111 protein-coding genes, 7 tRNA genes and 1 pseudogene (2 of these 119 cut by a window edge) are annotated in these 114,347 nt (G+C 48.7%); 94 read left to right on the top strand and 25 right to left on the bottom strand.

The genetic code is table 11. The annotated features are described in order from the left end of the window. From V4210_RS03100 to V4210_RS03070, 7 genes are all read left to right on the top strand, one after another. On the top strand, positions 1–40 hold the end of the coding sequence (locus tag V4210_RS03100; RefSeq protein WP_338520579.1) for a helix-hairpin-helix domain-containing protein. Its footprint begins 1,559 nt before the window's first position; only the last 40 of its 1,599 coding nucleotides appear in the window; its start codon lies off the left edge, out of view; its stop codon occupies positions 38–40. A 23-nt stretch (positions 41–63) separates the two neighbouring features. Further along, the gene (locus V4210_RS03095) at positions 64–414 is read left to right on the top strand and encodes a type IV pilin protein (RefSeq protein ID WP_338520578.1); all 351 of its coding nucleotides are present in this window, start codon (positions 64–66) and stop codon (positions 412–414) included. Positions 415–467: 53 nt separating this feature from the next. Next, on the top strand, positions 468–845 hold the full coding sequence (locus V4210_RS03090) for a phage holin family protein (protein WP_138079297.1): 378 nt from the start codon (positions 468–470) through the stop codon (positions 843–845). Beyond that, a complete protein-coding gene (gene secG / locus V4210_RS03085; protein ID WP_138079295.1) occupies positions 846–1,082 on the top strand; it encodes a preprotein translocase subunit SecG in 237 nt (78 codons plus the stop codon). A gap of 9 nt (positions 1,083–1,091) precedes the next feature. Next, on the top strand, positions 1,092–2,897 hold the full coding sequence (locus V4210_RS03080) for a peptide ABC transporter substrate-binding protein (RefSeq protein WP_338520577.1): 1,806 nt from the start codon (positions 1,092–1,094) through the stop codon (positions 2,895–2,897). 25 nt (positions 2,898–2,922) lie between these two features. Further along, positions 2,923–3,009, top strand: a tRNA-Leu gene (locus V4210_RS03075). Between the two features lie 13 nt (positions 3,010–3,022). Next, positions 3,023–3,096, top strand: a tRNA-Cys gene (locus V4210_RS03070). Between the two features lie 33 nt (positions 3,097–3,129). Here the strand turns inward: V4210_RS03070 and V4210_RS03065 are convergent. Beyond that, on the bottom strand, positions 3,130–3,717 hold the full coding sequence (locus tag V4210_RS03065) for an alpha/beta hydrolase (protein WP_338520576.1): 588 nt from the start codon (positions 3,715–3,717) through the stop codon (positions 3,130–3,132). A 91-nt stretch (positions 3,718–3,808) separates the two neighbouring features. Here V4210_RS03065 and V4210_RS03060 point away from each other — a divergent pair. Further along, positions 3,809–3,894: transfer RNA gene (locus V4210_RS03060), tRNA-Leu, on the top strand. Between the two features lie 108 nt (positions 3,895–4,002). On the opposite strand, the gene V4210_RS03055 is transcribed toward V4210_RS03060, so the two are convergent. After that, the gene (locus V4210_RS03055) at positions 4,003–4,668 is read right to left on the bottom strand and encodes an SDR family NAD(P)-dependent oxidoreductase (RefSeq protein WP_138079289.1); all 666 of its coding nucleotides are present in this window, start codon (positions 4,666–4,668) and stop codon (positions 4,003–4,005) included. Positions 4,669–4,846: 178 nt separating this feature from the next. Here V4210_RS03055 and V4210_RS03050 point away from each other — a divergent pair, with 178 nt between their 5' ends. The 12 genes from V4210_RS03050 to leuS all read left to right on the top strand — a co-directional run bounded on the left by V4210_RS03050 (position 4,847) and on the right by leuS (position 18,437). After that, positions 4,847–5,416, top strand: a complete 570-nt coding sequence (locus V4210_RS03050) for a LemA family protein (protein ID WP_138079287.1) — start codon at positions 4,847–4,849, stop codon at positions 5,414–5,416. Positions 5,417–5,483: 67 nt separating this feature from the next. Continuing rightward, positions 5,484–6,359 (top strand): zinc metalloprotease HtpX, encoded by an 876-nt coding sequence (gene htpX / locus V4210_RS03045; RefSeq protein WP_338520575.1) that lies wholly within the window; start codon positions 5,484–5,486, stop codon positions 6,357–6,359. 9 nt (positions 6,360–6,368) lie between these two features. Next, positions 6,369–7,481 (top strand): hypothetical protein, encoded by a 1,113-nt coding sequence (locus tag V4210_RS03040; RefSeq protein ID WP_338520574.1) that lies wholly within the window; start codon positions 6,369–6,371, stop codon positions 7,479–7,481. Further along, the gene (gene ligA, locus V4210_RS03035; RefSeq protein ID WP_338520573.1) at positions 7,462–9,498 is read left to right on the top strand and encodes an NAD-dependent DNA ligase LigA; all 2,037 of its coding nucleotides are present in this window, start codon (positions 7,462–7,464) and stop codon (positions 9,496–9,498) included. Before V4210_RS03040 ends, ligA begins: the two co-directional genes overlap by 20 nt. Before the next feature lie 9 nt (positions 9,499–9,507). Next, a complete protein-coding gene (locus tag V4210_RS03030) occupies positions 9,508–10,113 on the top strand; it encodes a hypothetical protein (protein WP_338520572.1) in 606 nt (201 codons plus the stop codon). A 13-nt stretch (positions 10,114–10,126) separates the two neighbouring features. Further along, entirely contained in the window at positions 10,127–10,783 is a 657-nt protein-coding gene (locus tag V4210_RS03025) for a DUF1653 domain-containing protein (RefSeq protein WP_338520571.1), read from the top strand. Positions 10,784–10,788: 5 nt separating this feature from the next. Then, positions 10,789–11,361, top strand: coding sequence for a non-canonical purine NTP pyrophosphatase (locus tag V4210_RS03020; RefSeq protein WP_338520570.1), 573 nt, complete (start codon positions 10,789–10,791; stop codon positions 11,359–11,361). Continuing rightward, the gene (locus V4210_RS03015) at positions 11,362–12,138 is read left to right on the top strand and encodes a glycosyltransferase family 2 protein (RefSeq protein ID WP_338520569.1); all 777 of its coding nucleotides are present in this window, start codon (positions 11,362–11,364) and stop codon (positions 12,136–12,138) included. Positions 12,139–12,153: 15 nt separating this feature from the next. Continuing rightward, on the top strand, positions 12,154–12,852 hold the full coding sequence (locus tag V4210_RS03010) for a histidine kinase N-terminal 7TM domain-containing protein (RefSeq protein WP_338520568.1): 699 nt from the start codon (positions 12,154–12,156) through the stop codon (positions 12,850–12,852). Between the two features lie 189 nt (positions 12,853–13,041). After that, entirely contained in the window at positions 13,042–14,340 is a 1,299-nt protein-coding gene (locus V4210_RS03005; protein ID WP_338520567.1) for a Mur ligase family protein, read from the top strand. A gap of 39 nt (positions 14,341–14,379) precedes the next feature. Next, positions 14,380–15,561 (top strand): hypothetical protein, encoded by a 1,182-nt coding sequence (locus V4210_RS03000; RefSeq protein WP_338520566.1) that lies wholly within the window; start codon positions 14,380–14,382, stop codon positions 15,559–15,561. A 68-nt stretch (positions 15,562–15,629) separates the two neighbouring features. After that, the gene (leuS, locus tag V4210_RS02995) at positions 15,630–18,437 is read left to right on the top strand and encodes a leucine--tRNA ligase (RefSeq protein WP_338520565.1); all 2,808 of its coding nucleotides are present in this window, start codon (positions 15,630–15,632) and stop codon (positions 18,435–18,437) included. On the opposite strand, the gene V4210_RS02990 is transcribed toward leuS, so the two are convergent. After that, on the bottom strand, positions 18,430–18,936 hold the full coding sequence (locus V4210_RS02990) for a hypothetical protein (RefSeq protein WP_338520564.1): 507 nt from the start codon (positions 18,934–18,936) through the stop codon (positions 18,430–18,432). The genes leuS and V4210_RS02990 overlap by 8 nt on opposite strands. 134 nt (positions 18,937–19,070) lie before the next feature. Here V4210_RS02990 and V4210_RS02985 point away from each other — a divergent pair, with 134 nt between their 5' ends. The 5 genes from V4210_RS02985 to V4210_RS02965 all read left to right on the top strand — a co-directional run bounded on the left by V4210_RS02985 (position 19,071) and on the right by V4210_RS02965 (position 21,383). Then, a complete protein-coding gene (locus V4210_RS02985) occupies positions 19,071–19,217 on the top strand; it encodes a hypothetical protein (protein WP_174843592.1) in 147 nt (48 codons plus the stop codon). A gap of 33 nt (positions 19,218–19,250) precedes the next feature. Next, positions 19,251–19,703, top strand: coding sequence for a transcription antitermination factor NusB (gene nusB, locus V4210_RS02980; RefSeq protein WP_338520563.1), 453 nt, complete (start codon positions 19,251–19,253; stop codon positions 19,701–19,703). Continuing rightward, the gene (locus V4210_RS02975) at positions 19,684–20,181 is read left to right on the top strand and encodes an NUDIX domain-containing protein (protein ID WP_338520562.1); all 498 of its coding nucleotides are present in this window, start codon (positions 19,684–19,686) and stop codon (positions 20,179–20,181) included. Before nusB ends, V4210_RS02975 begins: the two co-directional genes overlap by 20 nt. Continuing rightward, positions 20,182–20,913: a ribonuclease III gene (gene rnc, locus V4210_RS02970; protein WP_338520561.1), complete on the top strand. Its 732-nt coding sequence runs from the start codon at positions 20,182–20,184 to the stop codon at positions 20,911–20,913. Between the two features lie 77 nt (positions 20,914–20,990). Continuing rightward, positions 20,991–21,383 carry a KH domain-containing protein gene (locus V4210_RS02965; protein WP_338520560.1) on the top strand — a complete coding sequence of 131 codons (393 nt, stop codon included), beginning with the start codon at positions 20,991–20,993 and terminating at the stop codon, positions 21,381–21,383. Positions 21,384–21,510: 127 nt separating this feature from the next. Here V4210_RS02965 and V4210_RS02960 read toward each other — a convergent pair whose 3' ends face one another. Further along, positions 21,511–22,242, bottom strand: a complete 732-nt coding sequence (locus V4210_RS02960) for a hypothetical protein (protein WP_338520559.1) — start codon at positions 22,240–22,242, stop codon at positions 21,511–21,513. Positions 22,243–22,322: 80 nt separating this feature from the next. Between V4210_RS02960 and trmD the strand changes: the two genes are divergently transcribed. Together trmD and V4210_RS02950 are read left to right on the top strand one after the other, a co-directional pair. Next, entirely contained in the window at positions 22,323–22,982 is a 660-nt protein-coding gene (gene trmD / locus V4210_RS02955) for a tRNA (guanosine(37)-N1)-methyltransferase TrmD (protein WP_338520558.1), read from the top strand. Positions 22,983–23,186: 204 nt separating this feature from the next. Next, the gene (locus V4210_RS02950) at positions 23,187–23,630 is read left to right on the top strand and encodes a hypothetical protein (protein WP_338520557.1); all 444 of its coding nucleotides are present in this window, start codon (positions 23,187–23,189) and stop codon (positions 23,628–23,630) included. A gap of 36 nt (positions 23,631–23,666) precedes the next feature. On the opposite strand, the gene V4210_RS02945 is transcribed toward V4210_RS02950, so the two are convergent. Continuing rightward, positions 23,667–23,740 (bottom strand) — tRNA-Gln (locus tag V4210_RS02945). A gap of 79 nt (positions 23,741–23,819) precedes the next feature. On the opposite strand from V4210_RS02945, the gene V4210_RS02940 reads away from it, so the two are divergent. From V4210_RS02940 to V4210_RS02930, 3 genes are all read left to right on the top strand, one after another. After that, the gene (locus V4210_RS02940) at positions 23,820–24,281 is read left to right on the top strand and encodes a phosphatase PAP2 family protein (RefSeq protein WP_338520556.1); all 462 of its coding nucleotides are present in this window, start codon (positions 23,820–23,822) and stop codon (positions 24,279–24,281) included. Positions 24,282–24,343: 62 nt separating this feature from the next. Then, positions 24,344–24,835, top strand: a complete 492-nt coding sequence (locus tag V4210_RS02935; RefSeq protein ID WP_338520555.1) for a hypothetical protein — start codon at positions 24,344–24,346, stop codon at positions 24,833–24,835. 18 nt (positions 24,836–24,853) lie between these two features. Then, on the top strand, positions 24,854–25,924 hold the full coding sequence (locus V4210_RS02930; protein WP_338520554.1) for a DNA recombination protein RmuC: 1,071 nt from the start codon (positions 24,854–24,856) through the stop codon (positions 25,922–25,924). Positions 25,925–25,973: 49 nt separating this feature from the next. Here V4210_RS02930 and V4210_RS02925 read toward each other — a convergent pair whose 3' ends face one another. Then, positions 25,974–26,918, bottom strand: a complete 945-nt coding sequence (locus tag V4210_RS02925; RefSeq protein ID WP_338520553.1) for an MIP/aquaporin family protein — start codon at positions 26,916–26,918, stop codon at positions 25,974–25,976. 57 nt (positions 26,919–26,975) lie between these two features. Here V4210_RS02925 and V4210_RS02920 point away from each other — a divergent pair, with 57 nt between their 5' ends. The 9 genes and pseudogenes from V4210_RS02920 to V4210_RS02880 all read left to right on the top strand — a co-directional run. Continuing rightward, positions 26,976–27,212, top strand: coding sequence for a hypothetical protein (locus V4210_RS02920; protein WP_338520552.1), 237 nt, complete (start codon positions 26,976–26,978; stop codon positions 27,210–27,212). 1 nt (position 27,213) lies between these two features. Continuing rightward, positions 27,214–28,257, top strand: coding sequence for a phenylalanine--tRNA ligase subunit alpha (pheS, locus tag V4210_RS02915; protein ID WP_338520551.1), 1,044 nt, complete (start codon positions 27,214–27,216; stop codon positions 28,255–28,257). A 123-nt stretch (positions 28,258–28,380) separates the two neighbouring features. Beyond that, positions 28,381–29,703 (top strand): FAD-dependent oxidoreductase, encoded by a 1,323-nt coding sequence (locus V4210_RS02910; RefSeq protein WP_338520550.1) that lies wholly within the window; start codon positions 28,381–28,383, stop codon positions 29,701–29,703. Between the two features lie 9 nt (positions 29,704–29,712). Continuing rightward, entirely contained in the window at positions 29,713–30,177 is a 465-nt protein-coding gene (locus V4210_RS02905; protein WP_338520549.1) for an HIT family protein, read from the top strand. An 18-nt stretch (positions 30,178–30,195) separates the two neighbouring features. Next, positions 30,196–31,155, top strand: a complete 960-nt coding sequence (locus V4210_RS02900; protein ID WP_338520548.1) for an alpha/beta hydrolase — start codon at positions 30,196–30,198, stop codon at positions 31,153–31,155. Beyond that, positions 31,152–31,802, top strand: a complete 651-nt coding sequence (locus tag V4210_RS02895; protein ID WP_338520547.1) for a response regulator transcription factor — start codon at positions 31,152–31,154, stop codon at positions 31,800–31,802. The genes V4210_RS02900 and V4210_RS02895 overlap by 4 nt, the downstream gene beginning before the upstream one ends. Continuing rightward, complete coding sequence (locus V4210_RS02890) at positions 31,789–33,174, top strand: sensor histidine kinase (RefSeq protein ID WP_338520546.1); 1,386 nt, start codon at positions 31,789–31,791, stop codon at positions 33,172–33,174. The genes V4210_RS02895 and V4210_RS02890 overlap by 14 nt, the downstream gene beginning before the upstream one ends. Before the next feature lie 9 nt (positions 33,175–33,183). After that, positions 33,184–33,759 (top strand): GrpB family protein, encoded by a 576-nt coding sequence (locus V4210_RS02885; protein ID WP_338520545.1) that lies wholly within the window; start codon positions 33,184–33,186, stop codon positions 33,757–33,759. A gap of 109 nt (positions 33,760–33,868) precedes the next feature. Beyond that, positions 33,869–34,156: pseudogene (locus V4210_RS02880) on the top strand (hypothetical protein); the annotation flags it as partial. Positions 34,157–34,190: 34 nt separating this feature from the next. Here the strand turns inward: V4210_RS02880 and V4210_RS02875 are convergent. Next, a complete protein-coding gene (locus V4210_RS02875) occupies positions 34,191–34,568 on the bottom strand; it encodes a hypothetical protein (protein WP_138079224.1) in 378 nt (125 codons plus the stop codon). Between the two features lie 65 nt (positions 34,569–34,633). On the opposite strand from V4210_RS02875, the gene V4210_RS02870 reads away from it, so the two are divergent. The 6 genes from V4210_RS02870 (at position 34,634) to V4210_RS02845 (ending at position 40,252) form a co-directional block, all read left to right on the top strand. After that, the gene (locus V4210_RS02870) at positions 34,634–34,906 is read left to right on the top strand and encodes a DUF3850 domain-containing protein (RefSeq protein WP_138079222.1); all 273 of its coding nucleotides are present in this window, start codon (positions 34,634–34,636) and stop codon (positions 34,904–34,906) included. A 79-nt stretch (positions 34,907–34,985) separates the two neighbouring features. Further along, a complete protein-coding gene (locus tag V4210_RS02865; RefSeq protein WP_138079220.1) occupies positions 34,986–35,327 on the top strand; it encodes an ASCH domain-containing protein in 342 nt (113 codons plus the stop codon). A 65-nt stretch (positions 35,328–35,392) separates the two neighbouring features. Beyond that, positions 35,393–36,730, top strand: coding sequence for a GNAT family N-acetyltransferase (locus tag V4210_RS02860; RefSeq protein ID WP_338520544.1), 1,338 nt, complete (start codon positions 35,393–35,395; stop codon positions 36,728–36,730). Positions 36,731–36,971: 241 nt separating this feature from the next. Further along, positions 36,972–38,354, top strand: a complete 1,383-nt coding sequence (locus V4210_RS02855) for an ABC transporter permease (protein WP_338520542.1) — start codon at positions 36,972–36,974, stop codon at positions 38,352–38,354. 6 nt (positions 38,355–38,360) lie between these two features. Then, positions 38,361–39,602: an ABC transporter permease gene (locus tag V4210_RS02850; RefSeq protein ID WP_338520541.1), complete on the top strand. Its 1,242-nt coding sequence runs from the start codon at positions 38,361–38,363 to the stop codon at positions 39,600–39,602. A gap of 8 nt (positions 39,603–39,610) precedes the next feature. After that, positions 39,611–40,252, top strand: coding sequence for an ABC transporter ATP-binding protein (locus tag V4210_RS02845; RefSeq protein ID WP_338520539.1), 642 nt, complete (start codon positions 39,611–39,613; stop codon positions 40,250–40,252). Positions 40,253–40,268: 16 nt separating this feature from the next. On the opposite strand, the gene V4210_RS02840 is transcribed toward V4210_RS02845, so the two are convergent. Continuing rightward, a complete protein-coding gene (locus V4210_RS02840; protein WP_338520538.1) occupies positions 40,269–41,312 on the bottom strand; it encodes a hypothetical protein in 1,044 nt (347 codons plus the stop codon). A gap of 108 nt (positions 41,313–41,420) precedes the next feature. Here V4210_RS02840 and V4210_RS02835 point away from each other — a divergent pair, with 108 nt between their 5' ends. From V4210_RS02835 to V4210_RS02810, 6 genes are all read left to right on the top strand, one after another. After that, positions 41,421–42,125 carry a DNA alkylation repair protein gene (locus V4210_RS02835; protein WP_338520536.1) on the top strand — a complete coding sequence of 235 codons (705 nt, stop codon included), beginning with the start codon at positions 41,421–41,423 and terminating at the stop codon, positions 42,123–42,125. Between the two features lie 69 nt (positions 42,126–42,194). Further along, positions 42,195–44,708: a phenylalanine--tRNA ligase subunit beta gene (pheT, locus tag V4210_RS02830; protein ID WP_338520535.1), complete on the top strand. Its 2,514-nt coding sequence runs from the start codon at positions 42,195–42,197 to the stop codon at positions 44,706–44,708. Further along, a complete protein-coding gene (locus V4210_RS02825) occupies positions 44,708–46,510 on the top strand; it encodes an ABC transporter ATP-binding protein (RefSeq protein ID WP_338520534.1) in 1,803 nt (600 codons plus the stop codon). Before pheT ends, V4210_RS02825 begins: the two co-directional genes overlap by 1 nt. 25 nt (positions 46,511–46,535) lie before the next feature. Further along, a complete protein-coding gene (locus V4210_RS02820; RefSeq protein ID WP_338520533.1) occupies positions 46,536–47,213 on the top strand; it encodes an FKBP-type peptidyl-prolyl cis-trans isomerase in 678 nt (225 codons plus the stop codon). Next, complete coding sequence (locus V4210_RS02815; protein WP_338520532.1) at positions 47,206–48,138, top strand: NAD(P)/FAD-dependent oxidoreductase; 933 nt, start codon at positions 47,206–47,208, stop codon at positions 48,136–48,138. The genes V4210_RS02820 and V4210_RS02815 overlap by 8 nt, the downstream gene beginning before the upstream one ends. 3 nt (positions 48,139–48,141) lie before the next feature. Then, the gene (locus V4210_RS02810; protein ID WP_338520531.1) at positions 48,142–48,675 is read left to right on the top strand and encodes an inorganic diphosphatase; all 534 of its coding nucleotides are present in this window, start codon (positions 48,142–48,144) and stop codon (positions 48,673–48,675) included. A gap of 167 nt (positions 48,676–48,842) precedes the next feature. On the opposite strand, the gene V4210_RS02805 is transcribed toward V4210_RS02810, so the two are convergent. After that, on the bottom strand, positions 48,843–50,360 hold the full coding sequence (locus V4210_RS02805) for a RelA/SpoT family protein (protein WP_338520530.1): 1,518 nt from the start codon (positions 50,358–50,360) through the stop codon (positions 48,843–48,845). A 33-nt stretch (positions 50,361–50,393) separates the two neighbouring features. On the opposite strand from V4210_RS02805, the gene V4210_RS02800 reads away from it, so the two are divergent. From V4210_RS02800 to V4210_RS02760, 9 genes are all read left to right on the top strand, one after another. Then, complete coding sequence (locus V4210_RS02800; protein WP_338520529.1) at positions 50,394–51,557, top strand: MFS transporter; 1,164 nt, start codon at positions 50,394–50,396, stop codon at positions 51,555–51,557. A 48-nt stretch (positions 51,558–51,605) separates the two neighbouring features. Next, positions 51,606–52,628 carry a type I glyceraldehyde-3-phosphate dehydrogenase gene (gene gap / locus V4210_RS02795; RefSeq protein ID WP_338520528.1) on the top strand — a complete coding sequence of 341 codons (1,023 nt, stop codon included), beginning with the start codon at positions 51,606–51,608 and terminating at the stop codon, positions 52,626–52,628. Between the two features lie 37 nt (positions 52,629–52,665). Continuing rightward, on the top strand, positions 52,666–53,118 hold the full coding sequence (locus tag V4210_RS02790) for an RpiB/LacA/LacB family sugar-phosphate isomerase (RefSeq protein WP_338520527.1): 453 nt from the start codon (positions 52,666–52,668) through the stop codon (positions 53,116–53,118). Beyond that, positions 53,115–53,765 (top strand): ribulose-phosphate 3-epimerase, encoded by a 651-nt coding sequence (locus tag V4210_RS02785; protein WP_338520526.1) that lies wholly within the window; start codon positions 53,115–53,117, stop codon positions 53,763–53,765. The genes V4210_RS02790 and V4210_RS02785 overlap by 4 nt, the downstream gene beginning before the upstream one ends. Next, positions 53,765–54,601, top strand: coding sequence for a transketolase (locus V4210_RS02780; RefSeq protein WP_338520525.1), 837 nt, complete (start codon positions 53,765–53,767; stop codon positions 54,599–54,601). The genes V4210_RS02785 and V4210_RS02780 overlap by 1 nt, the downstream gene beginning before the upstream one ends. Then, complete coding sequence (locus V4210_RS02775; protein ID WP_338520524.1) at positions 54,598–55,560, top strand: transketolase family protein; 963 nt, start codon at positions 54,598–54,600, stop codon at positions 55,558–55,560. Before V4210_RS02780 ends, V4210_RS02775 begins: the two co-directional genes overlap by 4 nt. 500 nt (positions 55,561–56,060) lie before the next feature. Continuing rightward, positions 56,061–56,972, top strand: coding sequence for a class II fructose-bisphosphate aldolase (locus tag V4210_RS02770; protein ID WP_338520523.1), 912 nt, complete (start codon positions 56,061–56,063; stop codon positions 56,970–56,972). Then, positions 56,972–57,934 carry a carbohydrate kinase family protein gene (locus tag V4210_RS02765; protein WP_338520522.1) on the top strand — a complete coding sequence of 321 codons (963 nt, stop codon included), beginning with the start codon at positions 56,972–56,974 and terminating at the stop codon, positions 57,932–57,934. The genes V4210_RS02770 and V4210_RS02765 overlap by 1 nt, the downstream gene beginning before the upstream one ends. A 2-nt stretch (positions 57,935–57,936) precedes the next feature. Beyond that, entirely contained in the window at positions 57,937–58,416 is a 480-nt protein-coding gene (locus V4210_RS02760; RefSeq protein ID WP_338520521.1) for a hypothetical protein, read from the top strand. Here the strand turns inward: V4210_RS02760 and V4210_RS02755 are convergent. From V4210_RS02755 to V4210_RS02745, 3 genes are all read right to left on the bottom strand, one after another. After that, the gene (locus V4210_RS02755) at positions 58,413–59,111 is read right to left on the bottom strand and encodes a TIGR00730 family Rossman fold protein (protein ID WP_338520520.1); all 699 of its coding nucleotides are present in this window, start codon (positions 59,109–59,111) and stop codon (positions 58,413–58,415) included. The genes V4210_RS02760 and V4210_RS02755 overlap by 4 nt on opposite strands. Before the next feature lie 99 nt (positions 59,112–59,210). Continuing rightward, positions 59,211–60,407 (bottom strand): argininosuccinate lyase, encoded by a 1,197-nt coding sequence (gene argH / locus V4210_RS02750; RefSeq protein ID WP_338520519.1) that lies wholly within the window; start codon positions 60,405–60,407, stop codon positions 59,211–59,213. Then, the gene (locus V4210_RS02745) at positions 60,397–61,659 is read right to left on the bottom strand and encodes an argininosuccinate synthase (RefSeq protein ID WP_338520518.1); all 1,263 of its coding nucleotides are present in this window, start codon (positions 61,657–61,659) and stop codon (positions 60,397–60,399) included. Before V4210_RS02745 ends, argH begins: the two co-directional genes overlap by 11 nt. A gap of 209 nt (positions 61,660–61,868) precedes the next feature. Between V4210_RS02745 and uvrB the strand changes: the two genes are divergently transcribed. From uvrB to V4210_RS02690, 11 genes are all read left to right on the top strand, one after another. Continuing rightward, positions 61,869–63,845, top strand: coding sequence for an excinuclease ABC subunit UvrB (gene uvrB, locus V4210_RS02740; protein ID WP_338520517.1), 1,977 nt, complete (start codon positions 61,869–61,871; stop codon positions 63,843–63,845). A gap of 28 nt (positions 63,846–63,873) precedes the next feature. Continuing rightward, positions 63,874–64,593, top strand: coding sequence for a hypothetical protein (locus V4210_RS02735; RefSeq protein ID WP_338520516.1), 720 nt, complete (start codon positions 63,874–63,876; stop codon positions 64,591–64,593). Positions 64,594–64,678: 85 nt separating this feature from the next. After that, a complete protein-coding gene (gene gatC, locus V4210_RS02730; RefSeq protein ID WP_338520515.1) occupies positions 64,679–64,966 on the top strand; it encodes an Asp-tRNA(Asn)/Glu-tRNA(Gln) amidotransferase subunit GatC in 288 nt (95 codons plus the stop codon). Continuing rightward, positions 64,966–66,336 (top strand): Asp-tRNA(Asn)/Glu-tRNA(Gln) amidotransferase subunit GatA, encoded by a 1,371-nt coding sequence (gene gatA, locus V4210_RS02725; protein ID WP_338520514.1) that lies wholly within the window; start codon positions 64,966–64,968, stop codon positions 66,334–66,336. The genes gatC and gatA overlap by 1 nt, the downstream gene beginning before the upstream one ends. Further along, complete coding sequence (locus tag V4210_RS02720) at positions 66,336–66,755, top strand: hypothetical protein (RefSeq protein WP_338520513.1); 420 nt, start codon at positions 66,336–66,338, stop codon at positions 66,753–66,755. Before gatA ends, V4210_RS02720 begins: the two co-directional genes overlap by 1 nt. Then, positions 66,752–68,215 (top strand): Asp-tRNA(Asn)/Glu-tRNA(Gln) amidotransferase subunit GatB, encoded by a 1,464-nt coding sequence (gene gatB, locus V4210_RS02715; protein WP_338520512.1) that lies wholly within the window; start codon positions 66,752–66,754, stop codon positions 68,213–68,215. Before V4210_RS02720 ends, gatB begins: the two co-directional genes overlap by 4 nt. A 3-nt stretch (positions 68,216–68,218) precedes the next feature. Beyond that, a complete protein-coding gene (locus V4210_RS02710; RefSeq protein ID WP_338520511.1) occupies positions 68,219–68,779 on the top strand; it encodes an AAA family ATPase in 561 nt (186 codons plus the stop codon). Further along, positions 68,776–69,669 (top strand): UTP--glucose-1-phosphate uridylyltransferase, encoded by an 894-nt coding sequence (locus V4210_RS02705; RefSeq protein WP_338520510.1) that lies wholly within the window; start codon positions 68,776–68,778, stop codon positions 69,667–69,669. Before V4210_RS02710 ends, V4210_RS02705 begins: the two co-directional genes overlap by 4 nt. A gap of 14 nt (positions 69,670–69,683) precedes the next feature. Next, positions 69,684–69,923, top strand: a complete 240-nt coding sequence (locus V4210_RS02700) for a hypothetical protein (protein WP_338520509.1) — start codon at positions 69,684–69,686, stop codon at positions 69,921–69,923. Further along, positions 69,910–70,215 (top strand): DUF5665 domain-containing protein, encoded by a 306-nt coding sequence (locus tag V4210_RS02695; protein ID WP_338520508.1) that lies wholly within the window; start codon positions 69,910–69,912, stop codon positions 70,213–70,215. Before V4210_RS02700 ends, V4210_RS02695 begins: the two co-directional genes overlap by 14 nt. Before the next feature lie 18 nt (positions 70,216–70,233). Then, positions 70,234–73,959 (top strand): DNA polymerase III subunit alpha, encoded by a 3,726-nt coding sequence (locus tag V4210_RS02690; protein WP_338520507.1) that lies wholly within the window; start codon positions 70,234–70,236, stop codon positions 73,957–73,959. A gap of 3 nt (positions 73,960–73,962) precedes the next feature. Here the strand turns inward: V4210_RS02690 and V4210_RS02685 are convergent, their stop codons facing one another. Beyond that, on the bottom strand, positions 73,963–74,475 hold the full coding sequence (locus V4210_RS02685; RefSeq protein ID WP_338520506.1) for a TrmH family RNA methyltransferase: 513 nt from the start codon (positions 74,473–74,475) through the stop codon (positions 73,963–73,965). A 52-nt stretch (positions 74,476–74,527) separates the two neighbouring features. Between V4210_RS02685 and V4210_RS02680 the strand changes: the two genes are divergently transcribed. Next, positions 74,528–76,150 carry a GspE/PulE family protein gene (locus tag V4210_RS02680; protein ID WP_338520505.1) on the top strand — a complete coding sequence of 541 codons (1,623 nt, stop codon included), beginning with the start codon at positions 74,528–74,530 and terminating at the stop codon, positions 76,148–76,150. 31 nt (positions 76,151–76,181) lie between these two features. Here V4210_RS02680 and V4210_RS02675 read toward each other — a convergent pair whose 3' ends face one another. After that, on the bottom strand, positions 76,182–77,315 hold the full coding sequence (locus V4210_RS02675; protein WP_338520504.1) for an NAD(P)-dependent malic enzyme: 1,134 nt from the start codon (positions 77,313–77,315) through the stop codon (positions 76,182–76,184). A gap of 221 nt (positions 77,316–77,536) precedes the next feature. Here V4210_RS02675 and rplS point away from each other — a divergent pair, with 221 nt between their 5' ends. The 3 genes from rplS (at position 77,537) to V4210_RS02660 (ending at position 80,025) form a co-directional block, all read left to right on the top strand. Beyond that, on the top strand, positions 77,537–78,058 hold the full coding sequence (gene rplS / locus V4210_RS04370; protein ID WP_411912119.1) for a 50S ribosomal protein L19: 522 nt from the start codon (positions 77,537–77,539) through the stop codon (positions 78,056–78,058). Positions 78,059–78,120: 62 nt separating this feature from the next. Beyond that, a complete protein-coding gene (locus V4210_RS02665) occupies positions 78,121–78,621 on the top strand; it encodes a hypothetical protein (protein ID WP_338520503.1) in 501 nt (166 codons plus the stop codon). 417 nt (positions 78,622–79,038) lie between these two features. After that, positions 79,039–80,025, top strand: a complete 987-nt coding sequence (locus V4210_RS02660; protein ID WP_338520502.1) for a ribonuclease HII — start codon at positions 79,039–79,041, stop codon at positions 80,023–80,025. A gap of 81 nt (positions 80,026–80,106) precedes the next feature. Here V4210_RS02660 and V4210_RS02655 read toward each other — a convergent pair whose 3' ends face one another. Together V4210_RS02655 and V4210_RS02650 are read right to left on the bottom strand one after the other, a co-directional pair. Then, positions 80,107–80,466, bottom strand: a complete 360-nt coding sequence (locus V4210_RS02655; RefSeq protein WP_338520500.1) for a hypothetical protein — start codon at positions 80,464–80,466, stop codon at positions 80,107–80,109. 140 nt (positions 80,467–80,606) lie between these two features. Then, a complete protein-coding gene (locus V4210_RS02650) occupies positions 80,607–83,132 on the bottom strand; it encodes a M1 family metallopeptidase (RefSeq protein ID WP_338520499.1) in 2,526 nt (841 codons plus the stop codon). A gap of 75 nt (positions 83,133–83,207) precedes the next feature. On the opposite strand from V4210_RS02650, the gene V4210_RS02645 reads away from it, so the two are divergent. Next, positions 83,208–83,894: an HNH endonuclease family protein gene (locus V4210_RS02645; RefSeq protein ID WP_338520498.1), complete on the top strand. Its 687-nt coding sequence runs from the start codon at positions 83,208–83,210 to the stop codon at positions 83,892–83,894. Position 83,895: 1 nt separating this feature from the next. Here V4210_RS02645 and V4210_RS02640 read toward each other — a convergent pair whose 3' ends face one another. Beyond that, positions 83,896–84,642, bottom strand: coding sequence for a hypothetical protein (locus V4210_RS02640; RefSeq protein ID WP_338520497.1), 747 nt, complete (start codon positions 84,640–84,642; stop codon positions 83,896–83,898). 89 nt (positions 84,643–84,731) lie between these two features. Here V4210_RS02640 and V4210_RS02635 point away from each other — a divergent pair, with 89 nt between their 5' ends. From V4210_RS02635 to V4210_RS02610, 6 genes are all read left to right on the top strand, one after another. Then, positions 84,732–85,517: a hypothetical protein gene (locus V4210_RS02635; RefSeq protein WP_338520496.1), complete on the top strand. Its 786-nt coding sequence runs from the start codon at positions 84,732–84,734 to the stop codon at positions 85,515–85,517. Positions 85,518–85,628: 111 nt separating this feature from the next. Next, positions 85,629–86,753, top strand: coding sequence for a transcription termination factor NusA (gene nusA / locus V4210_RS02630; protein ID WP_338520495.1), 1,125 nt, complete (start codon positions 85,629–85,631; stop codon positions 86,751–86,753). A gap of 52 nt (positions 86,754–86,805) precedes the next feature. Next, positions 86,806–89,256, top strand: a complete 2,451-nt coding sequence (locus tag V4210_RS02625; RefSeq protein WP_338520494.1) for an ATP-dependent Clp protease ATP-binding subunit — start codon at positions 86,806–86,808, stop codon at positions 89,254–89,256. Further along, positions 89,243–90,220 carry a hypothetical protein gene (locus V4210_RS02620; RefSeq protein WP_338520493.1) on the top strand — a complete coding sequence of 326 codons (978 nt, stop codon included), beginning with the start codon at positions 89,243–89,245 and terminating at the stop codon, positions 90,218–90,220. The genes V4210_RS02625 and V4210_RS02620 overlap by 14 nt, the downstream gene beginning before the upstream one ends. Beyond that, on the top strand, positions 90,220–91,569 hold the full coding sequence (gene radA, locus V4210_RS02615) for a DNA repair protein RadA (RefSeq protein ID WP_338520492.1): 1,350 nt from the start codon (positions 90,220–90,222) through the stop codon (positions 91,567–91,569). Before V4210_RS02620 ends, radA begins: the two co-directional genes overlap by 1 nt. A gap of 23 nt (positions 91,570–91,592) precedes the next feature. Continuing rightward, a complete protein-coding gene (locus tag V4210_RS02610) occupies positions 91,593–92,495 on the top strand; it encodes a PIN/TRAM domain-containing protein (protein ID WP_338520491.1) in 903 nt (300 codons plus the stop codon). A 25-nt stretch (positions 92,496–92,520) separates the two neighbouring features. On the opposite strand, the gene V4210_RS02605 is transcribed toward V4210_RS02610, so the two are convergent. Further along, positions 92,521–95,175 (bottom strand): transglycosylase domain-containing protein, encoded by a 2,655-nt coding sequence (locus V4210_RS02605; protein WP_338520490.1) that lies wholly within the window; start codon positions 95,173–95,175, stop codon positions 92,521–92,523. Positions 95,176–95,261: 86 nt separating this feature from the next. On the opposite strand from V4210_RS02605, the gene tyrS reads away from it, so the two are divergent. The 6 genes from tyrS (at position 95,262) to V4210_RS02575 (ending at position 100,985) form a co-directional block, all read left to right on the top strand. Next, entirely contained in the window at positions 95,262–96,482 is a 1,221-nt protein-coding gene (gene tyrS, locus V4210_RS02600; RefSeq protein ID WP_338520489.1) for a tyrosine--tRNA ligase, read from the top strand. Continuing rightward, the gene (locus V4210_RS02595; protein ID WP_138079104.1) at positions 96,482–97,237 is read left to right on the top strand and encodes an HAD-IIB family hydrolase; all 756 of its coding nucleotides are present in this window, start codon (positions 96,482–96,484) and stop codon (positions 97,235–97,237) included. Before tyrS ends, V4210_RS02595 begins: the two co-directional genes overlap by 1 nt. After that, positions 97,238–99,280 carry an ATP-dependent DNA helicase RecG gene (recG, locus tag V4210_RS02590; protein ID WP_338520488.1) on the top strand — a complete coding sequence of 681 codons (2,043 nt, stop codon included), beginning with the start codon at positions 97,238–97,240 and terminating at the stop codon, positions 99,278–99,280. Position 99,281: 1 nt separating this feature from the next. Further along, positions 99,282–100,097, top strand: a complete 816-nt coding sequence (locus tag V4210_RS02585; RefSeq protein WP_338520487.1) for a hypothetical protein — start codon at positions 99,282–99,284, stop codon at positions 100,095–100,097. Beyond that, on the top strand, positions 100,094–100,642 hold the full coding sequence (gene rsmD / locus V4210_RS02580) for a 16S rRNA (guanine(966)-N(2))-methyltransferase RsmD (protein ID WP_338520486.1): 549 nt from the start codon (positions 100,094–100,096) through the stop codon (positions 100,640–100,642). The genes V4210_RS02585 and rsmD overlap by 4 nt, the downstream gene beginning before the upstream one ends. Before the next feature lie 130 nt (positions 100,643–100,772). Continuing rightward, entirely contained in the window at positions 100,773–100,985 is a 213-nt protein-coding gene (locus V4210_RS02575) for a hypothetical protein (protein WP_338520485.1), read from the top strand. Between the two features lie 62 nt (positions 100,986–101,047). On the opposite strand, the gene V4210_RS02570 is transcribed toward V4210_RS02575, so the two are convergent. Continuing rightward, a tRNA-Gly gene (locus tag V4210_RS02570) sits at positions 101,048–101,122 on the bottom strand. A 66-nt stretch (positions 101,123–101,188) separates the two neighbouring features. Between V4210_RS02570 and V4210_RS02565 the strand changes: the two genes are divergently transcribed. The 3 genes from V4210_RS02565 (at position 101,189) to V4210_RS02555 (ending at position 102,792) form a co-directional block, all read left to right on the top strand. Further along, positions 101,189–101,264 (top strand) — tRNA-Phe (locus V4210_RS02565). Positions 101,265–101,313: 49 nt separating this feature from the next. Then, a tRNA-Gly gene (locus V4210_RS02560) sits at positions 101,314–101,389 on the top strand. 422 nt (positions 101,390–101,811) lie between these two features. Beyond that, positions 101,812–102,792 carry a DUF4238 domain-containing protein gene (locus V4210_RS02555; RefSeq protein WP_338520484.1) on the top strand — a complete coding sequence of 327 codons (981 nt, stop codon included), beginning with the start codon at positions 101,812–101,814 and terminating at the stop codon, positions 102,790–102,792. On the opposite strand, the gene V4210_RS02550 is transcribed toward V4210_RS02555, so the two are convergent. The 3 genes from V4210_RS02550 to V4210_RS02540 form a co-directional block, all read right to left on the bottom strand. Beyond that, positions 102,716–103,873 (bottom strand): AAA family ATPase, encoded by a 1,158-nt coding sequence (locus tag V4210_RS02550; RefSeq protein WP_338520483.1) that lies wholly within the window; start codon positions 103,871–103,873, stop codon positions 102,716–102,718. The two genes, V4210_RS02555 and V4210_RS02550, sit on opposite strands and share 77 nt — an antisense overlap. Next, the gene (locus tag V4210_RS02545; RefSeq protein WP_338520482.1) at positions 103,860–104,615 is read right to left on the bottom strand and encodes a DUF6414 family protein; all 756 of its coding nucleotides are present in this window, start codon (positions 104,613–104,615) and stop codon (positions 103,860–103,862) included. The genes V4210_RS02550 and V4210_RS02545 overlap by 14 nt, the downstream gene beginning before the upstream one ends. Before the next feature lie 525 nt (positions 104,616–105,140). Next, positions 105,141–106,898, bottom strand: a complete 1,758-nt coding sequence (locus tag V4210_RS02540; RefSeq protein WP_338520481.1) for a hypothetical protein — start codon at positions 106,896–106,898, stop codon at positions 105,141–105,143. A 686-nt stretch (positions 106,899–107,584) separates the two neighbouring features. On the opposite strand from V4210_RS02540, the gene V4210_RS02535 reads away from it, so the two are divergent. Beyond that, the gene (locus tag V4210_RS02535) at positions 107,585–109,159 is read left to right on the top strand and encodes an alpha-amylase family glycosyl hydrolase (protein ID WP_338520480.1); all 1,575 of its coding nucleotides are present in this window, start codon (positions 107,585–107,587) and stop codon (positions 109,157–109,159) included. A gap of 42 nt (positions 109,160–109,201) precedes the next feature. On the opposite strand, the gene V4210_RS02530 is transcribed toward V4210_RS02535, so the two are convergent. Further along, a complete protein-coding gene (locus tag V4210_RS02530; protein WP_338520479.1) occupies positions 109,202–110,746 on the bottom strand; it encodes a metallophosphoesterase in 1,545 nt (514 codons plus the stop codon). A gap of 79 nt (positions 110,747–110,825) precedes the next feature. On the opposite strand from V4210_RS02530, the gene V4210_RS02525 reads away from it, so the two are divergent. Continuing rightward, complete coding sequence (locus V4210_RS02525) at positions 110,826–111,998, top strand: replication-associated recombination protein A (protein WP_338520478.1); 1,173 nt, start codon at positions 110,826–110,828, stop codon at positions 111,996–111,998. Between the two features lies 1 nt (position 111,999). Here the strand turns inward: V4210_RS02525 and treF are convergent, their stop codons facing one another. Then, complete coding sequence (gene treF, locus V4210_RS02520) at positions 112,000–113,598, bottom strand: alpha,alpha-trehalase TreF (protein ID WP_338520477.1); 1,599 nt, start codon at positions 113,596–113,598, stop codon at positions 112,000–112,002. Between the two features lie 70 nt (positions 113,599–113,668). On the opposite strand from treF, the gene V4210_RS02515 reads away from it, so the two are divergent. Continuing rightward, complete coding sequence (locus V4210_RS02515) at positions 113,669–114,220, top strand: hypothetical protein (protein ID WP_338520476.1); 552 nt, start codon at positions 113,669–113,671, stop codon at positions 114,218–114,220. A 67-nt stretch (positions 114,221–114,287) separates the two neighbouring features. Here V4210_RS02515 and typA read toward each other — a convergent pair whose 3' ends face one another. Further along, positions 114,288–114,347, bottom strand: the final stretch of a protein-coding gene (typA, locus tag V4210_RS02510) for a translational GTPase TypA (RefSeq protein ID WP_338520475.1). The gene runs 1,764 nt beyond the window's last position; the window shows 60 of its 1,824 coding nt (coding positions 1,765–1,824); its start codon lies beyond the right edge, outside the window; its stop codon occupies positions 114,288–114,290.

The raw sequence follows: 114,347 nt of genomic DNA, 5'->3' as shown, positions 1-114,347 counted from the left end.
CGTCCACAAATATATTACGGCACAGCGTACCAATAACTAAAACGCTTGTGCTATACTAACAATATGAAACGCGGTTTTACTATTATAGAAGTGCTTGTTATGATATCAGTCATAGCCATTTTGACCACTATCGGAATTATCAGCTACGGCAATTGGCGCCAGAAGTCATTGCGCGATGCTATCACGGCTGACCTCAAAAGTGCAGCGCAGGCTATGGAGCAATACCGCAATTTTCACAATGCCTATCCAACACTACCCGCTGGCGCATCAATACCAAATTATAACGGTGGCCCCGTTCATGTATACATCCAGGGTGCTGATGGGAAAGAGTTCTGTATTGAGGCGACACGTGGTTCTCAAAAAATGCACATCACTAGTAAGAGCTCAGACGTGAGTGACGGTGGTTGTTCCTGACAGCCGAGCTCTTGTGAAAATGCGAACAGATTATTATAATAAGTAGCAGTGTGATGAAACGGCAATTTTTTGTATTTTTATTCAGATGGGCCATGAACTCATTTGGCATCTGGATATCGTTGCGACTTTTAGGCACCATGTCGGATGGTGGCTTGTTGACGTTTCTGCTAGCTGGTTTGATATTTTCCGTCATCAACAGTATGCTCAAACCGATCATTATCATCTTGTCGCTGCCAGCAATTCTGTTGACCCTTGGCCTATTTACGTTGATTATCAATGGTCTCATGGTCTACCTCGCTATTGTGCTGGCTCCAAACGTTTCCATCACGTTTGGCGACGCAATTATTGCCGGTATCATCCTTAGTTTGGTAAACTATATAGTAAGTAGTGTGGTTGATTTACGAACTGCGCAAAAAGAACAGGAGAGTTAGATGAATTTGGAACAACTTTTACCATATATCACATTAGGATCAGCATTTTTGATGATTATTACAATTTTGCTACAACAACGTGGCGCCTCACTTGGTGCAGGGTTTGGATCTTCTGGTGAACTGTTTACGACACGTCGTGGTTTTGATAAGAACTTGTTTGACGTTACCATCGTTCTGGCTGTAGTTTTTGTGCTATCAATCTTGGCTAGTTTGGTCTTGCCGGGGCTTAAAGGCTAGGTTGTCGTCATGACAGAGGCTGGAGGCAAGCCGTCTTGGAAGCGGTTCCAAAAAATGAGCGCTTCTGGAAAAAACTTAAATCGTCGAGCTGTGAAGATCGAAAAGGGCGTCATCAAGCACGCACATAAGTTTGTAACATCCCGTCTCGACAGATTGACAGAAGTCCGCCGAGAAGTTATCGGCTGGGCAGTACTATTGATGATATTGGTTGGCCTGAGTGCAGGGCAATGGACTATTTTTCGTGCAGCCTACACGAAGGATGCACCTCAGGAAGGTGGCACATATTCAGAGGGAGTTTTAGGATCGCTGGAAACCCTCAACCCCTTGTTTGCGCGTTCTAATGCAGAACGGTCTGCTGCGAGGCTAATGTTTGCCAGCCTCTACCAATACGACAATACTGGACACCTCAAGGGGGATTTAGCAAAATCAATCGCCATCAACGGCACCGAGACTGAATATACGATCACTCTGAAAGATAATCTTCGCTGGTCTGATGGCCACTCATTGACGGTCGATGATGTCATATTTACGGTTAATCTTCTAAAAAACTCCAAGGTTGGCGCTTCAACTGACGGTTGGGCATCCATCAAAGTTCGGAAAACTGCCGACAATACTGTAACATTTGTAACACCATCCACCTATGCGCCATTTTTGCATACATTGACGTTTCCAGTTGTTCCAAAACACGTATTGGAACATGTAGCGCCAGCTACTCTGCGCGACCACTCGTTTGGACGCTCACCGGTCACGAGCGGACCATTCAAATTCCGACTCTTGCAGACAGATAACCGGGAAAGTGGCAGAAAAGCTGTGCATATGACGGCAAATGAAGCATATCACTTTGGTAAGCCAAAGCTAGACCGTTTCCAGCTGTACGCATATGCCTCACTGGATGAGATCACAAAGGGCTTGAGAACTAGTGAAATCATGGCCACGCCAGAGCTGACCTATGCTTCTCAGCCAGAAAACGTCAAAAAAATGTATGAGATGAAGGCTTATGAAACCCACAACGGGGTGTACGCATTATTCAATAGCAAGAGTCCGATTCTCCAGTCTCCATCCATTCGCAAAGCTTTGGTACAGTCAGTCGACATCACCGCGCTTCGCAAAAAGATGCCACAAAAAACAGGCGAATTAACAGGACCAGTTTTGCCGGAACACACTGAAGCAGAGCTGGAAAGGCCGTTAACCCGTGATGTAGAAGCAGCTAAAAAGCTACTGGATACAGAAGGTTGGACGGTGTCTGGCGGTGTGCGCAAAAAGGGTGACCAGTCACTGAAGCTGTCAGTTGTTTCCTTGCAGGGTTCTAAATATGAAAATGCAGCCAATTCGTTGGCTGAGACATGGCGAAATGAGCTCAATGCTGAGGTGGAAGTCAAGATTGTTGATGCAACAGATGCTAATCAGGATGTTCTCAGGTCGGTGTTGCAGCCGCGTAATTTTGACGTCTTGATATATGAGTTGGTGCTTGGCGGTGACCCAGACGTCTATGCGTATTGGCACTCGTCACAAGACCAACGCGATCAACGAGGTTTGAATTTTGCAAACTATAATGACGCCATTTCAGATGACGCATTAGTCGGCGGCCGTGGTAAGCGTTCTCCAAAACAGCGCGCGGATTATTATCAATCATTCGTACGACGCTGGCAAGCATCGGCTGCGTCACTGCCACTGTATCGTCCAACAGTTGAATACATCAAACTGCCATCAGTTCAGGCTGTCACGCAAAATACTCGGCTAGTCTCACCAACCGATCGATTTGCTGACGTGATTTACTGGACAGTTCGCCAAGATTCAGTTTACAAAACGCCATAGTGTCAGGTATAATGATGACAGTCGTGCGGGCGTGGCGGAATTGGTAGACGCGCTAGCTTGAGGGGCTAGTGAACTTAGGTTCGTGGAAGTTCAAGTCTTCTCGCTCGCACCAAATGTAATAGAGCGGCGCGTTGGCGGAGCGGTTACGCAGAGGTCTGCAAAACCTTTTAGACGAGTTCGACTCTCGTACGTGCCTCCAAGTGGATATGAAACGTCTGGATATCGGGCGTTTTTATTTTTTGAGCAGTTCTTTCAATTCTGGAAAAGTCGGTTGGAAAAAGTGGTTGCGGTCTTCAAAAATATGCACCTTGGCGGTCGGTAAATCACGCTGAAATTTGGCAAGTTCAGTAAAGGGCACTACTGGATCGTCTTTGCTGTGAAATAAATGAATTTCCTCTGCTGATTTTTCCAAACCAATAGCACTTGTCACTCGAAAACTGCCTAAATCTTCAACTGATTCGTCATCATAGCACGGCGACACTAACACCAACCGTCGGACTGGCGAGCTAAGCGGTGATTCGTGTAAATATTTCGCCAAAAACATTGCACCCAAGCTATAGCCCACTAACTGAACGTCATCGCCAAGCAGGGTCAGTAGCTTTTCAAAATATATTTTCCACTCAGTGTAGTCGGCATTCTGTTTGTTAGGGAAATCTGGTAGCAAAACATCAGCGACGACGATTTCTTGTGCCAGCCAGTCACGCCATTTTTGCACCCAAAGTAGCCGTTCATAATGAAGCTGACTATTCTTTAGATTATTCAAGTAATTTTCGTAGTTATTGAAACTTGACCCGCCGTGAACTATTACAATTTGCTTCATAAATATAGTATAATACAAACCAGCGCAAATGGCAGACCGTGTCAAACGTCAGTAGACATGGACATCGGGCGGTCATTAGTGCAGAATATGGGCGCGAGTGGCGGAATTGGTAGACGCGAGGGACTTAAAATCCCTTGACCAAAAGTCGTGCGGGTTCGATTCCCGCCTTGCGCACCAAATTGCAGCTAAAAGAAAAGTCACCTGTTTTGGTGACTTTTCTAGTGCCGATAACAGTCGACGGTAAATGGAAGTTGCTAGTGATACGGTGATAAGCTTATGGTTTTGTTATTTTCTATTGATGACAATTTCGCTAATTTCTGCCGGCTTTGGCGTCTCGATGATGTCCACTAATGTCTTTGCGACTATTTCCACTGGCATCCAGTTTTCAGGGTCTGGTAGCTGCTCGCCAGTAATTTTCTCAAGCATTCTGTTGCGCATACCACCTGGACAGAAGCTAATTGCTCGCGACTTTTTGCCCTTGAAAAGCATTTGCAGTGATTTGCTATAGCCACGCATTGCCCATTTACTACTAGTGTACACTGGCTCGCTTGCAGAACCTTTAGTGCCGGCTGTAGAAGCGACATTGATGACGTCCGCTTCATCTTTGACAACCCTGTCTATTAAGAAGTTAGTGAGATAAATTACACCCATGATATTTGTAGAATATACCTTTATAATATCGCTAAATAGTTTTTCATCCGTCCGGTCAAATCTAGACATAATGCCAGCACAGTTAACGAGTGCCATGATTTGATCATCAAGCTCTAAGATTTGCTGAGCGGCACTCTTGATGGATATTTCATCTGTCAGATCAAGCGTAATGTGCTTGATTCTGCTATCTGTTGGTTTTGAGCGAGAAAGAGAATAAACATTGTAGCCCTTTTCAAGCAGTAGTTGTGCGGTGGCAAAACCCAGACCATCGCTTGCGCCGGTAATTAAAACTGTCTTCATATAACTAATTATACCATTTTGGGCTAGAACGTCGCTTCGGCCAGTATTTTCAGCTCTGTAGAATATGGCTCAATACCTCTTGATGATCGAAGTTATTTATTGCCCAAAAACCTAACCACAAGCAAAATGTCTGTGGTATAATGAAGGGGTTAGCATAAATTGATAAGGAGAATATTCAATGAGCTCAATCATCATAGCACTTATAGTCGTTGGCGTTGTCCTGGTTCTCGCTATCGGCTTCATCGTCGCCACCTATAATGGTTTGGTGACTCTACGCAACCGCGTTGAAGAAGCATGGAGCGACATCACGGTTCAGCTGAAACGTCGTACTGACTTGATCCCAAATCTTGTGAACTCTGTGAAGGGTTACGCGACACACGAAAAAGAAGTATTTGAAAAGGTGACCGAAGCACGTTCAGCCATCATGGATGCCAAAGGTGTGAAGGATACTGCCGAGGCAGAAAACATGCTCGAAGGCGCCTTGAAGAGTCTGTTTGCAGTAGCTGAGGCTTACCCAGACTTGAAGGCTAACCAAAACTTCATGCAATTGCAGCAGGAACTGGTCGACACTGAAGACAAGATTCAAGCTTCCCGCCGCTTCTACAACGGTGGCGTTCGTGACTTGAACACCAAGATCCAGACTTTCCCAGCAAACATCGTTGCAGGTATGTTCAACTTCCAGGCCAAGGAGTTCTTTGAGGTTGAAGACCGTGCGTCTGTTGAGAACCCAGTAGAGGTCAAGTTCTAATTATCTCGCGTAAAGCACGCAGCCGCTCGCCTACCGTTGGCGAGCGGTTTTTGCTATAATAGCTACTATGTACAGTGCGATTTCTCAAAATAAACGCAACACCGTCATCATCATGGCAGTGTTCGTAGCTATCATTGGTATTATCGGTGTCTTCATCGGCATGGTGGTCAAAAATTATTCACTGGCGTGGATTGTGTTTGGTTGTTCGATGCTGTACGCCTGGCTTCAGTACTATCTGGCTGGAAAATTAGCCATGGCCATGACTGGCGCGCAGGAGATTGAGAAAAAAGATGCGCCTGAACTGTGGCGAGTAGTTGAGAATTTGGCGATTGCTGCTGGTATGCCGATGCCGAAAGTCTACATCATTGACGACCCGGCGCCGAACGCCTTTGCGACGGGTCGCGACCCCAAGCATGCCATCGTCGGTGCGACGACTGGACTGCTGGAGATCATGGACAAACGTGAGCTCGAGGCAGTGATGGCGCACGAAATGAGCCATGTGCGTAACTACGACATTCGCGTTAGTATGATTGCTTTTGGTTTGGTGAGTGCTATTGGGCTATTGGCTGATCTAGCCCTGCGCATGATGTTCTTTGGTGGTGACGATGATCGTGATGTTCACCCAGCGGTGTACATATTGGGTTTGGTAGTAGTGATTTTGGCGCCGATTTTGGCGACCATCACGCAGCTAGCAGTGAGTCGGCAACGCGAGTATCTCGCGGACGCTTCTGGTGCGTTGTTGACTCGAGACTCAGAAGGGTTGGCGAGTGCACTAGGCAAATTGCAAGAATATGGCCGGCCCATGGAGCGCCAAAGCACATCGACAGCCAATCTATTTATGAACAATCCATTACGCCCTGGCTTTTTCTCAAAATTATTTAGCACCCATCCACCGTTGGAGGATCGTATTGCTCGCCTGCGAAACAATGCGACAAAAATGTAAGGATTTCTGATGATGAAAAAGCAACGTACATCTGTCTCCAAAAAGAAAGTGACGACCAATCGTTCACGAGTAAACCAAAAATCTGTTTCTAGCTATTATGTGCGGGGTCAGCGATATTGCAAAAAGACCTGGCGGCAGCTAAAAACTCGGAGAGCTAACTTTTTGAAACGTCGACCGCACCGTAGTTTTCGCCTGACGCGGCGCAGGGATTATGTCAGATCATTGCACGTTCCGGGCTATTGGTCGTTGACTACCCAGGCGGTCAAAATGATTTGGTCAAACAAGCGTTTATTTTTTGGCTTGGCGCTGGTGTACGCGCTGATAGTGTTTGTGCTCGCGGGACTGATGGACCAGGAGACTTACAAAAAAATTAAGGCCTTGGCTGAAGGTACAGTCGAACAGGGAGCGGTGAGTGATTTGTTTGCGACGTTCTCGATTTTCGGCGGTGTGGTGTACGGTCAGTTAACCAATCAGCCAAACAACGCCCTGCAGCAAATATTGGGCGTGTTGGCGCTTATCATGGTATGGCTGACTACTATTTGGTTGTTAAGAGCTGTTAGCTCTGGTAATTCGCCAACCATCCGCGATGGTCTGTACCGAGCTGGGGCGCCGCTGGTTGCGTTCATCGTGCTATTGTTCATCGTCCTGTGTCAAATATTGCCAGCTGCTGGCGGCGTCATTCTCTATACGACGCTGCAAACAGCCGATGTCTTAAGCCAGACACCACTGTTGATGATCGCTGCAGCAATCACGGGGCTGCTAGGAGTGCTATCGCTGTATTGGCTTACCTCCACGGCTTTTGCCATGATCATTGTTACGCTGCCGGGCACCTACCCAATGCGGGCTGTGCGCATGGCTGGTGATATCGTGGTTGGTCGTCGTATCCGCATCTTGCTTCGCATGTTGTGGCTGGCTATCATGTTGGCGCTGCTGTGGGTAATTATTCTCATCCCAACCATCAAATTGGACGCCTTCGTGACGGGTTGGATTGATCAAACCGCTTCATTCCCATTGGTGCCAATCATGGTGTTGTTGGTTGCGTCATTTTCTGTCGTATTTTCAGCTACCTATACCTACTTATTCTACCGAAAGGTCGTCGCCGATGACAGCGCGCCAGCTTGATCGGCAGTCGGCCAAGCAACGAATTGTCAAACTGCGAGATCTGATCAATGATTATCGCTATCACTATCATGTACTCGACGAATCGATCATGAGCGAGGCAGCAGCTGATAGTCTGAAACATGAATTGTCGCAGCTGGAAGAACAATTTCCGGACCTCATCACGCCAGATAGCCCAACCCAGCGGGTAGCTGGAAAGGCGCTCAGTAAATTCGCCAAGGTCCAGCATCAAACACGAATGATTTCGCTCCAAGACGTGTTTGACCGAGAAGAGGTTGCAGCGTGGATACAGCGCATGAAAAAGGTGCGCCAAGACATCACTGAAGAATTTTTGTGTGATATCAAGATGGATGGCCTGGCCTGCGCGCTGATCTATGAAGACGGGGTTTTGACGCGGGCCGTGACGCGCGGCGACGGATTAGTTGGTGAAGATGTGACCATGAACGTGCGGACGATTCAAAATGTGCCGCTGACACTACGCGCCAATCAGCGTTTTGCTCATTTTTTGCGTGGTCGGACGGAGATTCGTGGTGAAATCGTGATGCACAAAGAGGACTTTGCGGCCTTAAATCAGCGTCGGCGAGCGGCCGGTCAGCCAGAATTTGCCAATCCGCGTAATCTAGCCGCAGGGACGATTCGTCAGCTTGACCCAAAGCTGGTGGCTGAGCGTCCACTGCATTTTGTTGGTTATGATATCATTCGCGACAACCTCGAGGACACGCCGACAATTGCCTTTGGTTACCAGATGATGAACGAGCTGGGTATCACCACCAGTCGGCAGACGCAAATCGTCTATGGCTTGGACGAGGTGATGAGCTATGTTAATCATCTGGATGAGCTGCGTCAGTCGCTCCAGTTTAACACTGACGGAGCGGTCATCAAGCTCAATGATCGGCGACAGTTTGCCGAGCTCGGCATCGTTGGCAAGACACCGCGAGCGGCAGTGGCCTATAAATTTGCCGCCGAAGAAGTCACAACCATCGTCCGTGATATCGTTGTTTCCATTGGTCGAACCGGTGCGGCTACGCCAGTAGCGGTGTTCGACCCCGTGGTGGTGGCCGGTACGACGGTACAGCACGCTAGTCTGCATAATGCTGATGAAATTGCCCGGCTGGATGTGCGTCGCGGCGACACGGTGGTGATTTTCAAGGCCGGCGACATCATCCCGCAGGTGCAAACTGTGCTAAAAGAATTGCGACCGGCAGACACCAAACCAACTGACTACCCGGCGGAATTAGCGCGCCAATATCCGGAACTAGCATTTGTGCGGCCAGAGGGCGAGGCAGTCTACCGCGTTAAAGGTTTGAGCGGCCCGCTGATTTTGAAGCGGTCCCTGGCGCACTTTGCGTCTAAAGGTGCGCTGGACATCGATACGCTGGGCGAGAAAAATGTCGAGGCGCTGGTCGAGGCCGGGCTAGTTAATGATTTGGCGGATATTTACCGGTTGACGAAAGATGATTTACTGCAGCTGGAACGGTTTGCTGAGATTTCTGCGCAAAAACTCATTGATGCCATTGCTGCTAAAAAGCAGCCAGCGTTGGAACGATTTTTGTTCGGTCTCGGCATTCGTCATGTTGGTGCACAGACGGCGATCGACCTGGCAAACCACTTTGAAAGTGTTGAGAAACTTAGCCAAGCGACTATTGATGAACTGCGCGAAGTGGACGGCGTGGGCGAAATTGTCGCCGAGTCGATCGTGGCGTGGTTTGCTGATGAAGATAATGTGACGCTGCTCGAAAAATTTGCTAACTTTGGCGTGATGCCACAGTTTACTAAAAAATCCGGCAGTCTGACTGGTCAGAGTTTCGTCATCACCGGCACTTTGCGGTCAATGGGCCGTGATACTGCTGCTGAAAAGATCCGCAATCTCGGCGGCACTTTCCAAACCGCTGTTGCAAAAGATACAACATATCTGGTAGCCGGTGGTAAAGTCGGTGCCAGTAAATTGAGAAAAGCCGAACAATACGACACGAAAGTTATTGACGAGCAAGAATTTTTAGTAATCATAGAAGAAAGGTAGGAGAAATATATGACAGCCCAAGAACCAACAAAAAGAGACGAAGCAATTATCGCGGCAAAAAGCAGCGCCCTGTTTCCTATTCTGATGGCTTTTTTTATGCTGATCTATGCCGTATGGTTCGGGCTGGCGTGGGGCGTGATTGGCTGGGCTGTTTTTGCGCTACTTGTTGTGTATGCGGGCTGCCTGATTTTTCATGGCGTGAGTGCTGTGCGTGCAGTGGCACAATTACCGCAACCAAAGCCAACGCCAGAAGTAAACAAGATTGGCAAGCAAATGCAGATACTCAGCGCGTTGACGTATATTCCGCTGTGGATTGTCATTATATTATTGGCCGTGTTTAGCTTGCAGCGGTATATCATGCCGGCGCTGACGTTGATTATTGGTATGCATTTCGTACCGCAAGCGAAGATTTTTCATCGCACGATTGATTATTGCCTAGCGCCTTTGGCGATTGTCGCGGCACTTGCGGCGTTCTATATCGCCTTGACAACGAATACTTCGTGGCAGATGGTGTATGCTGTGAGTGGTATTGGCGGCGCGCTGGCAACGGCTGGATATGGGCTTTATATGGTGATGATTCTTCGGCGGCTGATACGCGAGATAGATCAGGTATAAAAAGGAGAATGTTATGGTACGTTTTTATTTACAAAAACTAGTTCGCGACAAAGTCGTGAAAAAGTGTCTGGATGACGAAGAAGTTTTACATACGGAGTACCGCGAACTAAACAAGCAAGAATTTCGCCGCGAACTGCTCCGTAAGATTCATGAGGAAGCGGACGAAATCCCGCTGGACGATAATCAACGCGGCGAATCTCTCAAAGAGCTGGCTGATTTGCAGGAAGTTGTTGACGCGCTGCGCCAAGATTTTGGCTTTTCTATAGAGCAAGTCCAAGAGGAAATGGCGCGTAAAAAGCAGGATAAGGGCGGCTTTGACAAACGACATTACATTAAATATCATGATTTGGCTGATGATAGTAAATGGGTAGGAATCTTCCGCGCTCAGCCAGAGAAGTATCGCGAAGAAGCTGCGGATAGTAAAGAGCAGAGTCGTTGCGCGAAAATAAGCAAGGGTGTGTACAAGCATAGCAAGTCAGGCAAGCTATACGAGGTGATCGATCTAGCGTTAGAAACTGAGACGGAAGAGCTCCTGGTGATCTACCGGCCTCTCTATGAAAATGAATGTGAGTTATTTGCTCGCCCTGCCAACATGTTTACGGAAACAGTAGTACTGGATGGGAAATCTGTGCCACGATTTGAGAAAGTAAACTCTGAAACTCAGGTGTAAGTGTGATGAAAACAATCACTTTTATCACCAGCAATCCGCACAAACTTGAAGAAGCCAGGTCAGTTCTGGAAGGTTATGGGATTGTTGTCGAGCCGCTACAAATTGACATTGATGAGATCCAGCATCATGATCCGCTGAAAATTACCGAAGCGAAAGTTAAGTCGGCGTATGAAAAAGCAGGCCAGCCGGTTGTTGTTAATGATAGCAGCTGGGAAATTCCAGCACTGGGCGGCTTTCCGGGCGGTTATATGAAAGATGTTGTTGGCTGGTTTACGACTGAAGATTTTTTGGCTTTGATGAAAGATAAAGATGATCGGAGAATCATATTGCATGACGTCGTGGCGTATTTTGATGGTGATAAGCTAAAGGTATTTAGGTTTGACCGATATGGTGTTTTTGTGAGTGAACCGCACGGCGAAGGGATGTCGATGAATCAGGTCGTATCAATGGAAGGTAGTGGTGGATTAACGATTGCGGAAGAGTTTGAACATCGCTGCAATGATAAAAAGATTGACCCCACTAATTTCCAGCATTGGCAAAAATTTGGCAGCTGGTTTGCTAATGAGGTGAGCGAATAAATGCAAGTTCACGTCGCCATCCCACACTATAACGCTCCTCGGGCTTTGAAAGATCTTTTGGCGCAGCTGACAGAGCAGGATTTTGACAGCATCACGGTGCTTGATGATCATTCTACTGACCAGCAAGTACTGCAAGACGTCGCTCGTGAGTTTCCGGCAGTCAATTTTATCTTTGGTGAGAAAAATATTGGCGCGGGAGCGAATCGCAATCGTTTTTTGGACTTACATAACACAGGCATTGTATGGTTTATCGATTGTGACATGCGCGTTGAGACAGAGAATGTTGCTGATATATTGCGCCAAAAGTTTGCTGGCGAAAATCATATCATGCTTGGCAGTACTATTCTCTACAACAACGGTCAGCCGATGGCCTGGAATTATGGTCATGAAATGCACCCCCAGCACGACTGGCAATTTACGCGGGCAACTCAGGCAGACGACCGCCAAATGTTGCAACAGCAAGGCTGGGATTATCCATGGATTTGGGGCCAGCGAGTTGCGACGGATCGCCAGGTTGACTGGGTCGCTGAGGGAAGTTTTGCACTGTTGATTGATGATTTTATGCAGGTTGGCGGCTATGACGCAGCGTTTCGTTATCACGAAGGGCAAGATTTGGCGCATCGACTGCGTGAGGCGGGTGTGAAGATTATGGTGACTGGAGATATCGTCTGTACGCATCTGGATATTGATGTTCGCGGCAAGGCTCGCCACCGGGAAGTTGAGCAGTCTGCCAGGTTATTCTACCGAAAGCACCACATCAAGACCGACCAAGACTAGTGTATAATGCACTATATGGATAAATTCAGAACACCAAAGCTCTACTGTTTTTCACCGCCAGTTATGTTAGCGACCTTAGCTATTGAGATTATTTTAGCATTGCATACACTATGGCGCTACAAATTAAATCCTGTAACGAGGATTGTCGTGGCACTGCTCGTTTGTCTAGCGCTGTTTCAATGGGCTGAATATAACGTTTGTGAAGGCACGGTGCTGTTTGATAGCGTGGGTTGGGCAAAGCTTGGGTACGTGGCGATCACAATGTTGCCGCCTCTTGGTATTCATTTAGTCTATCAAATCTCTGCCGACAAACGACGTTGGATTCCAGTGCTGGGGTATACCTTAGCGGTCGTGTTCATTAGCTACTTTTTGCTAGCCGTAAACGGTGTTAGCGCTGGCGTTTGCTTGGGAAACTATGTCATTTTTGAAAATCAGCCAGGCATCAGTGAATGGTACGGATTGTATTACTATGGCTTATTGTTTGTGGCGATTGCCTACGCCTACACCCGTGGCAAAAACGCCAAAAAACACATTCGCCGCTCATTGTGGTCATTGATCATCGGCTACGTGCTGTTCATTGCGCCAACGACATTTGTCAATATCATCGATCCATCAACCATCACTGGCATCCCGTCGATTATGTGTGGTTTTGCGGTACTGATGGCAGTAGCTCTTGCCGGAAAAGTCTTGCCAGAATGCACAAAGCAAAAATAGTGCTTGTGTTTTTATGGCAATTGGTGCATAATCACAAGTGAGCTGGTACGCATAGGGGCATCTCCTATGCTTGCCAATTGAAAGACAAACACATTTTCAACATGCCCCGGGTGGGCGCGTAGCAGCTCCGCTTTGCTATTTCGGCGACTTGCGTTGGTTTCGGCAAGTCGCTTATGGTATGATGAGTATATGTTTCGACGATCATTTGAAAAGAAAATCCCATTGTTAGTGCGTGAGTTTTTTGCTTCGCACGCGGATGTCAAATTGATAGCGGTGACGGGTAGTACTGGCAAAACGAGCGCCAAGATCGCCATCGGTACGGTTTTGTCGCAGCGCTATGCTATCGCTATGCCGCAGCTGGAGCCAAAATCTCACATGCAGACTTTACTGCAGATCATGGGAGTACGCTATCCTGAGGGTCCTGAAAAAAAATGGGGATTCTTCGCACGCCGCAATATGTATCGCGCTGTCAAAAAACGAGCTCGCGCTGAGCATCCAGAAGCGCAAGTGATCGTCCAGGAATTTAGCCCGCAAAGCATTGGCTTTCATGATTGGTTTAAAACCGTCATTTTGCCGGATATCGCCGTCATCACTTCTGTCACTACAGGGCGCATGCGCGTTGAACATACCATAGAAGAAGTCGCTCAGGAAATGATCACACTGGGTAATAATTCTCGGATGGCGTTGATCAATCGCGATGACATCGAAGGTCGGTTTGCGGCCTTTGTTACCAATCCTAATATAACCACCTATGGCACCAGTGGGGTCGCAGAATACTATTTTGATGAACATGATTTCTCGCTCACTGAAGGGCATTTTGGTGCTATGGTGTCGCCAGAATATCCAGAGGGTATCCAGACGCAATTGAAACTGCTGGGCGAACACAACCTCAGACCAGCAGTAGCTGCCATGGCCGTGGCTGTCAAATTAGGCATGGATGTCGGCTCAATTCAGCGAGGCTTGGCGGCACTGCGTCCAATTCCAGGACGAATGCAGCTGCTGCGCGGTGCTGATGGCACTATTCTTCTGGACGACAGTTACAGCGCGTCGCCATCAACCACAACTGCGGCTATTCAGACATTGTATAGTTTGAGCGCTCCCCAAAAAATCGCTGTCCTAGGCAATATCAACGGTTTGAGAGAATCAATGCCGCAAGAAATGTCCAAACTAGGCTATCTGTGTAACCCCAATGAACTTGACTGGGTAGTGACAGTTGGAGAAATGGCCAACCAGTATTTGGCGCCATCGGCTCGTCAGCGTGGCTGCCAGGTAAAAGAATGCAAAGACGCCATCGAAGCTGGTAGTTTTGTGCGCGACAAACTGAAAAAAGACGGTATTGCGCTGTTCAAAGGTTCTTCGGGCGGTGTCTGGCTGGAGGAAGCCATCAAAATTAACCTCCATACAGCGGTTGATGAAAACAAATTAGTTCGTCAAACGCCAGAGTGGATAGCTAGGAAGAATGCATTTTTCTCTCGTTTTAGCTATTAGCTGATATAATACATAACATAGTAGTAATTTGGAGGGTATATGAGCATACAGCAGCCAACAACAGCACCGGCTGAGTCAACGCCGCCGGCTGAGCAGCCGCCTATCATGGGTGCGATCAACAAACCGAAAAAGAAAAACCGCAAAAAGTTGATTATTAGTTTGGTTGTGGGGTCGTTAGTTACCATCGGCTTGATTGCAGGACTGTTGTGGTATCTGTTGGTATTTAATAACCCACAGCGTGCGCTGGAAGCGTCAATTGTTAACGCGATCATGTCGAAGAACTCTGTCACTGAAGGACGGCTGACTTTTGAAGGTAAGGGTAATCAAAAAGTCACCATCAAGCTCAAATCATCAGACGCAGAGAAGAGTCAAGAGCTGCAGGCTGATATAACAGTTAACGCCGGTGGTTCTGACAAGTCAATACAATTCTCTCTGCCAAAAGTGAATGTACGCAATACTGAAGACGCAACGTATATTAAACTGGATAATGTTCGTAGCTCAATCGAGACAGCGATAGATCGTTACATGGAAAGCGTTTCCTCGCCAGGTGGTGCGATTTCTGGCCGATCTCAGACAAAATCACTCAAAGAAACGATGCTGAAACAATTTGAGACGCTCATCAATGAGATCGACGGCCACTGGATCAAGATCTCTTCAGACGACCTAGAGCAGTCAGAAGAAGCAAAATGTGTGATGAATGCAGTTCGCCGCGCTAAGGATGATACTGCTGTTCGCGAAGAGATCGCTCAAGTATACCGCGACAACAATTTCCTACAAATCAAAAAAGATTTGGGAACAAAAGATGGTCTGCGTGGATTTGAAATTGACCTGAGTGACGCTACTCTTGAGAAACGTAAAAACTTTGCCAAGGCATTGAGTGAAACAACATATGCCAAGAAGATCAAAGAATGTGGCGGCAGTAGCTCGAAAGCGCTCGACACAGATGCACTTGATTTCAAGAAGGTAGATGTTTCTCTGAAACTGTGGATCGACAACTCAAAGAGGCAAGTTCGCCGCGTAGAATTTGAGGGTTCATCTGAGGGCAATAAGGTCTCTCTTGAGACAGGCGTCATGTATGGCGATGCCAAGAAGGTTGAAGCACCATCTGATGCAAAAGACTTGAAAGATGTGATGAAAAAGCTCCAATCAAGCCCACTGTCTAGCTTTGTTCCAAAAACTAGTACTTCGACAAACTCAGCCAGTGACGCTGACGAAGCGTAACTAGCCTTTCGTTGACAGTCAATCGCCCCACTCTCATGTGGGGCGATTTTCGTGCTATAATTACAGATATGAAACGCTACAATCCGACGGAAATTGAGAAAAAATGGCAAGATAAATGGGAGGCTGATGGTACCTACGTCACTGACCTTGGTGATACGACGCGCCCAAAATACTATAGTTTGAGTATGCTTCCTGGCATTACCGGGGCTGGTATTCATATCGGTCACGGTCGGACGTTTCAGTTTGCTGACATCAAAGCGCGCCTGAAGCGTCAGCAAGGCTACAATGTATATCATCCAATCGGGTGGGATAGCTTTGGCCTGCCAGTGGAGAACTACGCCATCAAGGTTGGTAAAACGCCGCGAGTGGCGCACGATGAAGCCAAGGCACACTTCATCGCTCAGCTGAAGCGACTCGGATTTAGTTATGATTGGTCGAAGGAAATTTCTACGGCTGATCCAGAGTACTACAAATGGACTCAGTGGATTTTTACGCAGCTATACAAACACGATTTGGCGTACCAAAAGGAACAGCCGCAGTGGTGGTGCGATACTGACAATACGGTGCTGGCTAACGAGCAGGTTGAGGGCGGCAAATGTTGGCGTTGCGGCAATCCTGTCACCAAGCGCAACCTCAAACAGTGGTTTTTCCGCATCACCGCCTACGCCGATGAGATGTTGGAGGCAACTGACGACTTGGACTGGACGGAGATGGTCAAAACCATGCAGAAAAATTGGATTGGCCGGTCGGTTGGCGCGGAAGTTGACTTTACCCTTAATTTAACGGCATCTGACTCTTTAAAATTCACCCCTGATTTGGCAGAAAAAGTTATTTCTGGTGAAAAAACCAATACAATTAGGTATGAAGCTAAAAAACTGAAGGTTGGCGATATTGCTGATGCTATGGTGCGTGATGGAGAAAAAGTATATTCATTTGGATATATAAAAATAGTTAATATCCACCAGCTTCCACTAAGAGATATATCTAACGATATTTCTGGACATGAACGTTATAGTGATGATAATGAAAAATTGTTGAGTTTTAAAAAGTTCTATGGTGAAGAAGTTTCACTAGAGGATACATTCACGGTTTATGATTTCGAGTATGTACCACCAATCACCGTATTCACCACGCGACCCGACACCTTGTTTGGCGCCAGCTACGTGGCTTTGGCGCCAGAACACCCACTGGTTTCTCAGTTGGTCAATGCCGACACGCGCGCCAAGGTTGAAGCATACGTTCAAGCGGCTCAGCAGAAGTCTGACGTTGAGCGCCAGGAAAACAAAGATAAATCCGGCGTCTTTACTGGCAGCTATGCCATCAACCCAGTCAACGGTCAGAAGCTGCCAATTTGGGTGGCGGACTATGTACTGAGTGGCTATGGCACGGGTGCAGTCATGGCGGTACCGGCGCATGATGAACGTGACTTTACCTTTGCTGAGAAATTTGACTTGCCAATTGTTCAAGTGGTTGATAAACCGGAGGATTCCGCAGACGTCGGCTGCTACACTGGCGAAGGTGAGTTGATCAATTCTGGGCAATTTGACGGCACGCGCAGCGAGGACGCCCGCGAACAAATCGTAGCCTGGCTGGAACAGCAGGGTTCTGGTCGAGGCAAAACTACTTACAAAATGCGTGACTGGCTGATTTCTCGCCAGCGGTACTGGGGCGCGCCGATTCCGATGGTCCATGTTGACGGTTTCAGGCCAATCGCTGTAGCGGATGAGTGCTTGCCGGTGATTCTGCCAGAAGTTGAGAACTTCAAGCCAACGGGCGGTAATACGTCAGTCCTAGCACAAGTTGATGATTGGGTGCGCGTGTGGGCTGATGTTGAAACGGGTAAAACGGTGCCGATCACCGAGCCGAAGCCAGCGGGCGACAATTGGCGTGAAGGTCGACGCGAAACTGACACACTGGATGGCTATGCCTGCTCCAGCTGGTATTTCCTGCGCTATCTTGATCCGCACAATGATGCCGAGGCGTGGAATCCTGAGAGAATTGGTCATTGGATGCCGGTTGATTATTACAATGGCGCCGACCATGCGGTAGCGCACCTATTGTACAGTCGTTTTTGGATGCGCTTTTTCTATAAACTCGGTCTAGTGCCGACGCCAGAACCATTCAAGCGGATGATGTATAACGCTTACATCATGGCGCCAGACGGCCAAAAGATGAGTAAATCCAAGGGCAATGTCATCGATCCAATGGAGATTATGGATAGCGGTTACGGTGCCGATGCGCTGCGTGTTTACGAGATGTTCATCGCGCCGTATGATATGGATGCACCGTGGGATCCGCGCGGTGTGCCAGGGACGTATCGGTTCCTCAATCGAGTGTGGAATATGGTGCAGGAGTTTGTAGCAGCACCTGAATCTACTTCTGAAGATGACCAAGAACTGCTTCGCCTAACGCACTCAACCATCAAAAAAGTCACTCGCGACATTGAGGACGAAAAGTTCAATACAGCGGTGGCGGCAATGATGGAAATGGTGAACGGCCTATACAAGTTCAAAGAAGCACACGGTATGCAAGCGACAGAAACGTGGCAGTTTACTCTGGAGAGCCTGCTACAGATTTTGGCGCCATTCGCGCCACATATCACCGAAGAGTTGTGGCAGGAACTGGGCCACACTGATACCATTCACGTCAATCACTGGCCAAAGTGGGACGAGAAATATCTGGTGAGTGATGTAATGACCATCATCGTCCAGGTCAATGGTAAGCTTCGATCAAAGCTGGAGCTGCCAGCCGACATCGACCAGCAGGGTATTGAAGAAGCAGCTTTAGCTGACGCCAATGTTCAAAAATTCACAAACAATAAACCACCTAAAAAGATGGTTTATGTTCCGGGTAAACTACTTAACGTTGTTATTTAGCTTTAGGTTTTGCGTCTGCAGGAAAGACTTCTTTCTTGCCATCGCCATTAGTGTCTTTCTCGACCATAGTAACAGTGAATTCTTTTGGAGGAATCTTGTATTTTGAATTGTCAAGGACTTCCTGACTAGCCTCTGTGACTACACCAATATTAAGGTTAATCTGGTCTGCAGACCACCCCTCTTGTTCGCCGACTTCTTCAGCGGCTCGCTGTGCCGCAGAGTTAACCGAATCACCATCCTGTAAATCAACAGAGAAAGTTTTTTCCGGTCCTAGCAGTGATGGGTTTTCGTGTGCCGCGTTAACAAAATCAACGGCGCCTTGTTCTGCGACAGCAGCAGGGCTGTCTGGTGCTTCGGCGCTAGACCTGCCTTCCCATGGATATAAGCCAAGGCCTAATCCAGTGACACCTATGGCTAGCATCCCCACAGTTTTTCTGAGCCTGTTCTCTATTTTTTCCTTTTTTGCAAAACTTGTTTCTGGTAATCGTTCGTTATTCATGGTTAGTATAATAGCATAAGTAGTATAAAAAGTCAAGTATATTGTACAATATCCCAGTCTATACTCTTGAGAAAAATCGTAAAAACCGTTATAATAAAGCCCAAGTGTTAATATAAACTGATAAAGGAGAGATTATGGCACAACCTAAAAAACAGAGCAGCCCGCGAAAAACTGGCCTGCGCCGCAGCCACTTGGTATTGAAATTAGCTCGCCGTGTAAACGGTTCTTCACCAGTTAAAGCCTGGACTACCAAGCGAGAAACTGGCAAAAAAACGAAATAGTAGTAATATAACCCGAACAGGAACGTTTTACGCATGGCTTCAAACCGTCATTTAGGACGAATCGTCGCTCTTCAGACATTGTATGAATATGAATTTCGCCGTGAGGTTGGAGACGATACAGTCCAATACAAAGACATTCTTGAGAGAAATCTTGATAAGTACAAGTCATCAGTCGATGATGTCGATTTTGTGGATAAGCTGGTGCGCGGCGTGATCTCGGTGCAGCAGGAACTGGATGAGCAACTACGTCCGTTGGCTCCCGAATGGCCAATTGAGCAGATCGCGCGAATTGACCGAGCAGTTTTGCGGTTAGCGCTGTATGAGCTCAATCACGCAAAAGATGCACCTCCAAAAGTGGTCATCAATGAAGCAGTCGAATTAGCCAAAGCGTTTGGTTCGGATAACTCAGGGAAATTTATCAACGGTGTGCTGGGTACGGCATATCGCTCCCTCCAAGAGGATGCCGATGACAAAGGACAATTTTAGCGGAATACGCAAATATTTTAGCGGACATAAAAAGCCATCAATTCAGGAAATCGTGCGCGAGCCGACGGCTGGTGGCGTGGTGTTCCGCCGCAATAAAAAGGGTGAGGCCGAATTTTTGTTGTATCAAGACGCACGGGATCGCTGGACTATCCCAAAGGGACACATTGAGCCAGGTGAGACGGCGCAGGTCACCGCCAAGCGAGAGATCGGTGAAGAGACTGGCTTAAAAAAGATTGAAGTTTGTGGCTGGCTGGGCAAGGTTAATTTTCGCTACCGACGAATTGATAAATTGGTGCTGATGACGACACAGGTATATCTAGTCAAGGCGCTTGATCCAAATGAAAAATTGCAAAAAGAAGCGTGGATGAATGGTCTCAAATGGTTTTCATTTCACGAAGCTTTGGACGAAATCGAATACGAAGATATCGGCAAATTGATCTTACTCGCTATGAAACGTATCAGACAGGAGAATTTGTAGATGAGTGGGATGAATACTGCGCCATATCAAGAATTTGCGCGCGAAAAGCTGGGTTTTGAGTTTACAAATTTGGATCTTTTGATTACTGCGCTGACGCACCGCAGCTATGTCAACGAGCACCGAAAATCAGTTCACGAGCATAACGAGCGGCTGGAGTTTTTGGGCGACGCTGTGTTGGAACTGGCGGTGACCGAATATCTGTTTGCTCATTTCTCTGAGCCAGAAGGTATTTTGACAGCATGGCGGGCGGCACTGGTGCGCACAGAGAGTATCGGTGATGCGGGCGACAAACTGGGTTACGGACCGCTCATTCGCATGTCCAAGGGTGAGAAAAATGGTTCGGATCGGGCACATTTGCAGATTTTAGCCAACGCGTTTGAGGCGGTCATCGGTGCGATCTATCTGGAGCGTGGCTTTGATGATGCACGCGATTTTATCCATACACACATCATCGTCAAACTAGACCACATTTTGGAAACTGGCAGTTGGCGCGATCCAAAGTCTCATTTGCAGGAGGTTTCGCAGCGGCTAGATGGACAAACGCCGGTTTATAAAGTGCTGGGCGAAGAAGGGCCTGACCATGACAAAGTTTTCAGGTTGGGTGTGTTTGTCGGTGACCGTTTGATGGGCCAGGGCAGTGGTCCTTCCAAACAAGTTGCCCAGCAAGCAGCGGCTCGGGCTGCGTTGGCAGAATATCGGCGACTGACTGACGAATCAGAAAGCAATTCCTGAGCCTGATTCTGTTATTGCTCGTGCTAAAACGTTTATGATATACTAACTATACAGTTTAATTCCGAAGGAGGGGCAGAATGTCAACGATTGACCAGCAATTTGTGGAATACATCATTAAATCACTTGTAGAACATCCAGATGATGTTGTCGTTGAGCGGTTGATTGATGAAAAGGGCGTACTGTTGACGCTGACTGTCAACCCTGAGGATTTGGGCCGAGTGATCGGTAAACGCGGCGGTACTGCGCAAAGTGTTCGCACCTTGTTGCGGGCGTTGGGCACGAAAAATGACGCACGTTACAATTTGAAAATCGTCAACAACGATGGCTTTACTGGCGCGCAGAGCAGTGAAGATGGCGCATCTTCTGGTTCTGCTGTGGAAAAGCCAACAGAGGAAGCTGTGGAAAGCCAATCTTCCTACGCAGAAAATGCTCGAAAAGAGCTTGCAGAACTAGACGACCTTGATATATAATAAACGTAGTTCAAGCACAGACAACATGCGAGAACAGCTCTATGCGAGCAATGGGTAACCATTGAGAGCCTTATTTGTGCTAAAAAACCGCCCCGTGATGAGGCGGTTTTTTGGATTTCAACTTATACTACATTTGGCTCTCAGCTGGTGATTCGAAGTGCGCATCTGGCGACGGGTTTTCCAGTCTATATGATTTTTTATTGTTAGCATCTTCAGTGACCTTATAATCCCGGTTTTCAGGGTCCATATGAAGATTAATCTTTCCTTCTTTGTCTATAACTTCAAATACAGTAGTCGTGGACTTGGCATTATTAGGTACGGGATTACCCGTATAAGCGAAGACTCGAGGTATTTCGGTCGCTGCGTCTTGACTTTTCTTTGATTTATCAACCTCAACAGCCCAATGGAGGTTGTATGTTTTGTAATCATCTATGTCCTCAACTCCTCCATAGACAAGCTTTGGGACGTAGCCCTCTTGCTCTTCTTCAGTGAGTTTCCATACTTCAATATCATTTGCAGGCTGAGCATCATTTTCGGTAGATGAAGTGAAGTCCATAGACCTGGTCTCACAGCCAATAGTCACTCGATCTACTTTTCCATGGATTGGACTGGTAACATCATTTTCGTATGACAATACCTCGGGCATGCCGTATGCTGATTGTCCATCGCAGGTTATATCGACAGACATCTTGTATATATCAGGTTTTTCTTCTATACCAAGTATATTAGGTTTTTGTTCGGCTGAACAGCCACCAACGCCAAAGGCAAGAGCGCCGGCAGTAGCGCCGGCTGCTAATTTCCCGGCAGGCTTAGCGACTTTATCGCGCAGAAAGCTAGATTTTGGTAATGTTTCCTTCATAACAAAAACTCCTTTAAATTGTTAGACATCATTTTACACTAAAATTAGTTTTTAGTCAAGTGTATGCTAAAATTTTAGAGATGAGAAAATTTCAAGTTATTACATTGTTCCCAGAAATGTTGACGGGCGTGTTTGGTAATTCCATGATGTGGAAAGCGCAAAAAGAAGGCTTGGTGAGCCTGGAGACGATTGATTTGCGTGAGTTTGGCCTGGGTCCGCGGCGGCAAGTTGATGACACGCCGTATGGTGGCGGTGACGGTATGCTGCTGATGATTGAGCCGCTGTGGAAGGCGGTGACGCACGCCAAGAGCCAGGATCCAACTGCTAAAGTAGTCATTATGACGCCACGTGGCACCAGATGGAAGCAGTCGCTGGCGCAAGATTTTTCCGAAAAAGAGCACGGCTATATATTCATCTGTGGACGATATGAGGGGTACGATGAGCGAATTATGGAGCTAGTAGATCTAGAGTTAAGCGTTGGGGATTATGTGTTGACTGGCGGCGAGCTGCCAGCCATGACTATCATCGACTCTATCGTTCGGCTGCTGCCAGGGGTTTTGGGCGGTGAACAATCGGCAGCCATCGAGAGTTTTTCAGACGGCGAGACCTTGGAGTTTCCGCAGTACACACGTCCCGCTGAATTCAATGGCCTGCAGGTTCCGGAGATTCTACTGAGTGGCAATCATGCCATGATCGCCGAGTGGCGCAAAACGCATTCGCAAAAGCTGAATAATACTTAAACCAACGGAAAATACCGCTACATGAAAAGCAGCGGTATTTTGTTGTGGTGGATGGTCGTAGAGCGAAAGATACGTAATTTGTGGTGTTTATTTTTGTATAGTTCGCTTATGTTTATGGTACGTATATTTTTGTTTTTTTGCAAGTAATTTAGTGAAAAATACAACAAACTTGTGGTTATAGAGCTTGCGCATTATAATAAAGGCATGAAAAAGCTGTCAGTCAAACAAATGAAAAAAGAGATGAGAAACCTTGGTCTAGGCCGCCTGGCTAGTTTATTGCTGGCGGTGACGTTGCTGCTGACGGTACTGATGCAATTGTTCGCCTTTGAGAAGTTTCCAGGGTTATTGCAGCTCGCTGGATTTACCGAAGCGACGGCAGTGGTGCTTGCTGTGGCGTTGGTATACACGGAAGTGCTGGCGCTACCTTGGTTGATCGGGCTACGGGCGAGAGCTTCTGTGTTACGGCTGAGCTTTTGTTGTTTAATCATAGCGCTGCAGCTGCTGACGGTTTTGGTGGTTTTTGCAGATATGCGCGGTATCTCCATACTGTTCAGCATATTATCCCGAGAATCAAGTATGATTGACTTTGTGTGGCTAGGGCTGTTATGGGTACTATTTGGCATCGCCATCAAAATGTCAAAAAAATAAATACATCGCGCTAACGATGTATCGTGAAAATCAATGTGGCTGGGGATGAGGGATTCGAACCCCCGATCACGGGACCAGAACCCGCTGCCTTACCGCTTGGCCAATCCCCAATGCGTATTTGATTGTACTACAAAACATGGCGTGCTGCAAGCTCTGGATGTGTAGCCTGGCGGATGATACAATGATTGCATGGAAGCAATTGTGAAACTGGTGGCAGACGGTTTGGTTATACCGGTGGTTTTGATTGGTGCGTACGCATTGCTGTGCAAAGTGCCGAACAACAAAAAATATCAGACATATGCCAGAGTGTTGATGGCAGGCTTGACGGCGTATGTGATAGCAAAGACGGTGGGGACGTTCTATCAGCCGGAAAGTTTGCGTCCGTTTGAACTGATGGGCGTTGAGCCGGGCGCAGCCTATCTCAACAATCCTGGGTTTCCTTCAGATCACGCATTGTTTACCATGGCGATTACCTTGGCAGTATGGTTCGGTACGCGTGATAAACTGTTGGCCAGTGTTTGTTTGGTGTTGACACTGCTGGTTGGAATTGGCCGGGTGTTGGCATTGGTGCACACACCACTTGATGTCGCTGGTGGTTTGTTGATAGCGTGCATCGGAATCATCTGGTATAAACCATTGATAAAGCGTTAGCATAAATATATTCATAATCTACATTTGCTTTATTGGCAATTTTCGTGTAATATTAAGATATTATGAAGATTCTCTCAACTATATTTAAAGAGGAGATATCAGACTACTTGTTCAATATGCGAGCAGCAGTGTTTGGTCGTTTGTTGTTGACTGCGGCAGCGGCAGGCTTGTTGGTGTGGCTGGTGGCAACGGGAATTGACCGAGTTATCTTGGAACCAATCGTGTGTAAAGATGGCGCCAACCAGTTGTTATGTGGCAACAGCACCATGATGGCAGGGCATATCGCCACAGTTATCATGGCTATCATGTTGGTACCAGTGTTGATATTGTTTGGTATCAAGCGTCCGCTGGTCGTGGTGTTGGCAGCAACGATTGCCTTGTGGGGTGTTAATTTTTGGCAGGCGCACACTATTGTGGCGGCGTTGATCGCATCATTGACCTATATGGTGGTATACGCTAGCTTGACATGGCTCAATAGGATTCGTGGTGATGGCGCAGCGATATTGTTGATGATCGTGTTTGTGATTTTGGCACGAGTTGTCTTGTCTCTGTAATCCCTGTACACTAAGGGTATGGAAATCATTATCATCATTCTCTTAGGTATTATCGTTATGGGCTTGGGCGCGACGTTGTTCGTGCTGCAGTCAAAACTAGGCGAGCTGAAGCAGCAATCATCAGTCGAGCTCATCAAAACTGACGTAGTGGAGCTGGGGCGAACCATCGCCAAGTTGAATGAATCAGTCAGCGATAAATTGGAGCGCAGCAATGCTCAAGTGCAAACTTCGGTACAAAAGCAGCTGTCAGAAAGTGCCAAGTTGGTAGCGGACGTAACACAGCGGCTGGCAAAATTGGACGAGACGAACAAGCGGGTGGTCGACGTGGCGACTGACCTAAAAACTTTGCAGAATGTCCTGCAAAATCCCAAGCAGCGCGGTGTGTTCGGCGAGTTTTACCTGGAAAGCGTGCTGGATAATGTGCTGCCCGCCAAGCAGTTCCAGATGCAATATCGCTTCAAGGATGGCGAGATTGTTGATGCGGTGATTTTTCTAGACAAGGGGCAGATTTTGCCAGTAGACAGTAAGTTTAGCTTGGAAAATTATAACCGGATGATTAACGCCGAGACCAAAGCCGAGCGCGAGCTGTGGCTAAATAAGGTGAAGGCTGACCTGAAGGGTCGCATTGACGAAACCAGCAAATATATTCGCCCGCGGGAGCATACTATGGATTTTGCCTTTATGTTCATCCCGAGTGAGTCGCTGTATTATGACCTACTCATCAATAATGTTGGTGCGGGAGGTTCGAGCCGCGATTTGATTGAGTATGCCTTTCGTGACAAGCGGGTGATCATCGTCAGTCCGACCAGCTTTTTGGCGTATTTACAGACGGTACTGCAGGGGCTGCGGAGCCTACAGATTGAAGAGCAGGCCAAGGATATCCAGGTGCGTGTCGGTCAGCTGGGCGTGCATATCAAAAAGTTTGATGAGCTAATGACCAAGATGGGCAAGAGTCTCAGCACCACTGTCGGGCATTATAATAATTCGTACAAGGAGCTGGGCAAGATTGATAAAGACGTGGTGCGGATCGCTGGTGGTGATCATCAAGCGCAGCTAGAGCTAATCGATCGGCCTGCGCAGGAAGATTAAAAAATATCCCGCCAAAGGAGGCGGGATATCGTTATAGTAGAACTATGATCTACTCTTCTTCCTTGTTGCGGTAGTTGATGAGCAAGAACAAGTTGCCACCTAGAGCTGCACCGATAAGTGTTGCGACAATTACTTCCAGGCTGAAGCGAGAGTAGTTTTTCTCGTTCTTGCCTGGGAATGGACTGTTGCTGCGCACTTGAGTGTCAGTCTTTTCTGTGACTGCCAAAGCAACAGCTGGGTTGAGTGTTGCGCCTGAGATGTAAATTTCTCGTGGGTATGGACGCTCGCTGTTTTCTGATTGTGCTGCAACTTGGTTATCTTGGATCTTGGCTATGACTGATGCACGGACAAATGACGTGATTGAGCCTGATACGACCAAACCGATCATCAATGCCAGACCAATACCAAAGGCTTTGCCAGTCGTGCTGATCTCTTTGCGGTTCAATGCTGCGGCGACGCCGAACATGAAGACAGCAACACCGATCAGTTCAACGGCAAAGACACTCCATGAGAATGCAGTGAATTGGTTAAAGCTGAGCGCAAAACCGTTGTTGGTGATTGAGCCGATCAACACGACTGCTGCCATGGCACCGAGGAATTGTGCACCCCAGTAAAATGGTACCAAAGCGGTTTTTAATTTGCGCATTGACCACAAACCAAAGGTGACGGCTGGGTTGACGTGTGCGCCAGAAATACCACCAATGGCAGTAACGATGAGCATCAACGCAAAACCAACGTACATTGATGACAAGACGTCTGATGCAAACAGAGCGGTCAGCGTCAAGATGAACGTACCGATGATTTCCGCGATGACGATGTTGATTAAGTTGCTTGGTAATGTGGAACCTAATTTGGCGCGCTTGCTTTTGCTTTTGGCCGCAGCAGATTCGGTGACGACTCGTTTGACGGTCGTTTTGGTTTCGGTCTTAGCTGTAGCAGTTTTCTTTGCCGTAGCTTTAACCGGGGCTTTCTTTGAAGTTTTCTTCGTAGCCATATTCCCTCCTTAAAGTAGTATCACGACTATTATAGCATAATTTGCTATACTGTAGTTATGGGATTATTTGTAAATCAGAACGATCAGCGCAGCAAACTGCAAGAACGCATTGCGGCGGAACTACGCGAAAAGGCGAAAGCGTCGAGCTTGCAGGAGAAAGCTAGCTTGGACGGCGTGGAAGATGTGAAATATCTAGAAGGCACAAAACAGACGACAACGTTGGCGTGGGCGTGGGTTTTGATTGTGATCATGGCGGCAGGAGTTGTCGGGATGTTTTTAATGCAAGGGCGATGACATGGAAAAGTTAGATGAAGTTCGATCAGTATTATTATCACGTGTAGCCGAGGCAGCCGAGCCGCGCAGTGTCTTGCGGAGTGCGGAGCTACGGGAACTATATGGTGTCATCACGACGCTGTCAGCCGAAGAGCGCGGAGCGTTTGGTAAGAAAGTCAATGAACTGAAGCAGGAGTTGGAGCGGGCGGTTACGGCTCGCGAAGCTGAGCTGTCAAAAGTTGACTTGCCGCCAATTGACGTGACAGCACCGATGGACGTCAATGCTCCCCGGCCTGAATTACTGCCGAGTGAACGGGGCACAATTCATCCATTGATGCGTGAGATCGACCGTATTTCTGACATTTTCAATCGCATGGGTTTCGTGACGGAAGAGTCGCGCGAAATCGACGATCAATTTCATATGTTCGAGAGTCTGAACTTCCCGAAGGGTCACCCGGCGCGTGATGATTATGATACGTTCATGACTGAGGAGACGGATGCCAATGGCGACCGCTTGATTGCCCCAGCGCACACCTCGACCATGCAAAACCGCGTGCTGAAAAAATATCACGGCAATTTGGCGAACGGCGGGGCGATCGCCGCCATCGTACCTGATCGGGTGTTTCGCAACGAAGATTTGGACGCGCGGCACGAGCACACGTTCTATCAAGTCGAAGGTATGTATGTCGCCAAGGGTGTCAATGTCGGCAACCTCATCGCGACGTTGCAGGAATTTTTGCAGGAATATTACGGCAAGAAATTGGATGTGCGCGTCAACCCATTTTATTTCCCGTTCACCGAGCCGAGCTTTGAATTTGCGCTGAGCTGCCCGTTCTGTGAGGGCAAAAATCCGGATTGTAAGGTTTGTTCGGGCGAGGGCTGGATCGAACTCTTGGGCTGCGGCATGATCCACCCGAACGTGCTGAAGGCTGCCGACATCGATCCGAATGAGTACACCGGTTTTGCCTTTGGCTGCGGCATCGACCGCCTGGTGATGATGAAATACGGTATCGAGGACGTACGGCATTTTGAGAGTGGCAAGCTGGACTTTTTGGAGCAGTTTTAAGGAGCTATTGCGCACACGATAATAGTAGTATCTCAAAAACTTGTAATAAAAGAGGCAGTTCTGTGTGCCGATAGAGAAATTGTTGCAGCGAGAGAGATCACTAAAAAAGATAGGAGGAGGTAAATGGATACACAACAATTTGACGCACTTATCATTGGTTTTGGCAAAGCCGGCAAGACATTGGCGGTGACGCTGGCGAATGCGGGCAAAAAGGTAGCGCTGGTGGAGCGGACACCAAAGATGTATGGCGGCACCTGTATTAATATTGCTTGTATTCCTACTAAGGTGCTGGTCAGTGCGGCTGAGCATCATCAAAGTTTTGATGAGGCGATGGCACATAAGACAACAGTGGTAGCGCGGTTGAATGAGAAGAACTATCACATGCTCGCGGATCGTGAAACGGTGAGTGTCATTGAGGGTGAGGCATCGTTTGTAGATGATCGTACTGTGAAGGTTATGGCGGGTGACGACGAGCTAATAGTGAGTGCACCGCAGATTTTTATTAACACCGGTGCGGAATCAATCATCCCAGATATTCCAGGTGTTGATAAGCCGTTTGTATATACCAGTACTGAATTGCTGGATAAAATGACACAGCCAAAACAGCTAGCTATCATTGGTGGCGGTTATATTGGGTTAGAATTTGCCTCAACTTATGCCAAACTTGGTACAAAAGTAACAGTATTTGAGAGGGGTGATGCTCTGCTTGCACGTGAAGATCCAGCAATTGCTCGGGCTACTACTGAAGCATTGCAGGCACAGGGTATCGAGATTGTGTTTAGTGTGGATGTGACAGCGATTGAGGGTGAGTCTACTGCGACGATTCGCACAGTAAATCATGATGATTACGCTGGTTATGATGCGGTTTTGATGGCTACGGGCCGTCGCCCGGCGACGATGAGCTTGAATTTACCAGCTGCTGGTGTAGCGACGGATGAGCGCGGGGCAATTGTGGTTGATGAAACACTTCGCACTAGTCGGTCGCATATTTGGGCAATGGGCGATGTAACGGGCGGGCCACAATTTACCTATGCGTCGCTGGACGATTTTCGGATTGTGAGAAGCCAGTTGCTGGGCGATGGTCTGTACACTCGCGCCAAACAAAAAATCTTGCCGTACGCGGTCTTTATGCAAACGCCGCTAGGTCGGGTGGGTATGACAGAGGCTGAGGCGCGTGCGACGGGGCGCGAAATTATCGTAAAAGAGTTGCCTGCTATGGCGATTCCACGCCTGCATGTTGATAATGCTACAACAGGCTTGCTGCGTGCGGTGATTGACGCAAACACTGAACAAATTTTGGGTGCTAGTTTATTGTGTCGTAACTCACCAGAAGTCATTAATATTATCAAAACTGTAATGGATAATGACCTACCATATACTGTACTGCGTGACCAAATATTCACTCATCCAACGGTGAGTGAGGCATTGAACGATTTATTTGCGTAAAGGAGGAGTATGAATTACACAATTTTTGACGATATCGTGTCAGGTAAAATGAAATCTTGGAAAGTCTGGGAAGATGAGAAATTTTTAGCGTTTCTCACGCCGTTTCCCAATACACCGGGCTTTACCGTGGTAATACCGAAACAGAATCCAGGCGATTACGTATTTTCCTTGGATGATGAATTGTATTCTGAGATGATGCTGGCAGTGAAAAAGGTTGCTAATATTTTAGAAAAAGCTTTCGATACGCCGCGAGTGGCATTGATTTTTGAGGGGACAGGCGTGGCGCATGTGCATGCCAAGCTGGTACCGCTGCATGGTGACTTAGCGAAGGGTATTGGCTCGGCAGTGTCGCATGAGCAGGCATTTTACGCGGAATATCCGGGTTGGCTGACCACTGCTGATGGTCCAAAAATGGATGACGCCCAGCTGGACGAAATTCAGGCGCGGATTTTGGCGGCGCAAGAAATAAAATAATTGGAATGAGGAGGTGCCATGGCAGTACGTGGTAAAGCGCTGGGGATAACAATAGCCGGTGTCGTGGCGGTGCTGATTGCGGCGTCTGTTGCCTGGGTATTCCTGTGTCCAAGTCGGAGTACTGACCTGCAAAAGGCTCACATTCAGCGGCGTGATTATGACCAGTCGGTGAAGGATATTCAAAAGGTCATTGCTGATGATGCGGCTAATGGCGAGGTGCGTCCAGAATCTCGCCCAATTCTGAAAACTCACGGCAAGAAAACTGCGCGGGCGGTGATGATTCTTCATGGCGTCAGCGGTGAGCCGTCGGCGATGGCAGAGTTGGCGGATTGGTTCTATCAGACGGGATACAATGTCTACGTGCCGCGAGCACCGCACCATGGCCTGAAAGATGGCAAGCAGCACGGCAAAGTTCGCGCCAGTGAATTGGTGAATTTTATGAGTGATAGTGCTGGGCTGGTCAGCGGGCTGGGCGATGAGCTAGGCGTGATTGGCCATTCGGGCGGTGGTACGCTGGCGACGTGGTTGGCACAATATGGCGATGGATTGTTTTCGCGGGTGCTGCTACTTTCGCCGTACTATGAGCCGGATGCTTCTCAGGCACCAAAGTGGCAAGTGGCGCTGCTGCGCAATGTCTATGGCAATCATCTGCTGCCAGATCAATTTTTTGATGGCGCTTTGTCATACCGGGCATTGGCAAATTATGTCATCATCAAGCAAAATTATCGCAGCGATTTGAAGGCGGTAGGGTTGAAGCACGTTGGTTTGATCATCGGTAGCGAGGACCGTTTAATTGACGGTGCCATGGCAAGTGACATTGCAGAAAAGATGGCTAAAAACAGTGGCGCCACGTTTACAAATGAAACGACACCAGTGCACATGGGCGTTGGTCATGAATTGATATGGCCGGGAGATAAGTCCGTGAAGCAATACAAAAAAGAATTGTACGACATGTACGTACGGGTATATGAGCAATGAACATTCTCCTGGTTGAAGACGAACCAGCGGTGCGCACTGGCACCGAGCAATTCCTGCGCCAGCGCGGCTTTACGGTGATAACGGCGACCAGCGGCGAGGAGGCGCTTGATAAGTTCGCTGGGGCGGATGTGATTGTCCTTGACATCATGCTACCAGGGATGAGTGGCATTGAGGTATTGCATCAAATTCGCCAGACCAGCGACGTGCCGGTGTTGATGCTGACGGCTCTGCATGATGAGCCGACGCAAGTTGCGAGTTTTGACGAGCTGGCGGATGACTATATGAGTAAGCCGTTTTCGCTGGTGATTTTAGAAAAGCGAATTAAGGCACTACTTCGTCGCCAGCAGTCTGTCAAAAAAACCTTGTGGCAGCGCGGTTTGGCCTCGGTGGATTTTGCTGCCTATCAGGGATTTTATGATGATACTGACGCGCACCTCAAGCCCAAGGAAGTGCAGTTGCTCAAGCTGCTAGTGGATAATCCAAACATGGTCTGGAGCCGCCAGGCTATCATTGATAAATTGTGGCGTGATGATGAGGTGCCGTTCGACCGAGTGATTGATGTCTATATCAAAAACTTACGCAAAAAATTGCACCTAGACTGCATCGTCACGGTGAAGGGGGTGGGTTATCGCTATGAAGAATCTTAAATTATTCCCCAAAACATTTTTGGTGTCAATCGGCCTGTTTGCGGCGTTGATCGTCCTGGTACATGCGCTGGTCTACACCTTGATGCCGCAATTTTATCTGCAACAAAAAGAGCGCGAGGCGGCGGACAATCTCACGGCGCTCGTGGCTGAACTACGTGGCAAATCGACTGAGGAAATGCATCGTCTCAGCCAGGAGTTTGCTCAAGTGAAAAATGTTAATATCACGCTGACGATTGACGGTCGCGACCAGTATTTTCAGGGTTTTCAGTCGATCAACATTGTGACGGACAGCGGTAAATCGGTTGACGCCAGCGTGGTGAAAATCGCTGATGGCCAAACAATTGATCCGCGCTCGGTGATTTTGCGGCAGGGAAGTGTGGCGAATAGCCAAGGTCAAACGATCGCCGTCAAGCTGTTGGCCGATGTGGCGCCTGTCACTCAGGCCAAGCTCGCCACGCTGCAGGTACTACCCTATACCATGCTTGGCTCGCTGTTGGTGGCACTCGTGTTTTCGTACATCTATAGCCGTTTTGTGACGCGGCCGATTCGCCAGATGGCGGCGGTGACCACGACCATGCAGCGGCTGGAAAAGGATGCGCATTATCCAGTAAATAGCAGTGATGAAATCGGCGTGCTAGGACGAAACATTAACGAACTCTATCAAAACCTGTGGCAAACGATTCGCTCGCTGGAGCATGAGAATAAGCGGATCACGCAGCTGGAAAAGGAAAAAATCGCGTTTTTACGTGCGGCCTCGCACGAGCTAAAAACGCCACTAGCAGCCCTCCGGATCATGCTCGAGAACATGCAACTAAACATCGGCGAATATAAAAATCGCGACCAGTACCTGGCGGAATCGGTGGCGCAGGTTGATCGCTTGGCGGCGATGGTGAATGACGTTTTGCGCTCTGGCAGTGTCGCCGAGCAGGCTTTGCACCAGGAGAAACGGCTGAGGATCGATAAGCTGGCCGCTGAGGTGGTTGACGATTATATGTTGCTAGCAAAAACGCGCGGCATGACTTTCACGGTTGACGCGCGTCCGACGACCATTCGCGCTAACCGAGACATGATACGCCACGTCATCTCAAACCTGGTGTCAAACGCGGTGCGCCATGGCGACGTCAGGAGCGTGATAAAAATTACTTGCAACCAGAATGAGCTGGCTATCGAAAATGCCTGCAGGCCACTCACTAAACAGCAACTCCAGCACGTCTTTGACCCGTTTTATCGCAGTTCTGACGACATGAAGCAACATGCCGACAGCAGTGGCATCGGCCTCTACACCGTGAAGATGCTACTCGACACCAAAGGCCTTGACTATGACTTCACACCGCACGGGCGGGGCATGCGGTTTGTGGTGAGGTTTGAGTAGGAGGATGTGATGGATAGAGAACTAGAGAAAATGAGTTTGGAAGAATTGTGGCAACTATTCCCTATATTTCTTGTAGAACACAATCGAGAATGGGTGCACTGGTATGATGAGGAGGTAAAATCCATCTCCTCATTGGTGCCGGAAAAATATATAACACGAATATCCCACATTGGGAGTACAGCTATCCCAAATATACAGGCAAAGAATATAGTAGATATATTGCTTGAAGTCCCGTCGGAAAAAGAATTAGAGCCTGTAAAAAATATTCTTGTTGAAAATAATTGGCTGTGTATGAGTCAGAAAGCAAAACGAATCTCATTGAATAATGGATATACCAAGCAGGGCTTTGCGGATAAGGTATTTCATCTCCACATTAGGGTGGCGGGAGATAATGATGAGATCTATTTTAGGGATTATCTAATTGAAAATAGTAGCATCGCCAAAGAGTACGAAAAATTAAAACTGAATCTTTGGAAGGAATTTGAGAATGATAGGGATGGGTATACTGATGCAAAAAGTGATTTCATCAGAAAGTATACTAAAATAGCTAGAGAAAAATACGGGTCCAAGAATAGGTTGTCCTAAATTGTGCGTGATTAAAGTCGTCAAACGAACTCTCGGCCCCTGCTTTACATAAAGACCGCCACCAAGTATGTCATACCGAGACACTAGATATCTGTGCTAAAATCAAATCATGAATGAATTCATTTTAGTAGCAATAAAACTGTTGATTGGCTTTTTCGCGCTGACGATAATCATCAACATTTCCGGGAAAGGTAATTTATCACCGTCATCCGCCAGCGATCAAGTGCAGAATTATGTACTGGGTGGCATCATTGGAGGCGTCATTTATAACAATAGCATTCAGATTTTGGATTACATCGGGATTTTGTGTATATGGTGCGCGCTGGTGCTGACATTGAAATGGACAAAGCAGTATAACGTGAAAGCAAAGCAGCTGATCGACGGCAGGGCATTGATAACCAATGGGCAACTGTAGACTGATATACTTACAGTTAGCGGCTATTTTGTCTAACCGCAGCTAAATAATACCGATAATAGCTCTTCGGATCTGAAACGAAAAAGCTGTCATCCATGTCTTCGTTCGGACGAATTTCAATACTCTGGTTGTTGGCATAAGGCTTGATAATATGGATGAACTCAAATTTATATTCCCCAGAAATTTGCTTGAGCTCCTCGCTCTGATAAAACGGGTCAGGATAGTCTGTCATTACCAATGCAAGATACTGCCCCTTATGACTAAACAGATGAAATGTTGTATCAGGACAGAGCGGAACGAGAGACGCCAGCTGGCGAATATATGATGCATCGTCGAGAATTGGAAACGCTTCATTGATTATTTCTGGGAACAGGATGTTTGAATAATTGTTCATATGGCAACCTTGATTATAGCAAGAAAGGTAGGCAGTTTCATGATTCATCTTTTATAATAAAACGTATGAAAATTATCACCAAAAAATCTTACCCTGATTTATTCGAAAAAGTCCTAGCGGGCGAGAAAACGTTTGATATGAGGGTGGCTGATTTTGACATCCAACCTGGCGATATTTTGGAACAGGTTGAGGTAAATTATGACGGAACGCCAACCGGTCGCAAAGTCCGTCACGTAGTCGGCGAAGTTTTACGCACGAAAGAAATCGATTTTTGGAAACAAGAAGATATTGATCAATACGGCTATCAAGTGATGTCGCTTGCCGAGCGGGTTGATTGATGATTATTGAATAGTGATACAGTAAAGCCTACGCTTCCCAGGTAGTTAGTATTAATTTATTCTGATATAATAATCTACTATGACAACACACCAATTAAAACTAGCCACCGAACCTTTTGACGCCATCACTTCTGGCAATAAAACCATCGAATCACGGCTATATGACGACAAGCGCCAGAAAATTCAAATCGGCGACCAGATTATCTTTACCAATCGAGACAATCCCAGCCAAACTGCTGCTGTTACAGTCGTCGGTTTATTGCGCTATGCGACGTTTCATGATTTGTTTTCGCACAATGATCCGCAGAAATTTGGCGGCGAGAGTGTTGCATGGCTAGAAAATCAAATCAACGAATTTTATTCTATTGAAGACCAGAGACTACATGGGGTAGTGGGTATTGAATTTATATTATCTCGATGATATAATAATGACTGTCCTATCCGAGCTACGTCAAAAATCGTAGCCATCACAGGAAGGTGTACATTGTGACTGAAGCATCAGTCAGCAACATCGTCGTGCGCCCAGCAAGGGCTGACGACTTCGATTTCGTCGCGGATCTTATGATCCGGGCGCTCACACCGTTTTATGACGGTGACCACTACGCACATGCGCGGCGCATCTTTGACGCGCACATCGCGGGTGGCATTGACCGTGTTGGCCAGTTCTCTGCTGGACAGTACATGTTCATCGCCGAGAGCGATGGACGGCAGGTCGGAGTCATCCACGTCGTAGAGAAGAAGCAGGGGACTGTCAAGATCAGCCCCCTCATCGTTGATACGGCGTACCGAGGGAAGATGGGCGTTGGAAGCATGCTGCTCAAGCACGCTGAAGATTTCGCCCGTAGCCTCGGTGCTCGGCAGATCTACTGCACTGTGGCAGAACCGAATAAAAAGGCGCTGGGATTCTTCCTCCGGAAGGGCTTCCGCATCACCGGAACAGCGAAGGATCACTACAAGATCGGCATCGATGAGCATATGCTGTATAAGCAGCTCATTGACGAGGCGGGGTTTGACTCGCCGAACATCTCTGTGGTTCCGTTCGATGAGAGCCAACACGCCGACGGCGCGCGAGCTCTCATTCTGTCGCAGATGAGTGGCGACTTCGACGGTGTGGATAGCAACTGGGTTGACGCCCTATTTGCTGGTTACCGTCGTATGGAGTCTGGCGACGTGAACACCAAGTTCAAAATCATCTTCGTCGCTGAGTGCGACGGTCGGGTGGTCGGTGTCGCTGGGGCTACTCCTAAGAAGGGGCGGCCCATCAAGCTGATGCCTTTGGTGGCCTCGTCAGAGGCGGCGTTTGAGGCACTCATTATCGACCTGCAGGGGTTGTTGGAGGACTACGGTCACAAGCTGTATGTCCACTTGGTTCCCGAGCCGTGGCAGGTCGCCTGTCTCCAGCGTCATGGCTGGAGCCTGGAGGGCGTGTTCCCCGGTGGGTACGCGCCGAACAGCGTGGTTCAGCAGTGGGGATTCAACTTCAACAAGGAAGGAGCAAGTGTGCGTAAGATGCGCATCAAGAAGCCCTATTTCGACGCCATCATGGAGGGTTGTAAGACTCTCGAAGTTCGCGTCGGCTACAACAGTATCAAGCGCCTTAAGGCGGGAGGGCTGTTGCAGCTCGAGACTGGACATACGTCTGGCGTGGTACGTATCAAGTCGATCCGCATCTACCGTAGCTTCGCTGACATGCTCTCATCGGAAGTGTGGCAGCAGATCGTGCCGCAGGCGAAGAGTGAAGAGGAGGCACTTCGCCTCCTCCGCAAGATCTACCCTGACCACAAGGAACGCCTCGGCGTTCACGTCATTGAGGTCGAGAAGTAGATAGGACAACAGATTGGGGTGCGCATCCCCTAGATTGGAGAAATCCATCTGAACAAATGCGAGTGACTTGGGCTAGTGTCACTGATACCTGACTTAAGGTATCGAACAACTAGCCTATTTTTCTTGGAAGAGATATCTGATATCTATGAGAGATGGGAGGTTAAATTTATACAACCTCACCCATTTCACATTCCCTTCACATACCCTTGCTACACTGACATAGAACCAAGAAAGGAGATCTATGTCATTTGTACAACGTGCCTGGCTCTACATCACCAGGAAAAAACTCAAAACGCTGATTTTGCTGGCGATTTTGCTGTGTATGTCGACGATTATGCTGAGTGGATTTGCCATTAAGCATTCGACCGACGCGGCGGCGCAGTCGCTGGACAAAACGCTCAAGGCCGGCTTCACGCTGGGCAATAATCCGCGCACCAATCCAGGAACCGCCCGCGGTTCGGGAACGGTGTCAAACAAAGACATCGACGCGGTGAAGAATCTGGGGGGTGTGACGGACTATGTCAAGCGCCAGAACGCCACGGTCGATTTTATCAATACCAAGCTAGTGCCACTACCGAGTGGCGGCAGCGGTTATGATGCCGAGAAAGATAAACAGTTTGGTAACGCCGCTACCATCATCGGTGTTAATAAATCTGAGTCCGAGAAAAAGTTCCGGGCTGAGTCGCTCAAGCTCATCGCTGGCCGGCACATCACCGAGAACGATTCGCACAAGATTTTGGTGCACGAAGCTTTCGCCAAGGCCAACAACCTGAAGCTTGGTAGCAAAATTAAGTTAAGGGCCAATCAATACGACACCGATAACGAGCATCCATCCAAGGACGAGGTCGAGGTAGAAATCGTCGGTATATTTACCGGCAAAAACCCAAAGCAGGCGACCTATCAGGTGGAGCTGTTCGAGAATTTGTTCTTGACTGACCTCACGACAACCCGCCAGCTGAATGCCTATACCGAGCAAAATGAGATTTACCAGGACGCTACGTTCTTCACCAAGGGCACCAAACAGTTGGATGAGGTGATGGCACGGGCAAATAAATTGCCGGTCAATTGGCAAAAGTATCAATTGAATAAGAATAACCAGGAACTGGCTGGCGTAACTGGCGCAGTGAACGGTGTGTACGGTCTGATCGACGGTATGTTGTGGGCGACGGCGCTGGTTAGTGTGGCGGTGATCGGCATGGTGCTGTACTTGTGGATGAACGAACGCAAGCGCGAAGCGGGCGTACTCTTGGCGACGGGTGTGCCGCAGTCAAAGATTGTACTGCAATACATCGCTGAGCTGGTGATGATCGCGGTGCTGAGCTTCGGTGCGTCGTACTTTACTGCAGGGCTGATTGCTCAACAAATGGGCGATCACGTGGTGTCGCAGGCGGCGCAGAATGCCACACGTCAAGCTGGCAGTTCCCTCAATGGTGCATCGCTCGGTGCTGACGCTGACTCGGTGACGTCATCGCGCACGCTAGAAAAGGTGACGGTTGGTGTACAACCGACAGATCTGCTGGCAGTGTGGGGCGCTGGACTGGCGGTGATTATCATTGCAGTGCTGCTGGCTTCGCGGCCGATTACCCAATCAACGCCAAAAGAATTACTAACTGAAGTGGACTAGGGGCGAATGATGACGATTATCAAACGAGCCTGGACGGCTGTGGCGCGGCGGCGGCGTCGCAGCCTGACCATCGCCCTGATCATGACGCTGATTTTCACGCTGCTGATCGGTACGCTGACAGTGCAGCAGACGATGGCGCAGCTGAAGCAATCGGTCGAGCGGAACATCCGCGCTGGCTTTAGTATCGCCAGCAAGCAGTCATCGGGCGAGGTGCCGATGGAAATGGCACGACAGGTGCAGCGTGCACATGGCGTCAAAGCGCACAATTTCCAGACAGAGACCACCGCGGGACTGCCGGGCAAGCAATTAATCGACACGGCAGGCGGCGGTGTGCAGCTGGACGCTGGGATTGCTGGCGAAGCGAAGGTGACGGGCGCCACACAGAGTAATCTGCTTAGCGAGTTCACTGGTAAATTTTACCAACTGGAGCAGGGCAAGCATTTGACCGAGCACGATCAAAACGCGGCCCTGATTCACAAAACGTTCGCTGAGAAAAATAATATCAAGCCAGGCGACAAGCTGGACATCACCAAAGACGGCCGGCGGGTGACGGTGACTGTCGCTGGTATCTTCAGCGGCAAAGGCGAAAAGCCAGCGGTCTTACAGTCCGACATGGCGGAGAATCATGTCATAACCAACTTAGCTGTGGCGCAGCAGCTGACGGGTAGCCAGCAGTTGACTCGAGCGACGTATTTCGCCGAAAATCCGCATCAGCTGAAGTCGTTAACGGACCACGTCAAAAGTTTACCAAACGTCGATTGGCAGAAATTCAGCCTGACTGACAACGGGGCCGTGTTCGCTGGAGTTCTCCAAAACATCGCTGGCATTCAAAATATTTTGACGATTGCCACCATCGGCGCAGCCGCAGCGGGGTTGGCGGTACTGTCACTGGTGCTGGTGTTCTGGGTGCGCGGCCGCTTGCATGAAATTGGCATCTTGCTGTCTATCGGCACGTCGAAGCGGCAGATTATCGGGCAGTTCTTGGCAGAGCTGGCCATCATCGCTCTAGTTAGTTCGGTGTTCGCGCTCGCCATTGGCTCGGTCGCCTCATCGCAAATTTCTACTGCCCTGACAGCGCAAACCGACCAAAGCCAGCGCACAGAAAAGACTGCGGTGCACGCCGCGCCAGTGGCGACCTACCTAGAGGCTTTCGCCTTCGGCTACATGGTCGTTCTGCTATCAGCCACCGCTGCCACCGCGCCAATTATGCGCCAATCACCAAAGCAAATTTTAGCAAAATTAAGTTAGGAGTTATTATGTCAATACTTACGTTACGCGATATCATTTACTCATACGCCGACGGCACTAGCAATGTGCTCAACGGCATCAATTATCAGTTTGAAAAAGGCAAATTCTACGCCATCGTCGGTAGTTCTGGCGCCGGCAAGTCGACACTGCTGGGACTGCTAGCGGGGCTAGACACACCGACTGGCGGGCAGATTTTGTTCGATGATCAAGACATCGCCGAGCAGGGCTACTCGCATCATCGCAAACACAATATCTCACTGGTATTTCAGAATTATAACCTGATCGACTACTTGACGCCGCTGGAAAACTTGAAATTAGTTAATCCGAAGGCTACCAACGAAACGTTGCACGCCATGGGACTGGACGACGATCATATCAATCGCAACGTCATGAAACTTTCTGGCGGTCAGCAACAACGCGTGGCGATCGGGCGAGCGCTGGTATCCTCCGCACCGATTATCTTGGCGGACGAGCCAACTGGTAACCTGGACGAAACCACCGCTGCCGACATTATCAACATCCTGCGCCGGGCCGCCCACAAAAACGACAAATGTGTCATCGTCGTCACTCATAGTAAACAGCTGGCCAAGCAAGCGGATGTAGTATTGAAGCTGAAGGATAAGAAGCTTCAACTCAGTAAGAAAAAATAAAAGGGGTAACTAGGGTTTAATTGTGGTACAAGTGGTGCTGCAATGTGTCGGGTAAATTAGGCGCGAGCATATCATAGGATTCGCCAGTCAAGGCGATTGACAATCGGTCACGTGGCTGACGCTTGGATAATTTCGTCATGCCAAAGAGCTGTGGGCTCATTTTTCCACCAGGGAGATTGTCGAGTCGGCCAAAACCGGCGGTCAGTCGAACCGTATATTCATCCTGTGATTTGGCGATGTCGGTGAGATGACTGAGTAGCGGGATGAGCGTTTTGTGACCAAAATCAGCCCGCTGCTCACGTGAGAAACGCGCGTTGCTCTGCGGTAGTGGCACTGCAAGATTCTGCCCGTCGCCTGTCCAGTCGATCAGCTCGCCGCCATAACGTTGCACAGCAGTGATTGCTTGGCTACCAAACCAAACGATGAATGAGCGCAGTTTTCCATTATCACGCGCCATCTCCCTGGTTGAGTCCGACACATCCCACGTGGTGAGGATTGCGTTCGGTGTGGTGGGTGATTTGAGGGCTAGCATGTCGGCGACTGACTGAGTGGGGTATGATGCTCTCGCCAATGCTTGCAGTGCTGTGATGCCAACACTGAGTGCAGTTTTGGTTCTGTCATATCGCCATAGTGTTTCTAGTTTGCCCAGCTGACGTTTAGTTGGCGCACGGTCTTTGGTGAAAGCAGCTTGCAGAACGGCGTGTTGGTCGGGCAGCGGCAAGTTGAGGACGCGATGATCAGGATTCATCGCACTCTCAGTTAGAGTAATGTCGTCTTGATTGCCTTCAATGACACGTCCAGCAACTGACGACCCATCAACGCGGTGCCCTGTGATATGTGCTTTTTGAAAATCAAATCGGCCGTCAGTCGGAGCTTGCGGTGAGCATGCGGTAGCGATTGCCCCAATCGAATCAGGATTGCATTCATCATGCACAAAAACGGTGGCTGCATCTGGCTGAATATCAGCTGTGTGTGCGTGCTGTAGAAAATCACCCACTGTTTGCGTGAGTATCTGTTGATGAGCGCGAGCCAACGTCTCGCAAGAAGGCTTCCGATGCATCTTATATATTATATCATATATTTATGAATATGGGAATAATGTAGAATAAATAATATGACTAGGTATTGCGCTGGTCTATATTAATTAAGCACGAAGGCTAATAGCGATATGTATGATGACATTGTAACAAAGCTGGCAAAGCTTGCTGAGGGTAATGAGACGTACGCTGAGTTTAACAAGCGTATCGTCAATACCGAGATGCCGGTCATCGGTATACGGGTGCCGGATTTGCGGCGCTTGGCGAGGGAGTTAGCGCCTGATATGAGCGCAGCGGATATTAGTGAACTGCTGACGGTTCAGGATGAATCTTTCGACTACGTGTTGTTGTGTGGATTGTTGATTACGCACGCTAGGCTCGATGATCAGACGGCGATTGATTTGACCAAGCAATATTTGCCCCGCGTTGATTCGTGGGCGCACATTGACGTTGTTATTGAGAAAAAGCGACGATTTGCCGGTGAATCGTGGTGGAATTTTGCACTGGAATGTTTGCAGAGTGAGGCTGAATTTACAGTGCGCTACGGTGTGGTTTCTTTGATGACTAATTTTCTGGATGAGGCGCATATCAATCAGGTTTTTGCAGTACTACGTGACATTACGCACGATGGTTACTATGTCAAAATGGCGTTGGCTTGGCTATACGCCACGGCGGCGGTAAACTTTTTTGAGCTGACGCTGGCTGAACTAGAAAACGGACATGTTGATGCCTGGACGCGCAATAAAGCTTACCAAAAAATGCGCGAATCAAGGCGGTTTACGTCCGAACAGCAGGACATCATTGCCAAATATAAAGCTAAAGAATATTACCGATAATTACCGACCTGCGGCTTGGCTCTACAAAAGTCGAATAGTTACAGATAAGATGATATACTAGTAACTAGTATGAAAGTCAGCCTAAACCTTATCAAACAATTGATTAATTTTGAATTACCTCCCGTAGATGAGTTGGTGGCGCGGGTCAATCAGCAACTCGGCGGCGTCGAAGAAGTGATCGACCTCAGCGCTAAATATGGCGGCGCGCGAATTGTCCGGGTGGTTGAATGTGCCAAGCATCCTGACGCTGATCGTCTGAGTGTGGCCAAGATCGATGATGGCAGTGCGGTGGCGGATGTGCCGCGTGATGACAATGGTCTGGTGCAGGTGGTCTGCGGCGCGCCAAATGTACATGCAGATATGTGGGCGATTTGGTTGCCGCCGAAAAGTACGGTGCCGGCGAGTTTTGATGACGATGAGCCGTTCGTGTTGGATGCACGACCACTGCGTGGCGTGCTCAGTCAGGGTATGTTGGCGGCGGCAGACGAGCTGGCGATTGGTACGGATCACGAGGGAATTATTGAAATTCACCAACATGACATGCCGGCGGGTGTTGAGCTCACGGCGGGCGCTCGTTTTGCTGAGACGTTTGGTTTGGATGACTATGTGCTAGATATCGAAAATAAGATGTTTACGCACCGGCCGGACTGCTTTGGGCAGCTTGGCGTGGCACGCGAGATTGCTGGGATTTTTCATCAGCAGTTTGCCAGCCCTGAGTGGTATAAGTCAGAACAGCAGTTTGCTGGCGCTGAGGGTCTGGAGCTAACAGTAGCGAACGATGCGCCAGAATTAGTGCCGCGGTTCATGGCAGTAGCGTTTTGTGACGTTACCGTGGGTCCAAGCCCGTTGTGGCTACAATGTAAATTGGTGGCGATGGGTGGCAAGCCGATTAACAACATTGTCGATGCCACGAATTATATCATGCTACTAACGGCACAGCCAACGCACGCCTATGATTATGATAAATTACGCGGACATAAACTTGAGGCGCGGCTGGCTCGTGATGGTGAGAAAGTTAGCTTGCTGAATGGCAAGAAATATGAGCTGACGACGGACGACATCGTCATCGCTGATGGCGAGGGTGTGATCGGCCTGGCGGGAATTATGGGTGGTGCTGATACTGAGGTTTCGGATGGCACGAAAAACATCGTCCTCGAATGTGCTAATTTTGACATGTATGCGCTGCGCCGCACCGCCATGCGACATGGTATTTTCACCGACGCGCTGACGCGGTTTAATAAGGGTCAGTCGCCGCTCCAAAATGCTGCTGTGCTGAAGCAGCTGATGAACATGGTGGGTGGAGTGCAGGCGAGCGAAGTGTTTGATTTGAAGCAATTTAGTGACGAGCTCGACGATTATTTTGATGGAAAATACACGCCGGCTAATATTGATATCGACAGTAAATTTATCAATGAGAGATTGGGCTTGGACTTATCTGGCGATGATATTTGCGACTTGTTGAATAACGTGGAAATAAAGAGTCATGGTCCGGAAGAAGAATTGGATTATATTTGCATCCAATCGCCATTTTGGCGCACCGACCTTGAGCTACCGGAGGACATTGTCGAAGAGGTCGGCCGGCTGTATGGCTTTGATAAATTGCCGCGCCAATTGCCGCGTCGTAGCATCAAATCAACACCGAAAAACTTGCGTCGTGAGCTAAAAAACGCCGTTCGTCAAAGTCTGTCGCGTGCTGGCGCTAATGAAGTCTTGACCTACAGCTTCGTTCATGAACGCATCCTGAAAAACGCCGAGCAAGACATTAGCCAGGCGTACAAATTATCAAACGCCCTCAGTCCTGATTTGCAATATTACCGCTTGACGGTGCTGCCGAGTTTGCTCGACAAAGTTCACGCTAACATCAAGGCTGGGCATGATGAATTTTCCTTGTTTGAAATGGGTAAGGGCCATGTCAAAATGCACGGCTTAGGCGAAGATGGTTTGCCAGAAGCTAGTCAGTTCACCGACATCGTCTATGCCGCCAAAAAGCCGGGAGCGGGTGCACCATTTTACAAAATTCGTCGCTTGGTTGAGCAGCTAGCACATGACCTTGGTGCCGAACTGGTGTTTAAGCCAATTGAACAAGAACTTGCGTTTCCGGTCACGGCACCGTTTGACCAATCACGCAGTGCACTGGTCGAGACGACTGACGGGCAGTTCATCGGTATAGTCGGAGAATTGAAACAGCCAGTCATCAAGAATTTCAAATTGCCAGCGTACGTAGCTGCGGCCAGCTTGGATACAGCTGGCCTAGAGGCCGTCTACGCCAAGCACGGTAGTCATTACCAACCGCTCAGCCGCTATCCATCAACCAGTCGCGATATTTCGCTGAAACTACCAACTAATATCAATTATGCATCTGTCGCTCAAGGCATTGATCGCATTCTCAAAACGGTGGAGATTGATGCGGCCTTTCATGCGGTATCCATATACCAGCCATCAAACGATGTGACAACAAAAACCTTAACCTTCCGCTTAGTCTTCACGAGTCATCAGCGCACCTTGGTTGATTCCGACATTACGCCAATTATCGAATCGATCCAGCAGACCATGCAACAAACTTACGGCGCGGAGCTTGTCTGATGAAATCGCTCCTCCGTACCTTGGGCTATACGCACAATATGCTGCCGTTTTATGTCAAGATTAGCCTGTGTTCGATATTGGTGGCGTTGACTGGCATCGCCATGCCGTATGTCATATCGCGGGCTACTACTTTGATGGTGGAAGTGGTTGAAGGCAACAACATCGGCGTTGGTCAGGTGCTGTGGCTGGCAGCTTTGCTATTGGTGTTTGACGTTGCCAATGTGTTGATTCGTAACTTAGGTGGCTACTGGGGCGATGTTATGTCCACCAAGCTCAAAGCACAGTTGTCGACGCATTATTATCACCACTTGCTTAGCCTGCCACAAAGTTATTTTGATGGGGAACTGACAGGCACCATCATCAACCGCCTGAACCGCGCCATCACTGAAATGAGCAATTTCCTGAATATGTTTGCAAACAATTTCCTGCAAATGCTCCTGACCAGCTGTATCACGATTGGTATCGTCCTGACGTACAGCTTAGAGCTGGCACTGCTGGTATTGATATTGTATCCGTTGTTCATCTGGCTGGCAGTATTGACCAGCAAAAAATGGCGCTATTTCCAGTCAAATAAAAATCACGAAGTCGATATGGCTAGCGGCCGATTTGCAGAAGTCGTATCGCAAATCAAAGTGGTCAAAAGCTATGTTCGCGAAAGTTTAGAGTACCGACATTTTGCCAAACGTTACCGTAAAACCATCGCCGTAACGCGCAAGCAGTCGCGCTATTGGCACAAAATGGATGTCATTCGCGGCTTAATTTTGAGCATTGTCTTTTTCCTCATCTTTGCGTACATTTTTGTTCAGACGACCGAGAAAAAGTTTACGATTGGTGAGATGATTTTGCTCATCACCTTGATCAACAATCTGCGAACGCCGCTCTTTAGTATGAGTTTCATCGTTGATGGCTTTCAGAAAGCAGTGTCAGGGAGTAAAGATTTCATTGCGGCCATGGAGCTCAAACCTGGTATCAAGGACGCGCCTGATGCGGCTCACCTGAACACGGAAAAGGCGACGATCTCCTTTGACGATGTGTCGTTCCGATACGCTAGTGTGCCAAATCGTCCAGTTTTGCACAACATTTCCTTTACAATTCCTGCTGGTAAGCGCGTGGCTTTAGTCAGTGAGTCGGGTGGTGGTAAAACCACGATTACCAATTTGTTGATGCGGCTGTATGAACGTGATAGTGGCGTCATCTCAGTCAATGATACTGACATTCGCAACCTGACCCAGCGCAGTTTGCGCGGACACATTGCAACAGTCTTTCAGGACCCGGTGCTTTTCTCTGGTACAATTCGTGAAAACATTGCTTATGGTAAAGCAGATGCAACGGACAAGGAAATTTTTGCCGCCGCCAAAGCCGCCAATGCTGATGAGTTTATTCGCCAGTTGGACTATGGCTACGACACGCAGATTGGTGAGCATGGTCTGAAACTTTCAGGAGGTCAGAAACAGCGCATTGCCATTGCACGTGCGGTGTTGAAAGATGCGCCAATTTTGATATTGGACGAGGCAACCAGTAATTTGGACAATAAGAATGAACATTTGGTGCAGCAAGCGCTTGACCGGTTGATGAAAGGTCGCACTACATTGATCATCGCTCACCGCTTGTCGACCATTGCAGCGGTCGACACCATTATCACTCTGAAAAATGGACGAGTTGATGAGATTGGGTCGCCAGATGAATTGGCTAAGACAAATGGCATCTACGCCAAGTTGCTGGAGCTGCAAAAGAATCCTGGTGTAGCGGGCGAGCGGCTGGCTGCGTATGACATTGCCGCCGAGCCAAAAGTTGATGTATAATAGGATAAACAGAGGAGGATAAGATATGGCGATAGCAAGATCGCAAAGAATAGGAATTTGGATTATTACAATCACAATGTTAGTGGGTACAGTTGGCGGATTTATCGCCATGATAGTGGCTCCGGGCAATGAAGCCAAAGATCAGGCTGAGCTGCAGCGAGCGCAAGAAAGCTATAAAGCAGCAAATACAGAACGCCAAAAGAAAGTTGACGCGCAGACGGCGGAATTAAACAATAAATATTATGCTAAATTTGCTGAGTTTGGCTCACGGGTCGGTGCGTTTGAAGCTGGCGATGTCAAAGAACTCGGCAAAGAGGACTTGGTGGAAGGTGACGGCGCAGAAGTCAAAGATGACACCAAATTTGCGGTGTATTACATTGGATGGAATGCCAAAGGTGAAGTATTTGACCAGTCAATCGCTGATGGTAAATTGAAAGCACCATTTGCCATAAACGGTCCGGCGAATACCGCAGTCATCCAGGGTTGGAAAGAGGGCCTAGTTGGGATGAAGATTGGCGGTGTGCGTGAATTGACAATTCCAGCTGATAAAGCTTACGGCAGTCAAGGTCAGGGTGATAAAATCCCTGCCAATGCGCCGCTGAAGTTTGTCATCATGGCCATTGAAAAGCCAGCAAATATTCCACAGCCAGAAATGCCAGAAATTATCAAACGATATTATAAATCAAGGGGGCTCAATGTCTAAAGAAGTTATCATCGTTGGCGCTGGTCCAAGCGCGCTCACCGCAGCCATCTATTTGTCGCGTGAAGACGTGCCAACGACACTGTATGAACGCGGCGTGGTCGGCGGCATGGCGGCTATTACTGACCAAATTGATAATTACCCGGGCTTCGCTGAGGGCGTGACCGGCATGAAGTTGGCGTCCGAATTGCAGCAGCAGGCTGAGCGGTTCGGTGCGGATATTGAGTACGGTGACGTGACAGAGCTGAAGCAAGTTAATGGCGAATTGGAATTGACAGTTGATGGTCAGCCAGTGCGAACTAAAGCTGTGTTGTTAGCGACCGGCTCAAATCATCGGAAGCTGGGTGTGCCAGGCGAAGACGAGCTGTATGGTCGTGGCGTGCATTACTGTGCGACGTGCGACGGTGCATTTTACCGCGATAAGAAACTGATCGTCGTTGGTGGCGGTAACTCAGCGGTGCAAGAAGCGATATTTTTGACTCGCTACGCAAGCCACATTGACCTGTTGGTGCGCAGCAAATTACGCGCCAGCGACGTCTTGCAAAAAGAACTACAAAAATACGTTGACGCAGGCAACATTACCGTCCACATCGGTGCAACTACCGATGAAATTATCGTGAAGGACGACCAATTCTACGGTGTCAAATCAACCCAGAACGGCGAGCAGAAAGAGTTTACTGCAGACGGCTTATTTGTCTTCATCGGCTTGATTCCAAATACGCAGTTTTTGACAGACTCAGATGTTGAGCTGGACCTCGGCGGACACATCGTCACCGACGAGCATTTGCACACCAATGTTCCCGGTGTCTTTGCTTCGGGTGACGTGCGTTCCGGTGCAACCATGCAAATCGCTTCGGCGGTCGGCGAGGGCGCGGTCGCAGCGTTGCAAATTCGTGAATATTTACAAGAAAAAGCCAGAGAGGAGTAAATCATGGCAGACTTCAATCAAATTTTAACACCAGGTGACGTAGAAAACGGCATCGTGAATGTTGTCGTTGAGATCCCGCAAGGTTCAAACCACAAAATCGAGTGGAATCGTGAGCTAGCGGTCATGCAACTGGACCGCGTCGAGCCAGCAATTTTTGCCAAGCCAACCAACTATGGTTTCATCCCGCAGACATTGGACGAGGACGGCGATGAATTGGATGCTTTAATCATCACCGACCAGCCACTGACAACGGGTATTTTCATGGAGGCAAAGGTTATTGGTGTGCTGGAGTTTGTTGATGATGATGAAGTTGACGATAAGGTGATCGTGGTGCCAGCTGATGACCGCAACACCGGTGATGCTATTAACTCATTGGAAGACTTACCGCCACAACTGCTCAAACAAATTGAGCATCATTTCAATCACTACAAAGATATGAAAAAGCCAGGCTCGACAGTCGTCAAGGGCTTTGGTGACGTTGAGCGTGCCAAGCAAATCATTCGCGATTCGATCATTCGCTGGAACGAGCAAGCGTAAGAGTATCGACGCAACAAAACAATATCACACCTCACTCAGAGTACTCTTTACAGGTGACCTACGGTCAGCCTGTGGCGTTCGGCTGACGGGCTTTCGCGCCCGTCACGGCCCCTGAGATGAGGGTGATATTGTTTTTTTATATTCCGCCTACAAGATTGTACCGTTGATTATCGGTGCCGAAACAGTGACGAAACGCCGCCAGTCAATTGCTGCAAGATGCCACCGCTACGCGACAATTGCAAACGCAGCTTGTCTTTAGCGTGAGGCGTTATGATCAGTTCGCGCCAATCCGGCTTGGGGTGGGCGGACTTATTGGTTAAGACTTCGATGGTGTCGCCGTGCCGCAAATGATAGGTAAACGGCTTCATGACACCATTGATTTTGAAACCACTAGCGTGCGCCGCGATGTCAGAGTGAATGCGGTAGGCATAATCCAATGGGAAAGCGCCGCGTGGCAAATCATAAATATCGCCTTTTGGAGAATACACGAAAATGCGGTCCGAGAACAATTTCATGCGGAACTTATTAGAATCAAATCGTTTGCCTTCGCCCGCCAACGCTGCCGCTTCCTGAAGGTCGCGAATCCACGACAGGTCTGCCGGCATAGCGCCCATACGACCCTTTTTGTACGCGTCGGTCAATTTCTGCTCGTTGTAGTGGAAGCTGGCCGCCAAACCACGCTCAGCGTATTCGTGCATCTCTTTGGTGCGAATTTGAAATTCAACAATTTGCCCACTCGGCGTTTGCACGGTGGTGTGTAGACTTTGGTAACCGTTTGGCTTGGGGTTGGCGACATAATCTTTGATCCGCTCGTACATCGGCTGATACATATCGTGCAAAATCCCCAGAACCAAATATCCCGTCGATAAATCATCGACAATAACCCGCAGGGCGATCAAATCATAAATCTTATCAATATCGCCGACCTTATCAAGTTTTTTAAACAGACTGTAGACACTTTTGACACGGCCGTCCATCTGGAAAACGAGTTTTTCCGCCTTCAGTCGCGCCTCGACTTCACGGCGAACACGGTCCAGTTTTCGCTGCGACTTTTTCAATCGACTATCCATCAAATTTTTGGTGCGGTGAAAATCTTTCGGCATTAAATATTTGAAACTCAACTCTTCCAGCTGCACACGCACGCGACCCATGTTCAATCGGTCTGCCAGCGGCGCAAACACCTCGATCGTCTCGCGAGCAATTTTCTTCTGCTTCTCTGGCGACATAAATTGCAGCGTCCGCATATTGTGCAGGCGATCCGCCAATTTGATGATAATTACCCGCACATCTTCACCGACCGCGATCATCAATTTAGTCAAATTATCCTTGGTGTGTGGCAAATAGCTGTCCAGACTGCGCATGCCAGCGCGTGCCTGCGACACCTTGGTCACGCCATCCACCAAAAACGCCACGTCTCGTCCAAATAAACTCTCCAGTTCATCTAGCGTCGCGTCGGTGTCCTCGACCGTGTCATGCAGCACGCCCGCCACCACCGTGTCGATGTCCATGCCCCACTCAATCAAAATCTCGGCCACCGCCAGCGGGTGATTGATATACGGCTCACCGCTTTTGCGTTTTTGTCCAGCGTGTTTTTCAGTCGCATAATCAATCGCACTCGCCAAAACCAGCACTGGCACTTCATCATACTTTTGCCCAGCTGTGGCGAGTAGCTCTTCACGCGTCATATATATAGTATAACATTATGGTATAATAATGGGATGAAAAATCCACTCGTCCGACGCCTGGCGCCACTGTTTATTGCGAAATTCTTGCTGTGCTTCGTGTTTTGGTATTCCATCGAAAAACTATTTATGTACAGCATAGGATTCAATGACGCCAGTATTGGTTTGATGGCAGCAATTTATGCGGTAATGTCAGTCTTAATGGAAGTACCATCTGGCGTACTGGCGGATCGCTGGAGTCGAAAGGGTGTTATGATTCTGTCGGCCTTAAGTATGTTACTAAGCAGTTATTTTGGGTGGATTAGCAATGACCCATCACTGTATGTCGTGTCGGCAGCATTCTGGGGATTCTTTGATGCTCTTGCCAGCGGTACTGGTTCAGCCATGATTTATGACTTGCTTAAGGAAGAGCAGGGGCATACAAGAAACTACGATAAGATTTTGGGTCGCTTTGAGATGCTTGGCGGTATTGCTTTAATCATCAGCGCGTTATTAGGTGGATGGTTGGCGTCTGCCACATCGCTTAGGTCGGCGTTCTTTGCAACAATCATTACTGCAGGGTTAGCAGCAGTGGTCTTATTATTCTATCGAGATACAACGATTCACAAGCAATCAACCGATGCGAAATTGATCGAGCATACGAAGGGTACGTTTGCGGCTGTTTTCAAGAACCCTGACCTTGCCTGGCTGGTGGTTGTTATGCTGGTAGTATTTTTGGTACAGAAAATGAATGGCGAGTTCTATCAACTGTGGTATGCGGCGTTGTCTATGCCGGTAGCATTGTTTGGTATAGCAGGAGCTATCATCACGGGTACATATAGTTCTGGCGGTGCGATTGTTCGCTTCTTTGCCACTCGACGACGAGTCCTATTGGCGCTAGCTGTCTGCTTTATCTCCGCAATCGGCATGACTATCAGTCCGTTATTTTGGTTAACCGTTGGACTGCAGTTTATTATTGGCACGCTGTCGTTTGCACTAGTTCTTGCGCTTACATCAAAAATGCAGCACTATCTACCATCAAAATATCGCGCTGGTGCTGGTTCGGTGATCAATACTGTTGGTCGTCTGATATTCATCCCATGTGCATTATTGTTTGGTTTTCTGTCAAATACTACGAGTATCTTTGTCGCAGGCTCTATGACAGTTGTATTTGTCGGCATTGGTCTATTTGCAGAGTTTCACGCTAGAAGAGAAAAATAGTTTGGTATATAATAGGATAAAAGGCTAACGCTTAACAGGGAGGGCAGTATGGCAGCAACAAGAATAGCAATTAACGGCTTTGGGCGGATTGGACGCAATGCGTTTAAGATTGCGCGTGAGCGTAGCGACTTGGAGATTGTCGCCATCAATGATTTGACGGACACAAAGACACTGGCATATCTCCTCAAGCACGACAGTAACTACGGTGAATACGGCCGCCAAGTGACATTTACAGAAAATGAACTCATCGTTGATGGTCAATCTGTCAAGGTTTTGGCAGAGAAAGAGCCGCAGCAATTGCCATGGAAAGATATGAATATCGATGTCGTGATTGAATCGACTGGCTTCTTTACCGACAAAGAGGGCGCGGGCAAACACTTGGAAGCTGGTGCGAAACGTGTGGTCATCAGTGGTCCAACCAAGTCTGATGGTGTGGATACGATTGTATTTGGTACCAATGACGACAAGATCGCCTCGGCAACGCCGATTGTCTCAAATGCCAGTTGTACCACCAACAGTTTGGGCGCAGTGATGGCTGTCCTGGACACAGAGTTTGGCGTGGAAAAATCAATGCTGACGACAGTGCACAGCTACACCGCCAGTCAAAGGTTACAGGACGCACCTGCTAAAGATCTGCGTGAAGGCCGTAACGCAGCTGAAAACATGGTGCCGACAACAACGGGTGCAGCCATTGCTGTGACGAAAACGTTGCCGCAGCTGACTGGCAAATTTGACGGTCTGAGTGTCCGTGTACCAACACCAGTGGTGTCGCTCAGTGACGTGACGGCGCTTCTCCGGCGTGACGTGACAGTCGAGCAGGTGAACGAGGCGTTCAAAAAAGCAGCTCAAGACACGTTCTATCAAGGCATTTTGGGTGTCAGTGAAGAGCCTCTCGTCAGTCGCGACTTTATCGGCAATTCGCACTCTGGGGTTGTTGATTTGCCACTCACCAAAGTCGTTGGTGGTAATTTGATCAAAGTCATGGTTTGGTATGACAATGAATGGGGCTATTCAAACCGTTTGGTGGAGTTGGTGGCAGACATTGGCGCTGTATTGAAACGCGCTGGCTAATTTGCAAAAAGCTCCCAAACCGCTTATACTTATTAGTATGAAAATTTACTTGGGATCTGATCATCGCGGTTTTCTGTTGAAAGAAAAAGTCTTCGCGTATTTGGTGAAAAATAACTATGAAGTTGAAGACGTTGGTGGGCGAGAGTTGAACCCGGATGATGATTTTCCTCAGTTTGCTCAAGCGGCGGCTTTGCGGGTGATTGGTGATGAATCGGACGATCCACGAGCAATTTTGATTTGTGGTGGCGGCCAAGGTATGTGTATGGCGGCGAACCGTTTCAAGGGGATTCGTGCCAGCGTCATTTGGGATGCTTACGAAGCCAAAATGACACGCCAGGACAACAACTCAAACGTGTTGTGCTTGCCGGCTCGTGTTTTGGAAGACAATGAGGCGGCGTGGAAAGGGATCATGGAGACATGGCTTAACACTCCGTATGTCAATGCACCAAGATTTAATAGGCGCAATGCGCAGTTGGACCAATTATTATGACCACAGTAATCACTCCTAGTATTTTGGCGGAAAATGTCGATCAATACAAAGAACAAATTGAGCGAATCACTGGTTTTGCCGAGCGAGCGCACGTTGATATTTCTGATGGCCAATTTGCGCCAAACTTGACAGTTGGTTTGCGAGATTTGTGGGCACCAGAAGGCTGGCAAATTGATATTCATGCCATGGTGAAAAATGTCGATGAATACATAGAAGATTTGGTGGCGCTACGCCCAAATATGATTTTGCTCCACGCTGAGTCTGACGGCGACGTTCTCGGCGCGCTGCAGAAAATCAAACAAGCAGATATCAAAGCTGGCTTGGTGTTGATGCGTCCAACTGTTCCCAGTACCGTCGTTGACCTTATCAAGGCAGCAGATCACGTCATGATATTTTCTGGCGAACTTGGTCGTTTTGGCGGCAGTGCCAGTTTGATGCAATTGGAAAAAATCCGCCTCATCAAAGACATCAACCCGGCTGTAGAGATTGGCTGGGACGGTGGCGTTATGCCAGACAACGCCTATGGCTTGGCGCACAGCGGCGTCAATGTTTTGGTGGTTGGTGGTGCTATCCAAAAATCGCCAAATCCTCGAGAAGCCTATCAAAACATTCAAAATGAAATTAACAAAAAGGGCATGTTGGGCTAGTGCCGCCAAACGTCACGTGTAAACAATTGGAGCAGCATGCCTCGTCAGTGCGCCGCTCCATCATCACCATGCTGGAACACGCTGGTAGTGGTCACACTGCTGGCGCCTTAGGCTTGGCGGACATCATGACGGCTTTGTATTTTGCTGTGCTTCACATCAGTCCAGAAAACCCTGATTGGGATGAACGAGATCTCTTCGTCATGAGCAATGGTCACTGCGCGCCGGTACTGTACGCGACTTTGGCGGAGCGTAGTTTCTTTCCCAAGACAGAATTGGCGACACTCAGACAGTTTGGCTCTCGATTGCAGGGGCATCCAGAACGTCAAGCACTGCCTGGTATCGAGACGACTAGCGGACCCTTGGGCTCGGGCTTGAGTCAAGCTTCGGGTATGGCATACCATGTACGATACTTGCATCCGCAACCCAAGCGGTTTGTCTATTGTCTGATGGGCGATGGTGAATTAGACGAAGGTAATATCTGGGAAGCAGCGATGTTTGCTGGTAAATACAACTTGGGCAATCTCATCGGCATCGTTGATCGTAACAATATTCAAATTGGTGGTAGTACTGAGGACGTCATGCCGCTGGAAGATTTGCGAGGCAAATGGCGCAGTTTTGGCTGGCACGTTCAGGAGATTGATGGGCACAATATGGAGAGTATCTGTGAGGCCATGAGTATGGCTCGCGCTGTGACGGATAGACCAAGTGTCATCATTGCCCACACCATACCAGGCAAGGGGGTCAATTTTATGGAAGGCGATTATCATTGGCATGGAAAAGTTCCTACTGCCGAGGAAGCGCAGCGAGCGTTGGCTCAGTTGGAGGATAGGAAATGATGTACCTGCGTGATGACTGGCAAACGCCTACCTATACTTCGGTACGAGGTGGTTTTGGTGACGGTTTGGTTACACTGGCCAAGCAGGACGACCGCGTCGTGGCGTTGAGCGCAGACTTGGTAGAAAGCGTCGGTTTTGGTAAATTTGCCGAGCATATCGGTGCGCCGAGACTGATTGAAGTTGGCGTGGCGGAACAAAACTTAGTGACGGTGGCGTCTGGACTAGCAGCCATGGGCAACATCCCGTTTGCCGCTAGCTACGCTTCGTTTAGTCCGGGGCGTAACTGGGAGCAAATTCGCACGACGATTTGTCTAAATAATCAGCCGGTCAAGGTGGTTGGTTCACATGCAGGACTGAACGTTGGTCCAGATGGCGCGACCCACCAAATGCTGGAAGATATCGCGCTGATGCGGAGTTTACCGAGCATGGTGGTGTTGGCGCCGGGCGACGCGCACGAGGCGGAGCTGATGGCAGCGGCGATGGTGGCTGATTTGCGGCCAAATTATGTGCGGTTGCCGCGGGCTGATATGCCACTGTTTTTAAATCAGGCAACATTTGAAATCGGCAAGAGCTATACTCTGCGTCAGGGAACAGACGTGGCGTTGCTGGGCACTGGCACGATGACCTATCAATTGCTTCTGGCAGCGGAAATACTGGCAAATCAGCATAGCATCCAGGCGGAGGTTATTCATTTTCCAACCATCAAGCCGTTGGATGAGGCGGCGGTGCTGGATGCCGCTCAGAAATGCCGCTGTGTGGTGACGGCCGAAGAGGGGCAAATCGCTGGCGGGTTTGGTTCGAGTGTGACAGAACTACTCAGTGAACAATTGCCGGTGAAAGTGAAGCGGATTGGTGTGAACAATGTGTTTGGTGAGTCAGGTAAAACGTCTGAATTGTGGCAAAAGCATGGTTTAGATATCGATTCAATTGTGCGTAGCGTCGTAAATTTTCTCCAATGAAAATAGCCCACCGAAAACGTGCTCAAGCTGAAACTGGATAACTCAACCCAGGAAACGCGAGAAATTGCGTCTCAACTCAGATTGAACCAGTTTTCAGCGAGCTATTTTCGGTGGGCGTCAGCCCTCTCAGCCCTCCATGTACTTTTGCAGTATAGTACAGATACAGGCGCTGATTAGCGCCGGTACGTACAGGGGGACAGGGAGCTCGCCCAGGTAGTGTGTCATAACATAACACACTACATAGACGGTAACACCTGCAATGCCCCCTAAAAAGAGGGCAAATCTCCACGACATTTTTCCCTCCTTTCAGGAAAAACGTGCTCGAGGTCAAAGGGCTCTTCCACCCTCAGACAAACCTCGAGCAGAAGTTACTTGTAATATATCACATAGTACCGTAAAAGTCAACCTATCAACTGCACACAGGCCTGACGCGTAGCAGACCACCCTTGGCAGAACGTGCGCTAATTGCTATAATTACCATAAGTATTTTAGGGGGCAGTATGGGACTATCGATTTCAGAGATTCGGCAAAACACGACGCGAGCGCGTCATTTGATGCAGCGGACACGGGCGCAACATTTTGCGGTCGGGGCGTTTAATATTGATAATCAAGAAACGCTGATCGCAGTGGCACGGGCAGCACAGAAGCTGCAGTCGCCAGTTTTGGTCGAAGTGTCAGACGCTGAAGTGAAGGCCATGGGACTGGAAAATGTGCGTGATTTGGTGGACAATTACAAGGCCGAATACGGCATCGAGATGTATCTAAATCTGGATCATGGACCAACGGTTGAGGGCTGCAAACGAGCCATTGACGCTGGTTATGAGTTTGTGCACATCGACATTTCCCAGGCAAATCACGACGCTTCCGACGAGGAAATCATCGCTAAAACCCGCGAGGTCGTGGAGTACGCTAAATTTACCGGCGCGTTGGTCGAGTCCGAGCCGCACTATTTTGGTGGCAGCTCTAACGTTCACACTGAAGCTATTGACTATGAAGAGATCAAGAAAACTTTTTCTACACCAGACAGTGCGCGGGCGTTTGTCGAGGCGACGGGGATTGATACCTTTGCAGCAGCAGTCGGTAATCTGCACGGTAAATATCCGGTGCCGAAAGTATTGGATTTGGAATTATTGGCACGTATCCGCGAGGCGCTGCACTGCCAGATTTCGCTCCATGGTGGGTCGGGTACGCCACTGCATTATTTTGAGGAGGCGGCGAAAATTGGCGTCTCTAAAATCAACATCAACTCCGATATGCGCTATGCTTTCCGCACCACACTGGAAAAAACCTTGCGTGAAAATCCAAATGAATATGCTATCGTTAAGCTGATGCCCGAGGTATATTTAGCAGTCCAGAAAGTCGTTGAAGAAAAAATCATGGCATTTGGTTCAAGCGGAAGGGTGGTGATCTGATGGCTAAAATTATTACCATTGGTGCTGCTGTTCAAGACGTATTTTTGAGCCACTCGCCAGCACTGGCGCCTGTTTGTGAAAGCCCAGAACATTGCTTCCAGCGCTTGGAACTGGGTTCAAAGATTGATGTCAATCAGATTCATTTCTCTACCGGTGGGGGTGCTACTAACGCAGCAGTGACGTTTGCTCGTCAGGGTCACCAAACCCAGTTCATGGGAGTGGTTGGACGCGATCCGGCAGGTCAAGCAGTGTTGGATGCACTGGACAGTGAAAGTGTTGGTACGCAGCTAGTGAAATTCTCTGACAAATACAACACCGGATATTCGGTCATGCTTTTAGCGCCAAATGGCGAGCGGACTATTTTGACCTATCGCGGCGCTTCGACGCATTACCATCCAGGCGACTTTTCTCTGGAAAATGTTCAGGCGGATTGGCTGTATGTTTCCAACCTGGCGGGACAAATACAAACGCTCAGTAAACTGTTTACCCAAGCGCGCGAACGTGGCATTAAAATCTGTTTTAATCCTGGCAAAAAAGAGTTGGCGCAGCGCGAACTATTGCTTGGGTTACTACAAGACGTAGATATTTTGACCGTCAATAAAGAGGAGATGCAGCAGCTTGTCGAAGGAAGTGATTTGGAGAGTTTGATTCGCCACGGGCTGTATTTGGTGCCGACACTACTGGTCACAGACGGCGCCAACGGATCCATGGCGAGCGACGGCAAGACAATTGTCCGCGCTGGCATGTATGAAGACGTCCCAGCCATTGACAGGACAGGGGCTGGTGATGCATTTGCCTCAGGATTTTTGAGCAGATGGGCAGAAGGCGGCAGTTTGCGAGATTCGGTCATTTTTGCCAGCGCAAATTCCAGCGCCGTCGTCGCGAAAATTAGTGCTAAGGCGGGAATTTTACATAAAGGCGCTCCCCTCCACGAGATGCCGTTACAGGAAAGGAGTATATAATCATGGCACAACACTTAGCTCGACTACTAGGAGAAGGAGCAAATGTACAGATCGCTCTACAGGAGCTAAATCGAATGACGCGTGACGATAGTGATATCCGGTTGATGTCGGATGTATTGGCGCGAACACACAGTGTATTGCGTGCCTTGGGTCTGGATCCGCGTGATACGACAGCAAATGAAGTCTACCAGGCGCTGATGGCGGTGGCTCCAGAAATCGACAAGCGAGCCTGTTTCAAAGCTAGCGACTGGGTACTGGCAGACATAGATGGGCACATTATTTCTTTTCATCCTGTGGACATTGTTGAAAACTATCACCATCAGTTATCACTTGGCAGGAATACCACTAAACACGGTAAAGTTGCCCTGGGTCAGGAAATTTACCGCCGTTTCCGGGATCATCCGCAGACGCACAACCCAGCCGTTAGTCGCATCATTTGTGATGGCGGCATCTGTCGGCGGGTTGATGACATCTTGGATTAGTGATCGCAATAGGTTTTGTTGGCGGTAACGATGTCGATGATCTCGTCGACACTATCAGTGATGGTGTAAATATCAAGGTCTTCTTTGACGATTGCTGATTCGGCTAACATGTGGTTGCGGAAGAACGTATCCAAATCGCTCCAGAACGCCGTGTCAAACAGGATGACTGGTACGCGATTGGTTTTCTGTGTCTGGATCAAGGTCAATATCTCCGCCAATTCATCCAAGGTACCAAAACCACCTGGGAAATAGATGTAAGCATCAGCGTACATGGTCATAACGATTTTTCGGGGAGCGAAGTGCTGAAATTCAAACGCCTCAGTCGCATACTCATTGAGATCCTGTTCGTGGGGCAATTTGATGTTAAAGGCGATTGATTCACCACCGGCAGCGCGCGCACCTTTTTGGACCGCTTTGTTGGCGCCTTCGTTAGCAGCACCCATGATACCGTGGCCACCACCAGAGACAACTGCATAACCCAAGCTTGCCAAACGCTCAGAGGCTTCTTTGGCAGCTTGGTAATATGGGCTGTCTGGGCAGGTACGCGCCGAACCGAAAAAGGTCACCGTCTTATGGTATTTTTTGAGAATTTCATAACCTTTTTGAATTTCCTCGTTAATATTGCCCAAACGGAACATTGCAGCTTGGAGTTCAATTTCGCGTGGTATACACACCAGATCTTTGTTGTCTGTCATTTTTCTGCCTTTTTATGTTTTAATTCACGTATCTTTTGATTATAGCACAAAAAGCTTGTGTTTGTCAAATAGTTGGCGGTTACCAGTGAAAATCAGGGATTATTCACCCAGAAATGATTGCTTAACCTTCTGGTAAGCGTCGCGGAATGGCACACCTTTTTCCACCAATTCGTTGATTTTGGCAACGGTGTAAAGTTCATCGGTCATCGCCTCGGCCAATCGGTCAGTGTTGGCTTCCAGCTCGCTGACACAGAGCGCCAGAACTTCCAGTGTGTCGAGTGCCGACGTAAAGGCGTCCATGGTGATTTTTTTGGTCAACTGCAAATCACGGTGGTAGCCGCTACCGGCACCTGTCGAAATGGCTTGGAGCTGCAGAGCATAATTTGGATAAGCGTGGGCAGTAGCGCGCATAATCTCAAAGACGTCGTAGTTGCGTTTGTGTGGCATGATGGACGAGCCGGTGGTCATGGTGACGGGCAGTTTGAAATAATTAAACTCCTGCGAAGTAAATAGCAACATGTCTTCGGCAAATTTACCAGCAAAGACCATGATTGGGTTGAGCGCTTGCACGGCAATTAGTTCAAACACGCCGCGTGACAGACCACAGTACATTGGGTTTTCTTGCACTTTGGCAAAGCCCAGTTCACTGGTCGTCATCTGGCGGTCAAGTGGCAGCGTAACGCCAAAGCCAGCGGCGCTACCCAGTGGATTTTGGTCGATGGCGGCGATGCTGTGTGCCACCAGTTGTCGGAGGTCATTGAACGCATCGTGGTAGGAACCAAGCCACATGCTGACTGTGGTTGGCATGGCTTTTTGGGTGTGGGTGTAGCCAGGCATTTCGGTCTGGCCGATGGCAGTGATTTTGCCAGCATAGGCCTGGGCGACTGCTTCCAGCTTTTCGGCTACTGCTTCAAGCTCTGTTTTGATGAACAAGCGCATCATCACCAAGGCTTGGTCATTGCGGCTTCGGCCAGTGTGAACCTTTTTGCCGATGGGGCCGAGCTTTTCTGTCAGATACAGCTCAATGGCGGTGTGGCCATCTTCGTGCTCGCTGGTGAGGGTGAAGGCACCAGTTTTCCACTCGTTCAGCAGCTCGTCCAAGGCGGCTGCTAATTGTTGATACTCGTCGCTGGTCAATACGCCAATTTTTTCTAGCATGTGAGCGTGCGCTTTAGTGGCGGTGATATCATGCCCCAGCAAATGTTGGTCCAGCACTTGGTCGTCGCCAACGGTGTATGACTCGACTAGTGGGTGGAGTGAGCCGGTTGCGGTTGATTGCCATAGTTTATTTGCCATATGAGTATGCTCCTTCAGCTGTTCGCTGACTTAATGAATATAATTCAATGAATCCGGCGGACGAATTCTGGTTGAATGCGGTGTTGGAATCAAACGTTGCAAGATTGATATCAAACAACGAATGCGGTGAGTCCACGCTGACGACGGTGATGGTACCTTTGTATAGGCGGACCGTCACTGTGCCGGTGACTTTTTGGTTCTGATCATCAATGTAGGCGTTAATGTGATGGACGGCTGGCTCGTACCACTGAGCCGCGTAGGTGAGGTAGGCCCATTTTTTGTCCATTTCGGCTTTGAGTTCATTTTCAACACGAGTTGACACCAATTGCTCAAGCTTTTGATGAGCAGCAATCAAGATGGCAGCGCCAGGGTTTTCGTAGACACCGCGCACTTTCAGGCCAACCAATCGATCTTCAATGAGGGTCGATACACCGACGCCGTGTTTGCGGCCGAGTTGGTTACAGTGCTGGATGAGTGCTTGGAGTGAAAAGTGACGGTTGTCGACGGCAACGGGCACACCTTTGATGAATTTGATGGTGATATCTTCGGCTTCATCTGGCGTGTATTTGATGGTTGAACACCAATTGAGGATGGCGTGGTAGTTTGGCTTGAGTGATGGCGATTCTATCTCGCCGCCCTCACTGGTGATACCCCACATGTTTTCATCGGTTGAGTAGGGTGACTCCTGAGTGTGTGGCACGGGGATGTTGTGCTTCTTGGCATAGGCAAGCTCTTCCTCTCGGCCCATACTCCACTCACGCACTGGTGCCAAGATTTTGAGTTTCGGATTGAGCGTGGTGATATAGGTCTCGAAGCGAACTTGGTCGTTGCCTTTGCCGGTGGCACCGTGTGCGATGACGTTGCAATTGTACTTTTCGGCATATTCGACGGCTAATTGCGAGATGATAATGCGCCCGAGTGGCGTGCAGAGGGCGTAGCCGCCTTGGTAGTCAGCGTTGGCTTTGATGGCCAGCGACAACAGCTCATCGGCGAAGTGGTTGCGGGCGTCAACCGTGATGGTTTCTATGGCGCCGAGTTTTTTGGCTTTTTCGGCGATGGCATCGAGATCATCAACCGTTTGGCCGATATTGACCGTTAGGGTGATGACCTTGCAATTATATTTTTCTTGTAACCACGTGAGCATGACGGATGTGTCGAGGCCTCCCGAATAGAGCAAGAGGCACGTATCGAACTCACCGTTCACGGCTTCGTGACTGGCAACCTTGGTGTAGTGGGGCGCGTCGTGGTCCATATCCTTCCTTTCCATAATAACAAAAAGAGCCGCTCGGACGAGGGCTCTGTAGTTGGTTTTTACTATACGACTAATTAGCCCTCTGGGTCAGAGCGGCGACGACGAACAACGATGTTGTGTCGATATGTCATATTGCTACCATACCATACTGCGGGTGATTTTCAAAATATTTTTATATATAAATTGCGATGCGTTACAATAGTAATGATATGAATGCCTTTAATCTCGTCTCCAACTATCAGCCGACCGGCGACCAGCCAACGGCGATTGCTCAGTTGGTGGATGGTTTGGAGCGGGGCGAGCGCGAGCAAACGCTGCTGGGCGTGACCGGTTCAGGTAAGACCTTTACTATGGCGAATATTATTGCCCGAGCTAATGTGCCAACGCTGGTGCTGGCGCACAATAAGACTTTGGCGGCGCAGCTGTTTTCTGAGTTTAAGGAGTTTTTTCCGGATAACGAGGTGCATTATTTCGTTAGCTATTTTGATTATTATCAGCCGGAAGCCTACATCGCCAGTAGCGACACCTACATTGAAAAAGATTCGAAGATTAATGATGAAATCGATCGGCTGCGGCATGCGGCGACCTCGGCATTGCTAACGCGGCGCGATGTGATCATTGTGGCGAGCGTGTCTTGCATTTACGGCATTGGTTCACCGGAGACGTACGCCGATATGGCCATTCAATTGACGGTCGGTGAGCGGCGGGTTCAGGATAAGTTCATCCGCCTGCTGACCGATATTCAGTACAAGCGCAACGACATTGATTTTGCGCGCGGCACTTTCAGGGTGCGCGGCGACGTGGTCGATATTTTCCCGGCTGGGCAGGACACGGCGGTGCGGGTGGAATTTTTTGGCGATGAGGTCGAGAGACTCACGCGAATCGATCCGCTGACGGGCGAGATTTTGGATCAGCCAGCTAGCCTGATGATTTTCCCGTCGAGCCACTATTCGACGCCACGTGAACGAATTGAAAAAGCTATCATCGGTATCGAAAAAGAGTTTGACGAGCGGCTCAAATGGCTTGAGTCGCACGACAAGTTACTCGAGGCACAGCGCCTCAGTCAACGCACCAAATATGACCTAGAAATGCTCAAAGAAACTGGCTTTGTTAAAGGCATCGAGAATTATTCGCGCTATCTGACTGACCGCGAGCCGGGCGAGCAGCCGGCGACCTTGATTGATTATTTTCCGGACGATTGGTTGCTGCTGGTCGATGAGTCGCATATGACCTTGCCGCAAGTCCGCGGTATGTATAACGGCGACCGGGCGCGCAAGGAAGTGTTGGTGGAGCATGGTTTTCGTTTGCCGAGTGCGTTGGATAACCGCCCGCTGAGATTTGATGAATTTGATCAGCATATTCACCAGGCGATTTATGTGTCGGCTACGCCGGGTGACTATGAAATTGCTCATTCACCAAAGCCGGCTGAGCAGTTGATTCGGCCGACGGGGCTGCTTGATCCGCCGATTGAGGTGCGGCCGACCGAAGGGCAGGTTGATGATTTGATGGAGGAGATTCGCCAGACCATCGCCAACGGCCACCGCGTGCTGGTAACCACCTTGACCAAGCGCATGGCTGAGGATCTGAGTGCCTACCTGACCGATAATGGTGTGAAAACGGCGTATCTACACAGTGAAATTGACACATTAGAGCGCGGCGATATTCTCAAAGATTTGCGACTGGGAACGTATGACGTGTTAGTTGGTATCAATTTGCTACGTGAGGGGCTGGACCTACCGGAAGTCAGTCTGGTGGCGATTATGGATGCTGATAAAGAAGGTTTCCTCCGCTCTGAACAGGCACTGATTCAGACAATTGGCCGGGCGGCGCGGCATGTCGATGGGCGGGTGTTGATGTACGGCGATAATGTGACTGACAGTATGCACCGAGCGATTGATGAGACGAATCGTCGGCGGCAAATTCAGCAGCAATATAACGAAGAGCACGGTATCACGCCGCAAACCATTCAGAAGAAGATTGACGATGGCCTGCGCTCCATCATTCCGCAAAAAGAATCGGATAAAAAGCCAAAACTTGATTTGAAGAAAATTCCAAAGGACGAATACCCAACGCTGATCAAGGAACTGACCGGTCAAATGGAGCTGCATAGCGCCAATCTAGAGTTTGAAAAAGCCGCAGAGCTGCGTGATTTGATTGCAGAAATTAAGCAAACAATGGTACACTAAAGATAACCATAATAAGGAGGAGAATTATATGGCAGAATTGAAAACAACAGAAACTCCAGTCGTCGAGCAAGCTGAGTACATGGCTCCACGCGCTGCTTCGCAAGCAAAATGGCTTACATTTGAATACGCATTAGCAATGGTTTCAGTAACATTTGCTGCAATCACCAGTGTAGTACTCGTACCAATGTTGTTCGGCATGTGGTCTGCAAAAGAAGCGATGTCATTTGGTTTGATGTTGAGCGGCTCGATCACTGCAAACATTTTGGCCGTTAGTATTTTGGCAGTACTATTTTCAGTGTTGGCATTTGTCCTATTTGGCCGCGTAACACGCGCAATTGCCGCTGACCGTAGCGGCTACACTGGTCGATTGGCTTACAAACTGACAACCTATGGTAGCTTGTTCATGATCGTATTGGCGGCGTTGCCACTGGTCGCAAACCTCATCAGTGTATTGATTAGCTCGTTGTTATTGATTGGCGTTTCAGATGCTGGTTCAGTATACACAGCACTGTACTTGGGTAACTTCTTGCCATCACTGGTATGCTTGGCAGTATTGGCAGTTGTGGTATTTTTCATTGGTAAAATCATCAACGGCTACAACAAATCACGTCCATTGGCTATCACGTTGATCGCAATCACCAGTGTTGTCGCAGTTGCCCTAGCTATCACGTTGGCAGTGCAGGCTCATGACAAGCCAAGTATCAAAAAATCAAACTTCAAATACAACTCAAGCTACCTACTTGACTAGTTAGTTGGGTATCACCTGTCACTCGCTCCTAGATATGGGGGCGAGTGATTTTCTGTAATTAATTTTCAAGTGGTATAATGAGTTCATGAGTGCAATTTCTAATAGTGATGTCCAGCGCTTGGCGGATTTGAGCGGTTTGCAATTGGCAGATGGCGAAGTGGATGGCTTGCGACAGGACGTGGAGAAAATCGTAGAATATATCAATCAATTGGATGAGCTCGATACGTCTGGTGTGGAGCCGACCTATCAAGTGACGGGTCTAGAAAATGTCTGGCGGGAAGATGAGGTTCAGTCAGGGATTTCTCGGGATGAGCTACTTGAGCTAGCGCCCGAAAAACAGAACAATCAAGTGAAAGTGCCACAGGTGTTGTGATGAGTCGGATTAGTGATTTTGTAGGGAAAAGTGCAGTTGACAATGTCAAGGAAGCATTGCGACGAGCGCGCGAGATTGAAGAATATCATGCACTACTGAGCTTGACAGAAGAGCGGGCGTTGGAGCGGGCCGAGCTGGTGGATAAGGGTGAAGTTTCTGGCAGGCTGGCCGGTGTGCCATTTGTCGTAAAAGACAATTTCTTGGCCTTTGGTGCGCCAACGACTGCTGCCGCAAAAATGCTTGAGAATTTTAACGCGCCACTGCAAGCCACAGCCGTTGAAAAATTGGAGGCTGAAGGCGCAATTTGCATCGGCAAGGCGAACTTGGACGCCTTTGCTCACGGTGGCTCGACGGAAAACTCAGCCTTTGGTCCGACCAAAAATGCTGCAGATAAAACTCGCGTAGCTGGCGGTTCGTCGGGCGGCTCGGCGGTCGTGACGGCGCTTGACGTGGTGCCGTTTGCGTTGGGTACCGATACTGGCGGTTCGATTCGTCAGCCAGCCAGCTTCAATGGCGTGGTCGGCGTCAAGCCAACCTACGGCGCGGTCAGTCGCTATGGCGTGGTTGCCATGGCGTCGAGCACGGACACGATTGGTTGTTTCGCGACAAACGCTGATGACGCTAATTTGGTGATGGAAATCATGGCGGGCCGTGACGATAAGGACATGACCACACTGCCGGACTTTTGGCAGCATCAGCCAGAATTTACCAAGAAGAAGATTGGTTTGGTGAAGCAATGTATGACTGACGATGTGGACGCGGCGGTTCGCCAGAAAACGCTTGACTATGCAGAAAAGTTAAAGCAGCTGGGCTATGACGTTGAAGAAGTGGACCTCAGTATGATGCAACATTCGCTGGCGATGTATTACATCATTGTGCCGGCGGAAATATCGTCAAACTTGGCGCGCTATGATGGCGTGCGCTATGGTCACCGGGCGGCTGAGGTGAAAACGCTGGCGGAGTTGTACGGTCGCAGTCGCAACGAAGGTTTTACGACGGAGAACAAACGGCGAATTATGATTGGTAGCTTTGTGTTGTCGAGCGGTTTCTTTGATGCTTACTACATGCAGGCGCAAAAAGCGCGCACGCTGCTTATCAATGAGTTCAAACAGTTGTTTGCTGAGTACGACGCACTGTTGATGCCAGTTGCGCCAACACCGGCGTTCAAACTTGGCGAAAATACCAATGATCCAATTAAAATGTATCTAGCGGATATCATGACCGTGCCGGCCAGCCTGGCGGGACTACCGGCGATTTCTGTGCCAGCTGGAAGTAACGATGAAGGTTTGCCAATTGGCGTGCAGTTGATTGGTGATTATCAGTCAGACAGCAACTTGTTGAAGTTGGCCTCAGAAGTGGAGGCTGCCTGATGGACGGATTATTGATCGCGCTGGTAGTAGCGGCGCTGGTGATTGGTGCTTTGTTAATTATTTTTATCCAATTAACATCACGCGGACATCAAAAACTCGACAGGGAAATGTACCGAAAAGTTTGGCGGGCAATTCAACATGGTGCAAAAGCGGGCGGCTCAGACGGCTTGCAGATGGCGATTGTTAAAGCCGACAAACTGCTCGACAAAGCCATGCGCGACTGTGGCGTGGCGGGTACGACGATGGGCGACAGACTGAAAGCTCGCAAGGGTGATTGGACGGATGAAAATGGTTTGTGGGCGGCGCACAAATTGCGCAACCAAATTGCCCACGAAACTAACGTGAAATTAACCGCGCAGAGTTTTCGACGAGCCATGACAAGCTTTGAACAAGCACTAAAAGATTTGGGAGCGTTATGATGAGTGTATATGATGAATATGAAATGACCATTGGCATCGAGTGCCATGTCCAGCTGGCGACCAAAACCAAACTGTTTAGTCCGGCTGATAACGACGCGCGTAATGCTGAGCCGAACGAAAAAACGCACGAGATTGACTTTGGTCTGCCAGGCATGCTGCCGGTGCTGAATAAGCACGCCGTCGAGCTAGCAGTGCGCGCCGGTAAAGCGTTGAACGCGCCGATTGCCCGCGTTAGCCGGTTTGATCGCAAGCATTATTTCTACCCTGACCTGCCAAAGGGTTATCAGACCTCGCAGATGTATCAGCCGATCATTTTGGCTGGCTATGTCGATGCGCCGCTAGAAGACGGCTCGCTCAAACGAGTGCGAATTCATCACGCGCACATGGAGGAAGACGCTGGTAAATTGACGCACCACGATGGCTACTCGCTGGTTGATCTCAACCGCGCTGGCACGCCGCTGATAGAAATTGTTTCTGAGCCGGATATACATTCTGCCGAGGAGGCCAAAGCCTACGCTTCGGAGCTGCACAAATTGATGGTCTATGCTGGCGTGACGCACGGTGATTTGTATCACGGCAACATGCGGTTTGATGTTAATATCTCGGTGGCTAAAAAGGGCGCGACAGAGCTCGGTAAGCGTGCGGAAGTTAAAAACCTTAATTCATTCCGCAGCGTCGAGCGTGCCGCTGAATACGAGTTTAAACGCCAAGTTGACTTGCTGGAGAGCGGTGAACAAGTGGTGCAGGAAACTCGTGGTTGGAGTGATGACAAGCAAATTACTACTTCGCAGCGTTCGAAAGAAGACGCCCAGGATTATCGCTACATGCCTGATGCCGACATCCCGCCAGTGGTACTGAGCGATGAGGAGATTGCGCGGATTCAGGCTGAGGTGCCGATGTTGCCGGGTGAATATCGTGAAAAATTAAGCGTACTGAACGTTGATAAATCCGTCGTTTACACCATCATGGACTTTAAGCCATATGTCGACATTGTTCTTGGTGCCCTTGATCGGAAAGGTGCTCCTACAGCTAGGCGAATAGCGAATTGGTTTGCGTCAGTCAATACTGCCGTAACCATAGAACGGGGTGATTGTGACGCGATTGATATTTCTGGTGTTGTGCCTAAATTGGAAAGTCTTATTAAGTTATCCGATTTGGTTGACCAGGGAGAGCTCTCGAGTACGGCTGCGAAGGAGGTGTTTATTGCGGTTGTTTCAAACACAACAGATGATCCACGCGAGTTTGCCGAAGAAAGGAATCTGTTGCAGGTATCTGACGAAGGCGCTATCGCTGCTATCGTTGATGAAGTATTGAGCGACCCAGCCTCGGCAGCTTCCATAGCCGACATTAAAGCCGGCAAGGACAAAGCCATCGGCTATTTGGTCGGTCAAGTCATGAAGCGCTCCAAGGGTCAGGCCAACCCAAGCTTGGCGCAGAAGCTGATTCGCGAGAGGCTATAGCTGATGATCATCGTCACTGGCATCCCTGGGTCTGGCAAAACGACGTTAGCAAAGCGTCTGATGCAAGATGTGGGAGTGCGTGGCGTCGCGCAAGATGCTGTCAAAGAGTTTTTGGCTGACCATCTGGGTGGGACTTATACTGATCAGCAGAGTAGCGCCTTGGGTCGTGTGACTCGACGGGCGGTTTTGGAATTGGGTATTGAATTTGAGAAATTGGGCGAGCAGATCATCATTGAGTCTGCATTGCAGACATCAGCTGCCGAAAAGATTTTGCAGCATAGCTCTCATCAGCCAATTCTGCAGATTTATGTGACGTGTGGATTGGCGGAAGTAAAGCGGCGATTTTATGCTCGCAGGCGGTCTGGCAATCGCCACTCAGTGCACACTGATGATTTGTATGATAAATTGACGGAACACGAAATTCGTGACAAATATCGTCCACTGGTTGCAGATAATATCACAACGGTGACTGTTGATTCGGAGAATTTGGATTATGCGGCACTGCGAGATATAGTGAAAGATTTTTTGATGAATAAGGCGATAGCAAAGGAGAACGAGATATGAGAAAACCGACAAAAGCAGTGATTGCAGCGGCGGGATTTGGTACCAGGTTTTTACCGCAAACCAAAGCGATGCCCAAGGAGATGATGCCACTGATTGACAAGCCAATCATCCAATATGTCGTAGAGGAGCTGGTTGCTGCCGGTATTCGCGACATCATCATCGTCGGAAGCGCCAACAAGCGCGCCATTGAGGATCATTTTGACGTGCCGAACGAAGATTTGTTAGCGAATTTGCGGGCTGGTGGTGACAAGAAGCGCCCGTTGATTGACCTGGTTCACTCACTGTCGGAAATGGCTAACTTTGTGTACGTTCGCCAAAAAGGTCCATATGGTAACGCGACTCCTTTGGCATGTGCTGCGCATTTGATTGGGCCGGACGAGCCAGTGATTTATACGTTTGCTGACGACTTTATCGACGCGACACCAAGCCGTTTTCAACAGATGATTGCTGCTGCAGAAAAATTGGATGGCGCAGTGCTGTCCTGCAAAAAAATCATCGATGACGCAGAGTTTGATCGCTATGGTATCGCGGCTGGTCAACAACTCGATGACGGGACGATTGCCATCACAAACATCGTTGAGAAGCCGGGTAAAGCCAACGCACCGAGTGATTTGGCTAGTGTGAGTAGCTATTTGCTGGCGGCTGATTTCTTCCCGTACTTGGAGCGCGCCCGCCAGGAGTTTAATGGCCACGGTGAGTTTGCCATTCAGCCGATTATGCAGCGCATGATTGATGAAGGGCATAACTTCTATGGCGTGGAAATCACCAACGGCACGTATTATGACACCGGCGATAAACTTGAATATCTCAAAACTATCATTGACTTTGGGCTGCGAGATGAAAAACTTGGTCCGGCACTTCGTCAACATCTGACAGATCGGCTGAAATAGGCTATAATAGCACCATGAATGAGATCGTTATCATTTTGTCAATTGTTTTGGTTACCTTGATGATCATCGTCATCACATTGATGTGTTTGGTGATCAGCCTGAGTCGTCATGTCCAAAAAACCATGCAGCACTCACGAGCTATCCAGCAGAATTACACCGAAGCATCATCAATGCTTTCGGTTGTTTCTTCAGCCTTGGCATTTGGAGCGCTGATGAAAAAGTTTACGCGAAAGGCAAAACGTGGGCAAAAATAATACTTCAGAAAAGTCATTAATACAAAGGGCTACTAAAAAAGTCATTCGTGACAATGAAAATGGCGCCCGTCAGGCAATTTTAGAAGACTTGTTTTTTGATTTTCACCGTTCTCGCCGTCAGGTTTACGGCATGAACTTTTGGCGTGGCATCTTTTTTGGCTTTGGCTCAGTGCTAGGCGCCACTCTTTCGGTAACCATTCTTGTCTGGGTATTGGGTCATCTAGTTGATGTGTTCCCACCACTTGCTGACTTCTTCAATACACTGATCAACACCATGCAGAGTCGCCGCTAACGTGCTATACTAAGACTAATGACGACAGAGGGGAAGAATAACGGCGGTACGTCGGCGGTTTTGAAACCGTCTGATTATGTACACCTGCACAATCACACTCACCACTCACTGCTCGATGGATTAACCAAGATTCCTGACATGGTCGCCCGAGTAAAGGAGCTCGGCATGGAAGCTTGTGCTATCACTGATCATGGCACGATGTCAGGCGTCATTGAGTTTTATAAAGCAGCCAAGAGTGCTGGTATTAAGCCAATCATCGGCATCGAAACCTACGTGGCGGCGCGGAGTCGTCACGACCGCGACCCAGCTAAGGACAAGGCGCGCTATCACTTGACGCTGCTGGCCATGAACCACAAGGGCTATCAAAACCTGATGCAGCTCAGTACCATCGCTAATCTCGAAGGCGTCTACTACAAACCGCGCATTGACCATGAGCTCCTGGAGCAATACAATGAAGGTATCATCTGTATGTCCGGCTGTATCGGTGGTGAGCTGGGCGAGAATCTGCGCAATGATGATTATGACAAGGCTAAGGAAATTGCTGGCTGGTATAAGTCAGTCTTTGGCGATCGCTACTACATGGAGCTGCAAGATCACGGCCACCCCGAGGCGCGCAGCCACTGGCCAGAGCAGAAAAAGGTCAATGATTACATCGAGCGCATCAGCGAGGAACTGGACATTCCGTGTGTGGTGACCAGCGATGGCCATTACCTCAATCACGAAGACCAAGAGGCGCATGAGATTTTGCTGTGCGTTGGTACTGGTGCGTATTTGAGTGATGAAAAGCGGATGAGCTTGAAAGATTTTGAGCTGCATTTGACGACACCAGAAGACATTATTTCGCGGTGGCAAAAAACCAACCCACAAGCAATTGCCAACACTAAAGCCATCGCCGACCGCTGTGACGTGGAGATCAAACTGGGCGATATTCTCATCCCGAAATTCCCGACGCCAAACGGCGAGTCTGAAAAAGAATATCTGGATCATCTGGTGTATAGCGGCATGGCGGCGCGGTACGCTGGCATGAAGTTGGAGGACGCAAAGAAACTGCCAAACGATGAGCTGCGTGCCATGTTGTCTGACGATCAAATTGAGCGGCTAGACATGGAGTTTGGCGTGCTCGATAAGATGGGTTATAACGGCTACTTTCTCATCGTTCAGGACTTTATCAACTGGGGAAAATCTCAAGGGATTATTTTCGGTCCAGGGCGTGGTTCGGCGGCTGGCTCAATCATCGCCTATGCGCTGAACATTACTGACCTTGATCCGCTGCATTATGACCTGCTGTTCGAGCGTTTCCTCAACCCCGACCGTATCTCCATGCCTGATATCGATATCGACATTCAAGATACACGCCGCGGCGAGGTTATCGAATATTGTGCCAAGAAATACGGTTCAGAACGAGTCGCCAATATTTGTACTTTTGGCACCATGGCAGCGCGTGCCTCGGTGCGTGACGTGGCGCGGGTATTGCAAGTTCCATACGGTGAATCTGACCGGCTGGCCAAGCTCATCCCACCGCCAGTCCAGGGTCGCCATGTACCGATCAAAAAGTCGCTGGAGGAAGACCCTGACCTTAAAAAAGAATACGAGACCAACCCAACCGCTAAGACGGTTTATGACTTTGCCTCACGGCTAGAAGGGACCATTCGTTCGCACGGCGTGCATGCTGCCGGCGTGGTGATCGCGCCAGATGATTTGGTGAAATACGTGCCGCTCGAGATGGCGCAAAAGGGTGTGGTGGCAACGCAGTATCCGATGGGCCCGGTCGAGGAACTGGGGCTATTGAAGATGGACTTTTTGGGCCTGTCTAACTTGTCTATCATCAACAACGCGCTGCGCATTATCCGTAAAGTGTATGAAACGGACATTGATCTATCTCACTTGCCGCTGGACGATGCGGAAACGTATCAACTATTCCAGTGTGGCGATACCACTGGCGTGTTCCAGTTGGAATCGGCCGGCATGAAGCGGTACCTGCGTGAGCTCAAACCGAGCGTCTTTGAAGACATCATCGCCATGGTGGCGTTGTACCGCCCGGGGCCGATGCAGTTTATCGACTCATTCATCAAGCGTAAGCACGGCGAAGAAGAGATTACCTATCTGCACCCTGGTATGGAAAACTCGTTGAAGAATACCTACGGTATTTTGGTTTACCAGGAACAATTTATGCAGATTTCCAAAGAGTGGTGTGGCTTTACCGGCGGACAGGCGGACACTCTGCGTAAAGCGGTGGGTAAAAAGAAAATCGACCTGATGAAAAAGGTCAAGCCGGAGTTCGTCGAGGGTGCGGTTAAAGTTGGTGGTGCGACCAAGGAAATTGCTGAGCAGTTCTGGGATGCGCTGGAGGAATTTGCTAACTACTGTTTCAATAAGTCGCACGCGGCATGTTACGGCCTGATCGCCTACTGGACGGCGTACCTCAAGGCGCACTATCCTGATGCGTTTATGGCGGCGCTGATGACTAGCGACCAGGACGACACCGAACGCCTGGCTATCGAGATGACCGAATGTAAGCACATGGGCATCGAAGTGCTTAACCCTGACGTCAATGAGTCGTTCGTTGAATTCGCGGTCGTGCCTGGCGAAAAGAAGATTCGTTTTGGTATGGCGGCGGTCAAGGGCGTTGGTGTCGGCGCAGTCGAAGAATTGTTGCGCGCCCGTGAAGACGGTAAATTCACTAGCATCGAAGATTTCGCCAAACGCGTGTCGACCAGCAAGTTTAACCGCAAAGCTTGGGAATCGCTCATTAAATGTGGCGCATTTGATAGCTTTGGTGATCGCCACGACTTATTGTTTAACCTAGATACCATCACCGCCTTTGCGCAAAAAGTTCAAAAAGAAGCGGCGAGTGGGCAGACCGATTTGTTTGGCATGTTAGGTGATGACGCGGCTGTGGCTCAGCCGACCATGCAGTTAATGCCGTCGCCAAACAAAAACGAAAAGGAATACTTGACGTGGGAACGCGAGCTGATGGGCTTGTATATCTCAGCGCATCCTTTGGACGCCTACGCGACATATTTGCTTGAGCAAACACAGCCGTTGACCCAGCTGGTGCCAGAATACGATGGCCGACTCATGACAATTGGTGGCATCATCACGAACGTTCGCACTATCATCACCAAATCTGGCAGCAAAATGGCCTTTGTGGGGTTAGAGGACAAATTTGGCGAGGGTGAAGTGATCATTTTTCCAAATTTGTATGAGCAAGTTGGCGCCAAACTCGTCCAGGACGCTGTCATTCGGGTGACTGGTAAAAATTCAGCCCGCGACCGTGACGGTAATTTGGGGTCAGAAAGTAAGATGATTGCTGATGAGATTGAGATTATCACCGACAGTGATATCACCAGCTATGAATCGACTGGTCGTAAAATGGACGCACCAAAAGTAAGCGCCCAGTACAAAAAGGAAAAACGTGCGAATTTCCGTGCTCAAAAAACCAAGACCGTCGCTCCAGCTACCGCCAAATCGTCACATGCATCCAAGTCAGTTCCTCAGCCAGCAGCTCCCGAGACGCCACCTGCGCGCCTGTTTCTGCAAGTAAAAGATCCGAGTGATCACGACAAACTGATCTCCCTCAAAAAGATCTGCTCAACATCACCAGGGATCACCGATGTTGTGTTGGTGCTTGGCGAGAATGACCACAAGTCTGCCATTCGCTTGCCGTTCAAAGTCGATCCAGCAGCTCAGCTACTTGAAGAACTGAAGGCGTTGTTGGGCGAAGAATGTATCAAATTGACATAATCATCAGCGGCATATCATCTGGTATAGTGCCATGCCGCAGGCAACGCTGACATTGAATGATTCTTTAGTGCCAAACATTGGGATTTCTACTGTCGCGGCACAGCGCGCTAAATGTTCGGCCAATATGCCATCGACTTCTTCGCCCAGCAGCAACGCGAACGCTTTTGGTGGAATAAAATCTGGTAGTGAAGTACTATCTGGCGCTTGCTCCAGTGCGATGACTGGTAGGTTGCCGGTGCGCTCATTTTCCTCCAGCCACTCCTCCAGAGTTTCATAGCGTCTAAAGGGAACCATTTGCTCAGCGCCTAGTGCTGTTTTGTGAATTTGCTTGGTTATTTTCTCAACCAGGTGCGGTAGTCGCGGGTCTGGTTGATTGATGATCGCCAAATCTGGAAATGGAGTATAGCCGCTGATGACGATGTGCTTTACTCCCAGGCCTTCTGCTGTGCGAAAGATAGCGCCGACATTGTGGGTCGAACGGATATTGTGCAAAATAAGCGTAATTTCTGGTCGCATGAACTTATTATATCATTCGCTAAATCATAAGCACTTTGCTATAATGTTGGTGATGGATGAAGATTCTATTCAAATACGTCGTCGCCAGCAAGACGAAGATGCTACCAGGAAACGAGCGTCAATTTTAGGTTTGCAATATTTAGACACTCGCAGTTTTGAGGCTGATTTGCCGCTGGAACGAGACATTTTGACAATTGAGGAGATGTATAAAGGACGCATCATTCCTCTGGCACACAACGACACTGATTTGTCGTACCGCTTTGGTGTAACTTCGCAGACGCCTCAGTCGTTGATTGCTAAAATGACAAAGGATTATCGCGAAGTTGGTAAAGTCGCACACTTTTTCTTGATATCAGGCGCGGCTTTTCGTTCATTTATGTTGCGGTTCGACCCGCCAAAGAGTATCGTCTATGATGATATCGAAATTGCCAAAGAGGGCGACAGCGAAACACTGCAACAGGTGAGTCAAACACTGGCAACGGTCAGTTCAAATGACGTCTTTAACTACATCGTTGATCAAGCTGACAGGCTAGGCGCATCCGACATTCACATTGAAAATCAGCGTGAGTCAATTCGTATCCGTATGCGTGTTGATGGCGCACTGCACCCAGTGGCTGAGCTCAGTCGTGACCGCTACCGTGTTATCATGGCCACCTTAGCTTCCCGCGCAAATATTTCCACGGCTGCGACCGAACCGCAGTCTGGTCACATGCAGCAGGAGATCTATCGTGACGGCGCTTCGCACCTCCTGAACTTGCGTGTTGAGGCAGTGCCAACAGTGTATGGTCAAGATGTGGTGATGCGTTTGTTTAACTTTGATACCGCCATGTTGAATTTGGATTTGTTGAGTATCACTCCGGCTGAACGTGCGCAAATTGATGAAGTTATCTCACACCCACGCGGCATGGTTTTGATGGTTGGTCCGACAGGGTCTGGTAAGTCAACCACACTTTACAGCATTTTGAACGCATTGAACACTACTGATCGTAAAATCATCACCCTGGAAGATCCAGTGGAAAATACCATCCCTGGTGTTACGCAAATCCCCATCGACACCACGGTTGGTCAGGAATTTGCTGACGGCCTTCGTAGTGTGCTGCGTATGGACCCGGACGTCGTGATGGTTGGTGAGATTCGTGACAACGAAACTGCCCGCACCGCCATCCAGGCATCAATCACCGGACACTTGGTTCTGAGCTCATTTCACGCCAATTCAACAGCGGCGGCGTTTAGCCGTATGATTGATATGATTGGCCAAAATCCTATCTTTAGCTCGGCGGTGCGTTTGTTGATTGCTCAGCGATTGGTCAGGCGACTGCATGACGAGAGCAAAGAGGAGTATGAGCCAGATGAAGCTACTCGCCGTTGGGTGAAAGAGACACTGAAAGGAATTCCTGACACGGTTGATTGCCCAGATTTGGACACATTTAAGTTGTGGCGACCAGTGTCAACGCCAGAAGCACCGTTTGGTTACAAGGGGCGCATCCCAGTGATGGAACAATTGATTGTGACTGAAGAAATTCAGAAGTTTTTGCGTGGAGATATTGTTGATATCCACGCCGAAGCTATTGAAGAAGTTGCCAAAAAGCAGGGGACTATTACGCTACTGCAAGCTGGTGTGCTGGCGGCGCTTCGTGGCGAAACCACCATAGAAGAAGTGAACCGCGTCATTTAGGCGCGGCTCATATATTTCAGCGAAAGACTTATTACTGTATCACTGCAGCAACAGTTGACGGCACTCGCTCATCAAACGGCGAAGGGATGACTTCGTCAGCAGTTGGATTTTCGACTAGCCCAGCCAAAGCCTCGGCGGCTGCTAGTTTATGCTGGTCGGTGATTTTTTTCACGCCATGGTCTAGCGCGCCGCGGAAGATACCCGGGAAAGCCAGAGAATTATTGACTTGGTTTGGAAAATCGCTGCGACCAGTGGCGACAACAGCGGCACCGGCTTGTCGGGCGACATCTGGCATGATTTCTGGCACTGGGTTGGCCAGGGCAAAGATAATTGGATGCTCAGCCATTTTTTGCACCAATTCCGGCGTAAGTAGTCCAGCGCGTGACACACCGATAAACACGTCAGCGTCAGTGATGGCGTCTTCGATGGAGCCGGCTTGTGAAGCATCAACGTATTCTAGAAGCGCAGTTTTTTCAGCATTCAGATCCGTGCGAGACGCGCCGACGATGCCCCGGCTGTCTACCGCCACGATGTTCCTTGCGCCGTATAGATGCAATAATTTAATGATGGCCGTGCCAGCTGCGCCCGCGCCAATGACCACAAATTTACAGTCCGCCAAATTTCGTCCGGTTAGTTTCGCAGCATTAATCAGACCCGCCAACACCACGACCGCCGTGCCGTGTTGATCATCGTGAAACACAGGGATATCCAGCTCGGCCTTGAGGCGCTCTTCAATCTCAAAACACTTTGGTGCGGCGATATCCTCCAGGTTGATAGCGCCAAAGCTTGGTGCAATTGCCTTAACTGTGGCGATAATCTCTTCCGTGTCGTGAACATCCAGCACAACTGGCACAGCGTCAACATCGGCAAAATGCTTGAACAGCAGCGCCTTACCTTCCATCACTGGCATGGCGGCTTTTGGTCCCAAATCACCGAGGCCCAAGATGGCTGAGCCGTCAGAGATGACACCGACCAGATTGTTCGTCCAAGTGTACCTTGGTAAGTCTGCTGGGTTATCGGCGATCGCTTGGCTGACTGCGCCAACGCCCGGGCTGTAATACGAGCTCAATTTGTCACGATCCAGTTCCTCTTGGTCGCGCAAGCTGGTAGTAATTTTACCTTTATATTTTTCGTGTAATTCAAGTGCTAATTTGTTGTAATCCATATCACTATTGTACTCCATATGGCAGGTTTTCTCCATCAGCTCGATAGATCATGTAATTCGTACGTCCATATAATCGTCAGGCTCCTTGTATAGTTTCATATTCTATGCTAAAATACACTGAAGTTGTACAGAGTTAAATTATTCAAGCTTTGTTAGGTGTGGAGCCGCAGGGGTGCAACTGCGTGGCCAGCCGTGGCAGGTTTGGAAGAATAGGAAATATTATGAGTTTTGAACTAATCAACAAAGTCAACCAAGCACAGAAAAAGCAAGCAGTTGTTGACGCCCGCAGTGGTGACACCGTTCGTGTGTATCAAAAGATTAAAGAAGGTAACAAAGAGCGTATCCAGATGTTTGAGGGTGTGGTCATCCGCACCGACAACAAAGGTTCGCACACCTCACGCATCACCGTTCGTAAAATCGCCTCAGGTGTTGGTGTGGAAAAATCATTCTTGCTGCACAGCCCACTGATTGAAAAGGTGGAAATCGTCCGCCGTGCCAAGGTTCGCCGCAAGTTCCTCAGCTTCCTACGTAAGCGTTCTGGTAAATCAGCTCGCTTGACTGCCAAAAACTTTGATCGCGTGGCTGTCAACAATGTGCACGACGCCAAGGCTGAAGCAGAAGCTGAACGCTTGAAAGAAGAGGCCGCACAAGCTGCCGCTGCCAAGCAAGCTGAAAAAGACGCTGCTCAGGCAGAACTTGACGCCAAGGCTGCTGAAGTAGAAGCACGCCACAAAGAAGCGTAATTAGTCTTGAGACACATAGACCGCCCTCTCTGGGGGCGGTTTTCTCATGGTATAATGCCAATATGTCGATCTTTCACTATATTTCCTTTTTCGTTCCTTTGACGCTGGCATTTGCGGTGCCGTACATACTACGCCGCCAGGGTTTCAATGACGAAGCAAAATACCGCTGGCTGCTATATGTTGCCTGTGTGTTGTTTTTCATCTCGTGGTATTTGCCGTCGCCGCTGATCGAAGGGCGAGACACTAGCTTTACGACGCATTTCGTGGGCGGCGGATTGTTTACGGGGCTGTTGTGGGTGTACCTGGTATTGGCGACACGCTGGCGGTCGCACTGGTTGGTGATGGCGTTTTCGGTGTTTGCACTGGTGTCGGCGCTGGGCTGCATTAATGAACTGGCAGAACTGTACATGGTGAAGACAGGGCTGGCGCGCATCACGCTGGACGATACCAATTGGGATATTTTGGCAAATACGCTGGGCGCGGCGACGGTGTGGCTGGGCTGGATGGGCTGGCGGTTTGTAAAAGAAAATAGCCCGCCGAGAGGCTCAAGCCGAGGTCTGTAACCTCGAGGCGAGCTATTCTCTAGGCGGGCGCTAGCCCTTACTTTATTGTTCGGGTTCCTCCTCCCCGTTCTCAATGAACATGACAATATCTCTATGCAGAGATAGGTGCAGTACCATCCCTTCTAGGAATTTTATGTACCGATCTCGTGATCGGATTTTTTTCTCCTGCCACCAAAACATAATACCGATCGGCAGGAGATAGGAGAAAACAATTCCAACGGTAGTAACAATACTCATGACTTTCTCCTTTCAGGAAAAACTCAGAAGACCAAAAGGGCGCTTTTCGCCCTTTGACGACAGTCTTCTGATCAAAAAGTCAATTTTAATATCGCATATAAAATACAATAAGTCAATATCCTACCAACTAGAGAAGTTAATGCTCCGCGCAGGACGTAGCCGTTTGTTATAATGATGGGTATGATTCTCGGTATTGACGAAGTTGGGCGTGGGCCATGGGCGGGGCCATTGGTGGTGGGCGCGGTGATTTTGGGCGGTGCTGATATCGAGGGGCTCAACGACAGTAAAAAATTGACCAAAAAACGCCGCGAGGCTTTGGACGAGGTAATTCGTGAGCAGGCGGCTGCGTGGGCGCTAGGCTGGGTGAGCGCTGGAGAATTGGACGACGTTGGTATGAGCCAGGCCTTGCGTCTGGCGACGCGGCGGGCGGTCAAGCAAATTCAGTCGCAGTGCAAGGAGAAAAATTTGGCATTTGATGAAATTATCATTGACGGGACGGTTAATTTTCTGGCGGATACAGCGCTGGAGCGATACGTGACGGTGATGGCGAAAGCTGACGGTTTGATCCCCAGTGTGTCGGCAGCATCGATCATCGCCAAGGTAGCGCGCGATCAGTTTATGACCGAGCAAGACGTGGTCTATCCAGGGTACGGCTTCGCGTCGAATGCTGGCTATGGTGTGGCGAAGCACCGCGCGGCGATTGAGCGGCTGGGCGTGACGCCGCTACATCGGCTGAGTTTTGCGCCACTGCAAAAATACGCCGGCACTGAGGGGAATTCGCAACTATCGTCTAGTAGTCAAATTAAACATCAGCAGGGAAACACGACGCGTCAAATTGGCGATATGGGTGAACAGACGGCCGCGGACTGGCTGACAGCGGATGGACATGAGATTATCGCTCGCAATTGGCGGACGCGGTACTGCGAGATTGATATTGTCAGCATGAAAGACGATGTGCTGTGGTTTACCGAGGTGAAATACCGTAAAAATGATGACTTTGGTGGTGGACTGGCGGCAATTACCACCAAAAAACAGCGACAAATGCGCTTTGCAGCTGAATTATTCATGGCAAAGCATCCGCAATATGAAGGATGTGACATGCGGTTACTGGCGGTAGCTGTCGAGGGTAATCCGCTGACAGTACGAAAGCAGGTGGTGTTGGAGTAAAATAAATCAAAGAAAATAGCCCGCCGAGAGGCTCAAGCCGAGGTCTGTAACCTCGAGGCGAGCTATTCTCTAGGCGGGCGGTCAGCCCTTCCTTTCCTCCTCTTCGGCAGTACGCCGGTAGAGGACGAGCTTATCTTGATCAGGGAGGTCTATTGTGTAGACCTCCCCTTGTCTCAGAACGACACTAGGAGTCGCTTCAGCTACGCTAATCAGCGCCTCAGCGAGGCGCTGATTGTCTTTTATCAATTCTTTGACATGGCAGTACGTCACCGCGTCAAAGAGACGCCTCTTAACCTGGTCCTTGTAAAGGATCCAGACCAGGGTGGCTGCGTATGACACCAGGGGGAGTAAAGCTAGAGCAAGGTGTCCTGCTCTAGCAGTGAGGTATGCCACCACAGTGGCGGCGATGAGGAAGAGATATCCGACAAAAAGACGCTTCATGATTCCTCCTAAGAATCAAGACTCAAGCAAAAAGGGCAACTTCACGCCCTTTTTTGTGGAAACTTGAGCGAAAAGCTAATATATATATCACTAATAGAACAAAATGTCAAGAGATTTTGTCAAAAATGTGGCATAATATATCACAGTGTTGTTTGCAAAACAGCGAGCACGCCCGCCTTGTCTCGCTCAATCAACTCAACTCGGGCTGCGATTTCTGTGATGCCCAGCTCAATCGTCCTAGTCAGGGCTGGGATATTCAGCATCGGCTCAAAGAAGCGGCGGAAGTCAGCCAGTTCGTCGCTCGTTGTTAGCCCGATGGCAGCGTAGCGAATGAACTCATCGTAGCTTTTGTCGCCAGCAAAGGTTGTTTCGACCCACTGCCAATTATCCTTCAGCCAATCCCACGTGAGCTGGCAGCTTTCGTGAGTGCGGATGAGATAAACGAACCAACGGCTAGCGTCTTGTGGACGAATGACGTCGGGGCGCTTGATATTTGCAAGGATTTTTTGCGCAGTTTCGGGGTTTTTAGTGGCGGTAAGTCCCAGAGTGATGTCAGCTTGCAGGTCGTTTGACGGCGTCTGCTGGTAGGTCTGGAACAGGCTGTTAATCATCTCTGGCGTTTCAAAGTGCCGCACAGTAGCACTAATGATCAGTGAACGGATTTCTGTTGGTAATTCCTCAAGAGGCTGGCTGTCGAAGCGTCGCTTGGCTTCCGCTAGCACTGCTTGGTCTTCGCTATAGATCATCAAGCCTAGAGCAGTGACGCGCCGTTCGCGGTCGTCGTCGGATTCACCGGGTGTTTCGTCCCAACCCAGTTCGTCAAAGGTAGCGCGAGCAAATTCGCCAGAAATTTGCTTCAAGCGGGCCTTGCCGTCGTCATCATCGTCAACAAATTTGCGTAGCTCCGCCAGTGCACCAGCCGCCATGCCGAAAACCTTTTCGTTGGTTTCATGTTTCAGCGACAGTGCCAGTGGCAGGAGTGAAGCTGAATTTTCAAATCCAGCCCGAGCTAACAACGTAGCATCTTGGAGTAGGCAGATTTTATCCAGAGTCGGCAGTTCGTGAATAGTAGTCAATAGTTGCTCACGAGTAGTGGTGTCATATTTGGTCACGAAATGTCCGTTCAGTCCGCAGTTCAGCTGTAGCGGTTTTTCAATGGTGAATGTTTTCTCACGTTCAGTTAAAATTTCGTCATCAAGTGGTTGGTTGGCGAATAATGGAATCGGCCACAAGGCGTCGGATGGCTGATGGTCGCCGATGAAGAAGCGCTGTTGGCGAAGGGTGGCGGTCGATTGCTTGGCCGAATTATCCTGTTCGACTCGCACGATTGGTAAACCTGGCTGAGAAATCCAAGTGTTCATCAGGTTAATAATTGGCTGACCGCTGGCAGTCTCTAGCTCCTGCCACAAATCATCACCAACAGTGTTTTGGTAGGCAAATTTTTCAAAATATGCCTTCAAACCAGAGCGAAACGCTTCCTCGCCGATCAGCCGCCGCACCATCACCAGCAGCCGCCCACCTTTAGCATAGACAATTGCCGGGTCAAACAATGTGCTGATCTCGTCCGGGTGATTAACATCAGCCTGCACTGGCTGCACACCGTCTAGGCTATCGCGTCGAAGCGCCACTGTGACCTCGCCCGTCGCAAAATCCTCCCACATCCGCCACTTAGGATGCAGTGCGTCGACTGCGACGTATTCCATCATATTGGCGAAGCTCTCGTTCAGCCACAGATCATTCCACCACTGCATGGTCACCAAATTACCAAACCACTGGTGGCTGAGCTCGTGAGCGATGACGGTGGCGATGAAGCGCTTGGATGACTCTGGTGTTAATTTCGAGTCAGCCAGCAGGCAACTTTCGCGGTAGGTGATGAGCCCCCAGTTTTCCATGGCACCCGACGAGAAATCTGGCAGCGCTACGTGGTCAGACTTTGGCAACGGATATGGTACGCCAAAATATTCATCATAAAAATCAATGGAGCTAGTGGCAATGTCCAGCGCAAAATCCAGGGTCTCCTCGCTTTGGGCTGGCGTTGCCCAAATATTAACTTCAACGCCAGATTTGGTATGAGCAGTTTTCTTGTGGAGTTCGCCGACGACAAAAGCTAGCAAATAACTACTCATACGCGGTGTGGTGGCAAAAGTGGTTGTCAGCGCACTGTCCTGCTCGGATGATGTAGTGACGGGCATATTACCAAGGACGGTCAAATCTGGTGCGGTTCTCAGCGTTACGTCGTAAGTTGCCTTGGCGGCTGGCTCGTCAACACACGGAAAGACTTCGCGGGCGTGGTGCGATTCAAATTGGGTGGCGAATAACTGCTTTTTAATGCCATTATGCGTAAAATAGCATGGGTATAGCCCGTGCATAGCGTCGGTGATGGTGCCAGAAAAGTCGATGCGAACGGTGTGCTTACCGCTGGACAACTCTGGGCGCGACAGGTTTAGCTCGTCAAACTCACCGTGAGAAAACTCAGCTGGCTGGTCGTCAATCAACGCCGAGTGAATAGTCAAATCTTTGGCGTGTAGCGAAATCGACTCGCCAGTCGACTCGCCGGAAATGATCACTGTGCCAGAAAACGATTTTTCCTCGGCGCGTGTCAAGTCGAGGGTTAGGTCATAGTGATGGGGTGTAAAGGTATCGAGTAAATGCTTGAGTTTTGTCATGGTTTTATTATATCATTTGCTGGCTGCGAGACTGACTGGTTGGAAAAGGCTTATGATATTCGATATACTAGAAGTATGAAGGGGGCGAAATTACAGCGCAGGCGTATCATGGCCTTGTTTGTGGTGGTGCTGTCGGTTTTGGCAGTGTGGTCGTCACAGCTGTCGCAGCCAAAGCTGGCTCCTGTCCCGGCTGATCTGCAGCAACAGTATTTTGGCAATTCAACCGCGCTTGATGAACTGAACAAATTGGAAGTAAAGGGTCGTGCGCCCAAAACGGGCTATACGCGCAAACAGTTTGGCAACGGCTGGGGCAAAATTGATGGTTGCTCGGTGCGGGAAGTGATTTTAGCTAGGGACTTGAGTGATGAAAAAGTGGGCGAAGGCTGCAAGGTGCTTTCTGGTGTTTTGCAAGATCCATATACTGGTCAAACCATTCATTTTCAGCGCGGTGAAAAAACCAGTTCTAAAGTACAGATCGACCATGTGGTGGCGCTGAGCGACGCCTGGCAAAAGGGCGCGCAGAATTTGTCAGCGGTTGACAGGGAAAAATTAGCGAATGATCCACTGAACCTACTGGCGTCAGAAGGGCAGGCAAACCAGAATAAGGGTGATAGCGATGCATCAGCTTGGTTGCCGCCTAACAAAGATTTTCGCTGCCAATACGTCACCCGGCAAATTGCGGTGAAGAAAAAATATCACTTGTGGGTCACTGACGCTGAAAAGCAAGCCTCCGTTCATGTTTTGGAAAAATGTAAGGGGTGAGCTAAGACTCAGCTGGCGGCTCGTATTTAGCTGCGATCATTTCAGCAAAAATCTCTCTTCTGTCGGCAGCGCTTAGCTCTGGCTTATGCTTCGATCTATCAGCACCATTGACGTATGCAAGCTCTGTCATGGCATCTCGCATGGCGGAGAGTTGTCTGTCAACTTTTTTGCAGGTAGCTTGTCTGATGAGTTTTACTGATTCGTCATCTGGTGATAGCCCATGAATTTTACGAGCTTCAACAGCCAGAGCGATATCTTCTTGTGTTTCCACCAGAGAGCTGTCGATTGCTCTTCGCAAAATAGGGTCCTTTAATTCAGGAATATTCTCAAATACCATGCGGAGTACTTTTGAGCCTATTTTGCGGTTTAAGTACGCCTCAGCGGATATGGCCTCTTCGGGTGAATTGATATCAAATACCTTGTCAACGTAGGGTATGAATAATGTTGCAATATCCTCAGGGTTAACGTAGTAATCCATTAGGCTACAACATGCTTCACTGTCCGCTGTTTTGATTGGAAAATCTGGAATTTGGTTATCTTTTAGATAGAACGTTGTTTCTTTATAAATCTGAACGGCTGGCCCGAGCACCCAGTCGCGCGTTTCAGGATATACTGGGATTTTGTCGACAGTAGCCGGTCTGCCGGTAAGCCAATTGGTTCTGGTCTGATCCAAAATAGGCCAGCTTGGCGCAATGTCCACCTGAAAACTTGGCTGGCCATTTTTCTCGGGTGAGGAGACGGTAAACATAGTAGTATTATGTCATAGAAAGACAAAATAAGCAACAGTACGGACATAATTACATTGACAATAAAGAAATAAAATGCTATTATAATAAGGTGAAAAGTGAGCAAATTCGCCAGTATCCGGTCAAGTCGCCGATGGACCAGGAAAACCATCAAGTGACTGCGGTTTTATTCCGTCCAGAGCTGGCTGATGATGAGGGTTTTCAGCGAACCTTGGAGCTGACGGCTATTGCGTCGGTCAGCCGAAATCCAGATTGGATGCAATATCATGGGCGGGGTAGAGAAAAGGTGATACAAAATAAGATTGCCGCAGCTCGATTAGGTGCATTACATGCTTATGTTATTGATCCAGGTCCTGACATTCCGTATTTGAGTAAGCGACATCGGGATAAGGATGAGGCGCAGATACAAACGCTCACGTTGAATATGTTAGGTGAAGAACTTGAGCAGGATAATTCAGACATCACGACCTCGTCAGTATTGGCCTTGGTAGGTGATGGCTATTCACCACCTGCCGCCGTTATCGAGAGAGCCCCGGGTAGATCATTGCGAGAACAATATGGCATGGACAAGGATAGTCGTAATTATTATGCCATCATGGATGAGTTGAATCGTATCCAGCGGGAGATTGATAGGGTGATTGGGCGTTTTGCGTCAAGAGTGCTCATCAATGATATGCGGCGTGAGTATAATGAGGGCGCGAATATCTTCTCGGGTGTTAAGGTGACGGAAAATAAAGAGTATGCCGAAATATTCACCCTCTTTGACCAGCCGTTTACTGGGTTTACGGCCGGTCTTTGCAGGACCGCTTTGCTCGATATGGCACGGAGAAGGCGCGGACTACGTGGTATGCTTGACATGGCCAGCGAACTGGTATAGAATGTGTAGTGTACGTCCGGCCGCCAAGGTCGGAATTTTTCGTATGAGGATATATGCATCGCGGTGCAACCTCGTATCGTGGTATAATCATAAGTGATAAAGGAGAGTAGTATGGAAGATTTGAACATTAAGCAATTGACGTTGGCACTGCGGACGATTGCCGAGGAAAAGAACCTGCCAGAAGAGACAGTTCTAGAGGTGATCGAGCAGGCTATCGCGGCGGCGTGGCGGCGTGATAACGGTACCCGTGAGCAGTTGGTGCGCGCTAGCCTAAACATCAATAGCGGCACGGCTGTGGTGTCGGTCGTCAAAACGGTGGTTGAAGAAGTCGAAAATGATGTCAATCAAATGAGCCTGGACGAGGCCAAAACGGTTGACCCGGCGGCTGAGTTAGGCAGCGAAGTGACGGTCGAGACTCACAACGTGACGACGTTTGGTCGGGTAGCAGCCCAGACCGCCAAGCAAGTGATTTTGCAGCGGCTGCGCGAGGCCGAGCGCGAAGTGGTGCTGGCAGAATTTGAAGATAAAATTGGTACGGTGGTAACCGGTACGATTCAGCGGGTTGAGCCACGCGTGGTGCGAATTGAGCTGGGCAAGGCGGTCGGTATCATGCCTCAGTCCGAGCAAATCCCTGGCGAATACTACGGTGTTGGTCGCCGCGTCAAGGTGTACATTAAGGACATCGAACGCGAAGGTCGCGGTCCGCAGCTGATATTGAGCCGCGGCAATGAAGAGTTTGTGCGGTTCTTGTTCAGTCAGGAAGTGCCAGAGATGGAAACGGGCGCTGTGGAAATCAAAGCCATTGCCCGCGAGGCGGGTCGCCGCACCAAATTGGCGGTTGCATCAGCACTGCCAGGTGTTGACCCAGTCGGTACCTTCGTCGGCGGTCATGGAACGCGTGTTCAGGCGGTGATGAACGAAATTGGCGAGCAGGAAAAAATTGATATCATTCCGTTTGAAGAAGACGCAGCTGGTTTCATCGCCAATGCCATGAGCCCGGCAGAAGTGCTGAGCGTGACGGTCAATGAGGACGAAAAGCGAGCAACCGTCTACGTTAGCGAGGATCAGCAATCAGTGGCCATCGGCCGGGCTGGGCAGAATGTTCGCTTGGCAAGTCGTCTGACTGGCTATGAACTAGATATCGAGGCAAAGGCAGCTGTTAAACCAGCTGAAAATAAGCCTCGCAAGAATGTAGAAGACAGCTTGTTTAATGCCATTGAGGAAACAGCAGAATAAGATTGGCGAAGTACTTGAGATATTCGCCGATAAGCGATGAAAGGAGGCGATAATGGAACAGCCGAGAGATTTCTCTGAGCTGGAATCGCGCCTGACAGATACGGCGCGGGCTAGCTTTGAGCGAGCTGGTGTGATTGCCCGAAATCAAGGAAGCCCGTACGTGGGGACTGAGCATATTCTCCTGGGGATATTGGCTCAGAATTCTTCGCTAGGTGCCAAGATCTTGGCGGAAAGTGGAGTGACGCTTGATCGCGTTGAAACGGCGCTGGAATTGACGCCGAGTGCGGTGGTGTTTGCTGTCGTTGACCATGGAGTACGAGCTGATGTTTTGGCGACAGTGCGCATGGCGTGGGAGCTGGCGCTGGAGTTTGGGCAGTCGCGAATCGGTACGGAGCATTTGGTCTACAGCATCTTGACGCAGCGCGAAGCGCGGGCTACTAGGATTTTGCGTGACATGAATGTTGATTTAGAGGCTCTTCGTGGCGACTTGGAGGGCGTGTTTGACAGGCAACAGTCAGAGGCAGAGCAACAAATCGAGTCAGCGCCGACTACTGAACGCAAGTCCATCAAACTGCTAGAGAAGTTTGGCAATGATTTAACAGAGCGAGCTCGGCAGGGATTGGTCGATCCGATGATTGGGCGGGACAAAGAATTGTCGCGTGTCATCACGGTGTTGGGTCGGCGCAGTAAAAATAACCCAGCTTTGATCGGTGAGCCAGGCGTGGGAAAAACTGCAATTGTTGAAGGTTTGGCGCAGCGAATCGTTGATGGTGACGTGCCGGCATTTTTGGAAGGCAAAAGGATCATCCAGCTAGACCTGGTTTCCATGGTGGCGGGAACGAAGTTTCGTGGGCAGTTTGAAGAACGCTTGCAAAAAGTGCTAGTGGTCGCCAAGGAGCACCAAGAAGTTATTTTGTTTATCGATGAGCTGCATCTGCTGGTGGGCGCTGGTTCGGCCGAAGGCTCGATGGACGCCGCCAATGCTTTGAAGCCAGCGTTGGCGCGCGGCGAAGTGCGGGTGATCGGGGCGACGACCTTTGATGAATATCGCAAATACATTGAAAAAGACGCTGCTTTGAGCCGACGATTTCAGTCGGTGGTGGTGGCGGAACCTGAGGCAGAAGAAGCGGTGCGGATGGTGATGGGGCTGAGTAGTCGCTTGGCGCTGCATCATCAGCTGAGTATCGACGAGGAGGCTGTGAAGCTGGCAGTAGATTTGAGCCAGCGGTATGTCATGGATCGATTTTTGCCCGACAAAGCGATTGATGTGCTGGACGAAGCGGCAGCATTGATGCGCTCAAAGCAGCCACTCAAACCAGGCCGACGCCAAAAGTTAGCTCAGCAAATCAAGCGCCTGGCGGGTAAAATCGATGCGGCTGTGGAAGCGGAAGACTACGAACGAGCGGCGCGTTTCAAAACGCAAATGAAGCAATTGGAAAAGCGCGCTGGTGATCTGGGCGCGAGCGAGGACATGTTGCCGCGGTTGGATGAAGCATATTTGAGGTCGGCAGTGAGCGCTATGACTGGTGTGCCAGTGAAAAAATTGGCGCACACTGAAGCCAAAAGTTTGATCAAGCTGGAGCATAGATTAGGTAAATTTGTGCTGGGGCAAACTGAAGCAATTGCTGAATTGGCGAGGTCTATTCGACGAAACAGCGCTGGACTACATCGGCATAGCGGACCCATGGGATCTTTCGTATTTTTGGGCCCGACAGGTGTTGGTAAAACTGAGCTGGCTCGCGTGTTGGCGCGGGAAGTGTTTGGTGGTGAGCAGAACCTCATCAAAATTGACATGAGTGAATTCTCCGAAAAGCACACGACGAGTCGGTTGGTTGGCGCTCCAGCGGGCTATGTGGGGTATGAAGATGGCGGTAAATTGACCGACAAAGTTCGTCGGCAGCCGTACAGTGTGGTGTTATTTGATGAGATTGAAAAAGCACATCCAGACGTGATGAATCTGCTACTGCAACTACTGGAAGATGGTCAGTTGACCGACGCGCAAGGGCGAGCGATCAGCTTTCGCCATACCATCATCATCTTGACCAGCAATGTTGGCTCGGCGGGTATGATGAATACTGAAGCGTTAGGGTTTGGCGGCGCAAAGAAACGCAGTAGCAAAGACGTACAGCGACACAATGACCGGACGGCGCGACAGGCTCTGGAGGATTTCTTAAAGCCAGAGTTGATTGAGCGATTTGATGCTATCATCGTCTTCCAAGCGTTGAGCCGAGCAGTTGCTGGCAAGATATTTGATACTATTGCGAGCGAACTTGGCGCGGCAATTGAGAGCCACGGCATGAGCCTGATGATTAAACCAAGTGTCAAACGTCGCATCATTGACCATGGCTTTGACGCTGAACGCGGAGCGAGACGCCTTCGGCGGACTGTCCAGACTCTGTTGGGAGATCCGTTGAGTGAAGCAGTGCTGTCGAAAGCGCACGCAGGATCAACATTAATTGCGTCAATGAAAAAAGGTGAGGTAATAATTGATGTCGAAGATTAGCAAACTAGGGAGCTTTTTACTGTCAGTAGCTATATTGGCCTTCAGTGGTTGGGTGGTGCTCAACCGGCAATTCGTACTCGATCATGTGCGAGCTTGGCAATTTCAGCCCAGTACTGAGATTGCTCAATTGGCAACAAACGCTGGTATGTCGGAGCACGGCAGATTTCAATTTTACGTCACTCAGCCACGGCTGGAGTCGTCCAATGAATTTAATGCTGAGTGTCGTCGGTCGGAAAAAGCCAGTCCAATTTTGGGCTGCTACAAGTCAGGAGAGGATACTATTCATATTTACAATGTGCCGAACCCTGAGCTTGACGGTATCAAAGAGGTGACGGCGGCGCACGAGATGTTGCACGCAGCGTGGTCGCGATTATCTGACGCCGAAAAGCAGCGACTTGGTCAATTGTTGGAACATGCCTATGCGAGGATCAAAGACAATAAGTTGGAAGAACGCATGGCGTACTATGATCGAGCGCAGCCAGGCTCTCGGTCAAATGAGCTTCATTCCATTTTAGGCACGGAACATGCCGATTTGGGCTCAGAGCTGGAAACGCACTATGCTCGATTTTTCAGTGACCGCTCACGAGTAGTTGCCTTGCACGCAAAATACAATCAGCGATTTGTTGATTTGGAGCGGCAAGTGACTACTTTGCAGGCGAAGTTGAAACAGCAACGAGCGGTGATTGAGCAGCGAAAGGAAAACTACGATACCTCGATGACAGCGCTGAATGAGAAGATTCGTGATTTCAATCAGCGAGCTACTAGCGGTGGTTTTGGTTCACAGCAGCAGTTCCAGGCTGAGCGTTCGCAATTGCAAGCCGAAGGTCAACGCTTGAATAGTCAAAAGGCTGCGTTACTCCAGCAGATCGATCAGTACAATGCTGACGTTGAAAAAATGAATGCGCTAGGTGAGCAAGCTGATCGGCTCAGTCAGAGCCTCGACAGTCAAAAGGCGGTAGAGTGATGGCGCGGGCAAAATCGCAATTTATCTGCCAGCAGTGTGGCGCCAGCTATCCAAAGTGGGTTGGCAAGTGTGAAAATTGTGGTGAGTGGAACTCGCTGGTTGAGCAACTACCAGTCGATACTGGTGCGTCGGCGGTAGCCCGCAGCAGTGGCAAGGGCAAGGCGCTCACGACGCTCAGGCTCAGCGAAACGGCTACTGAAACTAAACAGGCGCGGCTAGCAACCGGCATTGCCGACCTTGACGCGGTGCTCGGCGGTGGCTTTTTGCCGGGCGGCGTGGTGCTGGTGGCGGGGCAGCCGGGAATTGGTAAAAGCACCCTGCTGGCGCAAGTCGCGGCGTTTATTGCCCGACAAAACCAAGTGCTCTATGTCAGCGGCGAGGAGTCGGTGTCGCAGGTCAAATTGCGGGCTGAGCGGTTGGGAGCGGTTGACTCAGAGAGTCTGCAGCTGGCGTCCAGTAACAGCGCCGAGGACATCGCCGCTTCCATCCAGACTGGCCATTACAATCTGGTGATTGTCGATTCCATCCAAACATTGTCGCTGGCAGACATTGCCTCAGCGCCAGGCTCAGTTAGCCAAATCACCAACTCATCCAACGTCATCATTCGCGCCGCCAAAGCCTCGAATACCGCAGTGATTTTGGTCGGACACGTCACCAAAGAAGGCTCAATTGCTGGGCCGAAAGTCCTGGAGCACTTGGTCGACGTGGTGCTGAATTTTGAGGGCGATCGCTACGGTGGTTTTCGCGTGGTACGGGCGCAGAAAAATCGCTATGGCTCGACTAATGAGGCAGCAATTTTCGAAATGCACGAGGATGGATTACAGATTGTGGCTAATCCATCGGCGAGTTTGCTAGCCGAGCGGCAAAACCTCGACGGCTCCATCGTCCTAGCCACCATGGAGGGGGCGCGGCCGCTGCTGGTGGAAATTCAGGCGTTGGTCAATCCGACGAATTTTGGCTACCCCAAACGCGCGGCCAGCGGTTTTGATCTCAACCGCTTAAACTTGTTGGTGGCGGTGCTGGAAAAGCGTACCAAGCTCAATCTCTCCGACAAAGATATTTACATCAACGTGGTTGGTGGCTTGAAACTGAGCGACCCAGCGGCGGACTTGGCAGTCGCTATGGCCATCGCCTCGGCCTCGGCTGGCCGCAAACTCAGCGACGAAGCGGTGGTGTTTGGCGAAGTCGGCTTGGGCGGCGAAGTGCGCTCAGCTCAAGGCTGGCACGCCCGCGTCAAAGAGGCGAAGAAGCTCGGCTTTACCTACGCCATTGCGCCAAAAACCCACAAGGACGCATTTGTGCGCGGTGTCGGCGATTTACGCCAGGCACTGATTGACTATTTACAATAAATGTTATCATAAAGGAAATTATTATGGAAAAAACAATTGAACTTCTTATCATTATCATGCTGCTGGCTATCATGGCGGAGATATATCTGCTGGTCAAGCCGCGGCGGCACACAGGTAGTGGCACGCAGCTGCCAATTTTGGTTGACACCTCGGTGTTGATGGACGGACGGGTGGTTGATCTGGCAAAGACTGGGTTCTTGCTGGGGCAGATCATCGTGCCGCGCAGTGTGCTAATAGAACTGCAGTTGTTGGCTGACGGTGCTGATCATGCTAAGCGCGAACGTGCCCGCTTTGGTATGGACGTCATGAAGGAACTAAAAGATGTGCTGGGTAGTTCGTTCACGCTGCTTGACGATGCGACGCGCATTCCCGAGGGCGTTGATAACCGTCTGCTGCAGCTCGCCAAGGAAATGAACGCTGCTATTTTGACGCTGGACTACAACCTGAATAAGGTGGCACAAGTTGAAGGTATTCAGATTCTCAATATCAATGAGCTGGCCAAGAGTTTGCGCATGAGCTATCTACCTGGCGATGAGCTGGTGCTGGAATTGACACAAAAAGGTCAGGATTCTCATCAAGCAGTCGGCTATTTGCATGACGGCACCATGGTGGTGGTTGAGCAGGCCAAAAAGTTCCTGGGTCAGAAAAAGCGCATTGAAATTATCCGTAGCCTACAAACTGACGCTGGCAAGATGATGTTCGCCAAGGTTGTCGAGCAAACCACTCCGCCAGAACCAACAAGACAAACAGCTGTCATCGCAAAACGTCGCTCTGTTGGTCGGAAAGTGCAGACTAGTCCAGAAGGATCAGCTAAGAAGACTACTAAAAAGCCAGCAGTAAAAACTCAGAAGCCTGTGCAGCAAACTCGTCGTCGTTCTACGACTACAAAAACATCAGCCCAGCGCGAGGCTGAGAGGCTGAGCTGATTAGGTTGGCGAATAGCCAAGACGATTAATCGTCGCTGACAGTTTTTGAGCTACTTGCGGTGTAGTACCCTTCGTCGCGGACATTCACGGTGATAGTGTGTGATCCTGATGAGACATTGACTGAGACGCGGTCTGAGGCGCTGTTACCGCTGATATTGCTTGATTTGACTGAACGTCCGTCAACCAAGATATCAAGCGTTGCTAGACCAAATTTTCCTCCATCAACACTGACATCAATAGTGTATTTATTACTCGAGCCAGACGCGGTGATGCTAGCGACACGAGGCTTGGCATCGCTACAGTTGTGCACATCGTCGTCAGCGGTAGCGTTGTAACCTGCTGGCGCACTGAAAGACTCTTTCTTGGTGATTGGGTCGACTGCCTTGATCACGTCAACTTCTTCTCGTGCGCCCTCTGGAGTACAGGAGGTAGCCTTCTTTTTAGAGATGCGGTCAAATGTCATCTTAGACGAGCTTTGTCCTTGGTTTTGGTTCCACCACGATGGGTACAGTTCTTTGCCATTCTGCTTGATACCAGATGGGCGGGTGTACCACATGCTTGATTTCCACTTGCCAGCTGGCTGGTAGACCTGGGTATGTGCAAAGCTCATGACTTTCTGAATCACTGGGAGACCAGTTGACGAGTTTATGGAGGTCAATGTACGACTGTCGGAGTTACCAAGCCAGAGGGTCATGGCGAGAGCTGGTGTATAGCTCGCCAGCCAGATGTCTTTTGGTTGATTGCCCTTGTCGGAGGTTCCGGTCTTGTAGCTAGCACGCACACCCGGGATACTTCCTGTCACCAATGTGCTCGATCGGTCAGCTAGGATGTCGTTGGTGATATAGGCGGCCTGCGGATCGACAGCTTGCTTTGATTCATCTTTCCATTTCAGGAGGGTTTCGTTCTGAGAGTTGATCACTTCCGATACTGAGGTGGACTTTTTCCTGACACCCAGGCGAGCCAAGGTACCATAGGCATTGACCAGTTCAGTTTGCTTGGCGCCACATCCACCGATGGCGGCAGATAGACCGTAACCACCAGAGTCTTCCTCTTGTTTACAATACTCTGAGTTACCAAGGCCTCGGATGAATTCCACGGTTGGCTTTGGACTACCGTTGCCAGCAATGTACATTGCTTTCACCGCTGGGGTGTTACGAGACAGACCAAGTCCTCGGCGGATGGTGATGTCACCCATGAACTTGTTGTCCCAGTTGTTAAGCTTAGCACCGTAAATTGAGTCAATGTTTTCGTCTTTCAGTATGGTGCCGCTTCCGTAAGCTTGGCTACCGTGCTTGCTGAATAGGTGAGTAAACACAAATGGCTTGATGGATGAACCTGGCTGGACGAAGGCCGTGGCAGCATTGTCCTGACCAAAGCCTGGATAGTTAAAGTCACGGCTACCCATCAGGGCAACAATTTGACCAGTCTGCACATCCTCCACGACTGACGCACCGTTGTGGGCGTTAATAGCAGCTGGGCGGCCGGTTGCAAAGAAGGCTTTCATTTCATTTTCTAATTTTTCTTGGATGCGCCAATCCAGTGTTGTTTTAACGGTCAATCCACCTCGTCCAACAACTGCTTGACCAAGTTCTTTTTCAAGCTGTGATCGGACCATCATCACAAAGTGTGGTGCCTTCATGCCTTCAGTTTGTTCGACTTGTGGATATAGATTGTCAAGGATTGGGTATTTCTTAGCTTCATCTGCTTCTTTTTGTGTGATGTAGCCTTGTTCTGTCATGTAGTCTAAGATGGTGTGTTGGCGCTCGATCAAGGCCTTATTACCGGCAGTATTGTACGGGTTAAAGTAGGACGGATTCTGCGGAATTCCTGCTAGCAGGGCTGCTTCGGCTATAGTTAGGTCTTTTGCGCTCTTGTGGAAGTACGTTTGTGCAGCTGACTCAGCGCCATTACGGCGACCTCCATATGGCGATTCGTTGAGGTATAGTGACAAGATTTGGTCTTTGTTGTACATGCGTTCAACCTCAATCGCCAAAATCATCTCTTTGATCTTACGCGGGATACCCTTGAGACCACGCTCACCAGCTTCATCCGCAAAGAACACCTGTTTGACGAGCTGCTGGGTCAATGTCGATCCTCCCTGAACCTGCCCTCCAGAAGCCGTTGAAAATACCGCACGCGTCAAGCCGCTAACACTAACTCCGTGGTGTTTGTAGAAGTCTTTGTCCTCAATGGCAACAGTAGCATGTTTCAGGTGATTGCTAATTTGGTCACCTTCGACCACCAGTTTGTAGTTACCAGTTCCTTTATCTTCCCAGAGTAGCACGCCGTTACGGTCATAATATTTCGTGACTGTTGTTTGGACACGTTTGGCAATTTCGCCTGGTCGAATCTTATCCAAGTCTTTGCGGAAATATGCGAACAGCCCACCGATAAACAAGATCATCAACAACAGAGTAATACCAGCAATTTTCAGCGCCATCTTTGCGCCGCGTTTGGAGAACCAATAGTTAGCTAACCGCTTTGGATGTAAGCGATAGAAAAATCGCTTAACTGGATGCTTCGGCAAGCTTGCCAAATATTCAGCACGCTCGCGCGAATCTTTATCTTTTTTAACTTTACGCTTATGTGCCAGATTGGCATACAAGCTTAATCGCTTTGTCGCAGATTTCCTGGGACTAGAAGGCGATTTGTTGCTGCTACTTGTACTACTCTTATTCACGTAATCTATTATATCACGCACATGGTTCGCATCAACTGCCAAAAATTGATATACTGATACTAAGATTAGCTGACCAAGGAGAAAATATGCAGTTATCAGAGGAATTACAGTGGCGCGGGTTTTGGAACCAGACCACATTCACCAACGACAAGCTTATCGATTCGGAGAATTTTACGCTCTATTTGGGGACAGATCCGTCAGCTGACAGTTTGCATGTCGGGCATTTGGCGGTCTATATGATGGTGCGGCATTTTTTGGAGCGCGGACACAAGGTGTTTCTACTGGTTGGTGGCGGCACGGGTATGATCGGCGATATGCGCGACACCGAGGAGCGGAGTCTACTTTCTTATGCGGAAATTGAGCACAATAAACGAGCTTTGAAAGCACAGGTGTCACAAATTTTCGCCGGACGCGATTTTACCCTGGTGGACAATGCGGATTGGCTGGGCAATTTGGAATTGTTGCCGTTCCTCCGCGACATTGGCAAGAATTTCAACATGGCAGATTTGATCGGTCGTGAATTTTTCAAGGCACGCATCGACAACGGTAAAGGGCTGAGTTTTGCGGAATTTACCTACACGTTGCTGCAGGGGTATGATTTCTGGCATTTGTTCAAACACCACGGTGTCAATTTACAAATCGGCGGTTCTGACCAGTGGGGTAATTTGGTTTCAGGCGTGGAATTGATCCGCAAAAAAGAAAATGCCGAAGTCTACGCTATGACCGCACCGCTACTCATCAACAAATCAACCGGGCGCAAATTTGGCAAATCCGAAGGTGGCGCTGTGTGGCTAGATGAAGCCAAAACCAGCGTCTACAAGTTCTATCAATTCTGGCTGAACGTTGATGACGAAAGCGCCATTGAGTACATGAAAATCTTTACCATGCTCGATCGCGACACCATTGAGGCCATCGCTGAAAACCATGCGGTTAACCCGGGTGCGCGCTCGGCCCAAAAGGTCTTGGCACGCGAAGTCACCGACATCGTCCACGGCGTCAATCGGCGCGAATCAGTGGAGCGGGTGACTGAAGTATTGTTTGGCGGCGGCGATTTTCGGCAATTATCAGACGATGACCTGGACGCTCTCGCCAAGGAAATCCCGCGCGTTGATGTCGGCGTCGGCGTGATTGAAGCATTGGTGGTGTCTGGTGCGGTCAGTTCCAACGGCGAGGCAAAACGCCTGCTAAAATCTGGCGCCATCAGCCTTAATGGCGAAAAAATAGCCGAAGACCAAGCTGTTAACACCACGTCGCTACTGAAAAAAGGTAAAAATACATTTGTGCTAATCATGGAGGGAGACGAATAATGAAGAAAATTATAGCTTTTGACTCAGACGACACTATTGTCTTGTCGAAAATGCCAGCTACGCCGCGCATGGCTGGTCTGTTGGCGGAGTTGCTGAAACATTACGACGTGTGCATCATTTCTGGTACTGATTTTGAAGGAGTGATCTATCCAAACACTGTCAGGCAAATTGAACAAGTTCCGGGCGTTGATCTTAGCCGGCTGCACATCATGCCAACATGTGGCACTCGTTACTATCGCTTCCAGGACGGCGAATGGCGATTGCAATATCAGGAGGACTTGACTGAAGAGCAAAAAGCTCGGATTTTTGAGGCAATTGAGACCTCAGCTAAGGAGCTTGATATGTGGGTGGACAATCCAGCTGGCGAAATCATCGAAGATCGCCTCAGTCAGGTGACATACTCTGCGCTGGGTCAAAAGGCTACTCCTGAAGACAAATACGCCTGGGCTGAAGCCAACAAGGAAAAACGTAAATTGCTCAACGATGCTGTCAAAGCACGCATTCCAGAATTTGAAATTCGGACGGCAGGCACCACCAGCTTGGATGTCACCAAGCCTGGCATTGACAAGGCGTACGGCATGAAGAAACTAATGGAAGCGACAGGTGTAACCAAAGAGGAGATTCTATTCTTCGGCGATAAACTGGAAGAAGGCGGCAATGATTTCCCAGTCAAAAATATGGGCATTGATTGTATCGCTGTGGAACGCTGGGAAGATACCGCCTACGCACTGGAAGGCATCAACGCTGTTTCGTAGATGAAGCTGACAACTCCACTGGAACATATCAAAGGCGTCGGCCCTAAAACTGCTCAGGCGTTGGCGGCGGCAGGGTTGGAGACGGTGGCGGATGTCCTAGATTTTTTGCCGCGGGCGTATGATGATTATTCGGCGGCGGTCAATATCGCTGATCTTCAACCAGGCAAGGTGACGGTGCGAGCGCGCTGCGAGTCGATTTCGACGCGGATTGTGCGCCGGGGCTTAAGGATCACTACGGCGGTGTTGGCGGATGATTCTGGCAAGGTCAAGGCCGTTTGGTTTAATCAACCGTACCGCGAATCGCAGCTGAGATCTGACGCCGAGTTTATGTTCTCCGGCCAATTTGGCATGCAATATAATAGCTATCAGATTAGCAATCCATCCGTCGAACTTGCCAAGCAAACCGATACATCCGACGCCCAGCCTACGTCGGGCATCCATCCCGTCTACAAATCAATCAAAAATCTCCGCCCCAAAACCGTGCAGGATTTGCTGAAAAATCTGCGTCCTATCATGGAATTTTTGCCCGAGACGCTACCAGAACACATTGTCCAGCGGCAAAAACTAGTCAGCCGCGCCGAAGCCGTCAGGTTCCTCCACGCGCCAAATAGTCACGAGGAAATTGCTCGCGGTCGTGAGCGGCTGGCGTTTGAGGAATTGTTTGAAATGATTTTGGCTGCGCAGCTCAACAAGCAAGAACAAACCAAATTGACTGGCTGGCGCATCCCGTTCAATCAGCCGGTCGTCAAGCAATTTGTCGAACAATTGCCATTTCCCTTAACCAACGCGCAGCGCCGCGCCGCCTGGCAGATTTTGCAAGATTTGGAGTCGGAGCATCCGATGAATCGCCTACTACAGGGCGATGTCGGCTCAGGCAAAACCGTGGTCGCCGGGCTGGTGGCGGCAGAAGTGGCGCAGGCTGGCTTTCAGACGGCCATCATGGCGCCGACGGAGATTTTGGCGACTCAGCACGCCAAGACGCTGGATGAATTATTGTCGCCATTTGGCGTGTCGGTGGCACTGCTGACGGGACACGTCAAGGGCGCTCAGCGGCGGCAGCTGCTGGACAATTTAGCGAGCGGCAACATTAACGTGGTGGTTGGTACACACGCGCTGATTCAGGAAAAAGTGGCGTACCACAAGCTGGGGTTTGTGGTAATTGACGAGCAGCATCGGTTCGGCGTCAAGCAGCGGCAGGCATTATTACAAAAGGCAGACTACATGCCACACCTGCTCAGCATGACTGCCACGCCGATCCCGCGAAGTCTGGCGTTGACCTTGTATGGTGAACTGGATATTTCGATTTTGGACGAGCTGCCAGCCGGGCGCCAGCCGATTGAAACGAAAATTTGGTCGCCAGCCTCAGCGCCAAAGCTCTACGAAACTATTGATGCAGAAATTGCCAAAGGTCGCCAAGCCTATATCATCTGCCCGTTGATCGACGATAATCCTGACAATGACAAAAAATCGGTCGAGGCGGAATATCACAAATTGGCAAAAACGATGTTTCGTCATCGCCGCGTCGGATTGCTACACGGTAAATTGCCGCCGGAGGAAAAAGCCGCGGTCATGCAACAGTTTGCCGACGGCGAGCTGGATATGCTAGTGAGTACCACGGTGGTGGAGGTTGGCGTTAACGTGCCAAACGCCACGGTCATGCTCATCGAAAATGCCGATCATTTTGGTCTCAGCCAGCTCCATCAGCTGCGTGGTCGGGTTGGGCGTGGTCAGCATCAGAGTTTTTGTCATTTGATGATGTCGGGTCATGATAAGCCGTCCCAGCGTCTCAGAGAGATTGAGAAATCTCAAGACGGATTTTACTTGGCGGAAGTTGACCTGAAACTGCGCGGTCCTGGCGAGATCTATGGAAAGATGCAACATGGCGCGCTGAACCTGAAAATTGCCTCACTGAGCGATACGCCACTGATCGCCCGTGCGCAAACGGAGGCCGAGCGCTTTGTCAAAGAGGGGCGGGATTTGTTACAATATAACCATCTGGCGCGTGCCGTCAGTCGCTATCAGCGATTAACCATTTTGAATTAATATGTACGCAGGAACAACAATTAGAGATGGCTCTGGTCGATTTATCGGTGTTCATCAAAAGATAGATCGAGTGGCCAGGCGACACCTTGAACCGATGCTGCCTGATTGGTGCGAATTTCCTGATGTTAAAAATATTCTGCATTTTGAGGGCAAAAACGGCCCCGATGGCGTTAAGCGCAAAAGTCCAGCTGTCGACGAACCATGGCATTTCATCAATCCAGACGACCCGAACGACACGGCACTGTTGGAGATGATCGACCAGCATATTGATAATCTGGCGAAGGCGCTACAGAACCATAATTCTGAACGAGCCGCTTTTGAAGCGGCGTGGATGGCGCATGCCATCACCGATGGTTTGACGCCAGCGCATCATTTCCCGCTGGAACATGCCATGCAGGAGCTGCGCGGCGGCGAAGGTCTAGAGACGCGAACCTCCATCCTCAAGAAAAATGTCATGAAGGGTGACACGGGGATTGAGCTCATCAAAAACAACTGGAAGTTTTGGGGTGCTAAAGGCATGATGACCATGCATGTGGCGTTTGAAGCTGGTGTGGCGAGCGTAGTGGCTTATCCGCGCTTTAAGGATGCTGTGCCGAGTGAGGCTGAGATTTTACAGGTCAAACAACAGGGCTATCGGAAATATTATCTAGAGCAAGTGCACGCTGTGGCTGACCTAAAGATGTATGACAATTTTGGCAAAAACGGCTGGACGACTGATTTGGCGTGGCAAACTAACCATGAACTGATGCCGATCATCATCAAAGCCGTCATGCTGGGCTGGCTAGCGTCGGTTTGGAAACTTGAGGCTAAACGGTGAGGGTGCGCATCATCGCTGGGGAATTTGGCGGACGATTCATTCAAACTCCACCAGGCTCGACGACACATCCCATGGGTGAGCGAGTCCGTTCGGCAATGTTTAATTCACTGGGCGAGACGGTTCGCGGTTCGCGGGTGCTGGATGCTTTTGCTGGCTCTGGCGCGATTGGCCTGGAAGCACTCAGTCGCGGTGCCGAGTCGGTGGTTTTTGTGGAGCGAGACCGGGTCGCGCAGCGCGTGATCGCCGAAAACATAGCCAGTTTGGGCGTCGATGAAAAATCTATTGTAATAAAAACAACGATATCGAATTGGCTGAAAAGCATGAGCGTAACAGAGAAGTTTGATATCATCTTTGCCGATCCACCATATCATAATCCTCAGTTTTCCACAGTTTCACGACTAATGGGGCTTCTCAAACCGGGCGGATGTATGATATTATCACACCCAGGAATAGGTGAGGTGCCAGTTCAAAACGGAATTGTTGTGGTGGACAATCGTAGTTATGGGGAGGCGCACCTCACCAAGTTCCTGCGAGAACCATTATAGTTAGTCAGTAGTCCCGATGTACGTCGAGGACTTTTTATATTGGCGCGGAACACAGTATTGCAAAAGCAAACTCTATATGGTATAGATAGTGCTAAGATATATATGGAGTCAAAAGAGGAGGAATGGAAATATGCCACGTGCTAATCATGACCTAATGGAGCGAGAACTTACAGGGGCAACTGCTAGTAGTCCTGAGGATAGTGATATGAGAGCGCTTTATGACGCCATTTGTACGCAGGAAAATTTTGACAAAGAACAGGCACGAATTGATAATCTTAGGAAATTTGGTCAGGAAGTTTTGGACAAGTTTGGTTACGCGGAATATAGCGAAATAACCGTTTAGCCTTTGCTGATTTGCAGGACAAATAAAAAGAGCCTCGCCGGGAAGCTCGTGATGGTAAATTGTGGTGCGGATGGGGAGAGTCGAACTCCCGTCTCAACCTTGGGAAGGTCACATAATAGCCGTTATACGACACCCGCGTTCTTAAAAGTATATCACCCTTGCCAGATAGCGACAACTTTAGTACAATGAAATAGCAAGTTTGTGGCTCTTTAGCTCAGTTGGTAGAGCAGAGGCCTGAAGAGCCTTGTGTCCCCAGTTCAAGTCTGGGAGGAGCCACCAAATATTGCATTTTGTTCACGGCTTTGCTACAATGAATCGTGAATCACATGCGGGTTTAGCTCAGTTGTTAGAGCGCTTCCTTGCCATGGAAGAGGCCAGGAGTTAGAGTCTCCTAACCCGCACCATATAAGACTTTTCAAGCTCTGAAAGGTCTTTTTTGTTTGTGATTAATTTATACCTTCCGACAACCCAACCCTATTTTCTAGCTCGGTAGACTTATCTTTGTGTACCACTTCTTTTTTATAAAGCCATCTTTTATAGGAGTATTTTGAGGCGCAATAGCGGTCTCGACTAATTCATCTGTAAGACCTTCGTATTGTTGACTTTCTAGCGAAGTGCTTTTTAGTGCTTGCTGCGCGTTAGCATTATCTTTACCTCTATCGGATACCCAAAGCCAAGATCTAGTATGGTAACAAGAGGACACCCTTACTACTTTATTCTTTTCTGTGTCATTTTCAGAACCCTATCGTGCGAAAAATTATATTGCTTAAGTGCGGTAAGCCTATGTTATTTTTTATTTATGGTGCATAACCGCTATAATAACACTATGGCGACAAAGCAAGCACACTTCGTTCCGCAGACCTACTTGAGAGGATTTCTTTTTGATGAAAAGAAGGAGAGGACCTATGCGTACAATTCACGGTCCAAAATGATTACGCCAACCAAAATAGATAAAATATGCTCACAGAATTATCTGTACCGAATAAAGGACAAGGACGGCAAGGATTCAGATGAAATTGAAGAAATGCTGGCAAAGGGTATTGAGTCAAAGTATCAGGGTTGGCTAAATACAGTAAGGCTAGGTGAATGGATTGATAATGCAACGATAGCGGATATCTCGATATTCATCGCTCTTCAGTACTTACGAGTACCGCGTACTATGGATTTTTTTGAAGAGACGGGAATAAAGTTCCTAAAGGACGTTCTAAAAGATAAGTTGTCTAAACTGCTCGATGACAATGCTCGAAAAGCTATGATGGATGAGTTCAAAAAGGATGATCCTGCACGTTTTGAAAAACTATTAAAAGAAAATCCCGATTTTACCGGTGAATTGTCTAAGCAAGATATTCAAGATATGATTGATGAAAATAATATGAAGCTTACGATAGATATTGGGAAAAACAATGTGATTAGGGGTATGCTTGAACAGGTACTACCAATAGCTGAAAAATTTATCAGGCGAGGTTGGCACATCATGTTTGCACCAGACGGTTATGAGTTTATTACAAGTGATATGCCAGCTTTTGTCGCTAAGCGTATGCCAAATGGAGTGGTTCATTTTTCTTTTGGCGGTTTTGGTCGACTAGATTCAGAGATTGTCTTTCCAATGGCCAAGGATGTATGTATTGTGATTAGTGGTCCAGAATACTTTCAGAAAACGGGCGAGGTGACACCTGTCGCAGTAGATATCATAAACAGAATGGTGTCAAGTCGGCCAAATTTGCAGTATCTCATATCGGCTCAGAAGTCTCTGGTAGAGAGCTATTCTCGATACCTGTCTCCTCCACAGACGCAAGAATATAGTTAGACATTATATGTTCAATATAATTCGTTATCTCTCTGACGTTACTCAGCTTACATAGTAGTGGCAGAAATCGCTCTTCTATTTCGTCTTTATTGATAGCCTGTCTAATGTCTTCTGGGTAAGATTCGTAGAGTTTATCAATCTTTTGCTTGATGATGGCGGTCTTCGCCGATTGATCAAGAGTAGTATACTTTATAAATGCTGAAAAACGTGAACTAAGGGGTTCTCCGAGATGCTGTCGTATTTCTTGTAGTGAAGAGTAGTTTGACGTACAGACTATGAGAGTGTTTGTCATATCGACGCTATAATTCTTGTCGACAAAAACGCCCTCATCAAATAACTGATAGAATGCACTATGGAAGACACTCCCAGTCTTGTCGAATTCATCAAAGATAACAACATTGGATTGTCGTTCGAGCAGGTCTGCAGCAAACGATCTACTATTAACTCTTGATCCATAAAGATACTCCGCTAGAGAACCCGTCTGAAGCATTGAAAATTGCATACGACTAGCCTCGCCGCCAAGGGCGTTAGCGATTATCTTTGCAGATTCAGTTTTTCCTACGCCCGTCGGTCCATAGAGCATAACAACTACAGGTTTCTTTTCAGTATTCATTAAAGATACGAGACAGCGTGGAAGGGATTGAACAGCATCGTCCTGTCCAACTATGGCATTCTCTAGACTACCAGACACCTCCTTTATTAAGTCAAGACTAATTGACTTGTATGAATGATTACGCTCAGTGACCGACTCGGTTCCAAATAGCAATTTTGCCTGTTCCACGAGCAGCTTTGGAGGGTTGACGACATAAGCTTTTTGTAGATTTGTCTCCAGAACATTTCTCCACAAAGAGTTTGTAAAGTTGTCTCTCACACCAAAAAACTCCTCAGGCCAAACTATAAGTGTATCTTGTTCAAAATTGAGAAATTCCTTGCTAGATAATAGTCGAGCAGCATCAAGCTTTGAGGCAAGCTGTAGTAGTGTTATATGCGATTCGACAGATTGAAGGTCGTAGGACTCGCCAAGCTTATCGCCTGGACCATAGAAAAAATTGACCTCCACAGCTCCCTTAGTTCGCTGCATCGTTGAATACACCAGCTAAGATAATATCGTAGACATCTAATTTTTCACCACTTGGATCGGCATCCGTACTTTTAAGGAGTCGGTTAAGCTCGTCTTGTGTGTCGGTTGGATTATTTGTAAGGTCTAAGCCTAAGGAGCTGAGTGTTGAAGTGTCTGTTGTGCCCACTTTTACACCGTAGTACTGGAGGTCCATATTAATGATGTCTGCAAGGCGGTAGTTATTTCGGAATGATGTACTATTGAAGCGAAGAATTGCACTAGCCTTACCGTCCTTTACGGCATTACATTCGAGGTATCCTTGCAAATTCTTTAGTACAGCGCCGAACTTTGACACCTCCATTCCCATCCCTTGTTGGTCCATAGGAAGATTACCACTCGCAGCATCCGTAATCGCCGTATAGATTGTTAGACGAGTTTCTTCTGTTAGTTGAATGTCATAGCCTGAGAGACGCTCGACACCTTTATCTTGTTCGGCTTTTTCGATGAAGTCAGTAAGTATTGTGTTTGAGATAGTACTTCGGACGATTTTTTGCGCTTCTATGGAAGCGTGAATATCAGCGTTAAGCCGAAACATCGAAAGTAGTTTTGGCGTTTTTACCGATGCCTCCGTGGTTGTACCCGCCTCGCCTTTATTTTCATTCTCAATTTCCCGTATGTAGCGACCCTTGTCTTGTATTTCAACAAAATCAAGAGCGGTTTGCTCATCAAAATATACAATCTTTGTTAATTTACTTTTAGTCATATTCTCCTCAGTACTTACTTACCTTAATTATACCCTAGCTGCAATATTGCTTCAATCTCGTGTATTACAATAAGAGTCATTACAGCAGCAGACTTACTATGCCTATTTGGCGCTTTAGAGTCTATTAGTCAACTTCGCAATCATGTCTCGAGTTAAATCTAAATATCTTAGGATTTAGCAAGAACAAACTGGGAATATAAGATATATTTGCAAGCTGCGACTGATACGGTCAACTAGATACTTTGAAAAACTCATATAATAACTACGCGTAAGTCTCTTGAGAAGTATGACTCGATGCCCCTCTCAGATATCTTGCATAACCAATGCGAAGAATATCCTCCCACCTACAGATCTCAGCCTCTATTTCGTGTAAACATTGCACATCACCCCGCACCACAAACGAAATCATTCGATTCAATGAACCCTCTCCGGGGTTCATTTAGTTTATAGAGCATCCTTGACCATCATGATATATTAATCAATTTGCTCATTAGCAACAGAGGCTTTATCGGACAGTGTATAGGTTTAGCTATTTTGAGATGAATTTCCTTGATTGCTTTGTTGTTTTTTCTTCTTCTTGACATCTCTCCAGATGCTTTTTTCAAACTTATCTAAAGCACTCTGACCGTGGTGTCTGTAGAACGGTGCATGTGTGTCATCAACGTACGAAGGTAGCCCAACGCCACTGTCATATGCTGTATCTTGATCAGAACGAAGAAATAAGGGTGAAAGAGTATATTGTTTGTTTTCATCAAATCCATCTGGAAAGTATTTATTATGATATAGTTCTTCAAAGCCTCTAATAAATTTAATAACTGCTTTACTTATGCCTTCATATCCGAGGGATTGTGCGGCTGCGCCGATTGTCTTAGTTTTATTTACAACTCTTAATAGGCCCATTATGTTGACTTTACTGTCCTTGCTATTTACCGCATCTTCAAGGTATTTAAAAATAGAGCTTAAAACTTTGCCCGAATAATCTAATTGATTATTTTCTACCCCAATCAACGAGCTTTGAAGGAGTTTATCGAGAAATTCTTCTATATCATCAAAATCTTTTACAGTCTCCAGCTTAGGCAAGCTAGAAGGTAATGCTGCTAGCTTTGATAGTAAATCTTTGATTTCCTGTTTGTATCTTTCATCGACCTTATCGTTAGTTAAGATCTTAAATAAAAAATCAGGCATAACGAGTATGTTTCCATTCATACTTTGAACTCCGCTACGTATACCTATAGATAAAATTGCTAATCTTTTTAGTATAGAAATGGTAAGCTTCGAGATATTGATAATTTTTTTAATCTGGTTTTCAGATATATTATCTATATTATCCCCAATTCCGTGCGAAGCATATGCAAATATGTTATCGGCAAACATAGTCAGGGTAGTGTCAATTAAGCCGCGGTCGTTCATTACACCCAGAATAATACAGTCTGGAACATAATCTTGCATGATACGTAGCCTACGGTCAGTTAGTTCATCTTGGATGAATATTTGATTGCATACGCTAGTTAAGCTATCAATCCCATTCTTTAAGACTGGATACATATCATCAGGTCCGGAAGCTTGGGCTATTATCTTATGCAGATATTTTAGAATACTCTCTACTGGATCAATACGATGTTTGAACTGCAGAGCCTTTTTAGCTATTTGGTTCAGCGCATCAGAAGCTTCAAATAGCGCATCAACATTTTTCTGTTTAATACTATTTTCTATGACTTCCGTAAAATTATAAATTGCTGTATGATAAGCGGGGTTTTCTTCTGGTCGCTCAATATGCTGGACGTCTAGGCTTGCTATCACCACATCTTGAACATGCCTGATATATTTTCTTATTGTTACAACATCATTTTCAGCTAACGCCTTTTCCCATATAAAGTACATTTTCTCTAGACTTGCTTGGATAAAAGCCGCAACATCGCTTTCTGAGATTAGACCAGCTTTGAGATTGCATTTAATTGATGTATTGTATTTCCGAGACAGTGTATATACTATTATTAAGTTAAATGCTAGGCGTAGCCAGTTATATGCAGTATACGTATCTTTTTTCTCTTTGCTGACAGAATATAGTTCAATTAATCCATCAAGGTGATTTTGTAAATTATTAACTTTAGGATGAAGCTGAGTAGTGTATATATTAGCTTGTGTAGCACGTTTATCTTTATCAGATGTTTTATTAAGTTTAATATTCAAAATATGAGAGATTCTTTTTGCAAGATAGTTCATCTCATCAATTTCTTTTTTTATATTTTTTGCCAGCATAAGTACTAACTGATCATTATTCATAAGTCGAATAAGCCTAATATAGGAACAGTACAAAATTATGATAGACAGTAAAAGCAATAAAAGGCCGACTCTAGGTAAAAAAATCCTAGCACCACTATTATTGCTGTTAGTGGTAATAATACCAAGAATAAATTCGACGACCGTTATAAACCCCAATAGAATATAACTTAGATCGATTCTTGTGTCTCGTGCAAACGATTTATAGAATCTTGCAGAAAGAGCTTCATTTGATCTAGATATCAACTGAGACGTAAATGCAAAAACGATTGCAAGCATAGACCCGGTAATTGTACCAACGCTAAAAAAGAATGAGCTTAGTTCCTCAGGCTTTAAAATAACACTGGAGTAATCAAAACAAATTATTAACCAAGCTAGAGATATGAATATGAGTACAGCAATCCAAGTAGCTGAAAACCTTTCAATAAATCTGTATTTAATGAAGTTCCGAGTACGTAATCTTGTCGTATATAGACTCAAGCCCCATTTTTGAATATCTGTAGAGAAAAATGACATATGTTTTATTATACAATGTCGTATAGAATAAGCCATTGTATACTTCGTCTTGCAGTAGGGGGTGTGGTAGAACGGCAAATACAGTCCTAGCTATATGACGCTTCGCTTATGCACTGGATAAAATGGATAGTAAGCTGCTAGTATTTTTTGTTCATCTCGCTTATACTTAAAACATGACTAAAGCGTGGCGTGATGTTGGATCGTTGTATCAGATTTATCCGCGAAGTTTCCGAGACTTGAACGGTGACGGGGTCGGGGATTTGAATGGCATTACGCTCAAGATGGACTATCTCAGTGATCTCGGCGTTGACGCCATTTGGATTTCGCCGTTTTTCACGTCGCCCATGACTGATTTTGGCTATGACGTGGCGGATTATCAAAATGTTGATCCGGTGTTTGGTGGTCTGGATGATTTTCGTATGTTGTTGGACGAGGCTCACGCGCGCGACATCAAGGTGATGATTGACCTAGTGCCGTGTCACACGTCTGACCAGCATGCGTGGTTCGTTGAGTCGCGTTCTGGACGGGACAATCCTAAGCGAGATTGGTATGTGTGGCGAGACGGTAACGACGGGCATGCACCGAACAATTGGGTCAGTTTGGCCGGTGGCAAGTCATGGACGTTTGATGCTGATTCTGGTCAGTACTATTTGCACTCATTTTTACCAACCCAGCCAGATCTCAACTGGGACAATCCTGAGGTGCGCCTGGCCATCAAAGACGTGGTGCGATTTTGGTTTGACATGGGCGTTGACGGCATGCGCGTGGACGCCATCTGGGGGATTTCCAAAGATCCAGAGCTGCGTGATGATTCGCCAAATCCTCATTTTCATGGCGATGCTGACAGCTACGGCGCCTACATTCATAACCATTGCAAACACGGGCCGCATTTTCAAGAATATCTGCATGAGTTGGCGAGTGTTTGTGATGAATATGACGACAAGCAGATGGTATTTGAGTTCTATCCAGATGAGCGTCTTGGCGACATTTGGCAACAATATCATGACGTCATCCACGTTCATCCGAAAGCCACGGCCTTTTTTATGGAACATCGGCAAAATGACTGGCACGGTGAGCATACTGGCTGGAATATCATGAACTATTTGGAAGCGGCAGGGGAGAATATACCATTCTTTTGCCTTGGCAATCACGACCAGCCGCGTGTGACGTCCCGCCTGGGTTTGCCGCGGTCCCGTGCGCTGCAGTTCCTTAATCTGCTGTGTCCGGGCGTCAGTGTGATGTACTATGGTGATGAAATTGGCATGGAAGACGTTGATTTGACGCAGTATGATGCGCAAGATGGCTTTCACCATTCGCTGCAGGATGACCGCAACCGCGCGCGTACGCCCATGCAATGGAACAGTTCTCGCTATGCCGGGTTTGCCAATGTGCTGCCGTGGTTGCCGGTGCATTCTAACCGCAAGCAAGTCAATGTCGCTAAAGAGACGAAAGATCCAAGCTCGCTGTTGTGGCTATGTCGAAAATTATTGGAGCTGCGACATGAACTGCCAATTTTACGCTACGGCAGCATGGAAAAGCTGGACACTGGCAACGGATTTGTCTTAGGATTTCGTCGCCAACTTGACGGTCAACAGCTGCAGATATATATCAACTTCGCGGACTCAGCACAAACGGTGTGGTTGCCGGAGTCTGGCCGTGTCATCATTGGTACCAACCCAGATATCCGTGTAGACGGCGACGTATTGCAATTGCCTGGCTATGGTGGTGTATTGCTTGACATAAAGTAGCCCCGCCTGATGACGGGGCTACTAATTTGTTTGCCGTGTTTGTTATGGATTAACAAAGTTCATGCCTGAGTACGATACGTCGTATTGGTCGTAGTTTGGCAATGTTGCGTTTGGATATTTTGCTTTGTAAGCATCGCGGATCGAAGCCGCCTGAATGTCGGACGTCACTGTGTTGTTGATGGTGTCGACCGTCAAAATCCTGGTTGGGTTGTAGTCATTTGAGTGGAATGCACCCAAGAATGATGCAACCTTGTTGCCGTGCTTACCTGTGTCAACGCGGCTGGCTGCCTGTCCCACGTGTCCTGAGAAGGCCATACGGATGTTTGGATATGCCAAGATCAAATTGTCGTAGACATAGCGCGGGGTTTGTTTGCCGGTACCGTATCCAGCGCCAGTACCGATTGAGCCATCGGCGTTCAGCAGTGAGTGACTCAGGACGATAACGTTGTGCTTTGGATGTGAGGCTACGACGTTCTTCGCCCAATTGACCGCCTCAGCGCGCGGCCAAAGCTCAAGTGTCAAGACAAGCCACTGTTTACCTTCAGCGGTGAAAGTTTTGTAGGCGTTGTCAACTTTGCCATTTTCAAACATTTGGTTGGCTGACAATTTCTGACGTGTAGCAGAGAAGTATCGATTGAATACCGTCGTGTCTCGTGCCCATTCGTTGGTGTGTCGCCAGTCACAAGCGCCACCGCCGCCACAAACAGCCTTTGTGTCGTGGTTACCAATGGTCGTCAAGTAAGGAATGTTTGCCTGATCAATAGTCTTGAATGCGTTGGACGCGACGATGTATTGATCTGGTTTATCAATGCCTTCATGTCCACCAGAAGTGACCATGTCACCAGTGTGAGCCAAGAAGCGGATGTCGTATTTTTCCTTATTTTTCACGGTCCAGTTGGTGCGGGCAGCGAATTGATTGCCTGACCATTGGAAAACTTCCTGCTGTGTGTCAGGATAGACCGCGATGGAGAATTTACCATCTTTGACTGGGTCAACGTTACCGTTACCGTTGCCGTTGTTGTTCTGGACTGGTTTGACGTAGAACCACTCTCGGCTCTCCTGGATATAGCCAGCTTTCTGAAGCTCTTGTCGATCTTTGGCAGTGACTTGGCGGAAATTGAAATGCTTGTACCGCATGCGGTAAACCATCTCTGCGCCATCTTTCAGCTCAGCTTGAGCGTAAAAGGCGATTCCTTTGCAGGTGAATCCGTACTTTTTACAAGCATTGTCAGCCTCATTTTTATTGACCGTCAAAAGACTTGTGTAGTTGCCGTCTTGTAGTGTTGCGTCAGCGCGATACACTGGCACCAAACCGCTGCCTGCAGTTGTTGACACCATAAAAATAGGGCGCACTGTTGTGAAGCCATTTTTGGCTGCTTGTTGGATTTCTGTTTGGGATGTTGTGACAAAGCTGTGTGGCTTGCCAGGCCTGGACACTTCATACGCAGTTGCGTTGAGCGCTGGGCTGGCGGCTTTGGCGTTTGATGACGTTGCAATTGGCCACGCGATTGCCGCGACCGCAACGAGTGCAAATACTAAACTTGCTGTAAAAGCACTCAGACGATGTTTGATCGTGATATGTTTCACTTACCCTCCTCGTTTAACTGATACCATTAACCATTTTACTATATAGAGCGGGAGGATGCGAATGCGGTATAATAAATATATGAATCGACGACCCCTGGCCGAACAGATGCGGCCGCAGAAATTGGATGAGGTGATCGGACAAAGCCATTTGCTGGGCGAGGGTGAGCTGCTCCGCCAAATCGTGAGGCGCGCTGAGCCGGTCAGTTTGATTTTGTGGGGGCCACCGGGGACGGGCAAGACGACCTTGGCACGGATTATCGCCCGCGAAGTTAATGCCGAATTTATTGAGCTGTCAGCGGTGACTAGTGGCAAGAAAGATGTCGAACGGGTGATTGAACATGCCCGGCAAAATTGGAATTTGGGACTGAGGACAATTTTATTTGTTGATGAAATCCATCGCTTTAATAAGGCGCAGCAGGATGCGTTTTTGCCGCACGTCGAGAGTGGGCTGATTACCTTGATTGGCGCGACCACCGAGAATCCAAGCTTTGAGGTAATCACGCCGCTACTCAGCCGGACACGGGTGTTGGTGCTCCAGCAACTGACCAAAGATGAAATTATATTGGTGTTGAAGCGAGCGCTGAAGACTTTGAAACAAACCAAGCGGGTGTCGCCCAAAGCTTTGGATTATCTGGCAGAATTGGCAGATGGCGACGCGCGGGTGGCTTTGGGTAATTTGGAATTGGCATTGAGTTTTGGTGAGAAAGTCACGCCCGAGGTGGTCAAGGCAGCGGCCCAGCGGCGACTACCGGGCTATGACAAAAAGGGTGACGCGCATTATGACGTCATCTCAGCGTTCATCAAATCACTGCGGGGCAGTGATGCGACAGCTGCGGCGTATTATTTGGCGCGCATGATTGATGCTGGTGAAGATCCGAAGTTTATTGCTCGGCGGATGGTGGTTTTTGCGTCGGAGGATATTGGATTGGCGGGTAACGGCGCGCTGAGCTTGGCGGTCGCCACTTTTGAGGCGGTGGAGCGCGTTGGGCTACCTGAAGCCAAATATAATCTATTTCACTGTGCCATCGCCCTGGCTCGCAGTCAGAAGTCGCGCGAGATTACTGATTTGATGAATGACGCCTTTTCTCTGGCACACAAGTATCCGAACTCGCCCGTGCCGCTCCATCTTCGAAATGCTGCTACCAAGCTAATGAAAGATCTAGGTTACGCTAAAGATTACAAATGGCAGGCTGGTTTCCAGCATGAAAAAGGATTTTTGCCAGAAGATATTCCGCGCCCAACCAAGAATTAGCCTACTTTGGGCAGCGCTCATCAAACCGATCATACAGCGCCGCGTACACGCCATTAGTCCAGCCAAAGCCGTCTTGCAACGGATATTCACCGCCACCGCCGATGCGTGACTCACTGTCGACGTCATATTTCTCGATCATCTTGCCTTTGTCGGCAAACACGCGCTCGGTCGAAGCCAGCCAGCGTGTCCTGATTTCCTCCGCCAGCTCATCCAGCCCGTATCGCTTCAAACCGCAAACCGCCACCCACTGTAGCGGTGCCCAGCCGTTTGGCGCGTCCCATTGCTGACCATTGTCAACCAGCGTCATCCGCAACCCGCCATCGCGCAAAAACTCGCGCTGTAGCATTGCAGCCACCTGCTCGGCTTGTTTCTTGGTGGCGATACCATTGTAAAGTGGAAAGACGCCAGCCAGCGTCGCGTGTGGCATCTGTCGACCAGTGCGGAAATTATAATCATAGAAAAATCCAGTCGCTTCGTTCCAGCAGTACGTCCTGATGGCTTCTGCGCGCTTTTCGGCAGCCTGAATGAACTTTTTGCGCAGCGCTTTTTGTTTCAAGATACCGTAACACTGAGCGATGGTCATTTCTAGGTCATACAGCAAGCAGTTGAGATCCACCGGCACAATGTCAGTCGTCTGAATGGTTTCAATACAGCACGCCTCGCCAAACCAACGTGAACTGAAATCCCAGCCACTCTCTGCGCCAGCTCGCAAGTCCAGGTAAATCTTTGCTTTGTTGGCATTGGGGCTTTTCTGAGCCGTCTTGATGTCTTCGCGGCGGCTTTCTGGACGTGGTGTATTTTTATTGTCAAAGTAGCGGTTCAGAACAGTGCCATTTGGCATTTTTACCACTCGTCCAGTAGCTATCTGGTCGGCGCTGTCAAGTTGTTTGTGCCCTTTCATCCAGAATTTGTATTCTGTCAACAGCAGTGGGAAATATTCCAATAGTACCAAGCTCGAGCCACCGACTTTCCGTGGACGCATCGCCAACAGCTTAACCATAGCAGAGAAAAATGGCGGTTGACTGCGACTCAGGAAATATGTTCGGTTGGCGGTCGGGATATAACCAAACCGCTGGATCATGTAGGAGTAATTTTTCATCATGCCATTGATCAATTCCCATTGGTTATCAACTGCCAAGCCCAGCATGATGAAGTAGGTGTCCCAGTAAAATTGCTCCGAAAAACGTCCGCCAGGAACAATGTAGTCGTACGGTAGGGGAATGAGCGAGCCCGATGCTTTGTGAGCTTGGCGCCTCAGCTGCGGCCATAGCTGCGTGACATGCTGGCGCGCTGATTCGGCTGGCTGAGGCACGTGACCTGCATGCGACGGATTAAAATCATAAAAATGTTGATTGACAAATTCTTGCAGATTAAAATCGGGTTTTTTTGAGGCTTCCAAGTATTCTCGCTGAATGCGTCGCCAGCGCTTTTTTGGCACTACATCGACAAATGTCTTGCCGTCTTGGTAAATTTGCTGCGCTTGGACTTCGTGAAATAGATGCCCAAATAATTCGTCAGGATCTTTACGATTGATGGGTGTGATGCGCTGGCTGGTGCGCACCAAAGAGCGTTTAAATTGGTCAACATTTTTCTTTATCATACTTTTACTATAACTGGTTACGATGGTATAATCTAGAGCAGATATTTTCATAAGGAGAATGTAAATCATTATGGCAACAGCATCACAGGAAAAAACAACAGAAACTCCAAGAGTTACAGAAGCTCATGTTTCTGAACAAACCACACAAGAAGACGCCAATCAACAATATTTTGCACAGCCGTCAGCTGCTCCCGTGCAGTATGTTGTGATGGCAAACTCCCTGAAGGGTGTCAAAGGTTGGTTGGCATTTTTAACAGTGCTAATGGGCTTTGGTGGTATCATCTATACACTGATGTTCTTCGGTGCCGTGCTAAGATTGAGCAGTCCTGAAGGCGCTGTGTCGATCATCTTTGCGCCAATCATTGCTATTCTATCCTTTACCACTGTCGTGTTGATTAGCCTGCAGAAAAAAGTTGGCCGCTATCTGGCCATTGCCGCATATATGACGTCTGCTACGTATTTTACCTTGCTTCAGATTGTCATTGCCTCAATGCGCAAAGATTCTGATGCAGAACGAATTGTTGGCACCATCGGTGGAATATTCATCTACTTCATCGTTGCTGGACTACTGTCACTATATTTTGTGGTTTCAAAGCGCGTCAAAGAAACATTGGTGGACTAATTTCGGTTCACTCCATCTATGAAAATCGCCCTCAGCTTGGGGCGATTTTCATAGGTAAGGTGCGGGTTTATCTCTTGGCGGCGCGCTTTCGCTCATTAGCGTCGAGGTAACGTTTACGCAGACGCAA

The organism is Candidatus Nanosynbacter featherlites (assembly GCF_037013405.1).
Lineage (GTDB): Bacteria > Patescibacteriota > Saccharimonadia > Saccharimonadales > Saccharimonadaceae > Nanosynbacter > Nanosynbacter featherlites_B.
This window is presented reverse-complemented; position numbering and strand designations above follow the sequence as displayed.

Excerpts from the sequence above, each read along its gene's own strand:
- V4210_RS03095 (WP_338520578.1), top strand. The coding sequence starts at position 64 with ATGAAACGCGGTTTTACTATTATAGAAGTGCTTGTTATGATATCAGTC.
- V4210_RS03090 (WP_138079297.1), top strand. The coding sequence starts at position 468 with ATGAAACGGCAATTTTTTGTATTTTTATTCAGATGGGCCATGAACTCA.
- secG (WP_138079295.1), top strand. The coding sequence starts at position 846 with ATGAATTTGGAACAACTTTTACCATATATCACATTAGGATCAGCATTT.
- V4210_RS03080 (WP_338520577.1), top strand. The coding sequence starts at position 1,092 with ATGACAGAGGCTGGAGGCAAGCCGTCTTGGAAGCGGTTCCAAAAAATG.
- V4210_RS03065 (WP_338520576.1), bottom strand. The coding sequence starts at position 3,717 with ATGAAGCAAATTGTAATAGTTCACGGCGGGTCAAGTTTCAATAACTAC.
- V4210_RS03055 (WP_138079289.1), bottom strand. The coding sequence starts at position 4,668 with ATGAAGACAGTTTTAATTACCGGCGCAAGCGATGGTCTGGGTTTTGCC.
- V4210_RS03050 (WP_138079287.1), top strand. The coding sequence starts at position 4,847 with ATGAGCTCAATCATCATAGCACTTATAGTCGTTGGCGTTGTCCTGGTT.
- htpX (WP_338520575.1), top strand. The coding sequence starts at position 5,484 with ATGTACAGTGCGATTTCTCAAAATAAACGCAACACCGTCATCATCATG.
- V4210_RS03040 (WP_338520574.1), top strand. The coding sequence starts at position 6,369 with ATGATGAAAAAGCAACGTACATCTGTCTCCAAAAAGAAAGTGACGACC.
- ligA (WP_338520573.1), top strand. The coding sequence starts at position 7,462 with ATGACAGCGCGCCAGCTTGATCGGCAGTCGGCCAAGCAACGAATTGTC.
- V4210_RS03030 (WP_338520572.1), top strand. The coding sequence starts at position 9,508 with ATGACAGCCCAAGAACCAACAAAAAGAGACGAAGCAATTATCGCGGCA.
- V4210_RS03025 (WP_338520571.1), top strand. The coding sequence starts at position 10,127 with ATGGTACGTTTTTATTTACAAAAACTAGTTCGCGACAAAGTCGTGAAA.
- V4210_RS03020 (WP_338520570.1), top strand. The coding sequence starts at position 10,789 with ATGAAAACAATCACTTTTATCACCAGCAATCCGCACAAACTTGAAGAA.
- V4210_RS03015 (WP_338520569.1), top strand. The coding sequence starts at position 11,362 with ATGCAAGTTCACGTCGCCATCCCACACTATAACGCTCCTCGGGCTTTG.
- V4210_RS03010 (WP_338520568.1), top strand. The coding sequence starts at position 12,154 with ATGGATAAATTCAGAACACCAAAGCTCTACTGTTTTTCACCGCCAGTT.
- V4210_RS03005 (WP_338520567.1), top strand. The coding sequence starts at position 13,042 with ATGTTTCGACGATCATTTGAAAAGAAAATCCCATTGTTAGTGCGTGAG.
- V4210_RS03000 (WP_338520566.1), top strand. The coding sequence starts at position 14,380 with ATGAGCATACAGCAGCCAACAACAGCACCGGCTGAGTCAACGCCGCCG.
- leuS (WP_338520565.1), top strand. The coding sequence starts at position 15,630 with ATGAAACGCTACAATCCGACGGAAATTGAGAAAAAATGGCAAGATAAA.
- V4210_RS02990 (WP_338520564.1), bottom strand. The coding sequence starts at position 18,936 with ATGAATAACGAACGATTACCAGAAACAAGTTTTGCAAAAAAGGAAAAA.
- V4210_RS02985 (WP_174843592.1), top strand. The coding sequence starts at position 19,071 with ATGGCACAACCTAAAAAACAGAGCAGCCCGCGAAAAACTGGCCTGCGC.
- nusB (WP_338520563.1), top strand. The coding sequence starts at position 19,251 with ATGGCTTCAAACCGTCATTTAGGACGAATCGTCGCTCTTCAGACATTG.
- V4210_RS02975 (WP_338520562.1), top strand. The coding sequence starts at position 19,684 with ATGACAAAGGACAATTTTAGCGGAATACGCAAATATTTTAGCGGACAT.
- rnc (WP_338520561.1), top strand. The coding sequence starts at position 20,182 with ATGAGTGGGATGAATACTGCGCCATATCAAGAATTTGCGCGCGAAAAG.
- V4210_RS02965 (WP_338520560.1), top strand. The coding sequence starts at position 20,991 with ATGTCAACGATTGACCAGCAATTTGTGGAATACATCATTAAATCACTT.
- V4210_RS02960 (WP_338520559.1), bottom strand. The coding sequence starts at position 22,242 with ATGAAGGAAACATTACCAAAATCTAGCTTTCTGCGCGATAAAGTCGCT.
- trmD (WP_338520558.1), top strand. The coding sequence starts at position 22,323 with ATGAGAAAATTTCAAGTTATTACATTGTTCCCAGAAATGTTGACGGGC.
- V4210_RS02950 (WP_338520557.1), top strand. The coding sequence starts at position 23,187 with ATGAAAAAGCTGTCAGTCAAACAAATGAAAAAAGAGATGAGAAACCTT.
- V4210_RS02940 (WP_338520556.1), top strand. The coding sequence starts at position 23,820 with ATGGAAGCAATTGTGAAACTGGTGGCAGACGGTTTGGTTATACCGGTG.
- V4210_RS02935 (WP_338520555.1), top strand. The coding sequence starts at position 24,344 with ATGAAGATTCTCTCAACTATATTTAAAGAGGAGATATCAGACTACTTG.
- V4210_RS02930 (WP_338520554.1), top strand. The coding sequence starts at position 24,854 with ATGGAAATCATTATCATCATTCTCTTAGGTATTATCGTTATGGGCTTG.
- V4210_RS02925 (WP_338520553.1), bottom strand. The coding sequence starts at position 26,918 with ATGGCTACGAAGAAAACTTCAAAGAAAGCCCCGGTTAAAGCTACGGCA.
- V4210_RS02920 (WP_338520552.1), top strand. The coding sequence starts at position 26,976 with ATGGGATTATTTGTAAATCAGAACGATCAGCGCAGCAAACTGCAAGAA.
- pheS (WP_338520551.1), top strand. The coding sequence starts at position 27,214 with ATGGAAAAGTTAGATGAAGTTCGATCAGTATTATTATCACGTGTAGCC.
- V4210_RS02910 (WP_338520550.1), top strand. The coding sequence starts at position 28,381 with ATGGATACACAACAATTTGACGCACTTATCATTGGTTTTGGCAAAGCC.
- V4210_RS02905 (WP_338520549.1), top strand. The coding sequence starts at position 29,713 with ATGAATTACACAATTTTTGACGATATCGTGTCAGGTAAAATGAAATCT.
- V4210_RS02900 (WP_338520548.1), top strand. The coding sequence starts at position 30,196 with ATGGCAGTACGTGGTAAAGCGCTGGGGATAACAATAGCCGGTGTCGTG.
- V4210_RS02895 (WP_338520547.1), top strand. The coding sequence starts at position 31,152 with ATGAACATTCTCCTGGTTGAAGACGAACCAGCGGTGCGCACTGGCACC.
- V4210_RS02890 (WP_338520546.1), top strand. The coding sequence starts at position 31,789 with ATGAAGAATCTTAAATTATTCCCCAAAACATTTTTGGTGTCAATCGGC.
- V4210_RS02885 (WP_338520545.1), top strand. The coding sequence starts at position 33,184 with ATGGATAGAGAACTAGAGAAAATGAGTTTGGAAGAATTGTGGCAACTA.
- V4210_RS02875 (WP_138079224.1), bottom strand. The coding sequence starts at position 34,568 with ATGAACAATTATTCAAACATCCTGTTCCCAGAAATAATCAATGAAGCG.
- V4210_RS02870 (WP_138079222.1), top strand. The coding sequence starts at position 34,634 with ATGAAAATTATCACCAAAAAATCTTACCCTGATTTATTCGAAAAAGTC.
- V4210_RS02865 (WP_138079220.1), top strand. The coding sequence starts at position 34,986 with ATGACAACACACCAATTAAAACTAGCCACCGAACCTTTTGACGCCATC.
- V4210_RS02855 (WP_338520542.1), top strand. The coding sequence starts at position 36,972 with ATGTCATTTGTACAACGTGCCTGGCTCTACATCACCAGGAAAAAACTC.
- V4210_RS02850 (WP_338520541.1), top strand. The coding sequence starts at position 38,361 with ATGATGACGATTATCAAACGAGCCTGGACGGCTGTGGCGCGGCGGCGG.
- V4210_RS02845 (WP_338520539.1), top strand. The coding sequence starts at position 39,611 with ATGTCAATACTTACGTTACGCGATATCATTTACTCATACGCCGACGGC.
- V4210_RS02840 (WP_338520538.1), bottom strand. The coding sequence starts at position 41,312 with ATGCATCGGAAGCCTTCTTGCGAGACGTTGGCTCGCGCTCATCAACAG.
- V4210_RS02835 (WP_338520536.1), top strand. The coding sequence starts at position 41,421 with ATGTATGATGACATTGTAACAAAGCTGGCAAAGCTTGCTGAGGGTAAT.
- pheT (WP_338520535.1), top strand. The coding sequence starts at position 42,195 with ATGAAAGTCAGCCTAAACCTTATCAAACAATTGATTAATTTTGAATTA.
- V4210_RS02825 (WP_338520534.1), top strand. The coding sequence starts at position 44,708 with ATGAAATCGCTCCTCCGTACCTTGGGCTATACGCACAATATGCTGCCG.
- V4210_RS02820 (WP_338520533.1), top strand. The coding sequence starts at position 46,536 with ATGGCGATAGCAAGATCGCAAAGAATAGGAATTTGGATTATTACAATC.
- V4210_RS02815 (WP_338520532.1), top strand. The coding sequence starts at position 47,206 with ATGTCTAAAGAAGTTATCATCGTTGGCGCTGGTCCAAGCGCGCTCACC.
- V4210_RS02810 (WP_338520531.1), top strand. The coding sequence starts at position 48,142 with ATGGCAGACTTCAATCAAATTTTAACACCAGGTGACGTAGAAAACGGC.
- V4210_RS02805 (WP_338520530.1), bottom strand. The coding sequence starts at position 50,360 with ATGACGCGTGAAGAGCTACTCGCCACAGCTGGGCAAAAGTATGATGAA.
- V4210_RS02800 (WP_338520529.1), top strand. The coding sequence starts at position 50,394 with ATGAAAAATCCACTCGTCCGACGCCTGGCGCCACTGTTTATTGCGAAA.
- gap (WP_338520528.1), top strand. The coding sequence starts at position 51,606 with ATGGCAGCAACAAGAATAGCAATTAACGGCTTTGGGCGGATTGGACGC.
- V4210_RS02790 (WP_338520527.1), top strand. The coding sequence starts at position 52,666 with ATGAAAATTTACTTGGGATCTGATCATCGCGGTTTTCTGTTGAAAGAA.
- V4210_RS02785 (WP_338520526.1), top strand. The coding sequence starts at position 53,115 with ATGACCACAGTAATCACTCCTAGTATTTTGGCGGAAAATGTCGATCAA.
- V4210_RS02775 (WP_338520524.1), top strand. The coding sequence starts at position 54,598 with ATGATGTACCTGCGTGATGACTGGCAAACGCCTACCTATACTTCGGTA.
- V4210_RS02770 (WP_338520523.1), top strand. The coding sequence starts at position 56,061 with ATGGGACTATCGATTTCAGAGATTCGGCAAAACACGACGCGAGCGCGT.
- V4210_RS02765 (WP_338520522.1), top strand. The coding sequence starts at position 56,972 with ATGGCTAAAATTATTACCATTGGTGCTGCTGTTCAAGACGTATTTTTG.
- V4210_RS02760 (WP_338520521.1), top strand. The coding sequence starts at position 57,937 with ATGGCACAACACTTAGCTCGACTACTAGGAGAAGGAGCAAATGTACAG.
- V4210_RS02755 (WP_338520520.1), bottom strand. The coding sequence starts at position 59,111 with ATGACAGACAACAAAGATCTGGTGTGTATACCACGCGAAATTGAACTC.
- argH (WP_338520519.1), bottom strand. The coding sequence starts at position 60,407 with ATGGCAAATAAACTATGGCAATCAACCGCAACCGGCTCACTCCACCCA.
- V4210_RS02745 (WP_338520518.1), bottom strand. The coding sequence starts at position 61,659 with ATGGACCACGACGCGCCCCACTACACCAAGGTTGCCAGTCACGAAGCC.
- uvrB (WP_338520517.1), top strand. The coding sequence starts at position 61,869 with ATGAATGCCTTTAATCTCGTCTCCAACTATCAGCCGACCGGCGACCAG.
- V4210_RS02735 (WP_338520516.1), top strand. The coding sequence starts at position 63,874 with ATGGCAGAATTGAAAACAACAGAAACTCCAGTCGTCGAGCAAGCTGAG.
- gatC (WP_338520515.1), top strand. The coding sequence starts at position 64,679 with ATGAGTGCAATTTCTAATAGTGATGTCCAGCGCTTGGCGGATTTGAGC.
- gatA (WP_338520514.1), top strand. The coding sequence starts at position 64,966 with ATGAGTCGGATTAGTGATTTTGTAGGGAAAAGTGCAGTTGACAATGTC.
- V4210_RS02720 (WP_338520513.1), top strand. The coding sequence starts at position 66,336 with ATGGACGGATTATTGATCGCGCTGGTAGTAGCGGCGCTGGTGATTGGT.
- gatB (WP_338520512.1), top strand. The coding sequence starts at position 66,752 with ATGATGAGTGTATATGATGAATATGAAATGACCATTGGCATCGAGTGC.
- V4210_RS02710 (WP_338520511.1), top strand. The coding sequence starts at position 68,219 with ATGATCATCGTCACTGGCATCCCTGGGTCTGGCAAAACGACGTTAGCA.
- V4210_RS02705 (WP_338520510.1), top strand. The coding sequence starts at position 68,776 with ATGAGAAAACCGACAAAAGCAGTGATTGCAGCGGCGGGATTTGGTACC.
- V4210_RS02700 (WP_338520509.1), top strand. The coding sequence starts at position 69,684 with ATGAATGAGATCGTTATCATTTTGTCAATTGTTTTGGTTACCTTGATG.
- V4210_RS02690 (WP_338520507.1), top strand. The coding sequence starts at position 70,234 with ATGACGACAGAGGGGAAGAATAACGGCGGTACGTCGGCGGTTTTGAAA.
- V4210_RS02685 (WP_338520506.1), bottom strand. The coding sequence starts at position 74,475 with ATGCGACCAGAAATTACGCTTATTTTGCACAATATCCGTTCGACCCAC.
- V4210_RS02680 (WP_338520505.1), top strand. The coding sequence starts at position 74,528 with ATGGATGAAGATTCTATTCAAATACGTCGTCGCCAGCAAGACGAAGAT.
- V4210_RS02675 (WP_338520504.1), bottom strand. The coding sequence starts at position 77,315 with ATGGATTACAACAAATTAGCACTTGAATTACACGAAAAATATAAAGGT.
- rplS (WP_411912119.1), top strand. The coding sequence starts at position 77,537 with ATGAGTTTTGAACTAATCAACAAAGTCAACCAAGCACAGAAAAAGCAA.
- V4210_RS02665 (WP_338520503.1), top strand. The coding sequence starts at position 78,121 with ATGTCGATCTTTCACTATATTTCCTTTTTCGTTCCTTTGACGCTGGCA.
- V4210_RS02660 (WP_338520502.1), top strand. The coding sequence starts at position 79,039 with ATGATTCTCGGTATTGACGAAGTTGGGCGTGGGCCATGGGCGGGGCCA.
- V4210_RS02655 (WP_338520500.1), bottom strand. The coding sequence starts at position 80,466 with ATGAAGCGTCTTTTTGTCGGATATCTCTTCCTCATCGCCGCCACTGTG.
- V4210_RS02650 (WP_338520499.1), bottom strand. The coding sequence starts at position 83,132 with ATGACAAAACTCAAGCATTTACTCGATACCTTTACACCCCATCACTAT.
- V4210_RS02645 (WP_338520498.1), top strand. The coding sequence starts at position 83,208 with ATGAAGGGGGCGAAATTACAGCGCAGGCGTATCATGGCCTTGTTTGTG.
- V4210_RS02640 (WP_338520497.1), bottom strand. The coding sequence starts at position 84,642 with ATGTTTACCGTCTCCTCACCCGAGAAAAATGGCCAGCCAAGTTTTCAG.
- nusA (WP_338520495.1), top strand. The coding sequence starts at position 85,629 with ATGGAAGATTTGAACATTAAGCAATTGACGTTGGCACTGCGGACGATT.
- V4210_RS02625 (WP_338520494.1), top strand. The coding sequence starts at position 86,806 with ATGGAACAGCCGAGAGATTTCTCTGAGCTGGAATCGCGCCTGACAGAT.
- V4210_RS02620 (WP_338520493.1), top strand. The coding sequence starts at position 89,243 with ATGTCGAAGATTAGCAAACTAGGGAGCTTTTTACTGTCAGTAGCTATA.
- radA (WP_338520492.1), top strand. The coding sequence starts at position 90,220 with ATGGCGCGGGCAAAATCGCAATTTATCTGCCAGCAGTGTGGCGCCAGC.
- V4210_RS02610 (WP_338520491.1), top strand. The coding sequence starts at position 91,593 with ATGGAAAAAACAATTGAACTTCTTATCATTATCATGCTGCTGGCTATC.
- tyrS (WP_338520489.1), top strand. The coding sequence starts at position 95,262 with ATGCAGTTATCAGAGGAATTACAGTGGCGCGGGTTTTGGAACCAGACC.
- V4210_RS02595 (WP_138079104.1), top strand. The coding sequence starts at position 96,482 with ATGAAGAAAATTATAGCTTTTGACTCAGACGACACTATTGTCTTGTCG.
- recG (WP_338520488.1), top strand. The coding sequence starts at position 97,238 with ATGAAGCTGACAACTCCACTGGAACATATCAAAGGCGTCGGCCCTAAA.
- V4210_RS02585 (WP_338520487.1), top strand. The coding sequence starts at position 99,282 with ATGTACGCAGGAACAACAATTAGAGATGGCTCTGGTCGATTTATCGGT.
- V4210_RS02575 (WP_338520485.1), top strand. The coding sequence starts at position 100,773 with ATGCCACGTGCTAATCATGACCTAATGGAGCGAGAACTTACAGGGGCA.
- V4210_RS02555 (WP_338520484.1), top strand. The coding sequence starts at position 101,812 with ATGGCGACAAAGCAAGCACACTTCGTTCCGCAGACCTACTTGAGAGGA.
- V4210_RS02550 (WP_338520483.1), bottom strand. The coding sequence starts at position 103,873 with ATGCAGCGAACTAAGGGAGCTGTGGAGGTCAATTTTTTCTATGGTCCA.
- V4210_RS02545 (WP_338520482.1), bottom strand. The coding sequence starts at position 104,615 with ATGACTAAAAGTAAATTAACAAAGATTGTATATTTTGATGAGCAAACC.
- V4210_RS02540 (WP_338520481.1), bottom strand. The coding sequence starts at position 106,898 with ATGAATAATGATCAGTTAGTACTTATGCTGGCAAAAAATATAAAAAAA.
- V4210_RS02535 (WP_338520480.1), top strand. The coding sequence starts at position 107,585 with ATGACTAAAGCGTGGCGTGATGTTGGATCGTTGTATCAGATTTATCCG.
- V4210_RS02525 (WP_338520478.1), top strand. The coding sequence starts at position 110,826 with ATGAATCGACGACCCCTGGCCGAACAGATGCGGCCGCAGAAATTGGAT.
- treF (WP_338520477.1), bottom strand. The coding sequence starts at position 113,598 with ATGATAAAGAAAAATGTTGACCAATTTAAACGCTCTTTGGTGCGCACC.
- V4210_RS02515 (WP_338520476.1), top strand. The coding sequence starts at position 113,669 with ATGGCAACAGCATCACAGGAAAAAACAACAGAAACTCCAAGAGTTACA.